Below are 115343 nucleotides of genomic sequence, written 5' to 3'. Positions count from 1 at the left end.
ATTACTAGAGGTAAATCATCGTAAATGGAAGCTGCACCAAAATCGCCAACCAGAATATTGGCATGCCCATCAAAGAGGACGTTATGGGCATAAATATCACCATGAGCCACACCTTGGTTTTGCATATGTTCAATCACGTTTGTCATTTGTGACACTATTTTTGTGATTTGCTCAATGGTTAACGTAAAGCCGTTAGGAAAGGTATCGCGCGTACAGGTTTCAAACGTTGGTGGTAAGCCTAAGTTTTTAAAGTGCGCAGGGATTAATGCCATGACTAGCGCTAAATGTTTAGGATCTGTAACGTGTGCTAATGACTCTACAAGGTTTGGGTGACGACCTGTTTTGAGACAAGCGTTTAATTCATCTTGCGGGTAACCGTCAGACGTCACCTCACCTTTAAAAACTTTAACTGCGATATCTGCTGCCAGTTGATGGGTATTATTTTTCCATTCGGCTAATGAAATAACGCCAGATGCGCCTTGCCCTAGCACTGATCGTAATGTGTAATCATTCGGTACCACTTCAGGCAATGTATTGTTTACCTGCTGATGGCGATTAAAATCATTACCAGAAAAGGCCAGCCACGCGAGTTTTGGCAAATTAAGCAGTTGAGTTGGAAATGTTTGTAAGCGGTTAGCAGATAAACGGATTAACTCTAAATTATGTAGTTGATCCATTGTGGTTGGCAATTCTGTGAGTTGATTACCTGCTAATGCAAGTTTCTGCAGGCGGGGGCGTAATCCTAAACTTTGTGGTAATTGAGCGATATTATTATCGGTTAAAATCAGCCACCGCAGTTTTTGAGGTAACGATGTTTCATCAACGGTAGTGATCTGGTTTGATTTAAACCCGATCATTTCTAAGTTTGGGCAAGCCCCTAAGACCTTCGGTAACTCGGTAAAGCAGTTATTTGACATAAACACAATGCGCAGCTTGGTTAGCTTGGCAAAGTCGTCAGGTAACTGGCTCAGTTTGTTATCCGTTAAATCTAGGATTTCCAAACTATTTGCTAGCGAAAGAATTTCGAGAGGAAATGTGGTTAATTGCTGCGAAATTTTTAGTCGGGAAATATGCGCCAGTTCACCAGAGCGTAGTTGTTCTAACGTATGCAAAATCTGTATACCTAATTATATGAAGAGTATTGTCTCTATTGTACCTTGTGTAGGGTGAATGCCAATTAACGAAATAGCGATAGGTATTTTAATGACTTATCTAGAAGTGTAAATAATGTGCAATATTTTGTTGTAAAATGTCCACACTATCGGTTGCGCCACGGCAAAACGCCAGTACACTAGCGCCTACTTTTGATGATATCTGTTACTGATTTCGTTTATTTCCAAAGATGACACTGCAAGTACCGAGGGTTTTGTGTTTAAAATAGCGTTATTGCCATTATTGGTTATGTTCACTGCTGTTACTGATGTTCAAGCAGCTTATTCGTACTCAACTTACCCTCCTGCAGGTACACGAACCGTTGATGATGTAATGAAGCGTTACTCTCCTTTCGTTGAGCCAAGGATGAAACGTTATTTTGAACAAGCTGGTTTATCTTACCCTCCGAAAAATATTGCACTCTTTGCGATGAAAGAAGAGATGTCAGTAGAACTTTGGGCAGAAGAGAAAGGTAAGTGGTCTTACGTTAAGCGTTACAATATCGAGAAAATAAGCGGTAAAAAAGGACCTAAACTACGGGAAGGTGATAAACAAGTTCCTGAAGGTATTTATCGTGTTTCTTTATTGAATCCCAATAGTCGCTTTCACCTTTCGATGAAGCTAGATTACCCGAATGCTTTTGATCGTAAATACGCAAAATTAGAAGGCAGAACGTCTCCAGGTAGTAATATTTTCATTCATGGTAAACAAGCATCGACAGGCTGTTTAGCCATGGGCGATTATAGTATTGAAGAACTATTTTTACTCGCCCAAAGAACAGGGCTTGAGAATATTGAGGTGGTTATTAGCCCACACGACCCGAAAAAAGGGAAGTTGCTGGCGTCAGTGAATCAACCGTTTTGGACCCAGATCCTTTATCGTAATATTGAACAACAAGCGAAAAAGTTTGGTCGCTAATTGGTGGACTGTTCTATTTAGTAAATGGCTTGTAAAGTAAATAATTACATTTGATTTGGCGCTTTTTAACCAGATACAACATGATGTCGCTAAAAATGTGAGTTAGCGCTAGTTAAGGGAATCACATTTTGTAATACTAATACTAGCCACTGATTTCAATGAAGGATAATTATTGAAATCGTACTGTTGCATAAAATGATTACAATAGAGTCAACTCATTATGCCAAAGCGAAGTAAAGAAGATACAGAGATAACCATTCAAACGATTATGGATGCTGTAATTGATCAAATTCTTACCTTAGGTTACGACAAAATGTCATACACCACGTTAAGTAATCAAACAGGGATCTCTCGTACCGGTATTAGCCATCATTTCCCAAAGAAACAAGACTTTGCGCATGCACTTGATGGGCGTATCTATCAGCTGTTTGTAGATAAGCTTGATTTAACAGACGATTTAGCAGCATTTTCTGCAAGCTGGTCAGTTGCGCTTGATGATGAAAAATTCCGTGCAATTTTACGCTTACTCTTCCATCATATTTCTTCTGCAGAAACATCACATGAGTTTGCCCACCGTGGAATTGAACGCTTATTTACTCTTTGTGAGCAGCGTTACGGTCAGCAAAGTATTGATGAATTAGAACGCTTATTAGGGCGCTCGTTGATTCGTTTAGCTCGATAGATCATTATTTGGGTATTTGTTTAATCAATACTATGATGTGATCCCATATTAAACCCGCTTGACAGTGGGTTTTTTTATATCTTTAGTAATAACAATAACGCAATAAGAGTATGCTGTTATTATTCGCATTATCTGAATAATATTCATACAGTTTATCGATAAAGCAAGATGGCTCTATACATAAAAAATTGTTTTGTTTTAGAGTTATTGCTCTAGAATAAAAAAGCATTAAGAAAAACTGGTATCAAAGGGTTACCTTATGAGAATAAAACCATTTATGGTTAAACCACTGGCTATCGCTTTGCTAGCGATCACACCGAGTATTTATGCATCACCCATTGCGTTTAGTGATGCGTGGCATACTGTCGTGACGAAGAATGATGGTTTGGCGGCCGGACGTTCAAGTGTTGAGCAAGCAGAGTACATGCAAGATGCGGCAAGTGACTTATATTTGCCAACTGTGACGATTGGTGCAAATTACACCCGTTTGGATCAAGATGTAAAACTGTCACCTTCAGATTTATTTGGCAGTATGCCTGTATCATCCACAGCAGCGGGGCAAGAATTAACAAAAATTATTGCCGAGCTTACTAAAGTGACAGGCCTAGACCTTAATTCTGCACTAACGTCAACGATTGCAGATCGTGATGTGCTAACCAGTTCTGTTCGTGCTATTTGGCCTATTTTCACTGGTGGTCGTATTAGTGCGGCACAAGATATTGCTAAAGGACAAACAGAAGAAGCGAAATACATGCTTGCCATGATGCAACAGGCTAAATTTGAAGATTTATCCCGCTTTTACTTTGGTGTTGTTTTAGCAAAAAATGTTGTCGAAACACGTAAAGAGGTTGAAGCAGGGCTAAAACGTCATTACGAACATGCGCTTAAACTAGAGCAGCAAGGTCAAATTGCAAAAGTTGAACGTCTACAAGCAGAAGCGGCTTACGATAAAGCAAAAGTTGACGCACAAAAATCAGTGCGTGATTTAGAAATTGCGCAAGTTGCGCTAACAAGACTACTGCAGCAATCGAGTACCACTGTACCTACTACTAATTTGTTTATTAATAGTTCTTTACCGCCCATGTCGGCGTTTATAAATAAAACGTTAGCAAGTTACCCTGGTTTACATATTTTGGATGCTAAGCGTAAACAGGCTGATGGCTTAATTGATGTAGAGAAAGGCAAGTATTATCCAGAAGTCTATTTGTACGGTGATTATAACCTTTACGAAAGCGACTCTCTTGCCGCTAAAATGGCACCTGATTGGGCTGTAGGTATTGGTGTTAGTGTTCCGCTTCTCGACAGCTCTGGCCGTTCAGGTAAGGTAAAAGCCGCGCATTCGATGGTGACACAAGTGAATCATTTACGTGCGCAAGCTGAGCAAGATCTGACTGTGTTAGTTGAGAAAACCTATCGAGAAGCTAATCAAGCAGTCGAAGAATATAACGGTTTACAATCGAGTCTTGCATTAGCAAAAGAAAATATTCGTCTACGAGAAAAAGCGTTTAGCCAAGGGTTATCAACGTCACTGGATGTGGTTGACGCTGAACTGTATTTATCCGCCGTTAAAACCCAGCGACTTGCTGCGGCCTATCAATATGTTATGTGTTTAACTCGTTTACTTGCGGTAAGCGGTGAAATGAACACCTTTAATAATTATCAGAAATATCAAGGTATAGAGGTTTAATTGTTATGAGTAAGTTGAAGTCTATAGCAGTAGCGGTTCCTGTAATTGCTGTTGTGGGTTGGTTGGGTTACACCTTCTGGCATGCTTACCAGCCTCAACCTGAACGTATGCAAGGTCAGATTGAAGCGCAGCAATATAATATTTCCTCAAAAGTACCGGGGCGTATTGACCAAGTACTTGTTCGTAAAGGCGATGAAGTTAAACCGGGACAACTTATTTTTACCATTTTAAGTCCGGAAATTGATGCCAAGTTAGAACAAGCAAAAGCGGGTGAGCAAGCGGCTGGTGCGTTGGCAGAAGAAGCGGAAAAAGGCGCGCGACGTCAGCAAATTGCAGCTGCAGAAGATCAATGGCGTAAAGCGACGGCGGCGGCGAAATTGATGAAAACGACTTATGTCCGTGTCAATAACCTTTATAAAGATGGCGTGATTGCAGAGCAAAAACGCGATGAAGCTTTCACACAATGGCAAGCGGCACAATATACCGAAAGTGCAGCATACCAGATGTATGAGATGGCCAAAGAAGGTGCACGAGTAGAAACGAAGCGTGCAGCACAAGAGAAAGTGAAAATGGCTGCAGGAGCAGTGGCCGAAGTAGAAGCGTATGTTGCTGATACCAAGATCTCTAGTTGGCACCAAGGGGAAGTTTCACAAGTGCTGCTGCATGATGGTGAACTAGCACCACAAGGTTTTCCTGTGGTGAATATTATTGATATTAACGATGCGTGGGCTGTCTTTAATGTGCGAGAAGATAAGCTAAAAGATTACCAAGAAGGTAAAGAGTTTAACGTAACCATTCCTGCATTAGGTGATAAAACCTATTCATTTAAAGTAACACACGTTGCGGTAATGGGTGATTTTGCTACGTGGCGTGCAACAGACACGGCGAAAGGTTTTGATATGCGTACGTTTGAAGTGGAAGCACGTCCAACACAACCAATTGATGGCTTGCGCGTAGGCATGAGCGTGATTGTAGAGCAGTAATATGAATAGCTTTCAGTATGTGAAGCAAGAATGGCGAAACATATGGAAAGATGGCTGGTTACGAGCATTAACACTGTGGTTACCTGCGGTGCTATTTCTCACTATGTGGGCTATTTTTTCTACGGGTATAGCGCATAACTTACCTGTTGGTGTTGTCGATCTTGATCATAGCCAGTTGTCTCGTCATTTTACTCGTTATGTGGATGCCAGCCCGACAATGGCTGTTACACGTCAATTCACGAGCCCAGATCAGGGCAGTGAAGCGATGCGAGCCAATGAAATCTATGCCATGGTGGTGATCCCAGATAATTTTGAAAAAGACACCAAGCTTGGTTTTTCGCCACAGATCACCACGTTTTATAATGGACAATTTATTTTAATAGGTAAATTGATCAACTCTGCAATGCTGCTGGCTGAAGGCACATTCAATGCAGGGGTTGAAACCGTTAAGAATATGGCGACAGGGGCACCAGTGCCGTTGCAAGCGATGGGGCAAGCGGTGCCTATTCGTGGGCAAATTACACCGTTATTTAACAGTAATAGCCATTATGGACAGTTTTTGGTTTCTGCCATTATCCCGTCTATCTGGCAGATCTTGATTGTGGCCACAACGGTATTAGCTATTGCCTATGAAGCGAGAACACAAGGACTATGGAAGTGGTTACAAACGTCACCTGTTTCTAAGTTACTGGGTAAATTAGCTGCTTATACTGGGTTATTTTTGATCCAAGGCTTGCTGTTCTTGTGGTGGATGTACGTAGCATTGGATTGGCCGATGCATGGTGATTGGCATATCTTGATTGTCGCGCAATTGTTAATGGTGCTGGCGTGTCAAAGTATGGGGGCTTTTATCTATTTCCTTGCGATGGAAGTACCACGTGCCATGAGTTTTGCCGCGGCATTTACAGCCCCTGCCTTTGCCTTTATGGGGATCACTTTCCCTGCCACTGATATGCCTGTAATTGCCAAAATGTGGCGTAGCTTACTACCTGTAAGTCATTATATTGAAGTGCAATTACAGCAAGTTGATTATGGGACGGGGTGGTATCAGGCATCTCATCAATTGTTTGTTTTGTCGTGTTTTATGGTTGCAATGGTATTAGCAGTGATGTTGATGTTATTCCATCGCCGTAAAGCATTAAGTGGCGATGCTGTAAAAGGGGATGCCTAGATGAGCTGGTTAAATTTATTTAAGCATGAACTAAAAGCCATTTTTACGAATGTTTCTTTGGTGTTTACAGTATTTGGCGGCGTAGTTTTTTACTCGTTCTTATATCCGCTACCTTATAGCAATGAGATCCCTCGCGATCAGAAGGTTGCCGTGGTTGATCTTGATCAAACCCAGATGAGTCGTGAATTGATCCGTATGGCTGATGCCACACCCCAGGTTCATATTACTCAGCACTTAGGTAGTATTGATGCGGCAAAACAAGCGTTACTTGATCGTCAAGTAGAAGGGATTTTAGTGATCCCCCATGATTTCTACAAAGACGTGATGTTAGGGACTAGCCCAACACTGGCATATGCAGGTAATGCGGCATTGTTCTTGGTATACGGTACCATTGTGGAAGGATTAAGCGCTGCAGGCACTGATTTAGGTGTAAAGGCGAAGATAAACCATCTTGTTTTAAAGGGGGATAACTTCGTTCAAGCGACCGAACAGTACAGTGCAATGAAGTTAAACATGCGTCCAGTGTTTAATGTCACGATGGGCTACATTAACTATGTTGTTCCTGCTGTTTTTGTATTGATCTTACATCAGACATTGTTAATTGGTGTCGGTATGGTCGGTGCATCAGAAAATGAAGCGCGGGCGGCAGGTAAAAGTGGTTATTGGTCTGAATATCCAGTATGGATGATTATGGCGGTAAGGGCGTTTATCTTTGTCGTGATTTATTTGGTTTTAGCCGCGTACTATTTCGGTTTTACCTTCACCTATTATGGAGTAAATCGACTGGCGTCTATTCCTGATCTTTTTGCCATGACGATTGCCTTTTTGTTAGCGGTAATCATGTTGGGAATGGTATTAGGACAGTTGATTCCACGTTCTGAGTTAGTCACGCTGGTGGTGTTATTAAGCTCATTACCTTTAGTGTTTACCGCAGGCTTTATTTGGCCAACCTCTGAATTGCCAACATTACTACGAGAGTTAACCCAGTTAGCACCGTCAACGGCTGCTATTAATGGTTTTCTTGGTTTAAATCAGATGGGCGCAAGCTTTGCTCAAATGATTGGTTGGTGGCAGCAATTATGGTTACAAGCATTAGGTTTTGGTGCTTTAGCATTTTGGTTAATGTCACGAGCACGAAAGGCAAGTCGTTAAGCCAATAATAATTCAGCAGAAACAAAAAAGGTCACCATTAGGTGACCTTTTTTATATCAACAGCAAACTAAATATTAGTCAGCCATTTCTGCATTGTGGTAAACGTTTTGTACGTCATCACAATCATTCAATGCATCAAGGAATTTCTCGAACATTGCGATGTCGTCGCCAGCCAATTCAGTCATTGTCTGTGGAACGAAAGAAATTTCTTCAACATCTAATGTTACTTCTGGCATTGTTGCTGCAAGTGCATTTTTAATTTTGAAGAATTCTGTGTGAGGAGCGTAAACAGTGATCACGCCATCTTCACATGTGATGTCAGTCACATCAGCATCTTCCATCATTAGATTCTCAAGAACAGCTTCTTCATCTGTGCCTTTGAATTCAAATACTGCTTGGTGTTCAAACATGTGGCCAACAGTACCTGGGCTACCAATTTTTGCATTGTTTTTAACGAATGCTTGGCGAACGTCCATGAAAGTACGGTTGTTGTTGTCAGTTAGACAGTCAACGATAACCATGCAGTTGCCAGGACCAAAACCTTCGTAACGTGCTGTTGAGTAATCTTCACCGCCGCCACCTTTAGCCTTATCAATTGCTTTTTCGATAACGTGGCTTGGCACCTGATCTTTCTTCGCTTTTTCAATAAGACGGCGAAGTGCTAGGTTAGCATCTGGATCAGGGCTACCGTTCTTAGCACAAACGTAGATCTCTTTACCGTACTTTGAGTAAACTTTGATCTTAGCGCCTTGGGTTTTTGCCATAGACAATTTGCGTACTTCGAACTTTCTTCCCATGAGGAATCACTCTCTTTTACTATGTGTGACGGTCAATTTTGCAAGGATTTTACCAGTAACCCTCCTATTATTACTAGCGTGATCTGCTATTTAGCATAGAAAAGCGTCTTTTTTCTCACTTGATTGACGGTGAGGATCTCGGAAAAGTTACATCTTTTTTATTACTGTGATAATGCGTTGATCTTTAATTAACAAATTGAAACGCTATTTAAATGTTTATTAGACCGATAAATCCCATAGGGTAAGAAAGTTTCTTGATAGTAATTCAGTAAATATAAAGTGTTTAATATTAGGTTTCTTATATTGCGGTAATTAATTGAGTATTATTTTATATAATTCTCATCATGTAAGAATTTAATTTGCAGTATGGTTTTTTATTGGTTAAAAGTAATTATCATACAAAAAGAAGAAGCCAACACCGTGACAAATTCACTCAGTGCTAATGAAAAGCTGTTGCAAGTATTAATTCACATTGCAGCTTCACCTTTCCCTCTGCAAGCTCAGCAGTTAAGTGTCGAAATGAATATGCCTATTAGTAGTTTATACCGCTACTTAGCATTACTAAGAGATTGGAATTTAATCGAAGAAAATCACGGTCAGAATACATACAGTGCCGGGCCTGCGGCATTGCAATTACAACGTAATTTTCAGATTAACTCACCATTACCAGATGGTGTTCGACCGATATTGAAACGTTTGCAGCAACAAACGGGTGAGATGTCGGCATACATGGTGCCTGTTGGCTTTAATGCTTTGTGTGTCGATAGCATTGATAGTCCATACACTTTACGTTGTAGCTATGAAAAAGGGCAGAGCCAACCTCTTATCCGTGGTGCTTCATCAAAAGTTATTTTGGCGCATTTACCCCTTTCTCGCCAATTACGTATTTTGAAGCATTACGAGATCACAGAGAAAGAGCAATTAGACGCATGGTTAACAGAGCTTGATCTGATTAAACAAGATGGTTTTGCTATTAGTACGTCTGAAATTGACCAAGGTGTTTCTGGTGTGAGTGCGCCCGTTTTTATCGGTAATAAAGTGGCTGGCGCAGTGAGTGTCATGGCACCAGCTGAACGTATCAATAGCCGTAAAAATAAAATTGTTATGTGTGTCTTACAGGCTGCTCGCGCTTTACCACCACAACATTAAATTACAACGTTTTTGATCAAAGGAAGATAAACGTATGTTTGTAGATCATTTAAAAAAATTATTTAAAACTGATGATGTTAAGTCTCGTATTCCACATCGATCACATACGTTAATTTCTCCTTATATTGATCAACGAGAACAAGGGATTGTTTTACTCGGTATTATTTCTGATCTTAGTATTGGCTGGAATCGAGGTCGACAAGGGGCGAAGGAAGGACCTGCAAGTATTCGACGTATTCTTCCCAGTACACATTCGCATTCAAAGCTGCCCTTTTATGATGCTGGTGATATAGAACTGGTTGATGACGATACAAATTTCTCATCATTAAGTGATAAGCAAGCGCAAGTTGTACATGGTTTACTCCATTCTGGGCATTTCCCTATAGTGTTAGGGGGCGGTCATGAAATATCTATTGCAAGTTATCAAGCGTTATCTGATTTTGCCGATGATAAAGCAAAAATACATACCGAATGGCAAGTAGCTAAATCGATACCTGATAATGTTGTTGCTTTATCGGCTACGCAAGAAGATCCAACGATGAGTTATCAGCCTTGCCAAGCGCGTGTTGGGATCATCAATTTTGATGCACATTTTGAGTTGCGACCAACCTTGTCTGTTCGTTCTGGTTCGGCTTTTCATTCTGCATTATGTTATTGCAAGGAGCATCACCGAGATTTTCATTACCTTGGTTTAGGTATATGCGATCGTGCTAATTCACAAGCAATGTTTAAATTGGCTGAAGATTTGGGGTGTGAGTGGTTGCTTGATAACCAAATAACATCACGCAATAAAAAAGCAGTGCAAACCAAAATTGATAAATATATCGATAGTGTTGACGTTATACAGTTAAGTATTGGGCTTGATGTATTTTCTGCATCTATTGCACCTGGTGTGAATATGACCCAAATGCAGGGGGTTGGTTTACCTATGGTCGAATGGGCAATTAAACATATTATGGCAAGCGGAAAAGTAAAGTTAGTTGATATCGCTGAGCTCAATCCTGAATATGATTATGCTAACCAAACCGCGAAATTAGCGGCAAAGTTGATTCAACTTATATCTCGATGCTTATAGTATAATAAGCCACCATATATAACAGATGGTGGCTTATTATTAATGCTGTATGTCAACCATTAAACTCATCGTGATAGCTCATTACCATATTATTAATGTTATCCATTAAGGTATCGTATTTCTCATTATCTAAGTTGGCGAGAGATATACGAATAGACCATTTAGGAGCATCAAAACCAGCTCCTGGCATCACGATGATCGCATTTTCTTGAGCGAGTCGTACAACAAAATCTAGTGCGTTGTACGTTTTGGTTAACCACGTTAAGAATTTCTCACCATAAAGTTCATTAGCAATTCGTGCTATATCAATCTCAACATAATAAAACACGCCATTAGGATTATCTTCTGCAACCACTGGTGTACCTTTCATATGTTCCATTAAATGATGATAGCGGTCGCGAATGATATTTTTAGCGTCTTGTTTGTACTGCTGTTCATTGTCCATGAGTGAGAATACAGCAAAAAGTGACATTTGAATTTGCTGCGGTGTTGATAGCCCAGCAGTATGGTTTAAAGCTACTGCTCGACTATCTGAGACCAAGCGATCAATAAACTTCATACTATTTGGATCTAAATTAATATTTTTGTAGCGTTCAAACAGTGTATGTTTAACTTCATTTGATTGTTTTCTTAGTAACTTATCTAAAATATTATCAGGTTGGATACCGATAACACCTAAACGCCATCCTGTTGCACCAAAATATTTAGAGAATGAATAAACAAGTATCGTATTATGAGGAACGATCATTGCCAGTGAGGTAAAGTTATCGGCAAACGTGCCATAAACATCATCAGTGATAATAATAAGATCTGGACGTTGTTTAACAATATTTGCAATTTTAGTTAGCGTTTCATCACTCAATTTTACTGAGGGTGGATTGCTAGGGTTCGTGACAAAGAACGCTCTAATGTTTGGATCTAGTAATTTATTTAATTCAGTATCGGATATTTGCCAGATAAGATCCTCACTAGCTTCAATCTCAATACGGTTTAGCGCATAGTCTTCAAGATCCGGAATTTCTATATAAGGCGTAAATATTGGTGTTGCAATCGCAATATTATCACCAGCACATAATAAGCGATTACTTTTTAAGGTATTAAAGATATAAACAATCGCCGCAGTACCGCCCTCAACAGCAAATAAATCAAATGAGCTTTGTGGCAAAGTATTTTGATTATCGCAAAGCGCACTACTTAAATATTGTTGTATAATGCATTCTGCGTTTTTAAGCATTCTATCTGGAACAGGGTAATCATCACCTAGTACCCCATTGGTCCATTCAAATACAATCTCGTCAGGATTAATCGCTTGATTCGTCTTAAGATAATCAATAGCATTGAGTAAAAATGTTAACCCATGATTATTTTGATTTTCTGTTTTAAAACAAAATTGCTGTAAACGTTGGAAGATGCCAAGCTTATCTGCTGTTCCGCCAAAGTTATCATAATTTTTAAATTTTAAGTTAGCTTCACTCAGTGCAAATAACCCTAATTGAAAAAAAGCCTCACGAGGTAAGGTTGCTACCCAATTAGGATTGCCACGACCGGCGTCTATTAGGGCAATGTCGGATTGTGATGAAGCCAATGTTAGTAGTGTATTTTTAATTTCAAAAGGACTCAGTTGACTGAGTTTTTGTTCATCTAAGGCATTCATAATTTATATTATTGATCAGTTAGTTAAAGTTAGAAATAACTGGCTTATAAAGAGCCAGCAAAATATTTATTATACACAGATGACTGTGAGTACGTGTATTGGAACACTATTACCTTTTTCTATCAAAGTGGAAAATCAGGGGTGGCTCTGCGACTACCAGCAATTAACGCTAAGGTTTAATTGGATTTTTCTCTTGTCAATTACAAGACCTAAAGATATTGATAATGATAGTGAAATTAATGCGTAGGCTTTTAATTACTCCGTAACTACGTTCATAAATTCATGTTGAATAAATAGCTCATTTAAATTACACCTAAGGTTTAAAGTTATATAGCAACAAAAAAAAGAAGTTAAATATCATTAATATTGCGATAGATAATTTTTATACTGTATTCAGTGAATAATAAATAATATGAAAGTGTTTTATTTTTTATTAATATTTAAATAAATAATCTTGATAATTGTTAATAACGTTAAAGTGAAAATTTTGAGTGGCATGAATTGAAATTATTATATAGAGTCTATAATTAAGATAGAGAGCAATAACACAGTTATCGCTCTCTATCTATTTTTAGCTCTTCAGCATTTGCCAGTATTTTTGGTAAATATTGACAGCACTACCAACATCATTAGTAAACTCACCTTTATTTACTTCCTCATCTGTTGGGAAGATCATCGGATCGTTTTGTAATTCTTTAGGTAAGAATGACTTTGCTTGCTTATTTGGCGCAGGGAAACCGAGCTCTTCAACCAATTTTGCTTGGTTTTCTGGACGCATAAAGAAATCAATAAACTTAAAGGCTAAATCTTTATTTACGCTGCCTTCTGGCACAATAAAGTTATCCATCCACAGAATCGATCCTTCTTTAGGATAAACAAATTTTAGCTCTGGCATTTCTTGTTTTGCTAAATAAGCATTACCGTTCCATTGCATCCCGAGCATCGCTTCACCCGTCACATAAGGGACATGTGGTGCGTCTGAGTTATAAACGACAACGTTAGGACGTAAGTCGCGCAGTTTCTCGTATGCTTGTTTAATTTCAGCTTCGTTTGTGCTGTTAATGCTATGGCCCTGTGCTTTTAATGCCATACCAAATACATCACGAACATCATCTAATAGCATGACTTGGCGTTGGAAATCAGTATTCCATAAATCATTCCAGCCCGTTACCTGATCGTTTTTAATACTATCTGAGTTATAAGAGATCCCTGTCACACCCCAAACATACGGAAGTGAGTAATCGTTTTTAGGATCAAATTGTTGGCCTAACAAACCAGGATAAACATCTTTTAAGTGATGCATTTTGGATTTGTCTATTTTGGCTAACATGCCTTCACGCGCCATCTTTTCAATAAAATAGGTTGAAGCAAAAACCACATCATAACCTTTGTTATCCAGCAGTTTTAATTTGGTATACATCGCTTCGTTATTATCGAAAGTCGAATAGTTGACGGTGACATTGTATTCTTTCTCAAATGCTTGAATTACATCTGTTGGCATATATTCAGCCCAGTTGTAAATATTAAGCACAGCATCATTTGCCGAAACATTAAATGCTGAAAGTGCGAATGCTAGTGTTGTCACCCCTTTAAAAACTTTTTTCATTTCTATTTCCCTAAATGACCAGGTAAGTCAGTGAGTAGCGGATAATAGAGTTAACATTAAGCATGTCAAAGTTAATCGGCGTGATATATGACCACTATCACAGTAATAAATCCCTTGTTGTTGCATTAATAGCGTGACATTATCCGCGCGATTTTTTCTCTGTTCTTATCTATAGGCAATTGGAATGTCCATGCGTAGTCAATATATTGATAGTTATTACCAAGCAACAATTAATGCATTACCTGAGCAACCAGCACTCGAACAACAGATAGAAGCTGATGTGTGTATTATTGGTGGGGGTATGACAGGTTTGAATGCTGCCATCGAATTACGTCAGAAAGGTTTTTCGGTTGTCGTTCTTGAATCTCAGCGTTTAGCATGGGGGGGATCTGGCCGTAATGGTGGGCAGTGTCTCGTTGGTTACTGTTTGGGGCTGCGTGAAGTCGATGAGACCTATGGCCCTGAATGGGGAAAACAATTATGGGATCTCTCTTGTGAGGCGGTTGATATTGCACGCGAGCGTATTGAAACATTCAACATCGACTGTGATTTTCAACAAGGCTATATCGAGCTGGCATTGAAAAAGAGCCAAGAAGAAGAATTAAAATCTTGGTATGACTTAAAGCAGACTCGTTATGATTACCCAAGTGCAAGCTGGTGGGAAAAAGAACAAATTCAGCAAGTAGCGCATACCGATCGTTACCTTGGTGGGTTGTTTGATTCAAACAGCGCACATATGCACCCATTAAATTACACCTTAGGTTTAGCCAGTGCTGCAATGTCATTAGGTGCTTCGGTATTTGAAAATACCCCTGCGACTAAAATTGAAAAAGGCAATCCACATATTATTCATACCCCAAAAGGTCGTGTAAAAGCGAAACAAGTGTTATTGGCGTGTAATGCATATTTAGACGGGTTAAACCGTAAAGCACAAAGTGTCGTTTTGCCCGTTGCTTCTTATATTGCAGTAACAGAGCAATTAGGTGATCGTCAGCCTATTTCCAATATGATGGCAATGTCAGACTTAAATAACAGTCTTGATTATTACCGTCCGACACCTGATGGTCGTATTTTATTTGGCGGTGTAAATCACCCATTTAATGGTGAATACAGTGATTCAGCGGAGCGTCTACGTCAACGTATGATCACGGTATTCCCACAGTTAAAAGATGTGAAAATGGAGTACCACTGGGGCGGCTTATTTGCGGTCACTCGTTCTTACATGCCTCAAATTGATCACTTGGGGAATGATATTTATGTTGCTCATGGATACACCGGTCATGGCGTTGGTTTAACCAATATTGCAGGTAGAGTCATAGCAGAAGCAATGTCTGGCACAGCAGAGCGTTTTGATGTGTTTGCTAAGATCAAGCATGGCTGGATCCCAACACCTCAAGTGCTACGCAAGCCAGCATTAGCAATGGCGATTTGGAAAGCGAGAATTGAAGATTCGTTAGGCAAATAGCTGAAATTTACGGTGTAAACTGCATTATGTGCAAATAATTTTATTTTCTTACCGAACTATGACGACTTTTATGCAAAAAAAGTTACAATGACCTCTTACTTTCTAGTGAACAGGAAATATCATGATTGAACGTTTGGAAACGGGTGCTCGAATGAGCCGTATTGTAAAACATAACGGAACTATTTATCTGTGTGGTCAAGTTTGTGCTGATGCAACAAAAGATATTACAGAGCAAACACAGACAATGTTAGATAAAGTTGAAGCGTTATTACTACAAGCGGGAAGTGATAAAGAGCATATGCTTTCTGCAACGATTTACATTAAAGATATGAGTATGTTCGCAGAAATGAATGCAGTGTGGGATAACTGGGTTCCTGAAGGTCATGCACCTGCGCGTGCTTGTGTGGAAGCCAGCATGGCACGTGATGCTTTATTGGTTGAAATATCAGTAGTTGCAGCTGAAAAATAAGATTATAAACATCCTAATTAGGCTCAATAAAATGGCATCAGTGATGGCAATATTGAGCCTTTTTTATGTCTGCTGCTAGCTCAGTAACTGTTCTAATGTTATGGGTGAAGAGGCAAGCCCTAATCGTTGCGCAGGAGTTAATCTGTATTTATCTTGGCGACAGAGATTATGCCAAGCGCGATAAATATCAAGCAAGGGTAATAATCCTGCAGGGCGAAGTTTACGTCTTGGCTCGTTGATCAGTTGGCTAAATTGGTCTTGAAAACGGTTTTGATAAGATGAAATAGCACGGTATGTTGCGTGTTCTAGCCATTGTTTATCTTTCGAGGTTTCTCCACCAAGATGGCAGATCCCTTTACTTGCGTTCTCTAAATGAGTAAAAGCCCACCTATCTTGCCACCAACCTAGTAGAACAATATCGACATTGTCTGGCTTATCGCCGTGTAGCCATTGTTCATCTTCAAGAACATAAACAGGATCAATTCGTTTCTTTTTAATATGATCAATAAAAACTGAAATACAGGCAGAGCGAAGTAGTGTTTCTTGAGGCATAAAAACCGCAAGATAGTCGCTATGTTGGAACATTTGCTTTAAATAAAGGTAGTGGCTATATACGGTGTATTGAGGGTGGATTAATGTTCCTTTTGTTGGGTAATTAATGAGCCTGCCATCAGTCAATGGATTTTCCATATTGGAGCGACTAAAAATTTTCCTATAGGTTGTATCTACTCGCGCTAATATTCCTTGTGGGATAAATGTTTCTGTCAGCGTTTGATGTGGTGTAGAGAGCGCCATATAGCGAGCGTTATCTTGATAAGCATCATGGTGCTCTTGTGTTGATTCCACGGTTTCTTGTTGATAATTAATATGCTGAGCAACAACATACCCTGACTGCGCTTCTGCACTGGCAACCCATAGTACACCGTTCATACTTTTCTCTTGCAACGCTTTTATATTGGAAGCCAGTTGTACTTTATGTTGGTGCTTAAACAAGCGTTCATCAAACAGAGCAAGTTGGCGGCGACACCTTGCTGCGATGTGGTTTAATTGATCATAAAATGTTTTTGGATTTATCTCTAAGCGACGACAAATATCTCGCACGGGATAACCAGTAAATAATAACCCTAAGAGTTTTTGTTGTATAAGATGTTTATTATTACTACCAGACCAACGATCAACAAATGTTTGGTCGCATGCTTTACAACGATAACGTTGCCTGTCACCACTAAAGCCAAATGCGTGATATAAATGTCTATGTGTTAATGCTGAAAAAACGTTATTTTCACAGGCGTTATTTGTGCATTTAGGAAGATCGCCGCTTTGTTGGGTTTGGTAACGTAGCGCTTCTTCTACAATATCTTGGTTATTCAATAAAGGAGGAAAAGCACCACATTCACGGCATACCAATATCGGACGATTTTTGTTTGCCTGTTGTAGCACATAGTCATTTGGATTATGTGAACCAAAGTTCTTACAACTCAATGTCTTACAGTGATTAAACTGATGGCCATTAAAAGCCAAAGGTAACTGCTCAATGGGGTTTGCTGTTGTAAGAGATGTCGACATAATCAAACCTTATTTTTGAGGGGTCTTAACAATGAGTATAAATATATTATCAAGGTTGTTACTAAGCAGGCGTGGGATTTGTGAGAAGGGGCTGAGTAAATAGTACTCAGCACTGTCAGAGAACAATACGTTTCAATAATATGTTACCTATGATTGTGTAAGACGCCACATTTTACATTATCGAGCTGGTTTCTATTAATTGAAGGTACTGATTAAACTAACATCCCTTTAGTTTTTATCTTTGTATAGAAATAAGCGGTCAACATATCGGGGAAGAATGCCTCCCGCTTATGGAGTATTTATAACGAAATTGCTGTTTCTAGTGCGATATTCATCATTTCATTAAATGACGTTTGACGATCTTCTGCACTGAGCTTTTCACCACGTTTGATATGATCAGAAACCGTTAAAATAGTCAGTGCTTTTGCACCTAACTCTGCTGCAACACCGTAAATACCAGCGGCCTCCATATCTACGCCAAGGATACCGAGCTTTTCCATTTTATCGAAAAGATCGCTTTCTGGACTGTAGAATAAATCAGCAGAGAAAACATTACCGACACGAACAGGTACTTTCTGTGCTCGTGCTTGATTGACAGCAGTTTCTAATAAGTGATAATCCGCAATTGCTGCAAAGTCATGATCTGAGAAGCGAATACGGTTAACTTTCGAATCTGTTGAGGCGCCCATACCGATGATCACATCCATCAGTTTTACATCATCATGGACAGCGCCACAGCTACCAATACGGATAATATTTTTAACACCAAAGTCTTTAATTAATTCGTGGACATAAATAGAGCATGAAGGGATACCCATACCATGCCCCATAACTGAAATACGTTGACCTTTATAGGTACCAGTGTAGCCATACATACTACGTACGTCACAAACACGCTTAACATCATCTAGGTAAGTTTCAGCAATATACTGAGCACGTAGAGGATCACCAGGCATTAGTACTGTTTCTGCAAAATCGCCAAGCTCTGCGTTAATATGTGGGGTAGCCATATATTGCTCCTAGATTTTAATAATTAACAAAGGTTATTGTTGCGTTTCAATGGAAGCAGTTTATGAGAGCAGGATGATTATTCTCGCGATCAATATCACATAATTTAGGCTGTTTTAGATAAAATAGTAAGTTGTTTACTAATTCTGTTGAAAAAGAGAGGGTGGACTTCTTTTTTGATAGTTGATTACGCAAATTTTGCCATAAGAAAACCCAAATGATTATGATGCATGGCTATTTTGATCACTTTTGTTTTTAGGTAAAATGAATCAATATAATTAAAGCGAGCATAATTGATGTATAACCTTACGTTACTGTCTGATGGTGAAAGAACACGTATTGAATTAGATAAGCAGGCAGCTTATACCGTATGGAAAGTAAAAAACGGTAAGGTTGGCTATGAGGCATTTGCTGAACTTATTAACAATATTGACGATGATGATGAGCGAGATTTCTGTGAGAAATCAGTGACCAAATATAAACATCAAATGGGTGTTAATTAACGGTTCAGCATTACTTTTATCGGAATTTGGCTACTGCAATGGTAGCCGTTTGTTTACCTTTCGCGAAAATTCTCCTTTTTAAGAAAAGAATAATATATTCTCAGATATGCTTTAAAGACTACCTTTTTATCGTGAGACAAAAGATGAAAAACATAGTCTTAATTTGTGATATTGATGTAAAAAAAGGTAGTAGTTTTTTGGATTTTTTAATTCAGCTACCGGATTCAAACAAACACTTCATTTTATTCGCACGATCTATTTCAGATGACGCTTATTCTGTCTTAAAATCAAAAAACTATACCTATTCCGCTTTTGCAAATTCCGCCCAATTATTTGCTTTACTACTACGTTATCGTCCTCATCTTATCCATTTCCATTTTTATGGTATTGGTCACCTTTATACATTTATTGCCCGCATTTTTTGTTCGAAAATTGTGCTTACCATGCATAATTCACCACCAAAACACGTTGAGATAACAGGATGGCGTCGATGGAAGCAATGGGTTCTTGGTATGCCAATTACTCGTCTTTGTGCGATTTCACCTTTTATTCAGCGATGGTTAGAAGCGTTTATGCCCTCTGAAAAAATAGTGCTGATTAATAATGGTATAAATTTATCGCGATTTAACTATAAAAAATTACCGCCAATTACGAATAAATTACGTTGTTTTTATATCGGAAGTTTGAGTGCAGAAAAAGGAATCCACTACTTATTAGATCTCTTTTCTCAACCAGAATTAGCAACGATTGCACAATTAGATATTTATGGGGATGGAGAACTGTCTGAGCAGGTGAAGCTCACAGCCTATCGAGAAAATTCGATTTATTACCATGGGCGTTCAGCAAAAATTGAGCAGGATTTACAACACGCACATATTGTATTAATGCCATCTTGTTGGCAGGAAGCTTTCGGATATGTCGCCGTTGAAGCAATGGCAGTAGGGCGACCAGTTATCGCTGAACCTATCGGTGGGCTTGCCGAGATTTTTACCGATAAACAGCAGGGTTGGTATGTGTGTTTTGAACAAAGAGATCAGGTACAAAAATTGCTTCAGTTTCTTTATAGCCAAAATAAATTGCTTGAATGTGTTGGTTTAGCTGCGAGAAGAAAGGTAGAACAAAAATATGATATCGCAATACAAATCGCCCAAACTCACGCATTGTATTCATCTTTGATTGGACAATAAAGTGCTTTAAATAAGTCGTAAAGGTGGTGATTAATGTTAATAACGCATCGAATTCGTGCTTATATCAAACAACAAAACACGCCATTAAGCCGATTGTTATACCGAGTTTCAAAATGGTTCGTTTATGGTCAACTGCCTGATTTAGCATGGATATATCGGCCTATTTATGTTCTTTATCGATTAGCGAGTTTCACTTTCCAACGCTTATTGAACATTTTTCTATATCTTCCTATGTTACAGGCACGGTTAGAACATTACAGCCCTGGGTTGAGTTTAGAAAATGGCTTCCCTTTAATTCAAGGGCCGATAAAAATTTATATTGGTAATAATACTTGTCTAAACGGAGCCCTGAGTATTCACGGCCATCCTGATAGTGGTTGTTGCGAAATAAGAATAGGTGAAAATTGCTATATTGGTTGGCAAACCGGAATTTCAGTTGGAAGGAAAGTACTTATCGGCGATAACGTTATGATTGCAGGGAGAACGAGCATTAATGCCCATAGCGGTCATAGCCCAGGTTTAGACAGGTATGAACCGCCAGTAATGGCTGATTTAGTGATTGAAGACGATGTATGGATCTGTACTGGTGTCAATATTGTAAAGCCTGTCACTATTGGACGTGGCTCAGTTGTTGCTTCTGGATGTGTTGTCACTAAAGATGTGCCGCCAAATGTATTGTTTGCAGGTAATCCTGGTAAAGTCATTAGGATGTTAAGGGGGAATGAATGAATATATTTTATTTTAGTTACTTTTCCCCACCGTTATTAAATGTTGGTGCAAACAGAAGTCGACGATTTAGTGAGTCTTTAACGCGTTTAGGACATCGAGTGGTGGTCTTTCGTGAAGCCCGAGATCATCGGTTTGCTAATGTTGATAATAAAAATAAGATAGAACTTCTCGCAGATATCGTTCCTGTATCTTCATGGAATATTGATTGGTGTTGGAAATGGCCAACAATTATTCACAAACAATGTTATCGTTTAAGACATTGGCGCTCACCAGAAAGAGATGGTGATATTGCTAAAAAGTATTGGTTGATTGATATGCATTGGGGCTGGGTATTCCCTGCTCTTTATAAAGCATGGCAAAAAAGTAAATCGATTAAACCGGATGTGATTGTTGTTTCTTGCCCTCCTTTTAGTAGCGCTTTAATTGGTAGGCTACTCTCAAAATGGCTCAATGTTCCTTTGGTGTTAGATTTTCGTGATGCGTGGTCGCAAGCGAGTTATTTTTCCGATGAAAATGACGTTAAATCTGAACAAAAAATAATGCAGCAAGCGAGTGCTTTGATAGTGACGTCGATGGCTGATTATCACACTTATCAATCTTTATACCCCCAACATAGTGTTCGTTATATCCCTAATAGTTATGATCAAATCCTTGATCATGTTTCCGATAATCATAAGGTGTTGACCCTTGGTTATAGCGGGACATGGGATGGTTTTAGGCGCAGCGCAAAAGGCCTATTTAAGCAATTAGCGCAGTGTGATTTTCCTATTCGCCTTATCAATGTAGGTGATGTTCAAGATGAAATGATGCAGTTGATACGCGAGTATAAATTAACCGATAAGGTTGTAATGATAGGTGCTCAACCAAAAGAAAAGTTACACGATATTTTATCGCAATGTGATGTGTTATTTATTCAAAAAGGTAAACCAGATAAAGGTAAAGCGGATACGCATTTAGCGACTAAAGCGATAGATTATGTGGCAAGTGGCAAGCCGATTTTAGCTGAATTACCCGATGGTGAAACATCAGATTTTTTAAGACGACACGCCACACAACTTTATGAAGTGTCAATAGAAGAGCCAGCGATCTATTTAGATCAACTAAGACATTTATATCAATTGTTTGAGCGTAATAAATTAAGCGTAAAAAAACCGTCTTCTGATTTTTACTACCAGTATGGTTGTGAAAAATTAGCGTCTGACTTTATTCAGGTATTAACAGATGTCACAACTTCTAGCTTTACTGAGCGAGTTAAAACATAACGGTGCTGTTGTACTACCGGAATGTATTACAAAAGATGAATTAGTTAAAATGCAAAGGATCTTTCAATCTCAATTGGAGCGCCCTGCTTTTAACTCATGGACAGGGTATGCGCAAACGGATAGAAAACGATTAATGGTCGAACAACTATTAACATTAGATCCTCATTTTTGCCAACTGCCCTTAATGCCATTAATTAATAGTCTTATTGTTGAATATTTAGGGAAAGATGTTTGTTTACAAGAAGCGAAAGGCTGGCAAAGTCTTCCGTTTAAAGACAATTTTCATCCACTACATCGTGATGAATGGTATTGCACTGAATATTATCAATCTAAGTCTATTCCAAGATCATTAAAATTAGCTTGTTATCTTGATGATGTAGAGTCAGGAGCATTTGCGTTTGTTGCTGGTTCTCATCGGCATCAGTATCAGGGGCAAGTAGGGGAGTTGCACCATCAAAAAACTGAAGATTATGAATTAAAAAGAGTAATTGGTAAGGCTGGAACGCTCTTTTTGTTTGATCCAGAGTGTTTACATCAACAAAGTTATCCAAATTTGACAGCAAGAAATGCGCTGTTTTATCACTTTTTTTCTCCTTCTGTGGTGTTGTCAAATAATTTCACGCAGTGGGGGCGCTTTCAACGTTTGTTGATAGAATCAAGCTTTTTATCGGGACTAAATCATCAGCAATTGGCTTTCCTTGGCTGTTCTCGGCAACCTTGCAATGATATTCCGGATATACAGCATTTTTTGAGCTTAACTAAGCCGTTGAATATAGCAGTGCGTTCTTTGAACGAAGCGCACTTTTTGTTCGAGAAAATCAAAGCGAGATTCTTTGGTAGATAGAGTTAATGGTGGTGAGTCATCTCTTTCGATTATTTTTGTTATTAAATAATGCTTAAATAACAAATAACGTTGTTTTGATAAGCGATTTTTTCATATTATAGTCCATTATATTGATGAAAATACGATCAGTAATCAATGAAACGAGTAGTTGCTGTATTTACCTATTCTTCTTGGTTATAGGGTAGTAAAGGTGTGGTTACAGTATTGCAAGTATGTATGGATATTGTCGAATAGTAATGAATTCAGTTATACAAATATCACAATTAATCGATATTAAACAACACATTAATTACAAAAAAACATTATATATGACGATAAAATGAAACTTAGAACATTATCTATCGAGTAAGAATGCTTATTGGATAGTTATTTAGTATCATTATCGTAGTAATTGATTTAATGGTGAACAACGTGAAAACAACAGATTTTTCGGCAGTAGATGATGATAACGGTGATGTTATGCTTTCAATGCGTGCAGAGCAGCGATCTCAATCTACAAAAAAGTCGTCGTTAACTGCAAAATCATCGAGTCAAGCAGGGGTAGCAACGAGATCTAAACGTTTAACGGATTGTCCTGCTTGTGAAGGTATTGTGTCTCGTCGTGCACATTTTTGTCCTCACTGTGGTGAGCCTGATCCTTCTCGTCATATGCAGCGCTCTAAATGGGTATCGCGATTGATTTGGACTGCAATTATTGCGGCGGGTTGCTGGTATGCCTATGACCAATTAATGCCATGGGTTATTGAACGTCTGAAGTGATTTTTTAGAAAATTTATAAAAAAACCGACACGAATGTCGGTTTTTTTTTATCTGTAGCATTTGATTAACTAAGTTTGTGATAAGGTAATTTCTTCAATTAGTTAAAACCAAATGTCATACCAGCAGCAACGCCCACATTATGATTAGAGTTATATGATGTATCTAACGTCATAATAGTATCAGGCGAGGTATTAATTTTAGCGGCTAATGCAATAGCATCTTGATCGCCATAGTAACCAAGTCCCATACCAATATTATATTTGCGGTTTGGTTTAACTGTGATAGCTGCCATTGCCATAGCAGATGCAACTCCCGCATCTTCTCTATGTTGTAAACCTTCTAATTTCTCATTAAAAGTATTTGAGAGTTGATTTATACGTTGATCTGTATAGTTATTAGCACTCTGCAATGTTTGCTGCGACTTTTCATCCGTATACTGTTTCGAACGGTTGTAATATTCGAGCACATGGCTGTTGGTGTAGTTCACAGACTCTTGATGTAACTGACTAATATTATTTGCATTTGTATGAATTTCTGTACTGTTTGTTGTAATGTTTTGGCTATTGTTACCTATAGCTATTTTGTTGTTGTTAACACCGACAGTATTTTGTTTTATGCCACTGCTGTTATCTGCTATTTCCGTTTTATTGGTCGTAATGGCTTGGCTATTGTTAGTGATATTATTGGCATTATTACTAATGCTCGTTTTGTTATTTGTAATTGATTGCGTATTTGAACGAATATTCGTCTCATTATTGGCAATTGAATTTTTATTAACATCAATAGCTTGTGTGTTTTGGTGGATATTAGCCGTATTGTTTTTTATATCACTGGTATTGTTTTTAATGTTATTAGTGTTATTGCTAATATTTTCACTATTGTGGCTTATTTCACCTTGTAAGGCATCCTTTGCCTTAGTTAATTGGCTAACATTGACTGCGTCAGTAGCATTAATACCTGCGCTAACATTAGTAAGACGACGCGTTAGATCTGTATCTGTTACTTGTATTTTCCCGTTAACGATTTTTCGGTTGACGACTTCACCACCAAAGCTCACCGTATTCTTTTCTTCTGCTTTGCTGTTATTACCAATAGCAATACTGTTATTTGTCGCATACGCCTTAGTACCGATAGCAAGCCCATCATTAGCATAAGCCTGAGTACCAATAGCAACGCCATTATTAAGTGAGTTCGTGCTAGTACCAATAGACTCTGAATTATCTTTAGCGTGACTGTAATCGCCAACAGCAAGAGAATAATTACCAACGTTGACATTAGTGCCAAGTCCAACGTTATGTGAACCTGTAATAACAGGGGATGAGCCAACAACAGTATTATTATATTGATCATTTGGTAGCTGTGATTCTGTCTTATTTATAATAACATTACTACCTGATGTACTTGTAGCATCCTCTTGTACACTAGGTTGCGAGACAGACTGTGGTTGAGCTAAAGAGTTATTCTCCGTAGTTACTGCATGTACATTATACGCTACAAATAGCGGTAGCGAGTAGAGTAGCTGTTTCATTTGACTATTCATTATTTTTAACCTATTAGTGATCATTTACTGAACAGTATAGTCAATAAAATGCCAGGTAAACATTTCGCGATGCAAAAATAGAAATCATTAATAGTGGTATATGCTTGAAAGGCTTCAAAGTGTTTGTTTTAGAACCTGAAAGTTATCATTTATTCGAGCTGCCAATGAGCCTGTGATCTCTAGAAGAGTCACAGTAAAACAGCTCTATTACTGCTTTGAAGTCTCGTTTAGTTTTGAAATAAGCATCGTTTCTGTTGAAGAGTTAGTGTGATTTTCATGGCTGCTGAGCATGTTCCCTATCTTAACGAAAACAACACCTTCAATGATCATGGGTATATAAAGTCGCTATGAGTACATCGTCACTAATATTGTTATTAGTGACGATTTGAGGAAAGTAAGGATTAATGTGTTTTTTGCATACCACGAGTTTGATTCATGGTACGAGAACCTGCGGTACCATAGGTATTAATGTCGTATCGATTTGGTGAGTAACCAATACGCGAACGATAACGGCGATCAAGCTCTGATAAATTAATACCATAGTTTTGATTTAATTGTTTAATAACAACATTGATCTCTTTTTGAGAACTATTTTGATTACGTAAGTAGTAGTATAAGTTTTCAGCACGTTGTTGGTTCATTATAACCTCTCATAATGGCTACATAAGGATATTTAGTGGTGGTGCGAAACACCTGCTAAATTAATTACAGCAACACCTACTGCAATAATTGCCATCCCAATCCATACTTTAATATCGATGTGTTGTTTATAAATAACACTTGAAATTACTGTAACAAGTGCAATAGCAAGACCTGTCCACGAAGCATGGACAACACCTACTGGAATATTTTTCATTGCTTGAGCTAGAAAGAGAAAGGCAGTGATATGGCCGAGAATAACAACGGCACTTGGTAGTGGATTGGTAAAACTGTCTGTCGCTTTTAATGCGACATGTGATGTAGCCTCAGCCAAAACACCTAATAGAAGAAATAACCAACTCACAACCACACTCCAATCTAATTCGTAAATGAGGCTGTATTATAATTGTTTCTGAAATAATGATAATTGCACAGTAATGAAAATTACTTTTACCAGTGGGTAATAATTGTTATTCCAAACAGGAATGCTGACGGTATAGCTAGGTTCTGCAGTAAACTATTAAGGACTTAAAACAGATAGGTAATTGTAGTGCTTCAAGATCGCGCCGGACAAATGACAATATTTCATACTCTTGTAAAAAGTGGCAATTTCACTATTGCTGCGCAAAAACTCGGGGTATCAACATCGCATGTAAGTAAACAGCTGGGTTTATTAGAAGCAGAGCTGCAGGTGAAATTAGTGCAGCGAACAACACGTAGCTTTACTTTGACCGATGAAGGTATTGAATACGCGAAATATTGTGAGCCGTTAGTCTCAGCGGTGTTAGATGCTGATGCGATGATGGCAAATATTCGTGATGAGGTATCAGGTACTTTACGCTTAGGCTTATCTCAATCTTTTGGCACAATGCATATTATCCCTGCAATAGAGCATCTTCGCCGACAATTTCCTGATCTTCATGTTGAAGTCAGCTTATTTGATCATCGTGCAAATATGGTCGATGAAGGGCTGGATTTATGGATCACCAATATCGAAAATATTCCTGAAGGTTACGTAGCGCAACGATTAGCGGATACCCGTTTTATTGTTGCGGCATCTCCTGAATATCTTATTCACCACCCAGCACCTAATCATCCTAGTGATTTGCAGGATCACAACTGTCTGGTTTATCAAAATAGACAAATAAATCACGGCACCTGGTCATTTTTACGCGATCAAGAAGGCTTATGTGTCACAGTATCAGGAAATTATCGGGTTGATTTAGCGGAAGCGGTTCGTGATGCATGTGTGTCTGGTTGGGGGATTGCCTATCTTGCAACGTATCTTTTAACGGATGAATTCAAAACCGGAAAGCTGATTCAATTACTTAATGATTGGGAAGCCAATCAGGGCATGCACTTTTATGCGGTGTACCCAAGCCGTAAGCATCTGCCTAAAAAGATCGTCGCTGCTATTAGTTTTTTTAAGCATTATATTGGTGAAACGCCGTATTGGGATGAAAATCTCTCAAATTATGTCAACCTGTAAGCATGCAGAGTAATCTTGCACCATTGCCACTATCGTAAAATTGGTTCTGTTATAAAGTCTTATCAACATACCAATAATGTTAAATACTGATCGAGGAGATAATGAAATGACAAAGTCTCATGGAATTAAAATCGAAATTGATAACAACGGTGATGAGTTTTTTGTTGAATTAAAAGCGACTGGTAAATTAACCCATCAAGATTATCAGCTAATTACACCTGAAATTGATGATGCATTAGCCGATGTCGATAAACCCATTGTTGTTGTGTATTTTGATGGTACTGAGTGTGATGGTTGGGATATACATGCGGCTTGGGATGATCTAAAGCTAGGCTTAAAACATGGTAAGCAATTTCGTAAAGTAGCGTTATATGGCAATAAACATTGGCAAGAAGTTGGCGCAAAAGTAGGGAATTGGTTTTTATCCGGTGAAGTGCGTTATTTTGATAACTCAATCGATGCATTAAATTGGTTAAAAGAAGAATAGTTGCAGCAAAATATTGTAAGTGGTGCGTAGAATATTGCCACCACTTATTACGGTGTTAATTTCATAACAAGATCGAGTTTTGTTTTCGTTTCAGTATATAATCACATCACTATTGGAATGATGATAAGTTTTAGCCCTTCGTAGGCTTAACGCTTAAATACAATGAAACAGGATGAAACAGATCGGTTTATGAATAAGACATTGCTTGCGAGCGTATTACTTAGTGCTCTTTTTTCTTCAACAACTTTTGCCGCAGAAGAATTATCAACAGAAAATTCAGCTTATACCCCGAGTGAGCCGCTAGTTTTAGAGCCTGTGGTTGCCACTCCTGAAAATGGCTTATCACCAATTGAAGATGAAGTGCCAAAATTTGATGACACAATGCACTATTTCGTAGGGTTAACAGGTGGAATGGCTGATATGAGCTTTTCTCTTGTTCATGCAACGTCTTCTTCAGATAAGGTGTCAGCACCTTCACCTGACGCAAGTGGTTTTGCTGGCGCTGATATCGGTTTTTATACTGCTGGTGGTAATGGAAGAATTTACTATAGTTACCAGAAAATGAGTGGTGAATCTGAGTTTGATAATAAAAAGATCGCCGATACTGACGTCACTCTTCATTTATTAAGTGCAGATTATATCTTTCGAGCAGATAAAGCGATTAACCCATTTGTGGGTGCGCATGTGGGTTATATGATTGCTGAAACAACCAGCGAAAAATATGGTTCTTATAAGCAATCAAACCCTGTGCTTGGTATTCAAGCGGGTGTTGCTTGGCGAATTTCTGACCATTTTACGACAGAAATTGGTGCCCGTCACACCGCGAGTCAACGTAAAGATCAGAATTATTGGTCTGGTTCAAAAGTTGATCCTACGGAAATCGTATATCCAAATACTCAATCTGATCTAAAGAGTATTACGACGTTCTACATCTCAGCGAACTACCGTTTCTAGTTCTTCTTAAAAGACGGGTATTAATGAGAGCAGTGATGATAATCATCGCTGCTTTTTTATATCTTGTATTTACTGATTTTGCTTGTTTACTCATTGCGTCAGCAGCGTATAATGCATTCCCCTAGAAACGACAACCATTATCAATAAGGACTTCACTTTGAAGCTATTTGTCAGAGATCTCACTGTAATTGATGCGTCATACCTATGTACCGATCGCGGTATGGTTGGCGAAAGTTGGATTCTTGATGTGGTGATGTCGGGCGAGTTAAATGAAATGAGCATGGTGCTTGATTTCAGTCGTGTTAAGAAACAGATCAAACAATTAGTTGATCAATATGTCGATCACCGTTTAATTGTGCCTGCTAAATCTCCAGCAATTCACACTGCCGCGACTAAAACGGGCTATGCGACAGTCGATCTTCTGCGAGAAGATAAAAGTATTCACTTACATTGTCCTGAGCAGGCTTTCTGCTTTATTGATGCAGAGACAGTAACGATTGAAAGCGTGACTGAGCATGTTTACCACGTGCTAAAAGACAATCTACCTAAGAATGTACAAGGTCTTGAAATAACACTTCGTCACGAAGCCATTCAAGGTGCTTTTTATCATTACAGTCACGGTTTGAAAAAACATGATGGTAACTGTCAACGCATTGCACACGGTCACCGTTCTCCGATTGAGCTTATTGTTAATGGCGAGCGCAATGCTGAACTAGAGAAGCAATGGGCGAAGCGTTGGCAAGATATTTACTTAGGCTCAGAAGAAGATGTATGCAGTGTCAACGAACTGAATTTAAGTGAGTGTGCCAAATCGGTATTGGACGAAACCCACTATGGTTTCCGCTACACCGCACCACAAGGTGAGTTTGAACTGGCGATTGCTCGTTCAGAAACAGAAATGTTAGCCACCGATACCACTGTTGAATTACTTGCCAGTTATATTGCTGAAAAGGTTAAACCAAGTTTATCTGCTGCTGATTGCCTTGATGTTGTTGCCTACGAAGGGGTAGGTAAAGGAGCCATGGCAACCTTGTAATCGCGTTACATTACGCAATAAAAAAGCCTAACTTACTGAGTATTACTATATTAAAAGTGATACTAGCAATGTTAGGCTTTTTTGTGCCTAATTTTTCAGCGCTAAACATTAAAAAATGAGACTAACGCCACTTTTTATAGCTTAAGTCTCTAAAAAATCAATATTTTATTAGTAGACTGAAGGTAGACGTCGTAACGAGAGGGATCGATTATGTCAGTTAAACCTCTAACCAGTGACAAGCTGTATCGCGTATCAGCGCTAAACGGATTGAGTGATGAGTGTAAGTCAACCAAACACCTTACACCATTAGATGAAATAGTAGGACAAGAGCGAGCACAACAGGCGGTTGAGTTTGCGATGTCGATTAAGGAAAAAGGTTACAATATCTATGCGATAGGTCGTAATGGATTAGGTAAACGCACCATGGTGATGCGCTACTTAAATCGTCACGATCCTAATGGTAACGCCAATACATTGTATGACTGGTGTTATGTTTCAAACTTTGATGATACCCGTTGCCCTAAGGTGCTAAAGCTGCCTGCAGGTCAAGGTAGTGCATTTAAAAAAGATATTGAACAGCTCATGAAGCGCTTAGTAAAAGCGTTTCCAATGGCATTTGATAATGAGCTTTATATTAGCCGAGCTGAAAAGTTAAAAACACAATTAGCGCAGAAACAAGAAAATGCGTTAATGACAATGAAAAAGGGCGCAGAAGAGCGAGGTGTTGGCTTAACCATTACTACCCAAGGTGATTATCAGCTGGTGGCGATGAATGGTGAAGAGCCGCATACCGAAGATTCATTTGCTGAATTAAGTGATAAAGAACAACAAACGTTTGAAGAGACGATCAATGATCTTGAAGTTGAGCTGCGTGGTATTGTTCGTCAGTTAACGGAATGGGAAGAAAAGTACTCGGATAAGCAGCAAAAGCTTGATGAGGATATTGCCAAAGATGTGACTGCGCATTGCATTAAAGATCTGAAAGCGAAATACAGTAAGCTGCCTGAGATTAAAGCTTACTTATCAGCAATGTATAACGATATTCTAGAAAATATTGATATTTTCTTAGAAGAAAGTGAAGAGCAAGTCGCATTAGCTTATGCATCGTTAGACAAGAAAATGCCGCGACGTTACCAAATCAATGTACTTGTTCATCAAGATGTTGATCGTAAGTTTCCTATCGAGGTTGAAGAGAGCCCAAACTACCACTCTATTTTTGGCTATGTTGAAAATGCGACGTTCAAAGGAACCGTCTTTACTGATTTCTCTTTGATCCGTGCAGGTAGTTTACACCGCGCTAATGGTGGCGTGTTAATGATGGATGCGGTAAAAGTTTTAGAGCGCCCTTATGTTTGGGATGGTTTAAAACGTGCACTGCGTGCGCAAAAGTTGAATTTAAGTTCACTTGAGCGTGAAGTAACATTGTCTGGCACCATTTCATTAGAGCCAGAGCCGATCCCATTGAATGTAAAATTGATTTTGTTTGGTGATTATCAAACCTATCAGTTACTACAACATTACGATCCAGAGTTTAAAGAGCTATTTCGTGTCACAGCAGATTTTGAAGATGATATGCCGCGAACAGATACCTCTGAAGAGCAATATGCTCGCTTTATTGCCAGTATCGTTCATGATGGCGATATGCTCCATTGTGATCGAAAAGCGATAGCAAGGATCATTGAATACAGCTCTCGCCAAGCGGATGATCAGCATAAGCTGTCATTACATTCTGCTGATATTGCGAACTTACTACGTGAGACTAATTACGTTGCGAAATCATCTAACGCGACCATGATCCGCAGTAGCCATGTTGAGCAGGCATTACAAAATCAAGAGCAGCGTGTGAGTCGCTTAAAAGATCATGTGATGCAAAGCTTTGTTACAGGGACGACTCTCATCGATGTTGATCATCAAGCCATCGGACAGGTTAATGCATTATCTGTGATAGCAACGTCTGATTATCGATTTGGGGCACCAAGCCGAATAACTGCAACTACAGCGTACGGTAGTGGTGAAGTATTTGATATTGAACGTAGTGCTGAACTGGGCGGAAGTATTCACTCGAAAGGTGTGATGATTCTCTCGGCATATCTAGCATCAGTATTTGGTAAAACAGCGAAGATCCCATTAACAACACATCTTACCTTTGAGCAATCTTACGGTGGTGTAGATGGGGACAGTGCATCAATGGCTGAAGTATGTGCGATTGTTTCGGCTTTCTCTGGTTTACCGCTACGTCAGGATATCGCCATCACAGGTTCGATGAACCAATTTGGTGAAGCGCAGCCGATTGGCGGGGTGAATGAGAAGATTGAAGGTTTCTTTGATGTATGTGCGATCAAAGGAAGAACCGCTAATCAAGGGGTGATCATTCCACAATCTAACGTACATAACTTAATGTTACGCAAAGATATTGTAGAAGCAGTAGAAAAAGGTGAGTTCCATATTTGGGCGATTGACCATGTTTCTCAAGCCATTGAGATCTTCACCGGTAAACAAACGGGGACTGATGCAGAGCAAGGCATATATCCAAATGATACTGTCTTTGGTATTGCGCAAACTAAGTTAAATGCATTAAGGCGATAATTACTTTATCTCTTGTTGCCGTTTATCAATGTAAAATAAAAGCCGCATATATTGACTCTTTTGAGTTGAACATATGCGGCTTTTTTATCGTGATAAATCACGTTTGATTATTTTTGCGGCTCCAATTTGAGTTTTTCACAATGTTCATTCACTTCATCGAAATGACGTAGTGTCTTTTCACTCGGTTGTTCACCTTTAAGGCTGACAATAACCAGTGCTGCTGATGATAAAATAAAGGCGGGTATGATTTCATAGACGCTAAATAAGGTTGAGTTCGGCCAAGCAGCATGTGCAGCTATCCAAGCAATAACGACTCCTGCACCAACAACCATACATGCGATAGCACCGTGGGCGCTACAACGACGCCAAAATAGCGAGAATAATACAACAGGTCCAAACGCAGCACCCATGCCAGCCCAAGCGTGTCCAACAATAGATAAAATCGTGCTTTGTGGGTTACTAGCAAAAATCATCGCGACTAACGAAACAGCAACAACAGATAAACGTCCAAGGACAACTTGTGATTTCTCGCTCAGTTTGATGCTGAAAAAGTGAGTGATATCTTCTGTTATCGCACTCGATGAGGCTAATAACTGAGCCGCAACAGAACTCATTACGGCAGACAATACAGCGGCAATAAGGATTGCAGCGATCCATGTTGGGAATAAGCCTTTCGCAAGCTCTAAGAATATCATTTCATTATCAAAGTGATGAGCGGCGCCAGAGTAGTACATTGCGCCAGTAATACCAACTGCAAATGCGCCAACTAAAGAGACAATCATCCAACTCATACAAATTTTACGAGCAATACTCATACCTTTGACATCCCCAATTGCCATAAAGCGAACCAGAATGTGTGGTTGCCCAAAGTAACCTAATCCCCATGCCAGTAATGAGAACACGCCAATAGCGCTCGTATTTTCACTAATAACGGAAAAATAATGGGTCGGTAATACATCAGGTGCAATGGCTGGATCCAGGTTATACCAAGTTACGACTGGCGTAATGATGAGTGCAAAGAACATCAATGAACCTTGGAAAAAATCGACCCAGTTAACGGCTAAGAATCCACCTATCGCGGTATAAACCATTAAGAATATGGCTCCAATCCAAACTGCGGTAGTGTAAGGAATATCAAATAAAGTTTGAATTAAGAAAGCACCACTAACAAAACCCGCAGCAGCATAAAGAGTAAAGAACGTGAGTATAACGACAGCAGTCATAAAGCGAAGGGTGCGGTTACCACTACCAAATCGCGTATCAAAATAAGAGGGAATAGTTATCGCATCGCCGACGTTTTCGGTATAAATACGTAACTTTTTTGCTACAAAGCGCCAGTTTAACCATGCACCAATGGTTAAACCAATAGGTAACCAAATTTGATCTAAGCCTGAAACAAAAACTGCACCGGGAAGGCCGAGTAATAGCCAACCACTCATATCAGATGCACCAGCCCCGAGTGCAGTCACACCAGGGCTTAAACTACGACCACCAAGAACATAATCTGAATTACCTTCCGTCTTTCTTGCTGCGAAAATACCTATAGCAAAAATAATGCAAAAATAGATCGCGAGAACGACATAATAAGTAAACATTGAATTTCCTGTATTGCTTTACCTGTAAAGCCAGCCAATTAATTGGTTTGGGTGTTAGGAGTACAAGTACATTTATTTTTTGTTTTATTTAGATAGCTCAGAAATAATTATTTCATAGTTTTAGAATCTGACTAACCCGTATAGACACTGTAATAAAGTGCTTCATTCTAAATAAAACATGAAGATTGCTCTGCTAAATAAAATACGGGTAAAAAATGTGTTATACAAATAAATAACCCCATTTTGGTTATAAAGTGAACTATTTTGTGTAAGATTTTATAAAAGTATGTATAAATATGTATAGGTTTAAGGTGAAGGGGGTGATGATTGAAAATTATTCATCGTTATTATAATCGATTATTTATCTGTAGCATTGAGTATAAATAAACGAATAAGGTTGAATTTATTGATACCATTATTTTAGTTATTAAAACTATAACTAAAAACGATTGTTTTAATAGACATTAAATTTATTCCGCTAATTTAAAGGTATGCCTGTGGTTTATTTCCACAGACATTTTTTATGCAAAACTAACTTCAGCATTCGCAATAATTGTAGAAGAACAAGCAAGAATATAGCCTTGTTCGATTTCTTCTTTTGTTAGTGGCTCATTTTATGCTGACGGCATCGTCTGTTTCCTGCCATCTATCAATACAAATTAATGGGATGGGTGTTTGTCCAGTTAGCTAACATATATAAGCTCTTATAAGATAAAAAACGCCCCTCATTGATATATATATATCAATGAGAGGGAGGTAAAAATGTTACGCGTTAAGGATTGTTTTTAGATCGTTTTCAACGGTTGTGATTGGGCGCATATCAAATTTATCTTGGATAATTGCAAGTAGGTTATCGGTCAAAAAGGCAGGGGCGGTTGGGCCGGTATAAATGCCTTTAACACCTAGCGCAAATAGCGTTAGTAAAATCACAATGGCTTTTTGTTCAAACCAAGACAATACCAGAGTGAGTGGTAGCTCATTGATGCCACAGTCAAACTCTTTAGCCAATGCCAAAGCAAGTTGAATAGCAGAATACGCATCATTGCATTGGCCAACATCAAGTAGGCGAGGAATACCATTAATGTTACCAAATTGGTTTTTATTAAAGCGGTATTTGCCACATGCAAGCGTTAGAATTACCGAGTCTTCAGGCGCTTGAGCAGTAAAATCGGTGTAGTAACTGCGTTCCGACTTATCGCCGTCACAACCACCAACAAGGAAAAAGTGACTAATATTGCCTTTTTTTACTTCATCAAGCACAGCAGGCGCTGCACTCATAAGCGCATTGCGGCCAAAACCAATTGTGATCATGTGTTCGATTTCATTATGTTTGAAACCTTCTAATGCGAGTGCACAATCAATCACTTGGCTAAAATCATCACCGTCAATATGCTCAACGCCAGGCCAACCAACAATACTACGGGTAAATAAACGATCAGCATATTGACCGACATTCGGGTTAAGTAAGCAGTTTGACGTCATTACAATAGCACCAGGGAAGTTGGCAAACTCTTTTTGCTGATTTTGCCAAGCACTACCGAAGTTACCGACTAAATGTGGATATTTTTTTAGCTCTGGATAACTATGAGCAGGTAACATTTCGCCGTTTGTATAAACGTTAATAGCTTTCCCTTCTGTTTGCTGAAGGATTTTTTCTAAATCATGTAAATCATGACCAGAAACTAAAATACATTTACCTTGTACAGGTTTTACGTTTACTTGTGTTGGCTCAGGGTGACCAAAGGTGGTTGTTTCGCCGGTATCGAGCATTTCCATGATGGTGTAATTCATCAAGCCAATACGCATTGAGCAATCTAATAATTGATTAAGATCGGTAGGATCAGTACCTAACCACGCCATGATTTGATGGTATTCTGCGTAAACATCATCATTGGTTTGCCCTAAAACACGGGCATGCTCTAAATATGCCGCTGCACCTTTTAAGCCATACAAGCACAATAAACGTAGGCCAATCACATCTTCATCTAGGGTATCGTGACCACGGTTAACGGCAACTTGCGGAGCAATCGCCAGAATTTCAGCCGCTGATAGGGGTAATTCAAATTGAGCAACAGCAGGTAATACAGGTAAAGCTTCTGCTTGTAATGTTGAAGCGGTGATAACAAGATCTTTTAATTGAGCCTTATAACTTTGCGCTTGCTCTGCAAGTTCAATGACACGGGCAGGATCAAAGTTAACATTCGTTAGTGTGGCGAAAAATGCACGTGGTGCCCATTGATTAATTTCATCATTAATAATGTCAAAACGTTTAGCCAACTCTGCCCAATAAGATACCCCCTGTAGGGTATAAACAAGGACATCTTGTAGATCTGAAACTTCTGCTGTTTTACCACACATACCAGCGGCAAATGCGCAGCCTTTTACCTGTGGGGTTTGAATCGTTTGTTCACATTGAATACAGAACATGGAAAGTCTCCAGCATTAGTTTATATAGTTATAAATGACAAGATTGTCGTATTACTAATACTGATAGCACTAACTGTGCCATGTTTAAGTTGCTGAATTTTATTGGAAATTTTTATATGGTTACGTTATTGATGTAATAAAAACATCGATCTCTGTTGTTATTATTACATCAGATAATATTAGGTTTGATTAATGGATATTAAATTTTTTACCCATCCGGTAAAGATTGCCACGATCCATTTGCAAGAATTGTGCGGTTTTTGACCAGTTTTTATCCATTTTGTCATAACTATGGCTGATCAGATGCTTTTGATAATCTTCAACTAATTCACGCATCGGTTGTGATTGCTGTGGGAAAAGTGATGATGTGTTTTTTACATCATCGATTGTGGTGGTGTTATCAAAATAGTGCTCTGTGATTGTTTGCTCACCATGTTGAATTGCTCGTAATGCCGCACGCGTTAAGCTGTGTTCTAATTCTCGAATATTACCCGGCCATAATTGCTTCTCAAGTAGAGCAAGTGTTTTAGGGTGGATATGGAGATTGGGCACATTAAATTGTTGGCGTACTTTTTCTAATAAATAGCCTGCAAGCACAGGAATGTCGCTCAGTCGCTGGCGCAGTGGTGGGACAAATATTGGGAAGACATTAAGACGATGGTACAAATCGGCTCTAAAATTACCGTTTTCTATTTCCTGCTCTAAATGACGATTAGTAGCGGCAATAATGCGAACATCAACATGATGATGACGATCACTCCCGACACGTTGTACGTCACCTTGCTGTAATACGCGAAGTAATTTTGCTTGTAGCGACAGTGGTAATTCACCTATTTCATCTAAAAAAAGGGTACCACTGTCAGCAAGTTCAAATTTGCCGGCTCGATGGCTATTCGCGCCTGTAAATGCGCCTTTGACATGTCCAAATAACTCACTCTCTGCGAGGTTTTCTGGTAGTGCGGCACAATTTACATAGATCATAGCTTTATCTGCACGATGGGACTGAGCATGAATAGCGTGTGCGACAAGCTCTTTACCCGTACCTGTTTCACCACTGATCAACACAGCATAATTGGATTGGGCAACCGTTGATATATTGGTTTTGAGTGCATCCATCTCGGAGCTAAATCCAATCATCTCATTGTGTTGAGATCGTGCTTGTTGGATCAAGGTTTCATTGAGTGACTTTTGTTTTTTATTCTGTAATTTCAGTGCATTGAATTGGGCAATATTACGGACAGTAGCAGCAGCAAGAGCAGCAAATGTTTCTATCGCAAGGTTATCGATATCATCAAATGCACCCACCGCCAAAGAATCTAAGCTCAAAACCCCCACTAATTGTTCATCAACATACAAACTACACCCTAAGCAGTCGTGAACGTTTATTTCTGTATCAACATTAATTAATAAGCCATCAAACGGATCGGGAAGGGGTGAATCAGCGTCAAAGCGTACAGGTGTTTTACTCGCCATAATTTTAGCTAAGCGAGGGTGAGAGCTTGGTAAAAAACGTCGCCCTAATACGGCAGACGATAACCCTTTAACGGCGACAGGGGTAAGAAAACCGTGTTGATCAAGAACAAATAGAGCGCAAGCATCACAAGGAAAGACTTGTTCTACACCATCAATTAAAGATTGGTAATGATGATCACTGGCCAGTCGAGTACTGAGGTTAAGAGCAATATTCAGCAGTGCAGCGTCGATATTTGATTGCATAAATAGAATATCTATATGTCGTTTGATTATCTGTTGTCTTTATTACAACAAAATAGAGATCGTTAAGGCTTAATCTAGAACAACAAATTAGCTCATAAGATGTATTTTATATAAATGTTTATTTTTTGAACGGAATTGTCGATAGGGAAAAAGTTTTTTTAGTGACTATTTACGTGAAAAAAAACGCCAAAAAAATAACGAACTATCATTTGTAGTGATTGATTTGTGACGCTGATTTTGAATGGAAATCATCGTTTGGATTGTTAGTAGGAATAAAATCTATTTGGTACTTATTTTTAAAAAAGCAATTTTTTATAATCAACTTATCTTACTGACGACAAATATTATCGAGTTTTTCATGATCCGCGCTTATGCTTACTTATCTAAAAAGTATCCATTGATACATAAAGTTAACATTTTATTTGTCTTTTCAATTATTATTTTATGCACTTATCAATTACTCGAAAATAGTAAGATTGAATACTCGCTAGGATTGGTCTTGATTCTGTTTCCTCTTTTTATCTTTGCTAAAGCCTCAACCTATAAAAGCAAATATTTAGGCGATAAATAAAATGATGGCGTAGTGAGTAAAAAAAAGACCCAGTTATCTGGGTCTTTTTAGTTTTGATGATTACTTACCTTGCCAAATGCGTTCACATTCAGCAGAACCATTGGCTGCGATGGGCTTTTCAAATAGCCATTGCAGTGGTGCTACTACAGGACTCGTCGTAAAGCGCACTGATGTTTTTATAATAGCGGACAGTGGTACATCAAAATGGAATTTATTAAAGGTACCATGAACATCAACCGGTGTTTGTAAGCTGAAAATCTGGGCTTTTTTCGATTTTGGCGATAAATACAGGTTAAAGTCACGATTTTTATAACTTGCATTAAAAGCACCATGGACTTGAATACGGGAAGTATCAAGCAATAAATCACGTTGCGTCATGTTGCCATTTTTGACATTAAAGCCACCGGCTACGCAATTTAATACGGAATGATCTTTAGTCACAAATTTAGGTAATACAGCATCGGCTAAACTTACCGCCCATAAATCAATTAAGTTAGCTTGGAAAGCTTTAGGCCAAGCGGCAAAACCGATAAAACCGTTAGCATTATTCATTAAGCTATCTGGAGTATTGGCTAGACTATTAAGATTAAATTCAAAGCTGATCTTACCGTTCATATCGGTTTTGGGATCGATTCGACGAGCAATAATACCGTAGTCAAAGTTCTTCACTAATCCATCAAGATGGATATCAAACAGCTCTTTTTGTGCTTTAACCGAGCCTTTAATATCAATATTTCCGCCCGGTAATTTAATGTGCAGCGGGTTTAAACTCAGTAAACCATTATGTAATGTCCAGTCTAATTTTCCGGCACCTAACCAGTCTTTACCTGAGCGTACTTCACCGACATTGAGTTTGAAATTAGCATTCAGCTTATTTAAACCTTCAGGGCTAAGAACAGGTACAGGCTTATCGACTGTTTTTGCTGGTGTTGTATTCTCTTTGCTGTCTTTAGGTAGCCATGCTTGCCAATTTTTAACTTTAAAATCGTTAATTTGAATGAACGGCGCGCGAAGATCTAATGATACGGTAGGGCGATCTTGGCCTTTCATTGGGGGTAAGAAATCACCGTTACCTTGTAATTTACTGCTCCCAACCTGAACCAGCATATTACGCAAATGGTAGCCGACTTTATCGGTTGAAAGGGATGCAGCAACCGTCACAGGGCCATACGGTGGCAGCTCAAGACCGGTAAACGCATTAAAGCGATCTAAGTTAGGCGTTGTTGCCTTAAAGGTTAAATTTAACTTTTGTGGATTAATCGGTAGCGATACATTCGATTCTGCATTAAGTGCAATATCACCCACATTAGCCGTTAAGGTAACAGGCACCGATTTACGCCCATCATTGGCTTGTTTCAGTGATACAGAATCAATCTCAATGTTAACGGGCTTATTTGCAGCTTGGCCTGAAATAGTCAAGTGAGTTGCGGTATCGGGACCTGTAATAAACTTACCCTGACGAAGTGCGACATCAAAGGCTTTGCCTGTGTAAGTATCTGCAACACGCAGTTTACCGCCGTTTAATTGTGCTTCGACTTTAGCCTGTTCCATTAACTCAAGCACAGTACGACCTGATAACGACAAAGATAATTTAGCGCTGTCGAGTGTCATACCAAGATCATTGGTTACATTGAACTGTTTTAATATTTGACCAACATTCGGCTTATCCACCCCTAGATGGAGTTGAGATTGGATAGCGTTATTATTGATATCCAGTGAAATATCACCTTGATACAAACTTCCCGCATAGCGAGCACTAAAAGGGGCGGGTTTTAATTTACCGTCACGTAACTGGCCACTAAATTGGGTGTCATCAATTTGCTGATTTGCCCACAGCATTTTATTGATACCAAGTTTGATATCAGCATCGGCAATCACGACTTTATTGCTAAGTAACGGCATATCAAGGTTCACACCTTGAGTTGGCACTGTTTGCTCAACGGTTGGTACTTTTTTGCGATCAACAAATTGCCCTAGCTGATTGAAATTTAGGGTATTAAATTGCGCATTAAGGGTTAAAAATGGCGTTTTAGTATTTTGCTTCCATTTAAAATCGACCTTACCTTGGCTTTGCATTAACGCCATCGTGGGGATATTTAATGTTAGCCAATCACCGGTATTGGTGAGTTTTCCTTTGAAATCGATTTTGCCATGCATCGATGCACGTGTACCCAGCCATGGGCTTAGTTTGCCTACATCCTTGCTGTGTACGGTTAGGTTTAACCAACTGCCTTTTTGCCAATTAGTTTTTACAAATTCGCCTTGTGCTTTTATGTCAACAACAGGGCTGGAAAAGTGCAGTGATGGCATCCAATTACGGTGGTTAATAATATCGGATAGTGTGCCTGCTTTCGCTGTGATCTTAACGGGAATATCCATGATCTGACCTTGGATGTCAGAGCTAAAGGGTTGCTCCATACCAGAGGTTAGTGCTGCTTTATCAATGGCAAAAGAGGCTTTGGCACCCCAATCAATATGCGCTTTATCAATATTCAGCGAGAGCTGGCTATTATCAATCCAGTCTTGAAGTTTAGTGCCTTGAGTCGTCAGTTGTAGTTGAGCCTTATCAAGATGCCCTTTGGCATGTGGGATCCCTGAGATCCAACCTGCCATTTCACCTAATTGGGAGTCTTTAGCGCCTAATTTCACATCAACGGTTGATGTCCATTGGGTGGCATCAATATCAGCCGTGCCACGAAATGGCACATCGGCAATATTGGCAGTCATAGGGGCGTGAAGTTTACCTTTATCGCCTTCCACTTTAAGCGAGATATTATTAACAGGTGTACCTAAGCCTTTGATCTCATCAACGGATAGATCAAGGTGGGTTTCTGTTTTAACCAGCCATTGATCTAGCGCTTTTTGTAGGGGCGATTGTTGAGGGGCTACCGCTGCATAACCGACACCGTACATAACCGGAGGCTGGGGTTGTAACCATGGACGCAGATCGATTAACGGAATATTTAGCTTACCGTTAATATGATTAAGATCTTTGGCGTTTTGAGCCAATGAAATATCAAGGAAACCTTTAGCAGACGTGATAGGGCTCGTTAGCGCGATATCAGCCAGTGAAATACCTTTGCTAGACGCCGTAATTTGGGTTGTTAATGACATTGGTGCCGCATGACGCAAATCAATATCAAGCAGGGATTCAAGCTGCGTGGTATCAACCCAATCAAGTTTTACGTTGGCTTTTGACGGCGTACTACTGTGGAATGGATGAATATCTGCATCAATATTGAGTTTCGCCCCAGCAAAGCTGCCTGTTGCGTCTAATTTGCCTTGCTGCTCATTGATCAGGGATTCTAAATCACCGGCCAGTGAAACATCATATTCATTGCCCATGGCATTACCTTTCGCTTGTAATAGCCATTTATCCGGTTTGGTTAACGATAATTGATCTAAATATACGTTGGCATACTGTCCGGTATGTTGATCTAAATAATCAACCGATACTTTTTCCGCTCGAATATTATTGCTCAGTGCCAGTTTAAACGGTGTTGATTGAGTGGTTTCTTTCGGTTTTTCACTGGTTTGCTCGGCAAACACCCAGTTCGCTTTGCCTTGATTATCTTTTGATAGGTGTAATGAAATATCTTTGAGATCCAGATAGTCAATCTTTAGGGTATGAGATAAAAGAGGCAAAACAGAAATTTTTGCACCAATGTAGCCTGATTTCAGCATCGGCTCCCATTTCATTGCTTTAGTGTTGGCAACGGTGACGTCGCTTAACTCAATTTCAGGGCTAAATGATAGGGTCAGTGACATGTCACCACCAATGGTTGTTTCACGATCTAAAGTAGAACTTAACCATTGGTTGATATCATGCCGGTGGTTAGCTAAATCGATCTTAACCCCATAAGCGAGTACCCCAGTTGCGGCAATGATAGGGGTGAGTATGGCAATAGAAGTCCACTTCGCCACTTGTTTTAGTTTGTTTTTCTTTGGTGGCTGAACCGGATTATCCTGTTTTTCAGAGGATGAGTCCGTCTCAGCTGGAATGTGTGATTGCGTCATAATTGGTCAGATTTTCTCTAATGAAGGCGTGCAGCATGCTGGCATCTTGCGAAAAAGCGATGATTAATCGGCATTGCAGATTACTGGCAAAGATATACTGCCCAAATAATATAGTCAGACAGTATAGCAAAAATAGGGTTCCCTTATATTACGCCGTTAGAGGTAACAAAAAATAAATTCAGCGATTTAGCTCTTGTTGTAAGGCAATGCAAATGATGTCGGTCAGCGTTTGTTGTGCTGCAAGGTGTAAATTGAAATGCTGATTCGCAATGCTATGCAGTGGTGGCTCACAAATTATATTGAGCTTCATGTCAGCAAGGGAATTAAGCAGTAAATCGTCGGGTGTGCTTATGACAATAATGCCAGCGCCATGAAGCTTAGCGGCATGGGCTGTAAGTTGTAAAATAGGTTGTTCACTATTATTGCTGATCACAAAAAGCACGTCTTGCTCTGTTAGTGTGTTGGCGATGGTACTTTGCAATGCATGATCTTTACTGTGAATCACAGGCAAACCTAAGGCTAGCAATTTATCATTAAAATCACGGGTAATAATGGCATTTGCTCCCAGCCCGACGAGTTGAATCCGCTGGGCTTGGCTTAACCGTGCTGCAATATCGGTCAGTAATTGAGTATCGATAGCTTTGGTTGTATCAATAATGGCATTGGCTTTTTGTTGCGCCATTTTACTTAAGCTACTCGCCAGCGTGTTATTGGGCTCTGGTTGAGTCGATAATTGATTTAGCACATTACCGCCGATGGTATTGTGCCTTGCTAATTCTTCACTGATCGCCATTTTAAAGGCAGGAAATCCTTTAAAACCAATACGCTGAGTAAATTTCACAATACTCGATTGACTAACATTGGCCGCTTTCGCAAGCTCTTGTGATGACAGTGAAACCACTAATTCAGGTTGTGCTAAAACCAAGGTCGCAATCTTTTGACCATTAGGGGAGAATTGTGATTGTAGGTTGGCGATTTTATCAAGTGCAGTCATAGTCATAACAGTTCGAGCATTTGTCTTGATAATAGCCTGAAAAACACTGAGTTACCGTGATATTTACAGCGTTATGTTAATCGCAAACAAGAATCTAGAGCCTGATACGCTTGTTGAATATGATGAATAAAGAACGAATAAAACTAGGATGAAAACCTTGAAGATTGATCTGACCCAACTCGTCACAGAAAGTCGCAATACGGCAAGCCAAAATATCGATATGTTATCCACGGTTGAGATGCTAAAGGTGATCAACAATGAAGATAAAAAAGTCGCGTTAGCGGTTGAACAAGTATTACCTGAAATCGCCATTGTCGTTGATGCTATTGCAGCGGCTTTTCAACAAGGTGGACGTTTAATTTACGTAGGTGCAGGTACATCAGGTCGATTAGGTATTTTAGATGCCAGTGAGTGCCCGCCAACCTATGGTAGCAAGCCAGAGCAGGTTGTTGGCTTAATAGCTGGTGGCCATAAAGCGATTTTAAAAGCGGTAGAAAACGCAGAAGACAATCGTGAAATGGGCGCACAAGATCTGATTGATCTTAATTTTAATTCAAAAGATGTGTTAGTGGGCATTGCAGCCAGTGGACGTACTCCTTATGTGCTTGGTGCGATGGAATATGCCAAATCACAAAATGCGATGGTAGCGTCTATTAGTTGTAACCCACAAAGCCCAATGGCTGTTGTTGCCGATGTCGCTATCACGCCAGTGGTTGGGGCAGAAGTTGTAACGGGCTCATCACGTATGAAAGCAGGGACAGCGCAAAAGTTAGTGCTAAATATGCTGACAACAGGGGCGATGATCCGGGTTGGTAAAGTGTATGGCAATTTAATGGTGGATGTGGAAGCAACCAACGCTAAGCTGGTTGAACGCCAGAAAAACATTGTGATGCAAGCAACCGAATGTAGCCGTGAAGAAGCAGAACTCGCATTAACTGCCTGTAATGGTCATTGTAAAACCGCGATTGTGATGATTCTTGCAGGTGTTGATGCTAAAACAGCCGCAGACTTATTAGCGAAAAATAACGGATTTACTCGCCAAGCCATCCAAGCCTAACGATACAAAACACGAAGCCCTATCTCGATGGTCGATGATAGGGCTTTGTTAGTGCTATAGGCGGTTATAAATTTTGAAATTCTTTTTGGAAGTTCAGCACTTTTTCTAAGTATCGGCGCGCTTCAAGTTTTGGGTGCTTATTTGTGAGCGCCCAATAGGCTTGATTGGGTTGCAATTGATTGAGCTTATCCATGGCTCGCTGTCTATCTGAATCAAAGGTTGATAACACGCCACCTGCACCACTGTTATAAGCGGAAATCATACTGTAATGCTTAGTGGTAGGATTTCGCACATCCCTTAAATAGCGGGTTTGTAAAATGTGCAAATAAGCGGTCCCCGTATCAATGTTGTTAGCCGGATCAAACAGGTAGTCTTTGGTTGGTATCCCCGGTTTGTTCTTCACCAGTTTAAATACATCCGCCCCTGCTGTTTTCGGGATCACTTGCATTAAACCGTAAGCCCCTGCGTGGCTGACAGCAAACGGGTTAAAACTACTTTCAGTTTTTACCACCGCATAGATAAGATCTTCTGAAATACCGTATTGGCGAGAAGCTCGCTTAATTAAATCCGCATATTGGTATTCACGTTGCTCAAGGTGATCACTCACCATATCGATTTCAACATAGTAAGCTGTGCCTCGTTTGAGTGGCTTGGTGTGCAGCTTATTTTCAATCAGATAATCAGCAAAACGCCCAGCGCGCCAAGGCCATTGAATATCTTGGTTATCATGATCTTTAACTTGCCCCAGTAAGAAAGGCTTACCGTTAAGTGGAATCGATTTGTCACTGAACAAATCCACTTGAGAAGGATCGGCTGGCATCAGCAAGGTTTCTTCAATCGCTTTTTTCAGTGTGGCTTCGGGGGCGTATTGAGCAACAGTTGAAACGTAAATTTTCCCGTTATCAAAATCAATGTGCGCACGTGTACGATAACCATCAAAGTATTTCACATAACGGTGTTTTCCTGCTTGCAGGTATTCGTCATCGCCCCATTGCTTTTTCACTTGCACACCAAGATAAGCCAATAAGGCCTGCATGGCTTGCTCATTATTCACATTACCAGTGCTTATATTCCCGCTATGATTGGGATAAGTGGGCTTGCAGTTATAGAGACATTCAACTTGGTTTGATGAACACCCAGCGGCAAGTAAACAGGTTGTAATAATGAGCAATGCTTTTTTCATGGTTATCCTTACCACATATTTCCGTGATTAATGGGTATTGGCGGCATCACGGATAGCTTTATTAAGATCAGACGTTAAATTATCGACAAATTTATGTTGTTCTGCACGTTGTTTACGTTCACGTGCTTGTTGAGCGAGATAGTTATTCCAGTAGTTTTCTTCATCGTCATCATCTTTGATGTTGTTCCATCCCTTTTTGAGGCGCTCTCGGTTCTCTTTTCTTTCTGTGAGCTGACGTTTCGGCTGTTAAATACTGTTTTGCCGCTAAGCCATTACTCACTGAATGTAGCGTGTCGACGAGAACTTGGCCTGAGTAGATGTTGAAAAAATGCTTACAAATGCAATTAATAACCAGAAATTATGTTTCATTATCGCTCTATATTTAACAAAAAGTAAAATATGGAGTTTCCATTTTGAGAGGAAGAATTCAAGATTATTTTTACCGTGTATTTTACTACTACCATTAATCGCCACTCTGGATGAGTCATACGGTAGGCGTCGCTTACATGTTGTTACAATATCTCAATTGTTATTCGCAATGGTTGTGGTTGAATAGCGCGACTTTAATTTTAAGAGGTATAAAATACATATGGACGACCCCACGAGTTGTTCTCTTTTCCTAAACTCCTTTGTTAAGGAGTCTATTCAATGCTAGATCTTTTCCTTCAACCTGAAGCAATGATGATATTTGCGACCTTATTTGCCTTAGAAGTGGTATTAGGTGTCGATAATATTGTATTTATTTCAGTGCTATGTGAGCGATTACCAGAACATCAACGAAAATTAGCCCGTAACCTAGGTATTGCACTAGCAGTTGCTGCGCGTATTGGTCTTGTGTTCTCAATCAGTTGGGTAATGTCATTAACTCAACCGTTATTCTCTATTGCTGATTCTCCGTTCTCTGGTCGTGATTTGATCATGATTGGTGGTGGTGCATTCTTATTAGCGAAAAGCTTAAAAGAATTGTGGATGTGTTTCTCTGGTGCTCATCACCAAGAAGCCAGCAAAGTGCGAGCAGGTATTGCTTTAGTCTTGCTGCAAATCGTAGCGGTGGATGCGGTGTTCTCTATGGACTCTGTGATCACAGCGGTAGGTATGACAAGTGAAGTCCCATTGATGGTTGCTGCGATTTTAGCGTCAGCAGTTGTGATGGTACTGTGTGCTGAGAAGATAAACGATTATGTATTGCGCTATCCGGGCTTAAAAACATTAGCACTACTATTCTTAGTAATGTTAGGTGGTATGTTAATGGCTGAAGGTTTTGCGATTCATTTGAATAAAGGATATGTGTATTTTGCGATGGCATTTGGTTTATTAATTGAAACCTGCCACATCCTATTGAAAAAGCGAAATAAGACAATTATCCGTCGTATCTACCCACAGCAATGTGGCTGGGCAGTTAAAGTAAAATAACCGCGTATTCGACAGATAATATAAAAGCAGAGCCTATGTGCTCTGCTTTTTTATTTTTCACAGGCTTAATTTTTAGCGTTGTGATCACAACGAGCTAGCTTCCACGGCTAGCTCAGAAATGCCCCTTTATGCGTTAGACCTTTTACTTATTCATATCGTGTTTACGTGATTTTGGAATAGTTTTATTTGCTGTGTATATGAACAGTAATAATGAACCGTGATGATTTTATCGCATGGGTTCTGGTTTTAATAAGACTGATTAAAGATATTTCTTACTTTTCACACCCTCTCATAAAGCGTTCGGTGTGAAAAAGTGCTATCAACTTCATGATATATAGAGATTATATCGAGTATAATAAAAGTATTTTATGAGTATATTTTTGCGCGAAAGTAAGAATGCTTATTAGTACACTGTTAAATCCCAAAGGTACATTCGTGCATTGGAACTCTGATTTAGAGAAAAGCGTAGCAGCATTAATAACGCGATAAGTCGTTGAAGATGGTCTCCCTATTCTCCGGCCCATCTATCATTAAGATGTTCATTTTTGGATCTGTGAAGAAGTAGAAGGGATTTAACAATCCAATGAAGCCTGACCCAGTAAGTAGTGCTCACTGTGCCGCTTATTGGAGCGTTCGGCATTTATGATACATCCCAATCGTCAGTGGTTAATAAAAGGAAAAAATATGGCAGGAACAAAGGTAAAGGTTTCTGGATTTGAAATGCAGTTCTCCGATGGTATTGAGATGAACGATTTCTATCAAGAACTAGAATTGATAAGTAGAAATCAAGATATCAATGTCGGGGCTTATTCAACAAGAGTCTATACAAGGATTGTTGATGGATTGGCAGTTGGATTAATATTAACTTTTAAAGATGACCGCAAGAAATTGGCTACTGAACAAGACGGTAGTGGGAAACTTAAGGTTAATAGGATTGAATTAAAAAAGAACCAAACAAGCACAGAGGCAAGCCTATTTTGTTTTAATCCATTAACAAAGTGTGGTGTGTTTACTCATTACGCTGGGGCTGCCTCAGTATCAGTCTATACGTCAATTTTCGGACAAGCCCATAGAAACGTAAAAGATAGGTTAGTAAATCAGCGAGTAGACGAGTACTCGCGAGGCAGATCTCGAGGAGACATAAAAAGAATTAAACACAGAGTTCAAGCAGATTTCGGCGGTTCATTTAGCTTTAAGTATATCTATCAAGAAAAAGACCTTAGTCAAATTTTAGACAATCTTAAGTCTTTATCAGAAGTTGAGGTTATTACTGAACTTGGGATTCCGGAAGAGCCTGTGTTTAGACATTTAGGTGCAGTAACTAAGAAAACAACTCAGACTATCAGCTTTTTAGATCAGTTTAAGTCCATTGAAAACTTAAAAGGGCACCTTTCAAACTTTATCCACGCCGCTTTTTCCCAAAAAAATAAGAAATACGCATTAAGGTTAATTGGTTCTAGCCTAAGTGGACAGCGAGCCCAGTACTGGATAGGCGAAAATATCGAAGAATATGGCTTTTTTGAGTATGATGACTATATTGATGAGTTACCTGATGACGTATGGGATAACTACCTTAGTTGCGCTGCTCTAGCCAATTTATCAAATGTGCTGAAGGGAAAAAGTGAAACGTTTGGTCTTTTAAAACCAGCGGATACTTGGGATAAATACCAATCAATTTCAGACTTGTCACCAGAACCAGATTTAACGTCTTCTAAAAGTAAATCTTTGAAGTCAATTGAAGATTTTAAAGATGACAATTTACCTCCACTGCAAATAGAGATGTGTTTATGATATCTGCTGAAATTGCGTCAGTTATCTTAGATTACCACTCTAAATGGAGCGTTGGTATTTTTACATCTAGCTTAACTTTGGCTAGCTTCCTGTTCACAATGAAATCTTTTGTGATACAGACTGTTAAAGACAAGATTTATGACTCACCTAGTTATAAGGACAAAGTAAAGCAAAGGAGAGAGTCTGGTACCGACGTGGAGTATTACGGTGGACTAAAGCGACTTTCTTTCTTATTAAAATGGACAATTTTGGCAGCTTTAATTAACTCAATGCTTCAATTGTGTTTATCTCCTTTCGAGAATGTATGGTTTGCGATTATCTGTCTATTAGCAAGCGTGTTCACAGGAATACTTTTTTTTAGCGTAGTTTGGATTGTGTCTGAAAATATGAGGGATCTCATTGAGCAAGCTGAACAGAAAGCTGAAAGTGAGGAAAAGTAAATGCCTAACAGATAAGGATATGTGTCACGTAGCCGACACCAATCCGATGTGTTGGACAAGCCCAAGCCTCCTTATATAAGTAAATATCATGAAAGGGGATGTCAAAAAGATGTCTAGTGTTATCCTTGGTGTGAACCAATAACTTTAACACTCCGATTTAAAATCTGTGTTTACGCCGCAATGGTTTAGCTTGGGCGTTACCCTTCATGGAGGAAATATGGAAGTACAGGTGATAGCATCTCTTATAGGGGTCGGAGGTATTACGTTGAGTGCACTCCTTGGCGGTTTGGGGTACTTTTTTAAAGTGCGAGCAGAGAGCCTTAAAGTGACACGTCAAACATTGTTTTATTTATTAGAATTTCGTGCGCATACTCTGGCGTCGGCATTTGACTCTTCTGAGCTGTATAGTCAATATATTAAAAGGTGCGAAAATTACTTTGAGCAGAAAAAGATTGAAGGTATCGAATTTCCCAATGAAAACAAGCAACTAATACTAGCTTTCTTTTCAGAAGTTATAGAGCAAATTAGTCCTCAGTTGTCACCAGGTTTTATCGATGGCTATGAAAACACCATAGTTAACCTAGCTAAAGAAAAACCGATACTGGCTTATAAGCTTCGGGGTAAAGAAGTTTCGAGCAACATGGTTAATGTGCAGAAAAGCTACTTAGAACAAGTACAAAATACAGAACTGTTTCGCCTAGATAATGGCATTGGTGAATTTTTGAAGAAGCAAGCATCTCAAGTCCACAACAATGGTTTAGGTGAAATACTCGAGGTCATTGAAGAAGATTTGTTACTTGTATCTAAAGCTTGTGGGTTTATTCATTACTTAAAAGTGAGAAGTATTATCAAAAAGCGAATCAAACCATCTATGAACATTGATGATATCAACATCGAGGAAGTGTTTGACGGTATGTTTATTGCGTTTTCTAAGCATGTATCTAATGATGCAGAGCAGGCTGAAGAAAACCGCTAACAAATAAGCATTTGTGTAGCGAATTCGACACAGACACTTCTCCGAAGTGTTCGATAAGCTAAACACCTTATTATAGGTAAATACTGAAATATCATTTAGGGTAATGCCGAACATTACCAATACTTTTCCTAATATCAACCAGTCTGAATAGAGCTGGCTACCTAACAAAGTTTTGTCCATATGTGAGTTAGCTATTAGGCTAATTCACATATTAGTCAAACCCGTTATGTTATATGGCTATGCATCATGCATAAGATTGTTGCTAACCCCTGATTGCCTATTGGTTCTCATGAATAATTCTGATTAATTTAGCAGGTGTTCCACCATATAGAGAGTCAGGTGGTACATCGGTATTTACCACAGAGTTAGCGGCAATTACAGAACGCGCACCAATGGTCACACCTTTATTGATCACAACATTGCCACCAATCCATACATCGTCCTCAATCGTAATAGGATCACAAATGGTTTCCCAGTTACGGCGATTGAGATAGTTTAGATCATGGCTAGCACAGTAAAGCTGGGTGTTCGGGCCAATCATTACGTTATTGCCAATAATAATTTTAGCGCCATCCAACATTGTTACGTTCATATTGATGAAGGTCTTTTCCCCAATCGAGATCGTTTTACCGAACTCACAATAAAAGGGGGAGCGGATGTGACTCGATGCAGAAATCTTTCCCATTAGCTGTTGAAATAGTTCATGACGCTGAGAGTCATCTGTACTTTGGTTAATGGTCTGTAATAAGTTCGAAGCATTTTGACGAATCTGGTTAATACAGTCTGCGCCGCCGTCGAAGTCTTCACCGGCAAGCATTTTTTCGAATTCAGTCATGTTGTCTCTCAACGTGCTATAGAGTTATTTGAAATAAAAACGTTATGTTTACTTACTGATTTATAATGTTATTGAGTAAGTAATTCCCAAGAAAATAGAGCCAATCTACCCAAAAGATGAAAGCAATGGCTAAGGGTTTATTTATGCAGTGAATCCCAATCAGAGAAATAATGAATTAAATAGTCTATTGCTAAGCGAGCACGCGCAGGAAGAAAACGTTGGTTTTGATATACGATCCAACTGCTATTACCTTTACCCCAAAAATCTTGCAGTATCGGAATAAGCGAACCTGAATCTAACCCTTTCGCTAGGCTACTTTTAGGCATATATGCGATACCTAGTCCTTCTTCGCATGCCGAGATAACAGCATTAGAGTTATTGCTTTTCCATCGACCGTGAACACGGGTATTAATTGTGTTGCCATCTTTTTCAAAAAGCCAGTGGTCATTATTGGCAATAATGCAGCTATGTTGTTTCAATTGGCTAGGGTGAGTTGGCTCTCCATTACGGGTTAAATAGTCTTGGCTGGCAACCGCAGCCATAGGGCGATCAACGAGTTTTCTCGCGACTAAACCTGAATCTTTTAGTGCCCCGTAACGGATCGCAAAGTCGATACCATCTTCGATAAAATTCACCATACGAGAGTTAAAATCCATCTCGATAGTAAGATCTGGGTAAGACTTCGCGAATGCCATTAGCGCAGGAGCGACATGATCTTCGGCAAATGCACCAGCAGCGCTGACGCGTAAGGTTCCACTCAGCGTTATTTGCTGTGTGTTTACGCTTTCGCTGGCTTGTTGTAACCCATTTACCAGTCCTCTGCATTGTTGATAATACAATTGTCCAGCATCGGTTACATTGACCTGTCGGGTTGAGCGAGCTAATAAGGCGACACCTAATCTCTCTTCTAACCTTGAGACTTGTCGGCTAACGTGGCTGGTGCTGCAACCGAGCTGTTTAGCCGCAGAGGAAAAGCCATGGCTTTCAGCGACTGCAACGAATTCAATGATCCCATCGAAACTATTCATAGACCTTTATCTTTGCTATTTAACAACAATGATTTGCCAATTTTCTATATTATCAGCCATATTGATTTGAATTAACATGTTTTTGAACTCAATCATTGAAGGAAAAGACAATGAAAAGGATCCTGATCCCTGTAACGAATCATGCAACTCTGGGCGATACTGACCAAGCGAATGGCACTTACTCACCAGAGATAACCCACGTTATTCATGAGCTGACTGCCGCTGGTTTTGACTATGACATCGCATCGATTAAAGGGGGTAAAGCGCCACTTTATGGTACGGATATCGAAGGTGATGAGGTAAACCGCATTGTGTTGGCGGATGATAATTTTCAGAACCGAATCAATAATACGATCCCCGTCTCGCAAGTGAATATTGATGAGTACGATGCGGTATTTTATCCAGGTGGCTTTGGTCTTTTATCTGATCTTTCCACCAATACTGATTTTGCGCAATTAGCTGCAAAACATTACGAAAACGGTGGCGTTATAGCGGCGGTATGTCATGGCCCAGCGGCACTGCTTCCTATTACATTAAGTAATGGTGACAGCCTACTTGCATCTATATCGGTAACGGGCTTTACACGTGAAGAAGAAATCGATTTCGGTACGATTACGCATATTCCATTCTTACTGGAAGAGGCGCTTTCAAGAAAGGCAGCGCGATTTAGTAAAGTACAGCCTTGGCAAACACTGGTTATCGTTGATCAACGAGTGATTACAGGCCAAAACCCGACCAGTGCTCACGGCGTTGGAAAAGCGTTAGTGACATCGCTGACGTAATTATATTATTGATATATTTTAAAAACTACCTGATATGAAATAGCGCATGGGTTTGAGTTATTGACTAACATGGTATTTCGTATTGGTACTGCAAAATATCATAGCCTAGTAATATTTGCCCTATCATGGGATGCAAACATTACAGGCTATGCTTTTGCTGATAAAGCGTGTTTAAATTTAAGCGAATTTTCTACGTTCAATAAAGAAATGAAGCAGTGCCATACCGCCATGACCAATTAAGTATGCTTCAATTAAACCTGTCAGAGATTTATGGATCTCCCTCACATCGTTGGCATAAGGTGAGTGACTTAACCACAGCGCCAGCCATATCAGTGCCGCGGTTTCAATTAAGATCAACGCGCCAATACCTAAGCCTTGAATAATATTCCCTAAGCCTTTTTCTCTTGGCTCGGGTAATTTACCGTGGCGTAGTTGTTTTAAGTCATCGAATAGAACGGCATTGTCACCAAAAAGGTAAGGGAAAAATTGACGAAATGATTGTTTAACTAACATGTAGCTAATCATTGCGAGTGTGACGACAACGGTTAATATGCCAAGAATAATATGTACCCATAAGAAGAGGGTAGAGAAAACGCCACTTTCGATTTCACCTGCATGGGTCATGTGCACTAAATTACTATTTAAGATCTGTAAGATCACTAAAGCGGCTAATGAAGTATGAATATGGCGCAGCCCCGTATTGGGAAAGTAATGTTTGATGTAGCGCCAAAAAGAATGAAGTAGCGGCATAGTGAACCTTAATCAGTGGTATAAGATGATATGATAGATATAGGAAATTTAGCATAAAGGAATAAAATAAGCAGATAGAAAGTAGATTAAAACTTGTAAAGTAAATATTCATTTTTAATGCGTAAATAGGCAAAAATGTTCGATAGATTTCTTTTTTAGCTCTGTTAATACAGTGTTACACTATTGCTGCCAATACATATTGTCATGGAGAGAGTAGTGAGCACACTTTCAGATACACCACAATTATCCCAATTAAATGTCTTTCCCGTAAAATCAATAGCAGGCATCAGCCAGTCCAAAGTTTGGGTCGAAAAACAGGGGATCAGTTTCGATCGTCGTTTCATGGTTGCGACCCTATCAGGCGATATGATCACGGCACGTAAATCTCCCAAAATGGTAAAAGTGAAGGCAGCGCTAATTGCCGATGGCATCGTACTGAGCTATGAAGGTAAAGCCTGTTTAGTATTGAAGTATGCTCAATTTACTATGGCAGAAGCATCCTCAACCGTGTGGGCTGATACATTCATCGCCTATACTACGACGGAGCAAGCCAATGCATGGTTTAGTGATGTGTTAGGACAACCCGTTCAGTTGTTATTTACGGGTGAGCAATCAAACCGTGTGCGTCCTAAAATTAGTCAAAATGTGAGTTTTGCTGATGGTTATCCGTTATTAGTGATCAGTGAAGCCTCGCTCCAAGCGCTTAATGAGCGTAGTAGTGAACACCACACCATGGATCAGTTTAGAACCAATTTAGTGGTGAGTAATACGGAAGCGTTCGCAGAAGACGGTTGGAAACGTATTCGGATCGGTGAAGTAGAGTTTGAAGCGGTCAAACCTTGTGCTCGATGCATTTTAACTACGGTCGATCCTAAATCAGCAACGTTTAGCGAAAGTAAAGAGCCGTTGGTTACGATGGCAAAATTCCGCTCAGATGAAACGGGTAATGTCTATTTCGGACAAAATCTTGTGGCACTTAATGAAGGTATTATTTCTGTTGGTGACACCATTGAAATATTAGAAACGAAACCGAAAGAAATATATCCAGATAATAGTGAACAAAAATTACAGCTTACGTGTGTCGAGCGTGAAGATATTGCGCAAGATTTCACTACATTTTGGCTAGAATCTCATCAAGAAAACCAAGCGTTACCGACTTATTTACCGGGGCAACATTTACCTATTCAGTTAGAAGTGAATGGCGAATATATTTCTCGTCGCTATACATTATCTTCTAGCCCATCACGACCGGGGCGTTATGCAATATCAGTAAAACGGGTTAATGACGGTCGCATTTCTAATTGGTTACATGAGCATTTTCAAGTTGGTGATACATTGGTGTCTGAATCGCCGAGTGGTGATTTTCACCTAGGGGTACATACGGATAAATTATTATTGCTCTCGGGGGGGAGTGGTGTAACGCCAATGATGTCGATGCTACGTTATTTATCCGATCATGATTTAGTGCGTGATGTGGTGTTTTATCATCAATGCCGTACTGAAGCTGATATTCCTTATTTAGAGGAATTACGCGCAATAGAAGAGAAGCATCCTTCTCTTGATTTACGTATCGTATTAACGCAACCCAAACGCGACTGGCAAGGTGAATCTGGACGACTAAGCATTGGTCATTTAGCCATGATGAGTGATTTAGATAAACGTCAGGTATTTGTTTGTGGTCCTGATGCCTTTATGTCGTCGGCGAAAAAGTTATTGCTCAATATGGGCATGGCAGCTTCTCGTTATCACCAAGAAGCGTTTGGGCCTGTACGTCATGCACTCGAAGAAAAAAAGACGGTCGAATTATCAATTGATGGACAGCTTTTCCAAGGGAATAACCAAGCGACGTTATTAGAGCAAGCAGAAACGGCTGGTATTAAGATGGATTATAGCTGTCGTGCTGGTTTTTGTGGGGTTTGTAAGGTCACAGTGAAATTTGGAGAGGTAGAACAACCAGAGGTTCCAGCACTTTCATCGCAAGAGCGTGCTGAAGGAAAAGTGCTAGCATGTTGTTGTGTGCCTAGAAGTGATCTCGAAATCATTAAATAGTGAGCTACAGGTAATTTAGGAGGCGATGTCGATGATTATAAGTCAAGGTGATATTGATAAATCATCGCTTACCTTAAAACGTTGACGGGTGAATACAAAGGTCAACAATTGCAATAACTTTGTTATTTAGATGGCTTCTTATGTACTTTCAACTGGAAGGTAAGCATAGAAGCCATTTTTTATATATTCAAAATAAAAAGTTGGTTTGAAAGAATATTATTTTGAGTTCTATTGCTGAAAAGGTTTTAAATGTGGAGTATGCTGCTCGCGCAAACGATTACAATAGAGTAAGGATCTCGTATGTTTAGCAAACCTCTTATCGCACTTTCTATCACTTTAGCTATTTCAGGGTGTGCAACAACGCCTATCGTTCAACACCAACCTTTTACGCTAACGGTCGCACATATTAATGATACCCACTCTAATTTTGACCCCGTAAAATCGAGTTTTAAAGCTGACGATACCAAAGTTTATAACGAGTTTGGTGGCTATCCTCGCCTGCAAACGATGGCGAAAGAATATAAAGCTGAAGCTAAAAAAGAAAATCAAAGCTTACTGTTCTTACACGGTGGTGATGCTTGGCAAGGTAGTGCTTACTTTAAGCTAAACCACGGCGCAATGAACGCCGATATGCTAAGCAAAATGGGCTTAGATGCGATGGCATTAGGTAACCATGAATTTGATTTAAATAATAAAAAATTAAATGCTTTTATCGGTAGTGTTAATTTCCCTGTGCTTGCAGCTAACGTAGATGCTAGCCAAGATGCTGATTTGAAAGATCAAACTAACTTACGTCCTTACCAAATTTTTGCTTTTGATGGCAATAACAAGACAGTCGTTAAAGATATTAACCACTTACCTAAAGATAAAAATCTTGTTGCGGTATTTGGTATTGCCTTAGATAACATGGCAAATATTGCACCTAATACGGGTGATGTGAAATTTTACGATATGGTGAAAACGGCACAAGCCACCGTCGATATGCTAAAGAGCAAGGGGATTGATAATATTATTGCGCTCACGCATATCGGTAATGCAGTAGATCTTGATGTTGCGTCAAAAGTTAACGGTATTGATCTTATTGTTGGCGGTCACTCACATACGTTATTAGGTGACTTTGCTGACTTGGGTTTAAACAATAATGGTATATATGCCCAAATGGTGAAGAACCCAAATGGTACAACGGAAACATGTGTTGTTCAGGCGGGTGAGTATGCTCAAGCGATTGGCCGAGTAAATGTAAGCTTTGATGCGAACGGTGACGTGGTGAAGTGTGCAGGTCACAATACCTTATTGAGTAACGATGAGTTCTACCATCATGCCGATCGTAAACAAAGCGATATGTTTACCCCTGTACAAACGGCAATCGTTGAAAAATTCATCGACAATCATGAAAAAATCACGATCACAGATGAAGATGTTTTATTACGCCAACGTATTGATACTAAATACAAACCAGCAGTAGATAAAGCGTACGGTAAAACTATTGCTCAAGTGCCGGTAGAAATTAAACATGAGCGACGTCCTGGCGATCGTGGCACAGATAAGCATGGCTCAGATGTCGCGCCTATTATAGCTGAAGGCCAATATTACTGGGCGAATGAGCCTCAAGTTCAAAAAGTAACGGGTATGAAAGTGGACTTTGCTTTGATCGGAGCAGGTGGCATTCGTACCAATATTGAGGCGGGTGAATACCGTGAAGGTAATGTGTCATTAGAGCTTTTACCGTTCTCAAACTTTATGTCTGTAGTACCACTTAAAGGTGCTGTGATTAAACAGTTATTACAACAAACGGTTTCTGCAACGCTGCCTGAAGGCGCTCATGCGGGTAAATTCCCTTATGGCGGTCATATTCGTTATAGCTTTACCGAAACAGCAGCAAATAAAGCAGGCAAGCTTAATAATGTTGAGGTGATGACTGGCACAGAAAAGAACCCAATTTGGACGCCAATTCAAGATAATAAAACCTACAATGTTGCAGTAAATAATTATAACGCAACGGGTAATGATGGTTGGACACCTGTTTATCAAGCGCAAAAGGATCACTCTGGACGTGTCGATTTAGCCTATGTTGATGGCAAGTTAACAGGCTTTAAGGTTAAGAACATTGAAAAAGTAGGCGACAAGTACCAAGTGAATTACCAAGGAACTGCGCCAAACTGTAAAGCCGCCAATATGCGCTGTAATACAGATGCTCAAGCTGTGATTGATTATATCCAGCAAAGTCGTCCTAACCTTGTACCGTTAAGTTATGAAGTTGTTACGCTAGATCGCGTACAAAAATAAACCTTTGCGGTTTTAGGTAAATAAAGTAGGCGCCCTACATGTGATTAATAAAAGCGGTAGGGTGCTTTTTATTTTTTGGAATCGTCTAAAAAAGACAATGAAAATGCGGTTTTCACGAAATATTAATAGAATATTAACTGGTTTATTCGTGTTTAACCTTATGATATCTATTGTTTTTGTTACCCATAAGATTAAAAAATAAATTATTTAAAAAATAAAGCTATACAATTCCCTAAATATCATTACTATAGTCCTCGGCCTGTAAGTCAGACCTATTTATATGTAACATTATGTTTTAGAAAATCTTCGCTGTAACGCTATACCAGTGTCATGAAGCTTTCCACTCATAAGCTATAACGTAAATAATTCTTTTCTGGCTACATACGCATTTTTGCGAATTATTTAAAAAATATTGGAGACTCTCATGTCTAAATCAACTGGTATCGTTAAGTGGTTTAACGAAGAAAAAGGTTTCGGTTTCATCACTCAAGACAACGGCGGCGCTGACGTATTCGTTCACTTCCGTGCTATCACAGGCGAAGGTTTCAAGACTCTTGCTGAAGGTCAAAAGGTTGCTTTTGATATCGAACAAGGTCAAAAAGGCCCTCAAGCTGCTAACGTTGAAAAAGCTTAATTCTTTTTTACGTTAAAAGTTTAAAAAATGCCGACATTATGTCGGCATTTTTGTATCTGTTATTCAACATTACGTATCTAAGAATCTCTACTATATCTCTCTACTTACCACTATTTCGTCTTTCGTTATTTTATTTTGAACGAAACTGTTTGAGTCCGCTATCTTGCTTCAATACACTTAACGTTCGTTTTTAGTATTTTGGGTGCAATGGATGCAATCAGAATCATCTCAAAATCACATTGATATATTAGCCTTTAATCAATTGCGTTCAGGCTTTGAGTCGCATAGTGATTGCTCGCTTTCTGCTTGTATAAAACAAGGGCAACACCTTGCAATATCTGGCGTTTCTGGTTGTGGTAAGAGTAGCTTGCTACAAGTGATTGCTGGGCTTAAAGCTCCTCAGTTAGGTACTGTTACCTTCAATAAACAATTGATTGATGTAAAAGCATTCAACTTTTGGCGTCAAAACATTTGTTACTTGCCACAACAAGCCGTTATGGGCGGAGAATGTGTACGTGATGTCTTACATCTTCCTTGGCGTTTAAAAGCCATTACTCATTTTCCTGTACCTAGCGATGAGTTGTGTTTATCTGCTTTATCACAAGCGGGTATTACGGTGTTATTAGACAAGCCTATTGATACCCTTTCTGGGGGCGAAAAGCAGCGTGTAGCCATCGCTAGAAGCATATTAATGCAGCGCAATGTGTGGTTGATGGATGAGCCCACATCCGCCCTTGATCCTTCAGGGCGAGATCGAATTATTCAATTGCTTTCTGAGCTAACAATTATTTGTGTTTCTGTATCACATGATCCTGTTTGGTTAGCAAGTGCAACACATGTGCATGCTATGTCGTTAAGTAAGGATGAGTGTAATGTCTGAATCAATCAATAGTACTTTGGATATTCATTGGCTGGCGATGGCGGGCTTCTACCTGTTATTACTTATCCCCATGTTCTTGTTTCAGCGTTGGCAATTAGGGTTAAATCGCACTTTAATTAATGGCGTATTACGCATGACACTTCAGTTATCTGTTGTGGGTATTTATCTTCATACCTTGTTTGGTTTGCAGAGTGTGGCAATAAATATGCTGTGGCTAACAATCATGGCATTAGTGGCAAGCTATACGATTTGTAAACGGGCAGAGGTGAATGTAAAGCGTGTGTTGCCTGCGGTAATAACAGGGCAGTGTGCTGCATTATTGGTTGCTTTGCCTGTCATGCTGATAGGGGTGATTCAAGTCGACCCTTGGTGGCAAGCACAGTATATGATCCCAATTGCGGGAATGCTGCTTGGTAATAGCTTAATGGCAAATGTATTAGCCTTATCTCGCTGGGGGAGCCTATTAAAAGATAACCATCATGAATATCAGTATTACTTGTCATTAGGCGCTCCTGATCCTGCCTTGCCGTTTATACAGACAGCAGTAAAAGCAGCATTAACTCCCCAATTAGCCGCGATGATGACATTAGGGATTGTCAGTTTACCTGGAATGATGACGGGACAAATTTTAGGTGGAGCGGCACCGCTGGTGGCAGTGAAATACCAACTAGTGATTATGGTAGCGATTTTTATTTCTGGCGTAATTTCGGTAGCGACTACCTTGAGCATTGTTAGGCGGGTAACATTCAATGCTTATGGTGAGGTGCAATAAGTACTATTTCCGACAATAAAAAAGCAGCAATTAAGCTGCTTTTTTAATTAAGATTGTTAGTGTTCACTTAGTTAATTTCGCTAATCGGAAAAATTTCACTTGGTGATACAATTTCATCTTGTGCTGCAATGGTTTGTAATTCCCATTCGCCACGTTTATGTGTTTCTTTTAACACTGCGTAGCAGGCATTGTGCGCATGTTCAAAAGCCTGTTCTGGTGTCCAGTCTTTCAATAGCCCTGCAGTAAATAATGATGAGATCAAATCACCGACACCTACTGGCTGTTTATCAAACTTAAGATGCGGACGCTGTGCAAGGAAACAACCCTTTTGCGTTGCTAACATCATCGTAAACTTATCATCAGATATACTGTGTAAGTGCTTAACCAGTACCATTTTTGGGCCCATTGTTAAGGCTTTTTGACATGCAGTAACAGCATCAGCAAGGTTATGGATTTCCATACCGACAAATTGGCTTAGTTCAAATTGATTCGGTACGATAGCATCAGCAATAGGCATTACATCATTAATTAGGTATTCAGCAATACCATCGGCAACAATACAGCCTTTTTCTGGGTCACCCATTACAGGATCACAGATATAAATCGCATTAGGATTTTGCTGTTTAACTTTTTTCACAGTATCGATAATAGCAAGACATTGCGCTGCACTACCTTGATAGCCTGTCAATACAGCTTCGCAGTTCTTTAATTGATCAATGCTTTCAATACCTGCAACAAGCTCACTAATATCATCACCAGAGAAAGCTTTGCCCGTCCAACCTTCTTTATATTGGGTGTGATTAGAAAATTGCACAGTATTAAGCGGCCATACTTCAAATCCCATACGTTGCATAGGAAAAACAGCAGAGCTATTTCCTGCGTGACCATACACTACATGTGATTGAATAGATAGAATACCTTTCATCGAAGTTCCTTATAACCTTCGGTCTCTTTAAGCATACTTTACCCTTGCTTATATAAGAAACCTAGTCATTTTATATCGTAATTATTCCTTTCATTTATGCAGATTAAAAAATAGACGATTATTTATATTATTATCGACTTATTTTAGATGAGAGTGTGTTATTTATAATTGAAGATTGTTTTATTATAGGTTTTTTCCTCTGTTGTCGTTTGTTTTTTGACCGTTTTATGGTTTTTATAATAAATAAAAAACGATATTTTTTTATTTAAAAAACAATGAGTAAGGTTTTTATTCAGTGGTTACCCACAGTTTTTTACAAAAAAAAGACATAAAAATATTTACAGAATAAAATTTAGCGTTTAATGTCTGTCTCGTCTGTTACTCGGACCTCATGTGTTTTTTTTATCAAAACGTCATTTCTAACATTGTTATTCGTTATTGTTGCAAACGATAGGCGCAATGATCGGCTAAAAGAAGGGTGATCTTTTAGCTCAGAAGTAGTAGGTCAATGAGTAAAACGATAATTACCGCAATTATTATTAATTGGTGGTTTTAACTATTCGAACTCAAATTGATAGCCACAAACAAAACCGCTAATTTAAAGCGCTGTTTGGGCTGAAAGGAAATATAACTATGACTTCACAAACAGGTATTATTCGTAGCTTCAACCCAGTAGAAAAGATTGGCTTAATTACAAGCGATCTTGGTGGCGATATTCGTTTTGACGCATCTCAAGTATGCAGTCATTCACAGCCTTCATCTGGTAGTATGGTTGAGTTTTCTCTAGACGATTCAAGCAATAAGCTAAAAGCAGTAAAAATTCGTTTCATCTAAAAACGATAAATTATAACTCATACTTTCTATAGATTATGAGAATAACATTCAGCCTAAGAAATAATATAACTATTATATCTTGGGCTGTTTTGTTTTATGGTATTAAAAATTAACTGTTCATTACTATTAATGATTTCTTTATATAAATACATTTAGAATAGATAAGTTTATGCTTCTCTACTTTTATATAAATCAGTTATCTCAAGGTGCTTACGTTCACTGGTGATATTTAGTTTTGAAAGGATGATAAAGAATTGTCTTTAATATCATATTTTTTCTACTGTGCTACATGTTGAACTGATGTAAACAGGCAACCGAATCAAAAAATTGTTATTGGATGAACGTCAGTTAAAAAAAATCCCGAGTTAAACTCGGGATTTTTTTGTGTATCAGTTTTAATGGTTACGCCATGAAATGCGTTAAAAACTGGGTAATTGGCTCTAGGTAATTTTGGAATATCACTAATGAGATTAAGCCACTAATTACGACCCAGATAAGTCCAAAGCGTAGGCTTACGATGGTACAAACAATCGCTGCGAGTACTTTCGGGTTTTCAAGGTTAAAGGCAAAGTTTGAACCTTTACCTAGAATTTCTACTGCAATGATTGCTGGCAATACTGTTACAGGAACAAAGCGTAATGTCTTTTTAAAACGCTCAGACATATTGAAGCGTCCTGCCATACCAATAACCGCGAAACGGATAACAAAAGTGGCTACCGCCATGACTAATGATAAGTAAATTACAAATTCATTACTTAAAACGATATGTGTATGAGAATCCATAATAGTAGCCCTTATTATTCAGCAGTTGCGTTAATTGGTTGAATATTTATTTGCTTTTTATCTTCTTTTTCCATTTCGTGACGAACTTCTTCTTTCAGCTCGGCTTCCATATGCTCAGTTGATAAATCCATTTTGTAGCCTGCGTACACACCAACGACTGCTGCTATAACTAAACCGAGTGAGTAAGGAAGGCCTGAAAGTAAGATCCCTGTGACTGTTGCGACCACTGCGGCAACAATACATTCACGATTTTTAACTTGTGGGATAACGATGGCAATGAAGGCGGCAACCATTGCAAAATCTAAACCGTAATCGGCGATGTGAGGAAAATACGAACCAATCATGGCACCAGAGAAATCAGCAACAACCCAGTTCACCCAAAAACCAAACATTGCTGCTAAATAAAACCAATGACGCCCTGGTTTTTCATGTTTCATCTCACCAACGGTTGCTGCGTATACCTCATCGGTTAAGCCGTATGCCATTAGTGCGCGTGTCGGCATGGAGTATTCTTTTACATATTCAGACAGTGACGCGCTATAGAGAACGTGGCGTAAGTTGATAACAAAGGTGGTTAACGCAATCACTATTAATTCAGTAGAGGATTGCACCAGACCAAGCGCAACCATCTGTGCTGAGCCTGCAAAAACAGTCAGTGACCATAACGTACTTTGTAGAACGTCCATACCTGCGTTAATACTGATTGCCCCCACAATAAATGAAAATGGGAATGCCCCTACGCAGAGCGGGAAGATTGCCTTTAAACCTGCTTGTATAAGTTGTTTTTTCATGCGGCGCCTATTTGTTCTGTGTCGTTAAATGAAAAAAAATTTGCAATTAAGCTGAGTGATTATCTTTTTTTGCTGCCTTATTTGTCTGCAAATATATTTTAATGCAATATTTTATTCAATCATTTTTACTATCAAGCTATTAATATATTTTCATATAGTGGCGGTTTTTTGATACTATTTTTCGTTTATCTCTTTTAAAACAGTGTTTTGCGTAGGTTGTTTCATTTTTGGAAGTATTGATCTTGATATTAGGTGCAAAAAAAATTGCAAGTTTTGATTTTTAAAGGTTAAACTAAATTTGAATTTTCGATAGCGAGATAAAAATCATGACAAAAGTAATCACATCTAAATCAGCACCAGACGCAATTGGTCCATATTCACACGGTAATGCATTTGGCGATTTGATCTTTACATCTGGTCAGCTTCCAGTATGTAAAGAGAAAGGTGGCATTGTAGATGGTGGTATTGCAGAACAATCTCGCCAGTCATTAGTTAACTTACGTTCAGTTCTTGAAGCGGGCGGTGGTGACATGGATACCGTTTTAAAAACAACATGTTACTTAGCAAATATTGAAGACTTTGCTGCTTTTAATGCGGTTTATGCTGATTTCTTTAAAACAGAGTGCCCTGCACGTAGCTGTTTTGCAGTGAAAGATTTACCAATGGGTGCACTTGTAGAAATTGAAGCGATTGCACACCGTAAATAATTAGATCTGCATTAAACAATAAATATAAAACCGTTAGGGGTTACTTATGAATACACAATGGCAGCAATACAAAGATATCATTAATACAGTTGTTAAACCTGCGTTTGGTTGTACAGAGCCGATCTCAGCCGCATATGCATCAGCTGTTGCAGCTGAATTGCTTGGACGAGAGCCTGAAGAACTCGATGTAAAGGTATCTGATAACCTGTTTAAAAATTCGATGGGTGTTTTTGTTCCTGGTACTGGCCGTATTGGCTTACCTATTGCTTCTGCTGCTGGTGCTATTGGCGGTAACCCTAACGGTGGTTTAGAAGTGCTGGTAAATATTAAGGCAGAAGATGTCGAGAAAGCACAGCTGCTGATTGATAACGGTAAAATTAAAGCAGGTCGTAAAGACGTTAAAGAGTTTATTTACTGTTGTGTTGAAGCAAAAGCGGGTGATGATGTCGCGATAGTTGAAATTAGCGGTGGTCATACACAAGTTGTGAAAAAAATGCTTAACGACAAAGTTGTGTTTGATGCGTCTTCTGATGTAAATACGAGTGATAAACCAAAATCAACGGCGTCTGTGTGTGAAGGTGTCGATATCTCAATCAAAGGTATTTATGAGTTTGCTACCAGCGTTGATTTTGAAGAGATTAAATTTATTCTAGAAGCGCGTGATTTGAATAGTGCGTTATCAGATGAAGGCTTAAAACATGCCTATGGATTACAGGTAGGCAGAACGATTCAAAAAAGTATTGCGAAAGGGCTATTTGGCGATGGTTTAATTAACAATGTCGTAATGCGCACAGCTGCGGCATCTGATGCTCGTATGGGTGGTGCAACATTACCAGCAATGAGTAATTATGGTAGTGGTAACCAAGGTATTGCTGCAACGATGCCGATAGTTGGAATTGCTAAACATTATGGCTCTTCTGAAGAGCAACTAGCGCGAGCGCTAATCATGAGCCACCTTGGCGCTATTTATATGAAATCATTCTATCCGCCACTATCACCGTTCTGTGGTAATGCAGTAACAAGCTCTGCGGCTGCTATGGGTATGGTTTATTTAGCCGGTGGTGATTTTGAGCAAATGTGTTCAGCGATTCAAAATACCTTAAGTGATACTACAGGTATGTATTGTGATGGCGCGAAATCCACGTGTGCTATGAAAGTTAAAAGCTCAACAAACTCTGCGGTAATGAGCTTTTTAATGGCGATTGAAAATCATGAAGCACAATCTCAAGGCATTGTTGCTGAAGATGTTGAAACAACTATTCGTAATGTCGGTAAGATGGTTCGATTTGGTATGGTAAATACTGATGCAACAATCATTGATATTATGTCGGCATAAGTAACAAGAATTATAAGCGCCATTGCGAGTAATCATGTTTATCGCAACATGATTACGCAATGGCTTTTTCTATTTGTGGAAAGCCGTACTGTTTTTCTGAATGCTTCTTTATTTTCATTTAAAAAGAAAAACGTAGATACTCTGAATGTATTATTATTGATACAATAATAGCAATGAAGTCATTGGGAACGTTATGTTCAAATAGGGGATCAAGCGTGAATGAATTAAGCGAAAGCGATTACGATATCCTCCGTGCGATGGAGAATATCGTTGATGGTATTGCGGCAATGTGGGGAGAGCATACAGAAGTGCTACTACATTGTTTGGATGCAAATAACCCATCAATCATTAAAATTGCGAATGGTCATATTACAGGGCGTGAAGTTGGTGCACCAATCACGAATATTGCGTTAGTGAAGCTGAATGAAGGTAAAGATGTTTCTGATGCTTACATTACCAAAAGTCCTGATGGTAAAACATTACGCTCGTTAACAACCATTATTCGAAATAAACAAAATAAAGCAATTGGTATGTTATGCGTAAATTCTAATTTAGACGCACCGTTTCAGTCGATGATGCAAAGTTTGTTACCGAATATCCATTCGCATTTTGAGTTTGGAGTAACATCTGAAACATTCGCAAGAAATAATGATGAAATGATGCACAGTTCAATTGAGAATGTGCGAGAGCAAGTGGTGAATGATAGCAATATTCCACCATCGAAAAAAAGCCGCGAGATAGTGACTCGTTTGCATGAATTAGGCATTTTTGATCTAAAAGATAGTGCCCAAATTGCAGCGAAAGGATTAGATATCTCTATCCATACTATTTATCGCTATTTGCGTGAAATTCGTGCCCACGAAGCATGATATATACATTGTGAATGTTCTTATTAATATGCCTTCAGGTGATTTTTTTGAAGGCGTATAAATCTAATCTAGTCTCCTATTTATATTTATTGTTAATAGCCTTAAGTTTTACAATAGCAATCCATTCTATTCATACTTTCCTCAGGTTTTAATGCTCTATTAAAATTTTGTTCACATCAAAAAATTCTACAACAAATTTGCGAAATAAGAATATTACTAAAATTGAGAATAATATTTTTTTATTTTCATTCAATTTCAAATAGTTAATTGCTGGCATTTTTTTTGCGTACTAAATATAAGCTATTTATTGGTCTCATATTTAGAGGAGAAATCGATGTCGGTAAAATTATTACCAACAATACTATTGCTTTTTTCTCTTTTTGCTTTGATTTTTTCGTCTCCAGTTGAAGCTGGGCATTCAAATCACGGTGATATGCGCTGGAAGTTTTGTTTTTTTAACGAAGGGCGTGATATACCCGCGGGTGAAACGATACCGTGGTCGTTCTATATTTTTGAATACCAAGCAATGGATACTGATTATTGTACGATGGCAAATCTTAATTGGTCTTGGGATAGCACAATGGGAGGCGGTCACGACATAGAAGGGCCAATACCAAGGGGAACGGTGAAATGTTCAAATAATCGTATTTCTCATGAGATAAATGTAAATGGTTCTGTTCGCGCACTTGTTGCTGGTCGTCATGTGGGGTGGAGCTTTAATGGGGAAGGTTCCCATAATGAATGGTGGCATGATTTCACTAAATGGGAAAACAACTGTGCTAACGCTGGGAATCCGATTGAGTTTTTCGATGATCATTCGATGATTGATAGTCAAGATTACTCTGAGGCTAATATTAATCGAAATACCATCAAATACTGGCCAAACTATACCGCTTATGATGAGGGTGACGATTACCCACGAGCCGAAGATACCGGAAACAATTATCACGGTGATGGAAAAGACGACATAGATGATCCTTATCATATGTTCATCACTGTTTTTGATACATTGTCAGGGTATGAGCTTTGGGACTTATCTGATGCGCCATCTCCTTATGTGACAGATCCAAATAATGGTGGTCCCTCTCACAAATTGTATGATCAAGATAACGATGGTGTTACTGATTTACGATTAGGGTCGTGTTGGGATGGTGATGATTGGATAAGCGATGGCGTAACCTTAAATAGTTCGGCGACCTCCGATGATAATCAAGTTGGTTATACTCTTAATGGGACCTGTTCTGGTAATGATACAGATGATGGTGTTACTTTCCCATCTGGTACAACCTTTGAAAAAGGAGGCAATATAGAGTTCATCGTTAATTGGTCTTACGACAGTGATGCCCCTGGTGTGAATACAGACTATGGTATCGCCGCTGTTTGGATCGATTACGATAAAGATAACGATTTTTCCGATGAGATGGTTTTATTAAGTTACCCGAGATTTGATGTTTATCCTTCTAACAACACAGGGCTCCACTCACTTGCAATTCCTGAATCTGCGCTAACAGGTGATGTTTATCTCCGAGTAAGAATTTGTATTGAAGATGCTGCTAGTCAGTGTACTCAGCCATTAATGTCTCCAAATGCTCCCTACCTTTCTGGTGAGGTTGAAGATTACAAAATTACTATTGTAGAGAGTGCTGATTATGGTGATGCACCCGATACGACATCAGGCACAGGTACTAACGATTACCAAACTTTATCTGCAAATTCAGGAGCTTCTCATCTTAAAAAAGATATTGATAATGATGGTACGGTAGATTTAATGTTGGGTACCAGTTGGGATACTGATGATGGGACGTTACAAAATGCCGATGCAACAGCAGACGATAATAATGGCTCTGATGATGAAGACGGTATTGCTTTAAATAGTTCAGTACGAGCAGGGCAAACTGAATATATTACGATTACAACGACGAAAGACTTCGATTCAGGGTTAAACGGTTTACAAGTTTATGCTTGGGCTGATTGGAATCAAAATGGTGTTTGGGAAAATAGTGAAAAAATAGTCGATAGACCCTCAGCTGTTGCAAATAGTCAAGCATACGCTTTTACAATACCAACGGGAGCAATGGTTGGAAATACATTCATCCGTGTTAGAACCTGTTCTAGTGACACTTCATGTAACTCCCCAACAGGTAGTGCTGATGATGGTGAAGTTGAAGATCAAAAAATTCAAGTGCTTTCCATCTATTCTTGTGACCTCTCACCGCTTTCTGATGCAACACCAAACGCTAGTCATGGCAGTCCAATTACCAATACTGTTATCTCAAGCTCGCCATTAGTCTTAAAACATCTGGTGACAGGGGGAGTTGCATTACAAAAAGACGGACAGAGGCAAAGCTATGCTTACAACAATATAAGTTGTGGCTCTACAGCTCCTTTCTTGTGGTTATCTGATGGGGTCTCATCATCAGGAGTTAGCTGTGGGGCGAGTAAAATGAGAGGCTTTACTATAACCGACGTGACAGGTTCAGGGGCAGCACTAGATCCTTTCACTGTATGGTCTACTCGGTACTGGGATAGAAATAGTAATAATAATTACGATGGCAATGATATTCGTGTAACAACACGTATTAGTTATGTTGCTGGTGAGCTTTTCTATGATACGAAATTTTTGCTTGAGTCAGCTAACGGTTCTAATACAAATAATATTTTAGTCTCTGTTGGCTTTGATACGTATTTAAGTGGTGGAGATAATGGGGGTGCGTTTGCTGTCCCTTATAATGCAGCCAACTATCAACCTGATGGTTCCGGTCAATATAATGTTGTTGGTGTAACAAAAAATTATTCTAATAGTGACCAATTTATGGGGTATCTGAAATTAGATACGTCTTGGGTCAATTACTTCTCAGGACATTATGGCAGTCCTAAAAATTTGTTGAAGAGTAGTCCTTATACATTAAACAATGAGTTGAATACGAATGTAAATACCGATAATGGTATTGCTGTTCAGTGGAACTTTGGCGCCGTTAATATGTGTGAGGAGCACAATGTTAGAATGCTCTTCTCAACACTGGGTGAAGCCGTTGTTCACGCGTTTGAAAATGACCTTGGTGATGCGCCTGATCCAAATAGTGGAACAGGTACGGGGAATTATCAGACGACCGCGGCAAATGGTGGTCCTGCTCATAGAAAGTATGACTATGATAATGATGGGCAGGTTGATTTAATCTTAGGGGATATTTGGGATAACGATTTAGGTACATTACAAAGTGCGACAGCCAACGCCGATGATGAAGATGGCGCTGATGATGAAGATGGCGTGACCTTCCCTGCGATATTCAAGGCAGGGCAAACGATGTCTGTTGATGTGAAAGTATCTCGTGATCCCCAAACGAATTTATCAGGCGTTTATGTTAAAGGTTGGGTAGATTGGAATCAAAATGGCGTGTTTGATAACAGCTCAGAAGTGATTTTTTCAGCGGGTGATACAGGTAACGCCTCTAGCCTAATAGGTACCAATACTTTTTCTGTCAACGTCCCCAATAATGCCCTTAGTGGAAACACGTATATGCGTGTAAGGGTATGTTCTCAAACTGCAGGCTGCCAAAATACGATGATAGATACTGGCAGTGTCAGTGACGGTGAGGTTGAAGATTATTTAATTACAGTAGAGCCAACCAGCATTTCTGGGTATGTTTTTAACGATGATGGATTCGGTGGTGGTATTGAAAACAATACCATAAAAGACGGTTTTGAAGCTGGTATCAGTGGTATTGGCGTAACACTTTATAATCAAACTCAGAATAGTTGTTTGTTTGTTCAAACGTCTAATGGCAATACCGATCAAAATAATGATGGCGTTGTTGATGATTTAGATAAAGGGTACTTTGAGTTTGAAATTACCCCGGGCGATGCCTATTTTCTTTATGAGACAGCACCTCTGACTGTCGCACCCAATTGTGGGGCTGGCCCTCCTTCTCAAGGCACGGTTATTGATGGAACAACTATCACAAATGCTCAAATAAGAGATCCCTCTGGCTATATATCGACGTCACCTAATGTGATTGAATTAGGTACGGTCAATGATGATTTATCGAATCAAAATTTTGCCGATAAGGCATATCAATTTACATTTGGAGTCTGTTCTTCAGAAGCGTATCTGTTTAAAAATGCCCCATCAGATATGTATGAAATTAGCCTATTAAATGGTACCGAAACTGTAGTAAATAATACTCAGGATATAGTTATTACTGGTGTCGGTCACAGTGTTAGGCAGAATATTTTATGGGGTATGAATGCTGGCGATATTATTGCAATTGATCGTTCAGGAAGTGAAATCTTTAGGTTTGACGTACCTGGTATTTTCTGGGCAGCAAACAACCCTAATAATCAAATTCAATATTTAGCGGGTGATGTAACTGACGATGATATATTGATCATGATGGATTCTCAACATAATGGCCGTCGTGTTCATTTCTTTGATGTAAACCCAAACTCTCCAACCTATAAAACTCAGCTAGGTATGAGCGACACACTTGGTCCTATTGATCTTGGTGATATTGCTATAAATCCAATAGATAAATCAATTTGGACTATTCGATGGTATAACATGACGCTCTTTAGGATCGACGTTAATCTGAATAATTATACGGCATCAAAAACCCCGATGGGCTCAATAGATAATATTCCTCGAGGAGGAAATAGTGATGGTCCGGGGGCGCTTTATTTTGATGATAATGGATCACTATATGCGAGTATTAATGGTACAGGGGAATTGTGGAGGATTGACATTTCCTCACCCGCTTCACCAAACTTAAATGCACAGCTAGTTGGAAACGGTGTAACTGCAACGGTTAACGATGGTGCTCGGTGCCGATATGCAGAAACTTCTGCCATAGTCACTACTGATACATATAGTCAGCTTTCTGGTTATGTTTTTGAGGATGATGGCAATGGTGGTGGTGTTGCTGACAATGGTACAAAAGAGAGTAATGAAAACGGTATAGCTGGCGTAAATGTTCTCATCTATGAATATGATCCGAGTAACGGAAATAGAAGTTGTTATACGGTGTCAACAAGCGATGGCTCTTTTGATGTCGATATCGGTTACTGGAGTAAAACAGTAACTAATGGGCATGAATACACTGTTTTTGAGGCCGGACAACTCACCTCCGCGCCTGATTGTAGTAGTGGGCCACCAACATTTGGTACTGTTAGTACGCTTGATGGCTCTGTAAGTAATAATTCTATTTCTGATCTAAGCGGATATATTTCTACATCAACAAATACAATTTCTCTTGGCACCGTGACAAGTGAACAATCGAATGTCAATTTTGCTGACAAAATAGTATCAAACCTATTCTCATCATGCCCAGTTAAAGCATATACAGCCCTTAATAATGCTCCGAATAATCAATGGGGGCTATTAGGTATGCAAACGGGATTGATATCGCCATCACCGATTGACGACCCTTTTTCTGCCTTAGGCTTTAGTATGCGTCAACAGGTGATTTGGGGCGTAAACAATACGACAAATACGATTCAGGCTTTAGACGCTAGCGGAACGGTCATCGCAAACCTCAGCAGTGTTTCAATGGCCTCTGGTGAAATTACTGGGGGGGATGTCACCAATGATGATGTATTAATACTCACAGTAAGTGACAACACGTCAACAACGATTTATCTATACGATGTTAATCCAGCCTCTGAAAACTATTTACAACGTATTGGTAGTCAGAACTCCAGTTCATCAAATATGTTTCATGACATAGCGATTTCTCGCACCGGGGAAATTTATGCTGTTTTTGTTAATGGACAAGTAAATAGAATAACGATTAACTTTACGACGGGTACTTTTACTACATCAAGCGTGGGTAGCCTCTCCAACAGCTTTAATCGAGACTTTGATTCTTTGTTTATCGATGTCGACGATAACTTATATGGATTAAGTGGGGCTGTAAATGGTGGTAACGGTAATGGAACGTCAACCATGGATATGGTTTGTTTCCAAGCCAGTAATCCATCGTCGACGGCAGTTTTAGTGGGTACATCAACGGTATCTATAGATGATGTTTCTACCGATGGTGCATTATGTCGTTATGCGAGTGTACCTCCACCTAGACAAATTTCTGGTTATGTCTATGAAGATCAATTGACCCAAGATATTGATGGCGTATCAAGGCAGAATGGGTCAAAAGATGCTGGTGAACCCGGCATATCGGGTGTGACTATCACTCTCTATGATTTAACTGATGAAGTCTGTCAACAAACAACAACTGACGGTTCAGGTTATTATCAGTTCACTGTAGGTAAAGGTCACGAATATGAAATTTATGAAACAGCAGATGCCGGAACAATAGATTGCTCAACGGGACCGCCATCATTTGGAAGTGTGGATAAATCGACGGGTTCAGTGGTGAATAACGATGTCGCTGATCCTTCTGGTTATGGTTCAATAACGCCGAATAAAATCGCTCTTGGAATAGTCGATAACGATAGCACTAACAATAATTTTGGTAACTTTGTTGCCAGTCAACCATTTGATACCTGTAGTATTACCGCTTATCTTTCAAATAATTCCCCAACGGCGACAAATTACAGTCAAATAGATTTAATTTCTGGTGAGCGTACCAACATAAACAGCTCTTCAGCTGCGACCGTTCACGCCATGGGATACAGTGTGCGACAGCAAAGAATATGGGGGGTGGCTGCCAATTACAATGATCTCATTGCTATCAATTCACAAGGTGATACGGTGGCAAGAATATCTAATGCTGATGTACCGACTCAAACTACAGTCGCGACGGTGACTGATGACGATATTTTGGTGCTTGTTACTAATAATGCGCTAGGTCGGCAATTACGCTTTTTCGACGTGAACCCTAATTCATCATCTTATCTAACCGAAGTCGGTATACGCTCCGGTAATATCGGCATTAATGTTGGTGATATTGCTGTTCATCCGACAGATGGGTCGTTGTGGATGCTTTCTTATGATGACCGTCCACACCTTTATAAGCTGGTATTAGATAGCACGGGGGTTAATGCACAGTCTATTACCGATGTTGGTGAAACGGACTTACCGAATGGTAGTGATGGTACTAATCCGGGGGCCTTATATTTTGATAAGTTTGGTTATCTATTTGTTGTCATGGAGGGGGCTAGTGCGCATCAAACTTTCCGGTTAGATATTACTAACTTGAATAGCCCATCATTAAGTGCAGAGTTAATGGGCACTGATACATTTTCAGCCAATGACAATATAGATGGAGCCTCTTGTCGTTATAATGGTGTCGAGCCAAATAAAGAAATATCGGGTTATGTTTTTACTGATACAAAGACCGCTGGTGTCAATGGATTCCAAAAACATAATGGACAAATGGATGGAGGAGAAGTTGGTATTGGCGGTGTGACCATCACATTGTTAGATGTTGCGGAAAATATATGTTATCAGGTAAATACGTCAGATGGTTCAAGCGATATTAATGGTGATGGTATTACAGACCCTCTTGGTTACTATTACTTTGATGGTAAGCACGGCAAAGAATATAAAATATTTGAAACAGCGAATGCGAGTTCTATCGATTGTAGTTTAGGTGAGCCATCTGCAGGTATTCAAGATGCTGCAACAGGAGTTGTGTCTGGTGCTGAAATAGCCGATCCTACAGGTTACCTTTCTAGTTCCCCGAATGTTATTCATATTCCACTGATAACGACAAATATTGATAATCAAAACTTCGCAGATGTTCCTTTCACACAAGGGCTAACGTGTGACAATACGCCATATTTTGCAATTGGCTCAGGCACGGACACAGATTTACACAATGTGAATTTAACCACGGGTAATTTTACAGATGTAACGCTATCAGAAGTCGCTATGTATCGTGGACTTGGCTACAGCACTAGACAAAATATGTTGTTCTCGATCATGCAGCAAGGTTCGAATGATATTATCGCGATTAACAGCCTAGGTGAGCCCGTTCTTAGGTTTGGTGTGGATGCACCTTCTTTGTCGGCAATAGCGATTACAAATGACGATATACTCATTGCCATTACTAGAGATTTTTTAAGTTCAGGTATCAATTCTGTACGTAAAATATTGCTGTATGATTTAAATCCGGCAAGAAGCACATATCTGTCTCGTATTGATACTAATGGTGACGGAGCAACAAATGATATCGGCTACACTATTGGCGATATTGCTATTCATCCTGATGGTAGTGTTTTTGCTATTGACGATTCGCTTAAGCTGCTGAAATTAAATATAAACCTTGATTTAAGTTCGAGCTCTTTAGGGCAGACGACAGTCACGGAAGTCGGTACGACGAATTATCCAGCGACGATTGAAGCGCCAGATGCACATTTCATGGATAGTAGTGGCTCGCTTTATGTCGTGTCAGGAGTGGTATCTCAGAGTCCTTATTACTATCAAATTTGGCGTTATGATATTTCAGACTCCAATGCCCCGAATTTGAACGGTGAGTTTATAGGGCGCTTTCAAAAAATATCACCAACAGCGAGTTACCACGACGGGGCCTTATGTCGATTTGTCGAAGTGCCTAAACTCAATAAAATATCGGGTTTCGTATTTGAAGATACGTTAACAACTGATCCGAATGGTATGTTGAAACACAATGCCGTGAAAGATACCGCAGAAGTAGGGATTGGAAATATAACGGTGACGTTATTTGATGTTGCTGGCAATTCTTGTTCTCAGATAGATACTTCTGATGGTACGCAAGATATTGATAATGACGGTAATATAGATAGTGCTGGTTACTATTTCTTTAAAGCTGAGCCTAATAAGGAATATAAACTGTATGAAACAGCAGGTGTTGGCACCATTGATTGTAGTGCGTCAGCACCATCTGGTGGTAGTGTAGATACGGTGACTGGTGCATTAAGTAATGTGCAAATCAAAGATCCAACAGGTTACTTATCAAGCTCGACTAATATACTTCATATACCATCACTAACTTCTAGTATCGAAGGTATGAACTTTGCTGATATTAGTTTTTCTAACGCTCTCACATGTGATGAAACGTTGTATTTTGCAACAGGTTACGGTTTCGATACTAACTTACATAATATTAATTATGCTAATGGCCAGCTGAGCGATGTTAATACCTCTGGTTCTTTTATCTACCGAGCAATTGGATATAGCGTAAGACAAAACTTACTCTTCTCTATATTGCAAAACGGAAATAACGATATCGTTGCTTTAAACAGCGCCGGTGAGCCTGTATTGCGCTTTGATGTTGATGCACCAATTGTTTCTGCTTTGGCGGTGACGAACGATGATATTTTGATCGCAGTAACGCGTAATCATTTAAGTTCTGGCATCAATTCGGTCAGAAAAGTGATGTTATATGACGTTAATCCAGCCCGAGAAAGTTATTTAACACGCATCGATAACAATGGTAGCGGTGCGCAAAATGATATTGGATATGATATCAATGATCTGGTTATTCACCCTGACGGTACCATTTTTGCGGTAGATACTAATCGCCATTTATTAAAACTAAATATTGCTACTGATCTCACATCAACAGCTACGATAGGACAAACATCGATAACCGATCTAGGAGAGATTGACTTCCCCAACAACATTAATGCGCCTGATGCACAGTTTATTGATAAAACAGGGGCTTTGTTTATCGTTTCTGGAGCTGAAACCACCACACCTTGGGAATATCAAGTTTGGCGATACGATCTTTCAGATTCATTAAACCCAGATTTAAAAGGTGGCTTTATAGGAACTTTTGCCGTACCTAGCGCCTCGACTGATTATAATGATGGTACCTTGTGTCGTTATGCGGAAGTACCAAAGGTACAAAAAGTATCGGGTTATGTTTTCCATGATGATAATACGACATTAGTCAGTGGTTTCGAAATTCAAAATGGGTCTATGGATAGTACCGAGCAAGGTATTAGCGGAGTTGGGGTAACGTTATATAATGTGACAGACAATCTGTGTACTGTTGTTGAAACGGCTGTAGGCGACACGGATGCTAATGGTGATGGCAGTATAGATTCACAAGATATTGGTTACTATGAATTTGCATTAGAATATCAAAAAGAATACCAGATATATGAAACCTATGGTGTTACCACATTAAACTGCGCAACGGGTCCACCATCAAGCGGCAGTATTAATACCACACTGGGCGCATTAGAAAATAGCGAAATAGCCGATCCTCCAAACCATTTATCTACAACAGCCAATGTCATCGATTTAGGTCAGGCTTATGGTAACTCTCTTAACCAAAACTTTGGTGATAGAGTGATACCTGCTCCTCATTCAGTATGTTCAACAACCGCATATTATTCAGACAATACGTCTACAGAAACAGATGTATTTACTCTCGATCTTTCCACTGGCGAGTTGACAACATTTATTGACGGCACTACAGCTATGGCATCTATGGGTTATAGTGTGCGACAGCAAATGATTTTCGCTGTCGATACCCAGATTTCAGGTGATTTGGTCGCAATTGATGCTAATGGCGATAGGATAATGCAACTTGCATTAAACTTACCAACAGCAAGTATTGCTACTGTTACCAATGATGATGTTTTAGTTGTCGTTAAAAACGCTATTGTTTCACTGTTCGATTTAAACCCTTCTTCATTAACCTACCTTCAACAACTAGGTACTTCCTCTGGTGATATTGGCACAATTATTGGTGACATTGCTGTTCATCCAACGACGGGGGAAATCTGGGCATTGAGTGATGGTTCACCAAATAAGTTAGTTCGTCTAAACATAAATACATTGTCAGGCTCAGCGACGATTACAGAATTTGGTAACACAAACTTCCCTGGGGAAGGTGAAGCACCTCAGGCCTTATATTTTGATAAAAATGGCTATTTATACGCAAATACCAATTCACACACACCGCAATTATGGCGTTTTGATATTAGCGACCCAAATACGCCATTAGGTGGATTTATTGGTGAAGGAGATCAGAGTGGTACCGGTGATGGTAGTCTTTCAGATGGCGCTGTCTGTCGATATGCAGATATACCAGCCGTTCAACGTGTTTCTGGATTTGTCTTTAATGATGATGGTAATAATAACGGTACAACAGATGATGGAGTAAAACATGATGATGAACTAGGTATTGGTGCAGTCAATGTTACGCTCTATAACCAAACAGATGGAACCTGTGAAACTATGATGACATCGGATGGAAATACCGATGTGACAGGCGATACTGTTAATGATCCTCTTGGCTATTATCAATTCGATTTATTATTTGGCAAAGAGTATAAAATATATGAAACAGCAATGTTTACCTCTATCTCCTGTGATAATGCCAATGGCCCAAGTAATGGACAAATTAATACTTCAACGGGGGCGGTTGAAAATAAACAAATCGTAGACCCAGTCGACCATTATTCAACTAGCCCAAATGTTATTGATTTAGGCTTTGCCTACGGTAATTTACCCAACTCTAATTTTGCCGATCGTGTGACACTTTTTCCATTTGAACAATGTCCTAAAGTTGGCTATCTGATGACGAAAGCAATTTCTGATTTATATGAAGTCGATATTGTTGCGGCTGAAGCCTCTATTAAATATCAGTCAGGCGTTGATCCTATCGTTAGTTTGGCTTATAGCCCCTACCAGAGTTTTCTATGGGGAGTTGAAGGTAATGGGCAACAATTAATGATGATCAACGCCAGTGGATATATCGCATCTCGTTTTACGATACCAGAGATAAGCGGAGTATCTATTACAGGGGGAGATGTCAGTGACGATGATATTTTGGTATTAACGGACAGTAACGGTGCCTTCCATTTCATTAATATAAATTCTTCCACATTAGATTTTCTAAATTACGTGGGTGTGTCAAATAACTCAGGCTATAACTTAGGCGATATTGCTCTTCACCCAACGTCCTCAACATATTGGGCAATTGAACAAATACAGAATGGTCGTTTATTAGAATTTACCTTAAATACCGTCAATGCAACGTTTACAGTCACTGATCATGGTCAGACGAATATCTCAGCTGGGGCTGACGGTCTTTATTTTGATCGTGATGGAATTATGTTTGCCTATATTGAAAGCTCAGGCGAGTACTATCGGTTTGATATCAGCACACCAGCTTCACCTAACGTCGTGGGTGGAAAAGTCAGTACGATAGCAACGGGTACTGGTAATGGTGATAGTGCTTTATGTCGTTATGCTAATTTTGATATTGATTTTGGAGATGCGCCTCAGAATCGTTATTCGACACGCATGCAACAAAATGGTCCAAGGCATGAGATGAGCGCAGGTTTGCCTAAGATTGGCTCGCTGGTGGATCCTGAATTAGATGCAATCACCAATGATAATGCCGATATTGATGATACAACAGACACCAATGATGAAGATGGTTTCACACAGCCAGAGATCGTTGCTTATCTATCCGATACCGATACGTTAACACTGCAAGTCCCTGTAATGTCTGCAGGGGCTGGGTATATCTATGGTTGGATTGATTTTGATGGAAGCGGTAGTTTCGACTCTGATGAAAGAGAGTCATTCAACTTTTCACAAAGTGGTAATGTTGATTTAGATTTCTCAGTACCGAGTGATGTTCAACCCATTGATACTTATCTTCGTTTAAGGGTATGTACTAACTTTAGAGATTGTAATCAGCCTAATGGTGGTGCGCCTGATGGAGAAGTAGAAGATCATCTTATTTCACTCAAACCTGTGGCGGATTTAGAGTTAACCTTAGATTTAGACCCAGGTAGTACAGTTACAGAAGGTATTCCATTTAATGTTGTTGTCCAAGCAAGAAATTATGGACCTGCAATAGCCTTCAACACGAATGTGTTATTGGACATTCCTGATGACTATATATTTGTTCGGGCGTATGAAGGAGATGGTGAAACACCTCTAGCGGATGGTCGTTATGATCATGCTACGGGGATGTTGGACTTAGGTGCTGTTGGGCTTGGTTTTAGTGACTACGCGACAATAAGACTTGCATCTAAAAATCTCTCACCATCAATAATCAATAGTGAAATAGAGTCATCAGACGTAAGAGACAGTGATGCTACTTTCAATAATGGGTTTGGTAACGGTGAAGATGATACTTTCAGCGTTACTCCTTCAGTTGTAACTTCCGTTGCGCCTGATATTTGTATCGCTCCAAGAGTCTATGAAAAAGACGCTTCTTTCTTAGATGAGACCACTAACGAATATATTATTACGTTACCACAGACTAGCCAGCGAGGTTATTTGTGGAGTTACGACCTGATGGATTTAAATAAAAGCCTTTATTTCGAACTTGCTGTTTATTTAGGGGATCGTTCCTGTAACCAAAACTGTAATCAAGGAACTGGCTCGATAGAAGCAGGTGCTGATGGTATGACATTTATTATCACTTCAGATGATAGAGGCTTTAATGCGTCGGGCTCTTGGGGGGGATTACTGGGTGTTGGTGTTGGTGCGAGCGGTGGAGGAACTGGGCCTATATCTCCATCAGTCGTCGTTGAATTTGATACCTATGATAATTTAGGGAATGGCTTTACTGATGAACTCAGTAACAGTAGTACCGGGCGACAATTTATCGATCACACTGCAGTATATTTAGATGGTGATTTGAGAACACCTTCAACGGCGTCGACATTGATGGCGCCAAAAGCTGTCGGTGGACCAACAGCAACGGCGCCTAGCGGTGAACTCGAAGATGGACGTTATCATCTAACACAGTTCTATTGGGAGCCAAGTACGAATAACTTAAAATACTATGTTGATGGTGAGGTCATTGGTGATATTAACTATGATCTGCGCTCACATTTTAATACTAACATGGTACGTTTTGGTTTCTCGGGTAGTACGGGGGCGGCATGGAATTTACAAAAAGCTTGTTTTACAGAGCCGCCAGATGTACTCGGGCCTGATCTTGGTGATGCTCCTGATCTTACCTCTGGCACTGGAGTCGGAGACTATACAACGACTTATGAAAACAATGGCGCGATTCATGTACAGTCTGATGATGATGATAATGGACAAATTGATTTACGTTTAGGAAACATGTGGGACACAGATTTAGGTGATGGACAAAACCCAACAGCAACGGCGGATGATGAAAATAACTATGATGATGAAGATGGTGTTACCTTCTCATTAATGCATGCGAAAGGTGGTGACACTCTTAATATCAGTATTGATGTTCAAGCAGATACTGCCGCAGCAGGCCAACCTATCCACCTCTATGGTTGGTTAGACTTTAATAGAGATGGTGACTGGGATGATGCGAATGAGCAAGTAATAAGTACATCTTCAGCAGTAAATGGGACGAATGTTTTCCCTGTTACTATCCCGTCTGATGTGACATTTGGTTATAGTTTTCTTCGTGTAAGGCTGTGTGACAGTACCGTTTGTAATAAAACATACGGGACTGCGAATAAAGGTGAAGTCGAGGATTATCGTTTCCTATTTTATGAGCTGAATGAGAATGCGACGTGTAATTTGACGATTCATACCCAAGAGGTATCGGCGTCGAAACGGTTAGAAAATATTGATTTGGCAAATACGCCGATAAGTATGAATGGCATTGTTGATCCTATAACTATTATCAACCAAACAAACGTATCGAATATTGATGCGATCGGATTTGATGCTGTCACAGGCTTTATTTACGGTACATTTGTTAATGCAGATACAAATAATATTCATCTATTTGTGACTGACCGTGACGCAACAAGTGTGGTTGATCTTGGTTATATATATGCTGAGAGTAATGTTGATATCAATAAAAGTGATGGGTCTACTGTATCGCTGGATGAAGGACAAATATTAAACACATCACTATCTATTCCCGCGCCATCTGCTGGAGATATTTCTTCTGATAATCAATATCTCTTTGTTTGGCATCAAGATCTTACTTCGATCATTAAAATAGATACATCGACACAATCATTTAGCGTTATGCCACTTCAATTACCGAATGGCGTCACAGCGCTTTCGGGAGGCGGAGATTTAGCTGTTGATGATACTAACCATAATATTTATTTTGTGGATATAGAAGCCGGCAAGTTCTACGAGATTCACCCAACAAACGGATTAGTTACTTCGTATTCGTTAACGTTTAATGGGCTTGCAGGCCCACAAGTAGATGGTAATGGCAATTTGAAGGTTGAGGGTCTCCTAATGGACACGACAACCAATTTATATGTCATGACAAGTGGTGGCAATCATGACTCAAATAATGACAACATCATTGATGTGATGGGTCAGTCAGCATTGTATCGCATTAATATACCAACCAAAGAAGTCAGTTTCTTAAAACAGACAACAGCAACAAGTATTGAAAAAGCAGATATTGCAGGTTGCTATCAATCAAAAGACTTTAGTGATGGCGATAGTCAATATGCTCAAGCATCGCACCTTTATTTAGATAGCAAAAATAATAATGATGGAACGGTTACACCTGATGGGGTAGGCGACTTCTTACTTGGTACATCATTGGATCCGGAACTTAATGCGAAAGTACATTCTTTAGCAACAGGAGACGACACTCATGGGCATGATGATGAAGACTTAGCCATTCCTTCACCAATCATTGTCGAGACACCGACCGCGGTGAGTATCCCTGTTGTTGGTAATGGTTACATTAATATTTGGGTTGATCTAAATAATGATTTTGATTTCGATGATCCTAATGAGCATTTACACGATGACACCTTCTTAACGACAGGTACACATTCATTACAGTTAGAGCTCGATGCGGCAAGCGCATTTGGATACAGTGGTGATACAACTATGCGTATTCGCTTCTGCTCGACGGCAAATAACTGTGATACTCCACATGGAGAAGCCTTAGATGGTGAGGTTGAGGATCACTTATTTGAGCTCTTAAACAGAATAGTACTTAGTGGTTATGTGTTTGAAGATAATGGTATAAATATAGCAACTGCACATGATGGTATTAAAGCTAGCTCAGAAGTAGGACTTAAAGACTTTGATGTAACAGTAACATTTAATGATTCTGGTGTTACAGGTGTAAGTGCCGGTGATGTCATTTCTGCGAAATCAACACGTGGTGACGGATACTATAAATTTATACTCGGTGTTGATTACGCCGATAAAGATTTACTGCTAAATATTAAATCTCAATCTAAATGGGTTAATATCAGTGAGGCTGACGTTAGTGCTATTTCACAGGTTTCAAGCTCAAGTGTGTTTGATAATGAAATGGCAATCAACGCGAGTGCTGGTGATGACATTACAGGGCTAAACTTTGGTAAAGTCACAGTGCCACGTTTAACTGAAAGCCATACCAAGACTTCAGAACCTGGAAAGCCGTTATTAATTCCTCATAAATTTAATTTAAATACAGAAGCAGATATAACATTTAACGTTATACCTGATAATCGCTACAGTGCTACCAGTGGCTGGGTTGTATTGCTTTATCATGATCAAGACTGTGATCTCAATATTGACGAGGCCGATCCGAAAATAAATTTAGGTGGGGCTCAATCAGTATCGGGAACAACAGAAATATGTATAATTAGTCGAGTAAATATTCCATCGACAGCAACCAATGATCAACAGTATCAATATCAAATAACGGCTGATGTGGATTATGCTCAAAATTCACCATTTATGACACAGTTAATAAAGCAAGCTGTTGTATCTGACACGATTAAAGTTACTTACTCAGGAGCTGGTGAATTAAAGCTATCTTTAACCGTAAATAATATAACCACAGATAATCAAAATGTTTTAAGTAATCAAGGTACACCGAATGATATTCTAGAATATGTTATTACGTATTCTAATGTTGGGACGGGGCCAATTAGTGATATTGTTATTTTTGAAACAACACCACCATTTACTGAATTAAGTGAGCCGATTACATGCAGTACCCTTTTACCTTGTAATGTTGATACAGTCCATGGTGCTAATCAAACCGGTTATCAAGGTGATATATCTTGGATATTAACAGGGCAACTACTTCCAGGCCAACGTGGAGAAATATCATATCGCGTTAAAATTGAAGATTAATATTAAGACTCTTTATTGAAAACTATTTTTAATTATTAAATTTAATAATTTTATCAAATTTAATAATTGTTTATTTTTTTTGTTCTTTTCATGAACGCCTTTTTTCTTAAATTTGATTCTTTTATTTTTATCTACTCAGTTATATTAAAGATAGAGAAATAAAAATAAAAATAAAAAAGTCAACTTTGTTATAACACAGCATCACGTGCATAACTTTATTATGGATATTTAAACATGCTGAAGAATTGTCTACGTATTGTTTCATTAATGTTTTTGCTTTTTGGTGGCGTCTTGCCATCAATGGCAGGACATTCAAATCACGGTGATATGCGCTGGAAGTTTTGTTTTTTTAACGAAGGGCGTGATATACCCGCGGGTGAAACGATACCGTGGTCGTTCTATATTTTTGAATACCAAGCAATGGATACTGATTATTGTACGATGGCAAATCTTAATTGGTCTTGGGATAGCACAATGGGAGGCGGTCACGACATAGAAGGGCCAATACCAAGGGGAACGGTGAAATGTTCAAATAATCGTATTTCTCATGAGATAAATGTAAACGGTTCTGTTCGCGCACTTGTTGCTGGTCGTCATGTGGGGTGGAGCTTTAATGGGGAAGGTTCCCATAATGAATGGTGGCATGATTTCACTAAATGGGAAAATAACTGTGCTAACGCTGGGAATCCGATAGAGTTTTACGATGACCATTCAATGCTTGATAGTCAAAATAATACTGAAAGTAATATTAATCGAAGTACCATCAAATACTGGCCAAACTATACCGCTTATGATGAGGGTGACGATTACCCACGAGCCGAAGATACGGGAAACAGTTATCATGGTGATGGAAAAGGTGACATAGATGATCCTTATCATATGTTTATCACTGTCTTTGATGTTTTAGATGGGTATGAGCCTGTTGATTTGGGGGATGCGCCAGATCAACAATATAATTCCACTGTATGGCCATCTTATGCAACGATGTTGTCCTCAAATGGTCCTGCCCACCAATTTAAAGATGAAAATAATGACGGTGTTCAGGATATACGTATTGGTCCATGTTGGGATGCAGAAGATGAATCTTCTCCAAATAGTTTAGCTAATTCAGATGACACGAGTTTAGGCTATCTCAATAATTGTACAACAAGTGATGAAAATGAAGGCAGTATTCGAATACACAGACATAGTACTGGAGACACTCTTGTTTTGGATAACCCTGGGGTGTCTCAAACTTTATGGATAGGTGATACTTATACTTTTTATGTTGATGTACACTTTGAAAATACCGATACAGATAAACACTTAGAAGTTGGTATCGATTTTACAAAAACAGGTGATTTTACAACGGTTCTCGTTGCTGACTTAGATAGCGCTTCAAGCCCACATACCGTTTCTCAGGCATTCACTATTCCATTTTACTCACATAATGTAGATACCCTTCAAACTTATATGAGAGTCCGTGTTTGCGACTCATCATGTACTTATACAACCGATTCACTGGGGCAGAAAATTTTAACTTCGACGGGCGTGCAGCCTGCTGGAGAAATTGAAGATTATAAAATTAGTTTACGCTCACCATTTGATTTAGGTGATGCCCCATTTGATGCCAATGTTGCGGACTTTGCAGATGAGTCAAATGGCCCTATGCACCATTTCAGATCCTCTATGTCAAATGATTATTCTGAACCGGCTCTTACTTTAGGCTCTTGTTGGGACTCTGAGGAGTATATGACAGGTAATGCTAATGCTGATGTCGATGATAATTCTGCAGTGGTCGGTGGGGCTACAGGCATTTCTTTTGGTGGCTGTGGTAATGATGATGAAGATGGTGTGACATTACCAGCAACTTTTGTTGCGGGTGAGACAATTAATGTTTCTATTACTTACAGGCTAAATTATTTTACTGCGAGCGAAGTTGATTGGGCGTTGTTTATTGATTGGGATAACAATAATGACTTCACTGGTGACTTAACTAACTACGGTACGATATCTCATTCACTAACAGAATCAGGGCAAGGAGCGATTAGAACAATTAATGTTGCTGTTTCAGTTCCAGAAACAGCAGTATTAGGTGAAACATATTTAAGGGTAAGAAATTGTTTAGGAGGTATTATTGGTGAGGAGTCCTATGATTGCCAAGTACCGAAAGGCAGAGCATTAAGTGGTGAGGTTGAAGATTATAAAATTTCAATTGAAGGACCTAAATTAGATTTTGGTGATGCTCCTGATACCAGTGCAGGTACTGGCGCAGGTAATTATCAAACAACAAGCGGTAGTGGTGGCCCTTCACATAAAATTTCAGATACTGATGTAGATGGAGTGGTTGATTTTCGTCTTGGTACCAATTGGGATGATGACAGCGGAACTCTGCAAAATGCTACAGCAACAGCGGATGATACTAATGGTACAGATGACGAAGATGGCATTTCAATTCAGCAAATATTAGCGGATAACTCTTTACCTGAAGTTACCAATGTTTATGCAGGGGATGCGATTAAGCTAACATTTACTGCTGGTATAGATACTAACTCCGGTCACCCTGCCACTGCTTATATCATGAAAACGTGGATTGATTGGGATCAAAGTGGGACATTTGACACTGACGAAGTCCTTTTTGCTGAACAAAGAGCGTTACCTACAACAAGTGACACTTACAACAAATATTTTCTTAATTACAGAGTGCCACTTTACAATTCGACGGGTGATGTATTTATTCGTTCAAGAATATGTTCAACCGATTCATGTCCATCAGGTGGTAGTTTAAATGCTACTGGCCACCTTGATGATGGGGAAGTTGAAGATAAAAGGATGAACATCCAAAGTAGTGAATATGACTTTGGTGATGCCACAGATACTAATACTTACACCAAAACACAGGGTGATTATGCCTCGATATGGACACAAGATGGCGACCCTGTTCCTATGCACCGTAAAGCGGATAGTGATGGTGATGGTCAGGTTAACATCAAATTAGGAAGTATTTGGAACGCCGATAATGGTACAACGACTTCATTTACTGACAGCAGTGATGATGGATATGCCGGTCCTTTCTATTTACCTAAATGTACAAGACAAGATATAACGTTTACCGTCACCGCTGACAATGACTTTTTATCAACAGCGTATATCAATGCATGGATAGATTTTGACAGAGACGGTGAATTCAATACTAGTGATAACTGGTTCCGTCATACAGAAGACTTCTCTTCTGGATCAAGAGTGAGAGAAGTTACTTTAACTGACCAGTTAATCGTATGTTTTGTAAGTTTAGGAGCAAGTTATTTACGTTTTAGGGTTTGCTCTGTTGAAGATGAGTGTCAATATCCAGAAGGCAATATTACACCTAGTCACCTTGTTGCCACTGACGGAGAAGTAGAAGATTATCCAATTACTATTGGTGAGCAACTAACTGTTTCTGGAAAAGTTTATAGTGATGTTAACTCTGACCAATCACCGAGTGGTGGGGCAGAGTCAGGTATCAGTAATGTATTGATTACCTTACATGATAAAACGACTAATACGTGTCAATACGAATCAACCGATGCCAATGGGCTTTACAGTTTCGATATTACATTCGGTAATGATTATGATGTGTATGAAACCTCATCCAGTGGTACGTCAGCCTGTCCTCCTTCTCCTTCTAGCGAGATAGGAGACAGTAGCGGCTTTATTTCAACCTCGCCTAACAAAGTTGAATTAGGCACTGTTACCTCAGATCAAGAGATTAATTTTGGCGATAAATTGTTAGGTAATGCTTTTTCAACTTGTCCTTCAGAGGCATTTGTTAACCCATATCGTTTCTCTTCAGGTGCAAATAGCTATTTTGCTAAATTGTATCCCGTTACTGCATCTGTAACGGCAACAAGTTCAAGTAATAATGATTACGATGCGTTTGGCTTTAGTGTTCAACAGAACAGAATATTTGGTATAGATATAGCGACTCAACACGTAGTTGCGGTTGATTCGGTTGGTTATAAAATATTCAGCGTGAATGTTGGGTTAGATTCTGCAAGGGATTACGTTGCAGGTGATATCAGTGACGATGATATATTGGTTGTAATCGATGATCAGTCAAATGTTCGCTTCATTAATGTTGATTCAAAAAGTGCTAATTATTTGTCAGTGGTAGGGACCACTAGTTTATCGAGTGCGATCAATTTCCAAGATATCGCATTTCATCCAACCAATAGTAACGTTGCCTTTGCTGTGGGTAATAATAACGATGCTTACCGTTTAACCTTTAATTTCTCTAATTATACGGTTACATCGTCGTTAATTACTTCAAATACCCCAAGCAATGTCACAGGCCTTTTCTTTGATGCACAGGGCGTACTTTATATGTATGACCACAATAATGAAGAAATCTGGCGTTTTCCTGTTTCAAGCTCTTCTGCAACGTCGATTACAGGATACTTAGTTAAAGATAATATCGCGGCATTAAATCCTAATATAGGTAGTGATGCTGCAATGTGCCGTAATGCTCAATTCTTAACTGACTTTGCTGATGCACCAGATAGTTACGCCACATTATTTGCTTCTGGTGGGCCAATGCATGACGTAACAAATGGTGGTTTACCGCAAATTGGTAGTGGAAGTTCCGACCATGAAACTGAAGCTGCTGCATCGACGAGTGCAGACGGTGATGATAATGCAGGTTCAGATGATGAGCATGCGTTAACAAAGCCAACATTTTATGGGTATCTTGATTCTTCTAGTGCTGATAGTTCATTGAACGCATTGTCCTTTAATATTCCCGTTACGCCTGCTTCGTCTTCTGGCCATATCTATGCTTGGATCGATTTTGACGGTGATGGTACCTTCTCTGACGAAACCCTATCTACTTCTACCATTTCAACATCAGCAAGTTCAGTGCAATTAACGCTCCCTGTTCCTGCACATGTTCAGCCTGTTGATAGTTTCATCCGTTTAAGAACCTGTGTGACCAGCTCAGACTGTGACATGCCAACAGGTTTATTATCTGCTTCAGGTGAGGTTGAAGATCATGCCATTTCTTTGATGCCTACAGGGGATATTGAAGTAGAGTTGGCACTTGATCCTGGTCAAACAGTCACTAATGGTATTCCTTTTAATCTTGTTGTGTCTGTCAGAAACCACAGTTCATTTATTGTGCGTGATGTTATCTTACAAATGACAATTCCTGATGATTATATTTTCATAAAAGCTTATCAAGGTGATGGCCAAACTGAATTGGCGCCAGGTATTTATGATGAATCAACTAAACAATTAAATCTCGGTAATGTTGGTGTCGGTTTTGATGACTATGCGACATTAAGGTTTATTACGAAAACAACATCGCCAGCTTCTCTTGTGGGCGAGGTGCTTTCTGCGAAAATACAAGATACTGTTTCTTCAAATGATAGCGACACAGAAACTCCAACAGTAGTTACAACAGTACAGCCTAGTATATGTGTAGCACCCATGGTTGAAGAAAGAGGGGACGCTAAACTCGATGCGGCAACTAACGAGTACATTATTACCGAAGAAACAATAAGTCAGCGTGGTTATCTGTGGAGTTACGACCTCATTGATCTTGGTGTTCCGCAATATTTTGAATTGGCAGTTTACCTAGGAGACAGATCATGTAACAGCGGCTGTAATGCTGGTACTGGAACAATAGAAGCCGGTGCCGATGGCATGACTTTTATCATGACAACGGATTCCCGTGGTTTCAACGCCGTCGGTTCATGGGGGGGATTACTAGGTGTTGGCCCTGGAGGTGATGGTCCAATAAGTCCATCGGTTATTTTTGAATTTGACACTTATGATAATGCAGGTAATGGCTACAATGACGATCTGAGTACTGCTGGCGGTACGCCAAATTATATTGATCATACCGCGGTCTATCTAAATGGTGATTTAAGTTCGGGTAATGATGCTATTACATTGATGGATCCTGTTGCGGTTGGTGGCCCTACTGCGACTGGAGCATTAACCGGTGAACTAGAAGATGGCAGATACCACATCACACAGTTTTATTGGGATCCTGCAACGAATAACTTCCGGTATTATTTAGATGGTGTTGAGATAGGAAACGTTACTTTTGATTTTGTCAGTCACTTTAATAATCAAGATAAAGTGCGATTCGGATTCTCTGGTAGTACGGGAGCGGCATGGAACCTACAAAAAGCATGCTTTACTAAAGCTCCAGTTGTGTTGGGCCCCGATCTTGGTGACGCTCCGGATATTTCTGCATCAACAGGAGTCGGTGACTATACAACGACTTATTCGAATAATGGCGCTGCACATGTTCAGTCTGATGATGACGATAATGGAGAAATTGATTTACGATTAGGGGCTCAATGGGATACAGATTTAGGCAGTTATCAAAATCCTATAGCACTTGCTGATGATGCTACCAATTTGGATGATGAGGATGGCGTCACCTTCTCTGTCTCTGAAATTGATGGTGTACCTTTTGCCGCAGCTGGCGAAGTCATTAATGTGACTGTCACCGTCAATGCAGATACTGTGGCGCAAGCAAATCCTATTCACCTATATGGTTGGTTTGACTTTAATCGTGATGGTGATTGGGATGATTCTGGCGAGAAAGTTATAAGCAGTACTAATGCTAATAATGGAATAAATAACTTTAGTGTCTCAGTTCCTAGCAATGTTACGTATGGGTATTCCTTCTTTAGGATTCGAGTATGTGACTCAAGTGCGTGTGATCGAATCGATAGTACTGTGGATATTGGCGAAGTAGAGGACTATAGATTCCTGTTTTATGCCTTATCAAGTAATAGTACCTGTGACACAGCACTTCAAACGCGTTTTGTTAGCTCAAATTACATTTTTGAGCGACTCAACTTGGCTAATAATCCTTTAGATACCACAGCAATAGAATCACCATTAACGGTGATTAATCAGTCAAATATTTCTGGGCTTAATGCCATAGGTTTTGATACAAGCAATGGCTACATTTACGGCGTGTTTGAGAATACGACTACGCAAGAGTTGCATCTTTTTGTTACCGATCGCTCGGCTACAAATGTCGTTGATTTAGGTTATGTTTACGGTGATAGCAATATTGATATTCAGCTATCTGATGGCAACTCTGTTGCTATTTCTAAAGGGAATCCTTTCAGTACAGCTGCTCTTGCTAGTCCTACTGCCGGTGCGATGTCTTCTGATAACCAATACTTATATGTATGGAACCCTGCTTGGCACTCGATAATAAGGATCGATGTTGCAACGCAAGAGATGTCAGTCATTGATTTCAACTTCACGGGAGGTATTACAGGGATCTCTGCTGGCGATGATATTGCGGTTGATAGTATTCGTCATCATATTTATGCCGTAGATATTGTGGCAGGGTATTTATATCAAATAACAACATCAGGAGATGTAAGTCGAACCTCATTACAGTTCAATGGATTGGCGTCACCGACAGTGGATGGAAGTGGTAACTTACAAACACAAGCGTTGGTGATGGATAATATGACCAATTTGTATGTATTTACCAATGGTGGTAATCATGACACGAATAATGATAATACAATAGATAGTTCAGATATATCAGCTGTTTATAGAATTAATGTGCCTACCGCTGCTGTGACATTCCAAAAAGAATTGAATACCAGTTCCCAAGTAAATTCTGATGTTGCAGGGTGTTATCAGTCAAAAGATTTCAGTGATGGAGATAGTCAATACCCGACCGCATCTCATTTATACGTTGATAATATAAATAACACAGACAACTCAAATGTGCCTGATGGTATTGGAGACTTCTTATTAGGGACAAATATCGATCCAGAGTTTGAAGCGAAAGTAAGCGCTCAGGCAACGGGGGATAATTATCATGCATTGGATGATGAAGAGCTTTCTATTCCTTCACCAATTATTGTTGAAACACCAACTAATATCGATGTTCCTCTTGTCGGGGCTGGCTATGTGAATGTTTGGGTTGACTTAAATCGTGATTATGACTTTGACGATGCAAATGAGCAGATTGTTAATGATAGTTATTTTAATGCTGGTGCCAATTCTGTTTCTATTGATCTTGATGCCGCGAGTGCTAATGGGTATAGCGGTGAAACGACGATGCGAATTAGGTTCTGCTCTGCACCATCAAATTGTAATACGCCGACGGGAGAGGCGAATGATGGCGAAGTAGAAGATCACGTCTTTGAATTACTTAATCGTATCGTATTAAGTGGATTCATATTTGATGATAATGGTGTTTCAAGTGGTACGGCTCATGATGGCATTAAAGATAGTGGTGAAAGTGGCCTCAGTGATTTTGATGTAACGGTAACGTTTAATGACAGTGGAGTTGCAGGTATTACAACTGGTGACATCATATCAACCAAAACGACTCGCGGAGATGGATATTACCGTTTTGTATTGGGTGTAGATTATTCAGGTAAGAATTTAATTTTAAATGTGGTGCCTCAATCAAGATGGATTGCGGTGAGTGAAGCCAATATTACAGGTGTAAGTCAAGTTACTAGTACAAGTAATCAAGATGGACAAATGTCAGTGAATGCTTTTGCGGGTGATGATGTAGCAGGGCTAAATTTTGGTAAAGTCGCAATGCCATCGTTGACTGAAAATCTATTTAAAGAGACTGAACCAAACAAAGCCGTTTTATTCCCTCATCGTTTTAAATTAGCAACATCTGCGAATGTTACATTTACCATTGAGAAAGACAGTAGGTACACAGACTCTAGTGGTTGGAATATTACTCTTTATTACGATACAAATTGTGATGGAAATATAAATAATATCGATAATAAAGTTATTTTAAATTCAGCAATACTTTATACAGGTTTGACTGATGTATGTTTAATTAGTCGTGTTTTTGTTCCTGCGAATGCGTATTTTAATACTCAGTATGCATACAAAATAAATGCAAGTGTTGAATTAGCAGGTGTTTCTCCTCAATTAACTAAACAAGTTGTGGTAGAAGATACGACTAAAATAACGTATGCAGGCTCTGGTCAGTTAAGTTTATCTTTAACAGTTAATAATATATCGAAAGATAACTCACCATTATTAATTAATAATGGTGAGCCCGGAGATATTCTTGAATATGAGATAACTTATAGAAATAGTGGTACAGGCCCAATAAGAGATATCGTAATTTATGAGAATACACCACCATTTACGAAACTCTCAGAACCAGTAAATTGTTCTTCTTCTGAATTAAGTTGTGTCGTAAATACAACACACGGCACTAATACCGTTGGATATCAAGGTGAAATTCAGTGGACGCTTACAGGCGACTTATTACCAGGACAAATAGGCACATTAAAATACAAAGTTTCTATTGAATAATAATATTATTTTTTCTTAAAAATGGTATTAATAAATTCAGTTTATCTAATATTATTTATATATAGCTATTAATTTTTTTCAGGAGGTTATTTTATATATAAAAATAATGTAATTATTCTCAATATGCGAAGCCATTATATTAACTTTAATTTAATTAACTGAAAAATAATGATTTATTTATTGGCATGCGATTAGCATGATGCTTTCCTGACATTGTGTCTTTTATATTTAAATGGAGTAAGTATGAAAAACTTAATATTAATTTTTTTACTTAATTTAGCACTTGCGTTTTCTGCTTCTGCTAATCAACCGCTAACAAGTCAAATGAATGCCTATTTAATAGAAGTTGATAAAAATGGTAAAGAGTTATTAAAGTCTGCTGATGAAGTTTCACCTAAAGATACAGTTGAATATCAACTGGTTTATAAAAATCATAGTGATCAATCATTATCTGGTTTAGTTATTACCGGTCCAATCCCTGAAAATACTCAATATGTAGGTAATACCGGTAAAACCATTATTGCATCTAAATTCTTGGTCAGTATTGATGGTGGTAGCACTTTCGAAACTGAGCCCGTTAAACGCGAAATAATGAAAGATGGTAAAAAAGTGGAGGTCATTATACCACCAGAGAAATATACCGATGTGCGTTGGATTCCTGAAAGTCCAATTAAAGCATCAGAGCAACAGATATACACCTATCGTATCGAGGTTAAATAATCAAAGTTGAGGCCCGTGCGGATGCAAGGGATTAGCTAAGTAATACGAAGATCAATTAACACCTAAAAGGTAAATACTACATGAATACGCAACTAAAACCCATAATGACGTGGTTTGCTGCGGGTTTAATATCAGTAGGTGCAGGTGCTTTGTCTAGTCAAGCCCTTGCAGCCACGGCAGCCGGAACTGATATTAAAAACTTAGCAACCGTAACGTATGAAGATGCCGCTGGTAATACATACAGAGCCTCTTCGAACGAATCAGTTGTAACGGTACAACAAATCTATAGTGCAACAATCGAAACAGATAACGATGTATCTGCAGCTCCAGGTTCTACCATTTACATCCCTCACGTGGTGACTAACACCGGTAATGGTCAAGATGTTTATACATTGACCTTTGCTGATGGTTTACCTGCAGGAGATGGTCGTACCGACACCATAGATTCAGTGACATTAAAACTGTTTGATGACGCTAACACAAATGGTACACCAGATGCAGGTGAAACAGAATTCACAAGCGGCGATACCATTACATTACTCGCTGGTGAAACAATGAACTTGATCGTTGGTGTGGGTGTACCTGCAACAGCGAATATGAGTGATACCTTAGGGATTACCTTAACGGCTGAAGCGCATAATGCTGGGGGTGCAGTTAGTACTCCAGTTACAGATTCTGTAACTGATGTAGGTACAAATAATGACTCTGCTAACGGTACTAACGCCGATGTAATTACAGTAACTAATAATGCTGTAATTGATATCAATAAGGCGTCAACTCACTTAACGGGTCTAGGTTATACAGAAAGTTCATTTGGCTTGGATCTGGATAATGATGCAACCACTGACCATCCAGTAGAGTTAATTGAGTATGTTGTAACGGTAGCGAACAATGGTAATACAAACGCTGATAATGTGACTATTTTTGATGGTCAGCCAGCTAATACTGCCATTATTCAAGGCCAAGCGACATTGACACAATATAACCCGATATCTGATGGTCTCTTTGCTGCATATGGTGATACAACGACCACTTATGCTGCAAATATTGTTGACGAAACGAGTCATGGCGTCGACTTAGACCAAGATGGTTCAACAGAGGCAAGTGGTGAGAGCCTTATTGCAGGCGGTACTGATGTCAACTCTGATGGTGATGCAATAGATGATAATATTCCGGGTTTATACGCTGTCGATGCCGAATTACCCTCTTTCACCTCTGTGTCAATGACCTTCTATGTTGCTTATTCACCAGCGATAGTTGATGGTGATGTGGTCGTTCGAAACAGTGCATATGCCTGTTCAGATTTAAACGGTGATGGTGATACAGTAGATACGGGTGAGTGTGCTGATCCAACAAGTCCTCCACCAAGTACTTCAAATCCAACAGAAGTCGTCACAGAAACAACCACAGGTGTTGATGTGTCCGATACGGGGACAACAAGTACAAGTGGTTTAGGTGGTGATGACGATAACACTGTTGATGATACTCAAACTATCACGACAGCACCGACTGGCAGCGAGTTCTTCCTTTATAACAAAGTGGCGAACAACGGTAACAAAATTGATATGTTCGATGTTACCACACCAGCACCAGGTGACCCAGGTAACAGTTTCCCTGCTGGCACAACGTTTAGTTATTGGAATGCAACAGGTACTGCTCAGTTAGTCGATAACAACAGCAATAGTATTCCTGATACTGGACCTGTCCCATCCGCAACGTGTTTAAATTCAGGTTTACTTGCCGATGCAGCAAGAACTGAAGATGGAATAACGTTGAACTGTAATGAAATGCTAATACGTGTTGTTGTTCGCTTACCACCAGATGCTCATAATTCAACTGCACCATTTAATGCAACAACAACCATTACGTCTACAAATGATCCAACAATTTCAGCATCGAAAACTGAAAGTTTGACTACGGTATCACCACCAACGGTTGATGTGGCAAACCAACAAATTACGCCAAATCCTACAACCAATGTGGATCCTGTCGATGTAACAGATGGCACATTAGATCCTGCTGATATCGCCACTGTATTTAATGATGCAGAACTTGGTCAAACGTTGACAACGACAGTATATATTACGAACGAAGGAGGCAGTCCTGATTCATTCACACTAACCACTGGCGGTAGTTATGACGTAGCTGGTACAGCTTGGCTTGCGGATATGCCAACAAACTGGACTATTGTGTTTAAAGATGCAGGTATCGATACCGATTCAGATGGTACTGTAGATGTTCTTGGTACTAATACTGTCATTACGACCACACCTCCTATTCCAGCCAATGGCACACAAGTATTAACGGCAGAAATAACCGTTCCACTGGATCCAATCTATGCTCGTGCACAAGCAAATGATTCCGCGTTACCGTTTGCTGCTGGTGAGCAAGCAAGTGCAATAGATGCAAATAGTGATGGCGATAATGATTACATTATTTATATCCAAGTAACCTCAGCAGGTTCTGGTGCGACAGACATTAAAGTAGAAGCAATTGATATTCGTACGATTGCGAGCATTGATTACACGCCTACTACACTGTCAAACCAAATTGAAGCTGGTGGTGGTATTGCATATGAACACTTCCTATCTAACACTGGTAACACAAGAGAATACATCACATTAGATTCTGCTAACGATAAAGCAGCAGATGGCTTTGATAATACGTTAACTATATTAGATAACGATACGGGCCAACCTATTGAGATTGGTAACTTGTGTGATACAGGTGATAGAACCATTAATGTTGTGCCAATGGATGGTGGTGCTCCAATTGCTGTTGAAGTGCAATGTGACGCAAGTGACGGTACTGATTTACAGCCAAATATCCAGTTAGAACCGGGTGAAAGTATTCCTCTATTGAATACGGTATTTGCCCCAACTAATGCAACTGCGGGTACTGTGAATAAGACAACACTTACTGCTGTCGTCGTTTCTGCTCCAACTATTACCGCACAGGCTGAAGATAACTCAGAAGTTATTGCAGGTCAGCTACGCTTGTACAAATATGTAGATCTTGACGCAAATTGCGACTCGATTCCAGATAGCGATGGTGGATTCCAACAAAGACATTCTACGCTTGTCGAGCCTGGTCAATGTATTATTTGGAAGCTTGTTGCAGTGAATGAAGGTACAGATGATGCACTTAATGTAGTTGTAACGGACGAGTTAACCGAATACACCACGTTCCTCGATCTTACAGGTGCAAATGTTGGTGAGCTTAAGTCATGTCGTAACTCAATAACTACTCCTGTGTTATTTGGTGCTGGTACATATTCATTAACGTCAGATAACTTAGGTCCTCTATGTAACCCTGATGCTACAAGCCATACAGCAGGTACCATAACTCAAGGAGTTAGTGGTTCTGGTGTTACTTATACCATCGGAACACTTGAGCCTGGTGATAAAGTTATCAGTCACTTCTCAGTAACCGTTGATTAAATCACATTAATAAAGTCCTCCCTACGATTGTAGGGGGGCTTATTAAGCGTATTGCTAATTCGTTTAATAAGCCCTTTTCTTTTTCCCTTGGAGATCGCAATGGCATCCTATTATGTGGTAACTATTTTTAAGTTATTAGTTATCTTCATTCTATGTTGCAATAGTTTCTATGTCTCTGCTCTTACTCCTGCAGGGACAAGAATCACGCATCAATCGCAGATAACATATTTTGATCCAGAATCTGGAACAAACATTTCGGTTATTTCTAATTTTTCGACAATTACTGTTGCGCGTGTTTATGATTTCGAATTAATAACTGACTTTAGTGATGTTGAAGATGAAAATAGCCAAAGGTTAGCAGCAGCAGGAACAACGATTAATATACCTATTACGATTAGAAATACCAGTAATACAAAAGATAGTTATAAGGTTAATGTAATTAACTCTCCAGGAGATAATGGCGATATATACTCATTTAATTCAGGTGAAGTTAAAATATATAATGACTTTGATGGCAATGGTATTCTTGATGCTGGCGAAAATGAATTAAAAAAAGACAGTGATGGCAATTATATAACGTCTATTCTTGGTGTTGATGAAATAACAGCGTTACTTTACGTAATATCGATTCCAAGTCATGCTGTCGAAGGAGATTTTTATAACTTAAGTGGTAATATTGTTTCACTTGGTAATAATAATAAATCAGAGTTTAGTAATATAAAGGTTGTTGTTGTAGATGGTTCAGTAATTAATCTAACTATTCATAATAATCCTATTTGTTCTCAACATGTTGGTCCACTTGGCGATATGGAATATATCGTTCATTATAATAGTATTGGGAATAAATTACCTGATGTATCCTCTGACGGTTATCTCGTTTTTACCAAAAATGAAGCGGGTCAATTACTTTCATCATATGTGACCGGTGTATTAATTACGGTAACACTTCCCGCCAATGTTCGGTTAAAGCAAGATAAACTTAATGATGACGGGACTCCACTAAGAGATCATGCACCTATTAATTTCACTATGCCTAATTCAAACGGCGTGTTTAATGGAGGACTTGTCGTTGTTGGGATTAATAATACGTTCTTACTAGAACAAGAAAATGAAACCTTAGACTGGCATGATTACGGTACTTGGGATGGTGACGGTAATGTAGAAAAGATAGGTTTTCTTGTATCACCAGATCACCTTAAACCTGGGCAGTCGGGACACTTTAGCTACTATCTAGAAGCGAATACTATTTTACCACGTGGTGATTTGAGCCCTCTTCAAGTTTACTCTAGAGCAGAAGCTGAGATCTCTGATTCTGAAAACATTGTGACTCAAAGCAGTAAAGTTTGTAATACCTTGTTTGATGATAGCTCTTCATTTTCGAATGACCCTGATAATAATCAAGTGATTAGATTTCAATTGTTTAACCCTGAATTGTTTGCAGCGAGTCAAAATGTTTTAGTGAGACACTCTGATGATGATCACTATATTGATAACGATTTTTATTTTGTTAAAGAAACGGAAGAATTTCATGTAAAGCTTGATGCAATTAGTGCGCGTATTGAATTAGTAGAAGCCAATATGCATCGTTCGGTTATCGATATTATTGGTCCAGAAAGTTCTCACTATCCAATCATGGTAAGAACTGAAAAAGGTAAAGATTCTTTTCATTGGATGTTTGCTGAAACAGGTGCCAATACAGGCATATTTAGAAGTATTATACCGCTTCATGCATCGTTGATTGATGAAGATTTTCTTCGTGTTAAACAAGATCACTGCCTGGATGATGTCAATAGTAGTGTGGTTCCTTCAGGAGCTGGTTCTGGTTTTTCGGCGCTCTCAGACTTAGTGTCAGGAATAACAGCATTGGTTAATTTTAACGCAGATTTTCTTCAGGGGACTACGGCGGAAAATTGTGAAATTAAATCAGAAACGGATGACGTACTTTACTTAGATGTTATGCGTCGTGGCTCTGCAAAAATTATTTTGGATACCACCGCTAAAATAAGCCCAGAGTTCACTGTGTTTGATACAACGACATTTAAACCTGTAGAAAATGTAGATGTACATTTTTATCAAACAACAAATGGTTCCGCCCCTGATGCTAAAGTAAGAGCGCCTAATGTTGATAATTATAAGGCTCCTATTGCGTCAGTGAGGACGAATGAAAATGGTATTGCATTATATCCTAAATTAACTAAGTCCGATAATGAATATTATTTTATTTCTGTGGATCCTCCTACAGGATTTACGTGGCCTTCTAATTATACAGATATTAATACATTTAATATTTTTAATGTTAAGCCTGAGTCTTATGGTCCTTTTGGTAATGAAAATATTGCTGATTCAGGTATCTTTGAAATTAGAGGTCGTACATTAGTAAATCAATTCGATATTCCGATTGATCCAGGAATTGTCGATAGAAAATTAACGTTAAGTAAAACGGCAGATAAAAAAACAGCTGAAGTTGGTAGCTTTGTTAAATATACAATAATAGTAAATAATACCTTACCTGACGGCTCACTCTATAATGCTAAAATTATTGATAAGATTCCTTATGGATTTAAATATATAGAAGGCAGTGCTCGTTTAAACGAGGTTAAGATAGATGATCCAATAGCGAATGAAAATAAAGACACTTACACATTCTCTATTGGAGAGCTCAAAGGGGTAAACTTTGAGCCTACTTATGGTGTATATACGCTTGATTACGTCTTACAGTTATCTGCAGGTGCGATTGATTCTGATGGAATTAATTACGCCTATGCCGAAGCCTCTTCGATGGCTGGTGGAGGACTAATCACATCAAATGTCGATAATTATCAGATCATCCCTTCTCAAACAGGCGTGATGTCCGACAGTGGTATCATTTTTGGTCGTGTATTTATTAATGCCAAATGTAATAAGTTAATGAAAAGTGATATCTGGCCGATTGGTGGAGTAAAAATATATTTAGAAACGGGTGATTATGTTATCACAGATGAAAATGGTCAGTATTCAATGTTTGGTATTAACCCCGGAAATCACGTACTAAAAGTTGATAGAGAAACATTACCAGATGATATTGAACTATCAGTAAATGGAAGTAGAAATGCTGGAGTACCATTTTCTCAATTCATTGATCTCATGGGGGGGGAAATGCACAAGGCAGATTTTGTTAGCCCATGCCCTACAGATAATCAAGAAGAAATTTATGAGGAACTTAAGAAGCGAAATGAAAATATTAATGGCGACTGGTTATTTGAAGAACAAATAAAAAGTAATGGTAATAAAAAGACAACGTCGAAAAAGGTAAACACGTCAGATTTAGTATCTGGTGTTGTCAGTGGGCCTAAAAATAAGGGTGATAATAAAAACGAGAGTGTATCAAAATTGTCTTCATTTAAAGGTTATGCCCTGCAAACATTTGAAGGCAATCAGATAGAAGCTGAAAATTTCATCAATAAACTGCCACGTAATATAAAAAAGAAATCATATATTTATCCAGTCTCTAATGATGTTGTTGGAGTAAGAATTGGTTTTAGTCACAATCAAGAAAATTTAATTAATTTACGCCAAAAGTTGATTGAAAATAATATTGAGAATAAACCAAAAGAAACATTATATGATCGTATTTTAGATGACGATAAATTAAACATTGATAATCTTATAGAAGATAAAGTACCTCTACCTCAGGAAGAAGTAAAAACGATTACTCAGTCTGAAGCAAAAGAAGGTACATGGTATTGGCCAAAAGGCGAATATAGTTATGATGGTCGTTTTATTGTTGTAATTAGAGGTGATGTTAACCCTAGCTTATACATTAATGGTGATCTAGTTGATGACACCCAACTTGGTGAACGTATTATCAATAAAAAGGAAAGGGCCCAAATATTAGCTTGGTATGGGGTAGAACTTACTGATGGAACAAACCTTGCCCAAATAAAAACAATGGATAGTTTTGGTAATGAAAGGATATTGTTAGAAAAGGAATTTCGTCACCCTAAATCAGCGAAAAATATAGAATTAATTTTAGATGAAACATCATTACAGGCTGATGGTGGACGATCTGCAATACCAATAACATTAAAATTAACCGATGAGTTTGGAAATTTAGCGCGGGGTATTTACTTTGTAACGTTAAATAATGATATGGGATTGCCTTGGTTAGAACCAGATATCCAAGCGTCTATTAATGGTCATCAGGTTCGAGTAATTAATGGGGTAAAAACGATCTATCTGCGTAGTAGTAACGAATCAGGAAAAATAAAAGTTAAAGCAGAGCTCAATGCGCTTGAAGATGTTGTAGATATTTATCAAGTCGCAGCAAGTCGACCTTTATTTGTTAACGGTATACTTAGTTATACTGGTAAATATGGTAAATTTTCAGGTTTAGTACCGTCTTCACAAAAAGAGGGTTTTGAAAATCAACATTATTCTGACGATGAAAGAGCCGCTATTTTCATGAAAGGTAATATTAAAGGAGATTTACACTTAACATTAAGCTATGACTCGGCAAAAGAAGATGTAGCGTTACAAAGAGAAATTTCACCTGATAGTTACTATCCTGCTCCCGGTGACGCAAGTATCAGGGGTTATGATGCAAGAAGTGATTCAAAATTATTCGTTAAACTCGAAAGAGATCGCAGTTATGCAATGTGGGGTGACTTCAGTACATCTGACGGTGTATATGAATATGATTTAGCCAGAACAAGCCAAATACTTAATGGTTTTAGTGGCGTATTTGATAAAGGTCCCGTTCGCCTTCAATTATATGCCTCACAAGCAGAAGATTTGCATAAGGTCGAGGAAGTACCCGGTAATGGTACAGCAATGGATTATACCTTAACTGATGGTCGATTAGTTCGTCACTCTGACATTGTTTCCCTTATTACTTACAGTAGAGATAACCCGGGTCTTATAATAAAAGAGACATCTCTCAAACGTTATTTTGATTACACAATTGATTATTTTACAGGTGCTATCAGATTCAATAGGGTCATCCCGATGTTTGATGAGGATTTTAATCCAGTTAAAATTCGTATTGCTTATGATTTAGATGGTGACGGGGAAAAGTATGAAGTCGCTGGTACGCGCGGGTTTTATAAGTTTAATTCATACTTTGATTCGGGCTTTAGTTATGAATATAACAGCAGTGATTCTACTGGTTATCACTTAGGAGGTATTTGGGTAAATTATAATATAAATAATAAAACTGAGATCAAAGCATCCGTCGCATCCTTATCACACGATAGGCTGTCTGAGGATGAAATGCTTGGTTCAATATCATCAATCGATGAGACTAAAAAAGTCTCAAATGCAATGGCTTATAAATTAAAATTAAAACGCGATTGGAGCCCTGGCAGTTTCTCTGAATTAGAATACTCATATGCAGATGATGATTTCTCTAATTCTGCAGCACCAGTAGTAGCTGGAAGGCAGGAGTTTAAATTACTTCATAGACAAAAATTATCTGGATTAATGAATTTAAATATTAATGCTAGCCACTCAGAAAAATTATCGACTAAAGATTATCAACAGTCTGTGGCAGTAAATATCGATTCAAAAATTTTGGGTTCTAAGTGGACAACGACATTAGGTAGTCGATATATAAAAAATAAAACAGAAGAACAAACGGAAAGTTATACAACGGCTATTTTAGGATTAGGTCGAACATTTGATTTATTTAATAAGCCCGGTCGTATTGATTCTGAATATGAACGAAGCTTCGGTCATAAGAGCAAACAGCGTTTTAATATAAAAGCAGATTGGCAATTACACAAACAGGCAAGCGTTTATAGTCAATATGAATACATTGATTCACTAACGGGTATTAATAATTTAGGTAGTGGAACAACAAGTCAGTTTACAGCTGGTATTGATATAGATTGGCTGCATGGAGGCAGTACATTTAACGAATTTAGGCAACGTGGCGTTAGCAACGGAAAAATGATGGAACTGGCTAACGGTTACCGTGGACAGTTTGAAGTTATTCCAGGTATCAGCGTTGACCCATCTGTTGAGTATGTAGAGGTTTTAAAAGGGGATAAAGAGTCAGGTTTTGCCGTTTCTTTGGGGGTAGCTGATATACGTAACCCTAATTTTAAAACAACAGGGAGAATGGAATTTAGACGTGGTGATCAGGAAAACTATTACGGTTTCCTTGGTGCGTGGATCACACGCTTAAATCAGGATTGGAGCGGTTTAGTAAGGGAAGAGTATCGATACGTAGATAAAAAAGAGACAAAGAATACTTGGGATAACCATTTAAGTATCGCTGCTGCTTACAGACCAAGATTAAAGAATAATTATCACCTTCTAACATCCTATGAATGGAAAGTTGAGGATAATGAAAACAAAAGAGAAGCCCATATCTTTTCTGCTCATCAAAATCTTGAGTGGTCAAATGATTGGATATTATCTGGTAGGTTGGGAGTTAAATTAGAAGATTTTTCATATTACGATGATTATTATAACTCTGTATCCACCATACTTGATGCGAGATTAATTTATAACTTTAGTACACGTTGGGATTTCGATGTTCATGGCGGAATATTAGGAACTGACTGGTTTGATAGTCGACGTTATTCAGTTGGTATAGGAGCAAATTATATAATTTATAGAAATATTCGTCTTGGCGTTGGATATAATTTTATGGGATTTGCTGATAGTGACTTAGACCCTCAGGGTTATAACTTAGATGGATTTTATTTCGATATTATGTTCGCTCTTGATGAGAGTCTGTTTGGTTGGCTAAGTGAATAATGAGGTAATACCTGAATGAAGAAGTTATTATTTCTATCAGTTCTTTCTTCTTTTCTCCTAATTCAAAGCGGTTGTGTTAAGGAAGAAGAGATATTCGTCGACTATGGTGATTTATCTCAATTAGATTCAGATTTATATAGTGTTTACTACGAATGGCCCAGTGTGATTAATTTTGATTTTGATGATTTTCAATTAGATTATGGTGATAAGTTAAAGTTAGATAAAGTGGCGCAAACATTGCTTAGTAATATTGAGTTGAAAGTTGCGTTAATTGGATCAGCTGATCCTGAAGGCAGTAAAAATTACAACAATAAATTATCACAAAATAGAGCCTTATCGGTGGCGAGATATCTAATTGATAGTGGCGTTATGAGAACTCGAATAGTAGTAACTTCATCAGGGGTTAGTAACAAATACCTGAAAACGAATGATAGAGATGCCAATTTTGTTAATCGGCGTGTTCAAATTCTTTTACTTGGCACTGATTCTAATCCAGTTGAAATGATGTATGAAGTAAAACAATCTGACTAATTTTTACAGAGGACGTCATATGCATTATATAAGGTACTTCTTTGGTCTAATTGTAATATTTTATCTTTTTGTGAGTCCTCTTAGTTATGCATTGACCGAGTCTGGTACGATTATTAAAAACCAAGTAGGTGCGACCTATAAAGACAGCAATAACATTACTCGTTCAACAGCTTCTAATATAGTTGAAACATTCGTTCAGCCCGTTGTTTCTGTAACGGTTAGCGCTGATCAGACTAAGTTTGTTGCCCCCTCTGGTACAGTAAGATTTAATCACATTATTACCAATACGGGTAATGATGAAGATTCTTTTACATTATCCACGTCTCTTTCTAGCACAGCAATGACGAGCATTGCTATTTATCCTGATGAAAATAATGATGGTATAGAAGATGAGTCCTTAGGAATAATATCTTCTATTGGTCCTTTGGCGCCGGGTGAAAGCTATCATGTTGTTCTTTTGGGTGCTATTTCACCGAGTGCATCAAATGGAGATACGGGTACCGTTTCTTTTACTGCAACAAGTCAGTCATTTGCTAATAACGCGACAACGGTGCTTTCTGGTGGTGCGAGTTCTGCGATTAATACAGATACAGTGACAGTAACAAATTTACCGATCATAGAAATGACCAAATCTATGAATCAAAATGAGGGGGCTTCTCCAAGTGGTCCATATGTGGTGACATTGTCTTATAGTAATGTCGGTTTAACCGATATGTCATTGACTCAGACAAACGGCATTATGCTAAGTGATGAGCTTCCAGTTGGAATGAGATTCAATGGGAACGTAACTTGGAGCCTGAGCAGCGGCATAATTGGTGATATATCTAGTGGCAGTGTCAGCGAAGGAGATAGTGATTTATCATTCACATCATGTATAGCAGGTGCTCCATCTTGTCTTTCGCAAGATAAAGTTTCGTTTACTCTAGATGGCTTATCTTCAAATCAAAGGGCGACGATAAGTTTTGAGGTAATGATAGATTCTGGCTTAGTTGCCTCTAGATTAACGAACCAAGTAACGTTTGGCTACGATGAAGACAATGACGGTATTGTGGGAGCAAGCGAGCAACATAAATATAAAACCAATACCGTCCCATTTACTATCACACCACTTCATGCAGTTGTTGCGAATACAGGGGGATGTGGTGCCAATGATACGGCTTGTAATGCAACCGATAATATTAACTATGAACTAATGACTGTTGCCAATGCAGCGCAAGGTTCTAGAGTGTCATTTACAAGCTATATCTGGAACTTAGGTAATGATGAAGATACATTTAATCTTGAACTCTTACCTTCATCCACGTTCCCTGCGGGTACAAGTTTTATGATCTATGCCGGTAACGGTGTAGTACCTTTACTCGATAACGACGGTGACAGTAAAGTCGATACCGGTGTTATTCCTGCCGCTGGCTCAACCTGTCCTTCTTATTTGATTACAGCGGCTGGTAGCCAATGTGGTGCTAAAGTTATCGTTACAGCTACATTACCACCGGGTTCATTTGGTGGTGGGCCCTATTTTGTAGCACTACAAGCAACTTCTTCGAGTGATACTTCTCAGTCGGATACAGTGGGTAACCAATTAACAACGATTGCTCAAAGCACTGTCGACATTACAATAAATTATCCTTCTGAAACATCATCAACGACACAGAATAACTGTGATAATGTGAATGACGGCTGTGGGTATGGAGCCGGTGTCGAGGGGGCTGCTGTCGTTACGAATACAGCTAACCCGTCTACATCCACAACGTTTACGATATTTATTACCAATACCTCGACTGTTGCAGATACATATGTATTAGATTTTAGTAATGTTATTCCTTTCTCTTCAAAGGTATTAACAAGTGGTTTTACCGTTGTGTATACAGACACGAATGGCACACCAATAACAAATATTCCTCTTCTCTTACCTGATGAAAGCATTGAAATCAGAGCGCTAGTTTCTATTGACCAAACGGTAGGTATCTCAACTGAAAACCTCTATTTTAAGGTGAGTTCCCCTTCTACTGGTGCTGAAGATACCGTTTTCACTGCGGTTTCCGTTGAGTTAATTAATATTGTTGGTCCAGGAGGTGGAGGAGACCAATGTTTAGTCATCGGTACACCAAATCAATCTGGCGTTACCCAGCCAGGGCGAGCAACCATCTATAAACATATTATTGATAACAATACAGCAGAAACATACACAGGCGTCTCATTCTCTCTATTGGATTCAGAGCCCGGTTTTACATCAATGATATATTTAGATAGCAATGGTAATGGTGAGTTCGATGGTAATGATACTAAGATTGATTCCACAGTGGACTTTGCCCCTTTAACGGAAGTCACTATTTTCTTAAAAGTCACAGTTGATTCAAATGTCCCATTAAACACAGTCAATAACTCGTCGATTTCGGCAACAGTAAGCTGTGGGGATATTTTAATGGTTGACTCCACAACTGTTGCCAACATAAGTATGCGAATCATCAAAGAGCAGGCTAAGGATGCCGGCTGCGATGGTATAGTTGATGCAGGAAGTGCTTATTCATTAAATTCGTTCTCTGTTGCGCCCGGTGAGTGCATACTTTACCGCTTAACTGCTGAGAATATTGCAATAGAAGATGCACACGAAGTTGTATTAACTGACGCGACGCCAGCTTTTACAACGTTTAAAGTGGTTGGGGGAATTCCTAATATAGACAAAGGTTCAATCAATATTATCAGTGATGGAAGCACTGGCGCGATAATTGGTAATGTAGGAACCGTCGCGCCCGGAGAAAGAGCGGTAATGGAATTTGCTATAAGAGTTGATGATTAAAAACTAACATAATATTAAGCGAATAAAAAATCCATATTTTCTAAATATGGATTTTTTATTTCATCTTATGTCTTTGATGATTTTTAACTATGTGTGTACTTAGTTAATACTATTGATTACTTCAATCGCTTTTTTATTACCATTTCGGGCGGCTTTATTTAGCCAATATTGGGCTTTTTCAATGGATTCACTTGTACCATCGCCATTTGCATACATACTTGCCAAGTTATACATAGCAGTATTATTTCCTAAATTGGCTGATTTAATATACCAAAATAAAGCTTTTTTATAATTTTGTTGAATGATAGTGCCTTGGTCGTAGATACGAGCCAAATAAAAACTAGCATCTGGATTGCCTTTATTATCCTCTTTCTCAAGTGCTTTAACTAAATCATATTCATTGTTTTTAATTAGAAAAGGATTATCGATACTTAGGATGATTGATTTAAAGTGAGCATTAGGTATATTTTGTTTTGCTGCCATTTGATAGTGTTTATGACTTTTAGCGATGTCTTTCTTCTTGTTATAAAGTCCACTTTGATAAATTTCGCCTAATGTAAAATGTGAATAGCCATGTCCTTTTTTGGCTGATCTTTCAATTAAATCAATGGCTCTTTCAATTTCAGAACGAGTATTAATCAAAGATATTGCAAGAAGGTAGTCACTGTATTCATTCTTTTCGAAGTCATCAACTGAGAAGATTTCAATGCAACGTTTAAAGTTATTTTTAATAAAATACAAGTAACCTAATGTGTACGTTGATGGAGCATGCCCTTTAGCATTTGTTTGTAGAAGTAGCTCTTCTGCATAATTTAAGTCAACATCTCCTCCTCTGCCATCAATTAACATTAATGCCAAAGAGTATTGAGAGAAAGTATGATTATCATTTGAAATGGAGATTTTATAGTAAAAACGCGCCTTTTCTTCAGATAACTCAACCCATTCTCCAAATTCATACAGGTGACCTAAATAGTATGCAGCATCAGAATCGCTATTGGCGAGCTCTTTTAACTTATTGATAGCCTCTTGTTTATCATGACTGCTATAAATAGGATGTTCAATGATGGAAATAAACTCTTTAATTGTAAATTTTTTATTATTATCAAATGACAAATTATTTATTGTTTCTTTTTCAAAAGGCAAATCTTTATTATCATTTTGAGAGTTTTTTTCGTTATTTGCAATTTCATTGTTTTTTAAATCATTATCAGAGCTGCAACTCATTAATAATAAAATAATGACGATACACTTCCTCATTATTGATTTCTCCTTTCCCTGTACTATTTTTAATTTTAGAACATAAGTGAAGGGATGTATTATGCGTTATCTATTTATTTTATTATTAAGCAGTCTATTAACAGCGTGTGCGTCAAGTAATATTACGTCATCTTGGGTGGACTCGTCATATACAAAGTTTCCAATAAAAAGCACGATGGTTGTTGCTATGTCTGACAACTTACGTGTAAGACGGATCTTTGAAGATGATATGGTCAAACAATTACAAGCTCATGGGGTGGATGCGATCCCGAGTTCGCAAATTTTTCCTAATGAATTACCGTCTAAAGGTGATATTGCGGCTTATGTGAAAAAACATAATACCCAAACCGTTTTTGTCGCAAAATTGATAAATATTGAAGATAAAGAAGTGAGATATCCGGGTAATACCGGTTATGGCTATAACCGAGGTATTAGTTTTAACAGCTACTACAATACGTCTTATAGTTATATTTACGATGATAGTTACTCTGTTTCTTACGAATTTGTAAACGTTGAGTTCACCTTATTTGATACGCAAAGTCATATCCCGATTTGGTCAACATCATCAGAATCTGTTGATCCAAGTAACATGAATAATATCATTGATGAATTAACGGATATATTAATCACGAATATGAAAGACAATAACGTGATCAGATAGAAATTTTAAAATATAACGAAGCCCTGCAATCAGCAGGGCTTTTTATTGCTTGTTAATAGAAAATAATAAAGAGTATGAATAAATATCATACAGATAAAAGCAAAAACACTTCATTAAAAAACAGGCCTAATATTTGTTTGTTATACAAATTGATACTAGTCAATTACTAATATCCTAAAGTTTATTACTATCACCTTAAGAATTTGATGATAAACGTTTATAAAGTAATAGCTGCGTATTCATGTCTCAACATACGCAACAATTAATACCTTATCTCAATACAAATATTATTCACTTCAATTAGGTCGTAGTAATGGTCTCACAGCCTCATAATGTAGAAAAATATCAAGCCGTTATCGGTTTGGCAGGTCATGTTGATCACGGTAAAACCGCTTTAATTGAAGCACTCACAGGTATCGTCACTGCGCGTCCACATGAACAACAATTAGGTATGACACAAGATTTGGGTTTTGCCTATTTTAAAGATGATAACAATAATACCATTGGGGTTGTGGATGTCCCGGGACATGAACGTTATCTACGTAATATGGTATCAGGTGTATGGCACCTTAACGTGCTATTGCTGGTTATAGCGGCAGATGAAGGGTGGATGCCGATGACCACCTCACACTTACAAGTTGCACATGCGATGGGAATAGAAGATATCGTCGTGTGTATTAACAAGCGCGATAAAGTCACGGCAGAGCAACTCAGTGCGGTAGAAGATCAAGCGCTAGACAATGTGATGGAGATGACGGGCTTATTACCTGAAATTATCAGTGTATCAGCCTTAAAAAATGACAACATTCCGGCGTTACGTGATCGACTGATTGAGGCGGTTAAAGCTAATATTGATCGTAAAGCATCGACGGATATTGCAGATGATCAGGTCGTAGCCCCAATAATGTATATCGATCGTTCATTTGTCGTAAATGGCATGGGCACCGTACTTACAGGTACATTGGCACAGGGAACATTGAGTATTGGCGATAAGGTTCGCTGCTTTCCTAGTAACATCATGGGAACGGTTCGTTCTCTGCAAGCTTATCATCAACAACATCAGCAGTTATCTGCCACCTGCCGTGTTGCTGTGAATGTTAAAGGGATCAGCCGTAAAGAAGTAGGGCGAGGGCACTTATTAACATCTGCGACAATAACCCCGCCATTACATAGTCAGTGCATCGTTCGTATCAATAAGACGTCAGACAAACTCAAGCAACGTAAACAACGCCATGTTGAAGTTGCCATGGGGACTTGGCATGGCTCAGCATTGTTAAGTTATATTCCGAATACTCAATTAGCACGACTAACCTTTGAAAAGCCCATCCCAATGATTTTTGGACAACGATTAGCAATGATCCAAAAAGGTGGCTGTGGGCTACAACACGGTGCTGAAATTGTGTGGTCAACACCTGTTATGGGTTATCAAAAACGCCGTTTATACCAAGCATTAGATAATTTACCGGTACTTTTAAAGCCTGAATCACAACGTGAGATGTTACTCGCTCTACAAGGTTACTTTGAAACGACCGAAGCAGGTTTTGAATCGGCACAAGGCCAAACTTATTTAACGCCTTATTGTTTTGAAGATAGCTGGTTAGCTGACAGTGTTATGCAAATACAGACGTTACTGTCTGATGGGATCTCAATGTCATCTGCCGAAATAGCAACACGTCTACGTATTAATGAAGCAGTGATTGATATCTTAATGCAGCAATTAAAGCTGCAAGAAAAAGTACATGTTAGTTATGGTAAATGGTGCTTAGGGCAAGGTGATAACGAAGATGAATTACCTCCTGTGGCACAAGAGATTCTGCAACAAATACGCGAGCTAGGTAAAGCAGGACTAGAACTGAATAAAGTAACGGTTGCAGGGGGGAAAAAGTGGCTTAGACAGCTCAGCCATCAAAAATATATTACCGCTTTGGATGATACCATTTACTTCGATATGGGTTTATATCTTGATTTAGTTAAAGCCGTGATAGCTGAACATCAGCCTCAAGATCGCATATCGATGGGAGATATTAAAGATCGGACAGAATTAAGCCGAAAATACTCAATCCCATTAGCAAATAGAATGGAAAAAGATGGTTGGGTACGTCGTGATGGTGATGAGCGTATTATCCTAAAAGCGTGGGATCAGTAGTAAATCTAACGATGATTAAAGTGAGTGTTGAAGTTACCCGTAACAATCAATGTTAGTCGCTATTTTAACTTACTTGATATTACGGGTTATTAAACTCGTATTAGCTAGCTATAACTATTAACATAATGCGTATTATTGTTAATTGCTTAAAGAAGTTGTGATTATGTCTTTACCGCCGTGCCCAAACTGCCAATCTGAATATGTGTATCAAGATCAAGCGAACCTAGTGTGTCCTGAATGTGCCTATGAATGGAACCCTGCTGAGGTTGCAGAGGAAGAAACCATAGTAGTGAAAGATGTTAACGGCACATTATTGCAAGAGGGCGATAAGGTCACGCTAATTAAAGATCTGAAAGTCAAAGGCAGTTCACTGGTGCTAAAAATAGGAACGAAAGCGGTTATTAAACGTATTGCTGAAGGTAAAGACCACCAACTAGACTGTAAACTTGATGGTGCTGGTGACATGATGGTTACTGCAAAATTCGTTAAAAAAGCGTAATACATCATTACGCAATTTTATTAACAAAGTTTGATTGATCCCGTCACGTTTGACTGAGCCAGTAACCACTAAAATCTCTGTGGCATCGAGTGATAAATCACACACAACATTAACCGCAGCGACTGTCTGTAAACGGACCGATTCAAATGGGTTGCGAAATAACGGGCATGTTTCACGCCCCTCAATCACTTTCCAATTAGTAAGATCGTTGGTATCAACATGCAGTGTGTCTTTTTCGGTTTCGCGCATTTGCCATAATTTGACAAAAATCGTTGTACCTTGATGGCTAAAGTACAAGTGTTTCGTGATTGGTTGCATCAAGAAGTGAAAGGATGATTTTTATAGGAAATAACAGCCAATAAAGGGTTTTAAACGTACTAGCACTGTGTTTATTAAATAAGAACAAGTGATGCACAAAAAATCCAATTTACCCGCTAAGGTGTGTGTGGTTTGCCAACGGCCATTTACTTGGCGCAAGAAGTGGCAACAATGTTGGGATGAAGTGAAGTATTGCTCTGAACGTTGTAGGCGCACGCGCCAACACATGGACTCATCAAGAAAGAAAGTAGGCTGACACATAACGAAAAATGCGTCAGCCATTGTCGTTTTTGCGGTGTTATTTAGGCTTTAAAAATCTTCAGCGACTTCAAACACCATATGCTCGTTAGTTGTTGGATGGTTGAATGCCAAGTATTGAGCATGTAAGCATAAACGATCGCCTTTTTGCCCGTATAAATCATCACCGACAATAGGCATGTTCATCCCTTTAACATGGGCGGAATGGACACGAAGCTGGTGTGTACGACCTGTTTTTGGGTAGTAATAGACCTTGGTTCTTCCATTCTTACGCTCAAGCACTTCCCATGTGGTTTGTGCGGGTTTGCCGTATTGATAACACACGATTTGACGAGGGCGATCGTCTAAATCCACCCGGATTGGAAAATCAATCTGCCCGCTATCACTGTCACTGTTACCTTCTAATAGGGCAACGTAACGTTTTTCGACTGTGCGCTCAATAAACTGTTTTTGCAGTGCTTTGTGGGCATCTTTGGTTAAGGCAATGACCATTAAGCCAGAGGTCGACATATCTAAACGATGGACAATCAACGGGCTATCGCTATCTGGGAACATGGCTTGCATTCGGCTATATACAGAATCGGTAATGGTTTTACCGGGTACAGATAAGAACTCCGCAGGTTTATTAACAATTACCATCGCATCGTCTTGATAAACAATACTTAGCTCTTTGCCTTCGGCTGGGTTTTGCTCTAGTGGGTTCTCGTCTATCTCAATGCCAGACAACATATGGGCTAAAATAGGCCCACATTTGTTTTTTGAGGCTTCATAAAAATAAGCATGTTTTAGCATTTGTGGCGCGGGGGACTTACCCCACCAGAAATTTGCCATTGCTAACGGTGTTAATTGGTGGTTAAACGCATACTGAAGCAGTTTGACGATAGCGCAATCGCCCGCCCCTTGTAATGGCTCATCAAACATCTGATTGAGATCTTTATATTCCCCAAATTGGTTCACAAAGCGGTATTGGCGATGAATACTTTGTTCTAACTGTGCTGCTAATTTACTTTGCTTGGTTTTCAGTTTAGCAAGCGCAGTGGTATCAGCTTCAAGCTGTTCGCTTAGTGATTGCAGCGTTTGTTGCCACTGTTGGCGCAAGGCTTTTTGCTGATGTTTATCGTAAGCACTTTCACGGGCTAGACGATGAAACACGTCAGTTTTAACGTTTTCATCCTCACTTTGCTCGGCAGCTTTGCGTTGTAATTTACGCTGTTTACGCTGTTCAATCATCTGTAAACGAAAGGTTTCAGATTCTTGCTCTGCTTGCGTTTTCGCTTGGGTATATTGCTGTTGCAGCGCAATGAACTGAGGCGAAGACGCAATAGATTCAATGTCAGATTCTAGTGCTGTAAGCGCGTGTTTAATCGCTTGGATCTCAGGATCGGTGTTAAGCGCATCAAACACAGGCGGCACAAAGTGAGGTAACTGTGTTTGCCCTGCGATAGTGCCTGAAAATGCCGATAGATAACCGATGTTACCTTGCTCGCTTTGTACCACTAACACACCGAACATATTGCCAATGGCGTGATTATCACTGTCTTTATTTAAGCCATCTAAACCAAAATCGTGTTGCCATTCGGTTTGTGTTTCTAGGTGTTGTTGCAACTCTTGCGCGGCTAACACACTCAGTGGATGTGGCTTATAACAAAAAGGATAAGTAAAACGTTCAGGTAAGGCGATAGCCTCAATCGATGAGCGAAATGGAGTAAAAAGGGAATCGTACATGGCTTAATCTATCGCAAAATGGGGCGTGGATTTTACCACTCTCTGGGGGAGAGTACGAGTGATTGGATTTAGCTACAGAGATAACGTCTCTTATTGTTACGTTAAATGATGACTTCATAAGAGAGGGCCCAGAGTTTCAACAAAAAGGCTATGAATATATATTGTGTCCATTATTTGGTGTTTTCGCTTCGTTACATATGACTTTTTTAAGGGATGTTTTACTGCATCACAAAGACAATTTATCTAAACATATGTATGACTCGTTAAAATCAGAAATGAAAGAATATAAAAAGCAATATTCTGATTACTTAAAACAGACGATTAAAAACCAAAGAGAGGTATTGGAAAAAGACTGTCCTCCTGTAGGGCAACATCGTACTGATACTTACAATTATTTTTTTTCGTCCAGCACTATCGCTGTAAAATATTGCGATGACTTTATACAAATGTTTGAGCAAATGGATATTGATGTTAATTCAAGATCATTTGTATTGGACTCAAGTAAATTTAATGACATTTACTCTCCAGCTTACGGCACTGCGGATGATTGGGATCAAGAGTGTAATGAGGTTGCCCGTGGTGGAAGAGGGGTGATAGGAGGAGTATATAGACAGCCAACGCTATCTTTCACTTCACTGTATCTTGATTACTTCGATGGGCGCCCAGTAAACTTAAACGTTTATTATCCTGATGGTAAGGGGCCTATTAATAATGATGGTCAGAGAGTAAATAAAACAGATGTTATTGCTTATCCAGCATCAGGGGTTGAAACAAAAAATGTCACGATAGAGAGTATTGAAGATGAAGAATTTCCAATATCCTATGCGATAATAAAGTCTCAGAGTCTCCCTTCACATTTAACGCTGTATGATATGTAGTGGTACATTAAATTTGGCCACCTACTCAGAGGTGATATCATCACCTCTTAACATGGATAGGTGACATCATGACAAAACGAACAAGACGATTATTTAGTGCTGAATTTAAATTAGAGGCAGCA

Annotated in this window: 72 protein-coding genes and 1 pseudogene (1 of these 73 running past the window's edge); 48 read left to right on the top strand and 25 right to left on the bottom strand. The window is 39.0% G+C overall.

Annotated elements, in window-relative coordinates; genetic code table 11:
- Positions 1–1112, bottom strand: the 5' portion of a protein-coding gene (locus tag C9J40_RS08255; RefSeq protein ID WP_107246467.1) for a leucine-rich repeat-containing protein kinase family protein. The gene continues 151 nt to the left of window position 1, outside the view; 1112 of the gene's 1263 nt are visible here — the first part of the coding sequence; the start codon lies at positions 1110–1112; its stop codon lies beyond the left edge, outside the window.
- Positions 1113–1368: 256 nt separating this feature from the next.
- On the opposite strand from C9J40_RS08255, the gene C9J40_RS08250 reads away from it, so the two are divergent.
- The 6 genes from C9J40_RS08250 to C9J40_RS08225 all read left to right on the top strand — a co-directional run bounded on the left by C9J40_RS08250 (position 1369) and on the right by C9J40_RS08225 (position 7745).
- Positions 1369–2070: a murein L,D-transpeptidase family protein gene (locus C9J40_RS08250; RefSeq protein ID WP_107207336.1), complete on the top strand. Its 702-nt coding sequence runs from the start codon at positions 1369–1371 to the stop codon at positions 2068–2070.
- A 220-nt stretch (positions 2071–2290) separates the two neighbouring features.
- Positions 2291–2752, top strand: coding sequence for a TetR/AcrR family transcriptional regulator (locus C9J40_RS08245; protein WP_045083083.1), 462 nt, complete (start codon positions 2291–2293; stop codon positions 2750–2752).
- 259 nt (positions 2753–3011) lie between these two features.
- Positions 3012–4439 carry a TolC family protein gene (locus C9J40_RS08240; RefSeq protein ID WP_107246466.1) on the top strand — a complete coding sequence of 476 codons (1428 nt, stop codon included), beginning with the start codon at positions 3012–3014 and terminating at the stop codon, positions 4437–4439.
- Between the two features lie 5 nt (positions 4440–4444).
- Positions 4445–5422 carry an HlyD family secretion protein gene (locus C9J40_RS08235; protein WP_107207334.1) on the top strand — a complete coding sequence of 326 codons (978 nt, stop codon included), beginning with the start codon at positions 4445–4447 and terminating at the stop codon, positions 5420–5422.
- Between the two features lies 1 nt (position 5423).
- Entirely contained in the window at positions 5424–6593 is a 1170-nt protein-coding gene (locus tag C9J40_RS08230; RefSeq protein ID WP_107207333.1) for an ABC transporter permease, read from the top strand.
- Positions 6594–7745 (top strand): ABC transporter permease, encoded by a 1152-nt coding sequence (locus C9J40_RS08225; RefSeq protein WP_107246464.1) that lies wholly within the window; start codon positions 6594–6596, stop codon positions 7743–7745.
- 74 nt (positions 7746–7819) lie between these two features.
- Here the strand turns inward: C9J40_RS08225 and C9J40_RS08220 are convergent, their stop codons facing one another.
- Positions 7820–8542, bottom strand: coding sequence for a YebC/PmpR family DNA-binding transcriptional regulator (locus C9J40_RS08220; protein WP_005366395.1), 723 nt, complete (start codon positions 8540–8542; stop codon positions 7820–7822).
- A 366-nt stretch (positions 8543–8908) separates the two neighbouring features.
- Between C9J40_RS08220 and C9J40_RS08215 the strand changes: the two genes are divergently transcribed.
- Positions 8909–9691: an IclR family transcriptional regulator gene (locus tag C9J40_RS08215; protein ID WP_107207331.1), complete on the top strand. Its 783-nt coding sequence runs from the start codon at positions 8909–8911 to the stop codon at positions 9689–9691.
- Positions 9692–9725: 34 nt separating this feature from the next.
- Complete coding sequence (locus C9J40_RS08210) at positions 9726–10766, top strand: formimidoylglutamase (RefSeq protein ID WP_107246462.1); 1041 nt, start codon at positions 9726–9728, stop codon at positions 10764–10766.
- 52 nt (positions 10767–10818) lie between these two features.
- Here C9J40_RS08210 and C9J40_RS08205 read toward each other — a convergent pair whose 3' ends face one another.
- Together C9J40_RS08205 and C9J40_RS08200 are read right to left on the bottom strand one after the other, a co-directional pair.
- Positions 10819–12420: a bifunctional aspartate transaminase/aspartate 4-decarboxylase gene (locus C9J40_RS08205; protein ID WP_107246461.1), complete on the bottom strand. Its 1602-nt coding sequence runs from the start codon at positions 12418–12420 to the stop codon at positions 10819–10821.
- 571 nt (positions 12421–12991) lie between these two features.
- On the bottom strand, positions 12992–14026 hold the full coding sequence (locus tag C9J40_RS08200) for a PotD/PotF family extracellular solute-binding protein (RefSeq protein ID WP_107206798.1): 1035 nt from the start codon (positions 14024–14026) through the stop codon (positions 12992–12994).
- Between the two features lie 190 nt (positions 14027–14216).
- Between C9J40_RS08200 and C9J40_RS08195 the strand changes: the two genes are divergently transcribed.
- Positions 14217–15491, top strand: coding sequence for an NAD(P)/FAD-dependent oxidoreductase (locus tag C9J40_RS08195; RefSeq protein ID WP_369918843.1), 1275 nt, complete (start codon positions 14217–14219; stop codon positions 15489–15491).
- Between the two features lie 121 nt (positions 15492–15612).
- On the top strand, positions 15613–15960 hold the full coding sequence (locus C9J40_RS08190) for a RidA family protein (protein ID WP_005366374.1): 348 nt from the start codon (positions 15613–15615) through the stop codon (positions 15958–15960).
- Positions 15961–16035: 75 nt separating this feature from the next.
- Here the strand turns inward: C9J40_RS08190 and C9J40_RS08185 are convergent, their stop codons facing one another.
- Entirely contained in the window at positions 16036–17526 is a 1491-nt protein-coding gene (locus tag C9J40_RS08185; RefSeq protein ID WP_107246458.1) for a lactate dehydrogenase, read from the bottom strand.
- A gap of 299 nt (positions 17527–17825) precedes the next feature.
- Positions 17826–18536, bottom strand: coding sequence for a purine-nucleoside phosphorylase (gene deoD, locus C9J40_RS08180; protein WP_107206794.1), 711 nt, complete (start codon positions 18534–18536; stop codon positions 17826–17828).
- Positions 18537–18830: 294 nt separating this feature from the next.
- Here deoD and C9J40_RS08175 point away from each other — a divergent pair, with 294 nt between their 5' ends.
- The 6 genes from C9J40_RS08175 (at position 18831) to C9J40_RS08150 (ending at position 23818) form a co-directional block, all read left to right on the top strand.
- Positions 18831–19037: a DUF3283 family protein gene (locus C9J40_RS08175; RefSeq protein WP_045083072.1), complete on the top strand. Its 207-nt coding sequence runs from the start codon at positions 18831–18833 to the stop codon at positions 19035–19037.
- A gap of 131 nt (positions 19038–19168) precedes the next feature.
- Positions 19169–20224 (top strand): glycosyltransferase family 4 protein, encoded by a 1056-nt coding sequence (locus tag C9J40_RS08170; RefSeq protein WP_233217727.1) that lies wholly within the window; start codon positions 19169–19171, stop codon positions 20222–20224.
- A gap of 33 nt (positions 20225–20257) precedes the next feature.
- Positions 20258–20953, top strand: a complete 696-nt coding sequence (locus C9J40_RS08165; RefSeq protein ID WP_107206792.1) for an acyltransferase — start codon at positions 20258–20260, stop codon at positions 20951–20953.
- Positions 20950–22215 (top strand): glycosyltransferase, encoded by a 1266-nt coding sequence (locus tag C9J40_RS08160; protein WP_107246456.1) that lies wholly within the window; start codon positions 20950–20952, stop codon positions 22213–22215. The genes C9J40_RS08165 and C9J40_RS08160 overlap by 4 nt, the downstream gene beginning before the upstream one ends.
- Entirely contained in the window at positions 22175–23059 is an 885-nt protein-coding gene (locus C9J40_RS08155; protein WP_107246454.1) for a phytanoyl-CoA dioxygenase family protein, read from the top strand. The genes C9J40_RS08160 and C9J40_RS08155 overlap by 41 nt, the downstream gene beginning before the upstream one ends.
- Before the next feature lie 411 nt (positions 23060–23470).
- A complete protein-coding gene (locus tag C9J40_RS08150) occupies positions 23471–23818 on the top strand; it encodes a hypothetical protein (protein ID WP_233217695.1) in 348 nt (115 codons plus the stop codon).
- Between the two features lie 97 nt (positions 23819–23915).
- Here C9J40_RS08150 and C9J40_RS08145 read toward each other — a convergent pair whose 3' ends face one another.
- From C9J40_RS08145 to C9J40_RS08130, 4 genes and pseudogenes are all read right to left on the bottom strand, one after another.
- Positions 23916–25358 (bottom strand): YadA C-terminal domain-containing protein, encoded by a 1443-nt coding sequence (locus C9J40_RS08145; protein ID WP_158259550.1) that lies wholly within the window; start codon positions 25356–25358, stop codon positions 23916–23918.
- A 114-nt stretch (positions 25359–25472) separates the two neighbouring features.
- Positions 25473–25614, bottom strand: a pseudogene (locus C9J40_RS22235) (IS630 family transposase); the annotation flags it as partial.
- A 145-nt stretch (positions 25615–25759) separates the two neighbouring features.
- Positions 25760–25999: a hypothetical protein gene (locus C9J40_RS08135; RefSeq protein WP_107206787.1), complete on the bottom strand. Its 240-nt coding sequence runs from the start codon at positions 25997–25999 to the stop codon at positions 25760–25762.
- Between the two features lie 32 nt (positions 26000–26031).
- Entirely contained in the window at positions 26032–26361 is a 330-nt protein-coding gene (locus C9J40_RS08130; protein WP_107206786.1) for a multidrug efflux SMR transporter, read from the bottom strand.
- A gap of 186 nt (positions 26362–26547) precedes the next feature.
- On the opposite strand from C9J40_RS08130, the gene C9J40_RS08125 reads away from it, so the two are divergent.
- From C9J40_RS08125 to C9J40_RS08105, 5 genes are all read left to right on the top strand, one after another.
- Complete coding sequence (locus C9J40_RS08125; RefSeq protein WP_107246451.1) at positions 26548–27486, top strand: LysR family transcriptional regulator; 939 nt, start codon at positions 26548–26550, stop codon at positions 27484–27486.
- Between the two features lie 106 nt (positions 27487–27592).
- On the top strand, positions 27593–27973 hold the full coding sequence (locus C9J40_RS08120; RefSeq protein ID WP_107246450.1) for an STAS/SEC14 domain-containing protein: 381 nt from the start codon (positions 27593–27595) through the stop codon (positions 27971–27973).
- Positions 27974–28162: 189 nt separating this feature from the next.
- Positions 28163–28927: an outer membrane beta-barrel protein gene (locus tag C9J40_RS08115; RefSeq protein ID WP_233217693.1), complete on the top strand. Its 765-nt coding sequence runs from the start codon at positions 28163–28165 to the stop codon at positions 28925–28927.
- A gap of 157 nt (positions 28928–29084) precedes the next feature.
- Entirely contained in the window at positions 29085–29963 is an 879-nt protein-coding gene (locus C9J40_RS08110) for a 6-carboxytetrahydropterin synthase (protein WP_107246448.1), read from the top strand.
- 210 nt (positions 29964–30173) lie between these two features.
- The gene (locus C9J40_RS08105; protein ID WP_107206781.1) at positions 30174–32549 is read left to right on the top strand and encodes a Lon protease family protein; all 2376 of its coding nucleotides are present in this window, start codon (positions 30174–30176) and stop codon (positions 32547–32549) included.
- A 107-nt stretch (positions 32550–32656) separates the two neighbouring features.
- Here C9J40_RS08105 and putP read toward each other — a convergent pair whose 3' ends face one another.
- The 5 genes from putP to C9J40_RS08075 form a co-directional block, all read right to left on the bottom strand.
- The gene (gene putP, locus C9J40_RS08100) at positions 32657–34144 is read right to left on the bottom strand and encodes a sodium/proline symporter PutP (protein WP_107206780.1); all 1488 of its coding nucleotides are present in this window, start codon (positions 34142–34144) and stop codon (positions 32657–32659) included.
- A 765-nt stretch (positions 34145–34909) separates the two neighbouring features.
- Complete coding sequence (hcp, locus tag C9J40_RS08095; RefSeq protein WP_107246447.1) at positions 34910–36571, bottom strand: hydroxylamine reductase; 1662 nt, start codon at positions 36569–36571, stop codon at positions 34910–34912.
- A gap of 189 nt (positions 36572–36760) precedes the next feature.
- The gene (norR, locus tag C9J40_RS08090) at positions 36761–38287 is read right to left on the bottom strand and encodes a nitric oxide reductase transcriptional regulator NorR (protein WP_107246445.1); all 1527 of its coding nucleotides are present in this window, start codon (positions 38285–38287) and stop codon (positions 36761–36763) included.
- A 631-nt stretch (positions 38288–38918) separates the two neighbouring features.
- Positions 38919–42875: an AsmA family protein gene (locus tag C9J40_RS08080; protein WP_107246443.1), complete on the bottom strand. Its 3957-nt coding sequence runs from the start codon at positions 42873–42875 to the stop codon at positions 38919–38921.
- 178 nt (positions 42876–43053) lie between these two features.
- Positions 43054–43875: a MurR/RpiR family transcriptional regulator gene (locus tag C9J40_RS08075; RefSeq protein WP_233217692.1), complete on the bottom strand. Its 822-nt coding sequence runs from the start codon at positions 43873–43875 to the stop codon at positions 43054–43056.
- A 151-nt stretch (positions 43876–44026) separates the two neighbouring features.
- Between C9J40_RS08075 and murQ the strand changes: the two genes are divergently transcribed.
- Entirely contained in the window at positions 44027–44926 is a 900-nt protein-coding gene (gene murQ, locus C9J40_RS08070; protein ID WP_107246561.1) for an N-acetylmuramic acid 6-phosphate etherase, read from the top strand.
- Positions 44927–44990: 64 nt separating this feature from the next.
- On the opposite strand, the gene mltC is transcribed toward murQ, so the two are convergent.
- Positions 44991–46109, bottom strand: coding sequence for a membrane-bound lytic murein transglycosylase MltC (gene mltC / locus C9J40_RS08065; protein WP_107246442.1), 1119 nt, complete (start codon positions 46107–46109; stop codon positions 44991–44993).
- A 648-nt stretch (positions 46110–46757) separates the two neighbouring features.
- Here mltC and C9J40_RS08055 point away from each other — a divergent pair.
- The 4 genes from C9J40_RS08055 to C9J40_RS08040 all read left to right on the top strand — a co-directional run bounded on the left by C9J40_RS08055 (position 46758) and on the right by C9J40_RS08040 (position 50729).
- Entirely contained in the window at positions 46758–47522 is a 765-nt protein-coding gene (locus tag C9J40_RS08055; protein ID WP_045083054.1) for a TerC family protein, read from the top strand.
- Between the two features lie 684 nt (positions 47523–48206).
- Positions 48207–49313 carry a hypothetical protein gene (locus tag C9J40_RS08050; protein ID WP_107246440.1) on the top strand — a complete coding sequence of 369 codons (1107 nt, stop codon included), beginning with the start codon at positions 48207–48209 and terminating at the stop codon, positions 49311–49313.
- Positions 49310–49753: a hypothetical protein gene (locus tag C9J40_RS08045; protein ID WP_107246439.1), complete on the top strand. Its 444-nt coding sequence runs from the start codon at positions 49310–49312 to the stop codon at positions 49751–49753. Before C9J40_RS08050 ends, C9J40_RS08045 begins: the two co-directional genes overlap by 4 nt.
- Before the next feature lie 217 nt (positions 49754–49970).
- The gene (locus C9J40_RS08040) at positions 49971–50729 is read left to right on the top strand and encodes a hypothetical protein (protein WP_107246437.1); all 759 of its coding nucleotides are present in this window, start codon (positions 49971–49973) and stop codon (positions 50727–50729) included.
- 277 nt (positions 50730–51006) lie between these two features.
- On the opposite strand, the gene C9J40_RS08035 is transcribed toward C9J40_RS08040, so the two are convergent.
- Together C9J40_RS08035 and C9J40_RS08030 are read right to left on the bottom strand one after the other, a co-directional pair.
- On the bottom strand, positions 51007–51564 hold the full coding sequence (locus C9J40_RS08035) for a sugar O-acetyltransferase (RefSeq protein ID WP_045150568.1): 558 nt from the start codon (positions 51562–51564) through the stop codon (positions 51007–51009).
- Between the two features lie 137 nt (positions 51565–51701).
- Complete coding sequence (locus C9J40_RS08030) at positions 51702–52592, bottom strand: LysR family transcriptional regulator (RefSeq protein ID WP_107246435.1); 891 nt, start codon at positions 52590–52592, stop codon at positions 51702–51704.
- A 110-nt stretch (positions 52593–52702) separates the two neighbouring features.
- Here C9J40_RS08030 and C9J40_RS08025 point away from each other — a divergent pair, with 110 nt between their 5' ends.
- Entirely contained in the window at positions 52703–53374 is a 672-nt protein-coding gene (locus tag C9J40_RS08025; protein ID WP_107246434.1) for a type 1 glutamine amidotransferase domain-containing protein, read from the top strand.
- A gap of 177 nt (positions 53375–53551) precedes the next feature.
- Here the strand turns inward: C9J40_RS08025 and C9J40_RS08020 are convergent, their stop codons facing one another.
- Complete coding sequence (locus C9J40_RS08020) at positions 53552–54124, bottom strand: cytochrome b/b6 domain-containing protein (RefSeq protein ID WP_107246432.1); 573 nt, start codon at positions 54122–54124, stop codon at positions 53552–53554.
- Between the two features lie 204 nt (positions 54125–54328).
- On the opposite strand from C9J40_RS08020, the gene C9J40_RS08015 reads away from it, so the two are divergent.
- The 5 genes from C9J40_RS08015 to C9J40_RS07995 all read left to right on the top strand — a co-directional run bounded on the left by C9J40_RS08015 (position 54329) and on the right by C9J40_RS07995 (position 60745).
- Positions 54329–56173: a hybrid-cluster NAD(P)-dependent oxidoreductase gene (locus tag C9J40_RS08015; RefSeq protein ID WP_199188063.1), complete on the top strand. Its 1845-nt coding sequence runs from the start codon at positions 54329–54331 to the stop codon at positions 56171–56173.
- 300 nt (positions 56174–56473) lie between these two features.
- Entirely contained in the window at positions 56474–58459 is a 1986-nt protein-coding gene (locus tag C9J40_RS08010; RefSeq protein ID WP_107246429.1) for a bifunctional UDP-sugar hydrolase/5'-nucleotidase, read from the top strand.
- 424 nt (positions 58460–58883) lie between these two features.
- A complete protein-coding gene (locus tag C9J40_RS08005; RefSeq protein WP_006644751.1) occupies positions 58884–59093 on the top strand; it encodes a cold-shock protein in 210 nt (69 codons plus the stop codon).
- Positions 59094–59304: 211 nt separating this feature from the next.
- Complete coding sequence (locus C9J40_RS08000) at positions 59305–59973, top strand: ATP-binding cassette domain-containing protein (RefSeq protein WP_107246427.1); 669 nt, start codon at positions 59305–59307, stop codon at positions 59971–59973.
- A complete protein-coding gene (locus C9J40_RS07995; RefSeq protein ID WP_233217691.1) occupies positions 59966–60745 on the top strand; it encodes an ABC transporter permease in 780 nt (259 codons plus the stop codon). The genes C9J40_RS08000 and C9J40_RS07995 overlap by 8 nt, the downstream gene beginning before the upstream one ends.
- 67 nt (positions 60746–60812) lie before the next feature.
- Here C9J40_RS07995 and pdxY read toward each other — a convergent pair whose 3' ends face one another.
- On the bottom strand, positions 60813–61670 hold the full coding sequence (gene pdxY, locus C9J40_RS07990; protein WP_107206763.1) for a pyridoxal kinase PdxY: 858 nt from the start codon (positions 61668–61670) through the stop codon (positions 60813–60815).
- A 633-nt stretch (positions 61671–62303) separates the two neighbouring features.
- Between pdxY and C9J40_RS07985 the strand changes: the two genes are divergently transcribed.
- A complete protein-coding gene (locus C9J40_RS07985; protein WP_006644747.1) occupies positions 62304–62504 on the top strand; it encodes a hypothetical protein in 201 nt (66 codons plus the stop codon).
- Positions 62505–62906: 402 nt separating this feature from the next.
- Here the strand turns inward: C9J40_RS07985 and C9J40_RS07980 are convergent, their stop codons facing one another.
- Both C9J40_RS07980 and C9J40_RS07975 read right to left on the bottom strand, forming a co-directional pair.
- Positions 62907–63287: an AzlD domain-containing protein gene (locus tag C9J40_RS07980; RefSeq protein WP_107206762.1), complete on the bottom strand. Its 381-nt coding sequence runs from the start codon at positions 63285–63287 to the stop codon at positions 62907–62909.
- A gap of 14 nt (positions 63288–63301) precedes the next feature.
- Complete coding sequence (locus C9J40_RS07975) at positions 63302–64078, bottom strand: AzlC family ABC transporter permease (protein ID WP_107246426.1); 777 nt, start codon at positions 64076–64078, stop codon at positions 63302–63304.
- Between the two features lie 326 nt (positions 64079–64404).
- On the opposite strand from C9J40_RS07975, the gene C9J40_RS07970 reads away from it, so the two are divergent.
- From C9J40_RS07970 to C9J40_RS07925, 10 genes are all read left to right on the top strand, one after another.
- On the top strand, positions 64405–64785 hold the full coding sequence (locus tag C9J40_RS07970; RefSeq protein ID WP_008989716.1) for a RidA family protein: 381 nt from the start codon (positions 64405–64407) through the stop codon (positions 64783–64785).
- A 46-nt stretch (positions 64786–64831) separates the two neighbouring features.
- Positions 64832–66121 (top strand): serine dehydratase subunit alpha family protein, encoded by a 1290-nt coding sequence (locus C9J40_RS07965; protein ID WP_107246424.1) that lies wholly within the window; start codon positions 64832–64834, stop codon positions 66119–66121.
- Between the two features lie 215 nt (positions 66122–66336).
- Positions 66337–66990 (top strand): transcriptional regulator, encoded by a 654-nt coding sequence (locus tag C9J40_RS07960; RefSeq protein WP_107246422.1) that lies wholly within the window; start codon positions 66337–66339, stop codon positions 66988–66990.
- Between the two features lie 334 nt (positions 66991–67324).
- Positions 67325–83950: a GEVED domain-containing protein gene (locus tag C9J40_RS07955; protein ID WP_107246421.1), complete on the top strand. Its 16626-nt coding sequence runs from the start codon at positions 67325–67327 to the stop codon at positions 83948–83950.
- A 1773-nt stretch (positions 83951–85723) separates the two neighbouring features.
- On the top strand, positions 85724–93250 hold the full coding sequence (locus C9J40_RS07950; protein WP_369918875.1) for a GEVED domain-containing protein: 7527 nt from the start codon (positions 85724–85726) through the stop codon (positions 93248–93250).
- Positions 93251–93493: 243 nt separating this feature from the next.
- Complete coding sequence (locus C9J40_RS07945) at positions 93494–93970, top strand: hypothetical protein (protein WP_107206757.1); 477 nt, start codon at positions 93494–93496, stop codon at positions 93968–93970.
- Positions 93971–94050: 80 nt separating this feature from the next.
- On the top strand, positions 94051–97410 hold the full coding sequence (locus C9J40_RS07940) for a hypothetical protein (protein ID WP_233217690.1): 3360 nt from the start codon (positions 94051–94053) through the stop codon (positions 97408–97410).
- Positions 97411–97509: 99 nt separating this feature from the next.
- Positions 97510–104151, top strand: a complete 6642-nt coding sequence (locus C9J40_RS07935; protein WP_107206756.1) for a DUF11 domain-containing protein — start codon at positions 97510–97512, stop codon at positions 104149–104151.
- Between the two features lie 15 nt (positions 104152–104166).
- Entirely contained in the window at positions 104167–104682 is a 516-nt protein-coding gene (locus C9J40_RS07930; protein ID WP_107206755.1) for an OmpA family protein, read from the top strand.
- Positions 104683–104701: 19 nt separating this feature from the next.
- A complete protein-coding gene (locus tag C9J40_RS07925) occupies positions 104702–107479 on the top strand; it encodes a hypothetical protein (protein ID WP_107246417.1) in 2778 nt (925 codons plus the stop codon).
- 99 nt (positions 107480–107578) lie between these two features.
- On the opposite strand, the gene C9J40_RS07920 is transcribed toward C9J40_RS07925, so the two are convergent.
- Entirely contained in the window at positions 107579–108736 is a 1158-nt protein-coding gene (locus C9J40_RS07920; RefSeq protein ID WP_107246416.1) for a tetratricopeptide repeat protein, read from the bottom strand.
- Positions 108737–108923: 187 nt separating this feature from the next.
- Between C9J40_RS07920 and C9J40_RS07915 the strand changes: the two genes are divergently transcribed.
- The 3 genes from C9J40_RS07915 (at position 108924) to C9J40_RS07905 (ending at position 112042) form a co-directional block, all read left to right on the top strand.
- On the top strand, positions 108924–109397 hold the full coding sequence (locus tag C9J40_RS07915) for a hypothetical protein (protein ID WP_233218485.1): 474 nt from the start codon (positions 108924–108926) through the stop codon (positions 109395–109397).
- 313 nt (positions 109398–109710) lie between these two features.
- Positions 109711–111543, top strand: a complete 1833-nt coding sequence (gene selB / locus C9J40_RS07910) for a selenocysteine-specific translation elongation factor (RefSeq protein ID WP_107246414.1) — start codon at positions 109711–109713, stop codon at positions 111541–111543.
- A gap of 163 nt (positions 111544–111706) precedes the next feature.
- Entirely contained in the window at positions 111707–112042 is a 336-nt protein-coding gene (locus C9J40_RS07905; RefSeq protein ID WP_107206750.1) for a zinc ribbon domain-containing protein YjdM, read from the top strand.
- On the opposite strand, the gene C9J40_RS07900 is transcribed toward C9J40_RS07905, so the two are convergent.
- Positions 111977–112360: a hypothetical protein gene (locus C9J40_RS07900; RefSeq protein WP_233220308.1), complete on the bottom strand. Its 384-nt coding sequence runs from the start codon at positions 112358–112360 to the stop codon at positions 111977–111979. The two genes, C9J40_RS07905 and C9J40_RS07900, sit on opposite strands and share 66 nt — an antisense overlap.
- Before the next feature lie 91 nt (positions 112361–112451).
- Between C9J40_RS07900 and C9J40_RS07895 the strand changes: the two genes are divergently transcribed.
- Entirely contained in the window at positions 112452–112616 is a 165-nt protein-coding gene (locus C9J40_RS07895) for a DUF2256 domain-containing protein (protein ID WP_107246412.1), read from the top strand.
- A 53-nt stretch (positions 112617–112669) separates the two neighbouring features.
- Here the strand turns inward: C9J40_RS07895 and C9J40_RS07890 are convergent, their stop codons facing one another.
- Entirely contained in the window at positions 112670–114343 is a 1674-nt protein-coding gene (locus tag C9J40_RS07890; RefSeq protein ID WP_107246410.1) for an RluA family pseudouridine synthase, read from the bottom strand.
- Positions 114344–114405: 62 nt separating this feature from the next.
- Between C9J40_RS07890 and C9J40_RS07885 the strand changes: the two genes are divergently transcribed.
- Entirely contained in the window at positions 114406–115221 is an 816-nt protein-coding gene (locus C9J40_RS07885) for a hypothetical protein (protein ID WP_199188061.1), read from the top strand.
- The last annotated feature ends 122 nt before the right edge of the window (positions 115222–115343 follow it).

The organism is Photobacterium sp. GB-72 (assembly GCF_003026095.1).
Taxonomy (GTDB): Bacteria; Pseudomonadota; Gammaproteobacteria; order Enterobacterales; family Vibrionaceae; genus Photobacterium.
The sequence above is the reverse complement of the archived record's forward strand: the minus strand, read 5'-3'. Positions and strand labels throughout refer to the sequence as shown.

What these genes read in the sequence shown, in the direction of transcription:
- C9J40_RS08055 (WP_045083054.1), top strand. Translation starts at nt 46,758, where the DNA reads ATGCTAGATCTTTTCCTTCAACCTGAAGCAATGATGATATTTGCGACC.
- C9J40_RS08165 (WP_107206792.1), top strand. Translation starts at nt 20,258, where the DNA reads ATGTTAATAACGCATCGAATTCGTGCTTATATCAAACAACAAAACACG.
- C9J40_RS07925 (WP_107246417.1), top strand. Translation starts at nt 104,702, where the DNA reads ATGCATTATATAAGGTACTTCTTTGGTCTAATTGTAATATTTTATCTT.
- C9J40_RS08105 (WP_107206781.1), top strand. Translation starts at nt 30,174, where the DNA reads ATGTCAGTTAAACCTCTAACCAGTGACAAGCTGTATCGCGTATCAGCG.
- C9J40_RS08240 (WP_107246466.1), top strand. Translation starts at nt 3,012, where the DNA reads ATGAGAATAAAACCATTTATGGTTAAACCACTGGCTATCGCTTTGCTA.
- C9J40_RS08185 (WP_107246458.1), bottom strand. Translation starts at nt 17,526, where the DNA reads ATGTCGACATCTCTTACAACAGCAAACCCCATTGAGCAGTTACCTTTG.
- C9J40_RS07970 (WP_008989716.1), top strand. Translation starts at nt 64,405, where the DNA reads ATGACAAAAGTAATCACATCTAAATCAGCACCAGACGCAATTGGTCCA.
- C9J40_RS08080 (WP_107246443.1), bottom strand. Translation starts at nt 42,875, where the DNA reads ATGACGCAATCACACATTCCAGCTGAGACGGACTCATCCTCTGAAAAA.
- C9J40_RS08000 (WP_107246427.1), top strand. Translation starts at nt 59,305, where the DNA reads ATGCAATCAGAATCATCTCAAAATCACATTGATATATTAGCCTTTAAT.
- C9J40_RS08005 (WP_006644751.1), top strand. Translation starts at nt 58,884, where the DNA reads ATGTCTAAATCAACTGGTATCGTTAAGTGGTTTAACGAAGAAAAAGGT.
- C9J40_RS08030 (WP_107246435.1), bottom strand. Translation starts at nt 52,592, where the DNA reads ATGAATAGTTTCGATGGGATCATTGAATTCGTTGCAGTCGCTGAAAGC.
- C9J40_RS08035 (WP_045150568.1), bottom strand. Translation starts at nt 51,564, where the DNA reads ATGACTGAATTCGAAAAAATGCTTGCCGGTGAAGACTTCGACGGCGGC.
- deoD (WP_107206794.1), bottom strand. Translation starts at nt 18,536, where the DNA reads ATGGCTACCCCACATATTAACGCAGAGCTTGGCGATTTTGCAGAAACA.
- C9J40_RS07945 (WP_107206757.1), top strand. Translation starts at nt 93,494, where the DNA reads ATGAAAAACTTAATATTAATTTTTTTACTTAATTTAGCACTTGCGTTT.
- C9J40_RS07905 (WP_107206750.1), top strand. Translation starts at nt 111,707, where the DNA reads ATGTCTTTACCGCCGTGCCCAAACTGCCAATCTGAATATGTGTATCAA.
- mltC (WP_107246442.1), bottom strand. Translation starts at nt 46,109, where the DNA reads ATGAAAAAAGCATTGCTCATTATTACAACCTGTTTACTTGCCGCTGGG.
- C9J40_RS08195 (WP_369918843.1), top strand. Translation starts at nt 14,217, where the DNA reads ATGCGTAGTCAATATATTGATAGTTATTACCAAGCAACAATTAATGCA.
- C9J40_RS07890 (WP_107246410.1), bottom strand. Translation starts at nt 114,343, where the DNA reads ATGTACGATTCCCTTTTTACTCCATTTCGCTCATCGATTGAGGCTATC.
- C9J40_RS07895 (WP_107246412.1), top strand. Translation starts at nt 112,452, where the DNA reads ATGCACAAAAAATCCAATTTACCCGCTAAGGTGTGTGTGGTTTGCCAA.
- C9J40_RS08045 (WP_107246439.1), top strand. Translation starts at nt 49,310, where the DNA reads ATGATATCTGCTGAAATTGCGTCAGTTATCTTAGATTACCACTCTAAA.
- pdxY (WP_107206763.1), bottom strand. Translation starts at nt 61,670, where the DNA reads ATGAAAGGTATTCTATCTATTCAATCACATGTAGTGTATGGTCACGCA.
- C9J40_RS07955 (WP_107246421.1), top strand. Translation starts at nt 67,325, where the DNA reads ATGTCGGTAAAATTATTACCAACAATACTATTGCTTTTTTCTCTTTTT.
- C9J40_RS07900 (WP_233220308.1), bottom strand. Translation starts at nt 112,360, where the DNA reads ATGCAACCAATCACGAAACACTTGTACTTTAGCCATCAAGGTACAACG.
- C9J40_RS07930 (WP_107206755.1), top strand. Translation starts at nt 104,167, where the DNA reads ATGAAGAAGTTATTATTTCTATCAGTTCTTTCTTCTTTTCTCCTAATT.
- C9J40_RS08155 (WP_107246454.1), top strand. Translation starts at nt 22,175, where the DNA reads ATGTCACAACTTCTAGCTTTACTGAGCGAGTTAAAACATAACGGTGCT.
- selB (WP_107246414.1), top strand. Translation starts at nt 109,711, where the DNA reads ATGGTCTCACAGCCTCATAATGTAGAAAAATATCAAGCCGTTATCGGT.
- C9J40_RS08025 (WP_107246434.1), top strand. Translation starts at nt 52,703, where the DNA reads ATGAAAAGGATCCTGATCCCTGTAACGAATCATGCAACTCTGGGCGAT.
- C9J40_RS08040 (WP_107246437.1), top strand. Translation starts at nt 49,971, where the DNA reads ATGGAAGTACAGGTGATAGCATCTCTTATAGGGGTCGGAGGTATTACG.
- C9J40_RS08190 (WP_005366374.1), top strand. Translation starts at nt 15,613, where the DNA reads ATGATTGAACGTTTGGAAACGGGTGCTCGAATGAGCCGTATTGTAAAA.
- C9J40_RS08120 (WP_107246450.1), top strand. Translation starts at nt 27,593, where the DNA reads ATGACAAAGTCTCATGGAATTAAAATCGAAATTGATAACAACGGTGAT.
- C9J40_RS07915 (WP_233218485.1), top strand. Translation starts at nt 108,924, where the DNA reads ATGTCTGACAACTTACGTGTAAGACGGATCTTTGAAGATGATATGGTC.
- C9J40_RS08230 (WP_107207333.1), top strand. Translation starts at nt 5,424, where the DNA reads ATGAATAGCTTTCAGTATGTGAAGCAAGAATGGCGAAACATATGGAAA.
- C9J40_RS07985 (WP_006644747.1), top strand. Translation starts at nt 62,304, where the DNA reads ATGACTTCACAAACAGGTATTATTCGTAGCTTCAACCCAGTAGAAAAG.
- C9J40_RS08205 (WP_107246461.1), bottom strand. Translation starts at nt 12,420, where the DNA reads ATGAATGCCTTAGATGAACAAAAACTCAGTCAACTGAGTCCTTTTGAA.
- C9J40_RS08175 (WP_045083072.1), top strand. Translation starts at nt 18,831, where the DNA reads ATGTATAACCTTACGTTACTGTCTGATGGTGAAAGAACACGTATTGAA.
- norR (WP_107246445.1), bottom strand. Translation starts at nt 38,287, where the DNA reads ATGCAATCAAATATCGACGCTGCACTGCTGAATATTGCTCTTAACCTC.
- C9J40_RS07995 (WP_233217691.1), top strand. Translation starts at nt 59,966, where the DNA reads ATGTCTGAATCAATCAATAGTACTTTGGATATTCATTGGCTGGCGATG.
- C9J40_RS07920 (WP_107246416.1), bottom strand. Translation starts at nt 108,736, where the DNA reads ATGAGGAAGTGTATCGTCATTATTTTATTATTAATGAGTTGCAGCTCT.
- C9J40_RS08010 (WP_107246429.1), top strand. Translation starts at nt 56,474, where the DNA reads ATGTTTAGCAAACCTCTTATCGCACTTTCTATCACTTTAGCTATTTCA.
- C9J40_RS07935 (WP_107206756.1), top strand. Translation starts at nt 97,510, where the DNA reads ATGGCATCCTATTATGTGGTAACTATTTTTAAGTTATTAGTTATCTTC.
- C9J40_RS07975 (WP_107246426.1), bottom strand. Translation starts at nt 64,078, where the DNA reads ATGAAAAAACAACTTATACAAGCAGGTTTAAAGGCAATCTTCCCGCTC.
- C9J40_RS08050 (WP_107246440.1), top strand. Translation starts at nt 48,207, where the DNA reads ATGGCAGGAACAAAGGTAAAGGTTTCTGGATTTGAAATGCAGTTCTCC.
- C9J40_RS08220 (WP_005366395.1), bottom strand. Translation starts at nt 8,542, where the DNA reads ATGGGAAGAAAGTTCGAAGTACGCAAATTGTCTATGGCAAAAACCCAA.
- putP (WP_107206780.1), bottom strand. Translation starts at nt 34,144, where the DNA reads ATGTTTACTTATTATGTCGTTCTCGCGATCTATTTTTGCATTATTTTT.
- C9J40_RS08160 (WP_107246456.1), top strand. Translation starts at nt 20,950, where the DNA reads ATGAATATATTTTATTTTAGTTACTTTTCCCCACCGTTATTAAATGTT.
- C9J40_RS07965 (WP_107246424.1), top strand. Translation starts at nt 64,832, where the DNA reads ATGAATACACAATGGCAGCAATACAAAGATATCATTAATACAGTTGTT.
- C9J40_RS08015 (WP_199188063.1), top strand. Translation starts at nt 54,329, where the DNA reads ATGGAGAGAGTAGTGAGCACACTTTCAGATACACCACAATTATCCCAA.
- C9J40_RS08225 (WP_107246464.1), top strand. Translation starts at nt 6,594, where the DNA reads ATGAGCTGGTTAAATTTATTTAAGCATGAACTAAAAGCCATTTTTACG.
- C9J40_RS08145 (WP_158259550.1), bottom strand. Translation starts at nt 25,358, where the DNA reads ATGAATAGTCAAATGAAACAGCTACTCTACTCGCTACCGCTATTTGTA.
- C9J40_RS08210 (WP_107246462.1), top strand. Translation starts at nt 9,726, where the DNA reads ATGTTTGTAGATCATTTAAAAAAATTATTTAAAACTGATGATGTTAAG.
- C9J40_RS08135 (WP_107206787.1), bottom strand. Translation starts at nt 25,999, where the DNA reads ATGAACCAACAACGTGCTGAAAACTTATACTACTACTTACGTAATCAA.
- C9J40_RS08245 (WP_045083083.1), top strand. Translation starts at nt 2,291, where the DNA reads ATGCCAAAGCGAAGTAAAGAAGATACAGAGATAACCATTCAAACGATT.
- hcp (WP_107246447.1), bottom strand. Translation starts at nt 36,571, where the DNA reads ATGTTCTGTATTCAATGTGAACAAACGATTCAAACCCCACAGGTAAAA.
- C9J40_RS08215 (WP_107207331.1), top strand. Translation starts at nt 8,909, where the DNA reads ATGGTTTTTTATTGGTTAAAAGTAATTATCATACAAAAAGAAGAAGCC.
- C9J40_RS08020 (WP_107246432.1), bottom strand. Translation starts at nt 54,124, where the DNA reads ATGCCGCTACTTCATTCTTTTTGGCGCTACATCAAACATTACTTTCCC.
- C9J40_RS08200 (WP_107206798.1), bottom strand. Translation starts at nt 14,026, where the DNA reads ATGAAAAAAGTTTTTAAAGGGGTGACAACACTAGCATTCGCACTTTCA.
- C9J40_RS07980 (WP_107206762.1), bottom strand. Translation starts at nt 63,287, where the DNA reads ATGGATTCTCATACACATATCGTTTTAAGTAATGAATTTGTAATTTAC.
- C9J40_RS08075 (WP_233217692.1), bottom strand. Translation starts at nt 43,875, where the DNA reads ATGACTATGACTGCACTTGATAAAATCGCCAACCTACAATCACAATTC.
- C9J40_RS08115 (WP_233217693.1), top strand. Translation starts at nt 28,163, where the DNA reads ATGAATAAGACATTGCTTGCGAGCGTATTACTTAGTGCTCTTTTTTCT.
- C9J40_RS07940 (WP_233217690.1), top strand. Translation starts at nt 94,051, where the DNA reads ATGAATACGCAACTAAAACCCATAATGACGTGGTTTGCTGCGGGTTTA.
- C9J40_RS08235 (WP_107207334.1), top strand. Translation starts at nt 4,445, where the DNA reads ATGAGTAAGTTGAAGTCTATAGCAGTAGCGGTTCCTGTAATTGCTGTT.